The organism is Pseudomonas sp. FA-1 (assembly GCF_056856075.1).
This window is the reverse complement of record NZ_JBWXTH010000007.1, coordinates 113,328-228,670: the sequence shown is the minus strand read 5'-3', so window position 1 is coordinate 228,670 and position 115,343 is coordinate 113,328. Positions and strand designations below refer to the sequence as shown.

Annotated in this window: 88 protein-coding genes and 1 pseudogene (2 of these 89 cut by a window edge); 36 read left to right on the top strand and 53 right to left on the bottom strand. The window is 64.2% G+C overall.

What is annotated here, in order from left to right:
* Both AC1MHZ_RS14950 and nudE read left to right on the top strand, forming a co-directional pair.
* A protein-coding gene (locus AC1MHZ_RS14950; protein WP_084858823.1) for a helix-turn-helix transcriptional regulator crosses the window boundary here: on the top strand, positions 1–492 show its final stretch. 636 nt of this gene lie to the left of the window's left edge; 492 of the gene's 1,128 nt are visible here — the last part of the coding sequence; its start codon lies off the left edge, out of view; the stop codon is at positions 490–492.
* Positions 493–586: 94 nt separating this feature from the next.
* Complete coding sequence (nudE, locus tag AC1MHZ_RS14945) at positions 587–1,138, top strand: ADP compounds hydrolase NudE (protein WP_084858824.1); 552 nt, start codon at positions 587–589, stop codon at positions 1,136–1,138.
* Between the two features lie 149 nt (positions 1,139–1,287).
* Here nudE and nfuA read toward each other — a convergent pair whose 3' ends face one another.
* The 3 genes from nfuA to AC1MHZ_RS14930 form a co-directional block, all read right to left on the bottom strand.
* On the bottom strand, positions 1,288–1,872 hold the full coding sequence (gene nfuA, locus AC1MHZ_RS14940; protein WP_043206916.1) for a Fe-S biogenesis protein NfuA: 585 nt from the start codon (positions 1,870–1,872) through the stop codon (positions 1,288–1,290).
* A gap of 58 nt (positions 1,873–1,930) precedes the next feature.
* Positions 1,931–2,965 carry an acyltransferase family protein gene (locus AC1MHZ_RS14935; protein WP_368829277.1) on the bottom strand — a complete coding sequence of 345 codons (1,035 nt, stop codon included), beginning with the start codon at positions 2,963–2,965 and terminating at the stop codon, positions 1,931–1,933.
* Between the two features lie 222 nt (positions 2,966–3,187).
* Positions 3,188–5,488, bottom strand: a complete 2,301-nt coding sequence (locus AC1MHZ_RS14930; RefSeq protein WP_324817718.1) for a fatty acid cis/trans isomerase — start codon at positions 5,486–5,488, stop codon at positions 3,188–3,190.
* Positions 5,489–5,663: 175 nt separating this feature from the next.
* On the opposite strand from AC1MHZ_RS14930, the gene metH reads away from it, so the two are divergent.
* Positions 5,664–9,371 (top strand): methionine synthase, encoded by a 3,708-nt coding sequence (gene metH / locus AC1MHZ_RS14925; RefSeq protein ID WP_482966564.1) that lies wholly within the window; start codon positions 5,664–5,666, stop codon positions 9,369–9,371.
* A 164-nt stretch (positions 9,372–9,535) separates the two neighbouring features.
* Positions 9,536–9,754 carry a DUF2970 domain-containing protein gene (locus AC1MHZ_RS14920; RefSeq protein WP_084858827.1) on the top strand — a complete coding sequence of 73 codons (219 nt, stop codon included), beginning with the start codon at positions 9,536–9,538 and terminating at the stop codon, positions 9,752–9,754.
* 265 nt (positions 9,755–10,019) lie between these two features.
* Here the strand turns inward: AC1MHZ_RS14920 and AC1MHZ_RS14915 are convergent, their stop codons facing one another.
* On the bottom strand, positions 10,020–11,099 hold the full coding sequence (locus AC1MHZ_RS14915; protein ID WP_482966563.1) for an ABC transporter substrate-binding protein: 1,080 nt from the start codon (positions 11,097–11,099) through the stop codon (positions 10,020–10,022).
* Between the two features lie 216 nt (positions 11,100–11,315).
* Between AC1MHZ_RS14915 and AC1MHZ_RS14910 the strand changes: the two genes are divergently transcribed.
* The 6 genes from AC1MHZ_RS14910 (at position 11,316) to AC1MHZ_RS14885 (ending at position 18,587) form a co-directional block, all read left to right on the top strand.
* A complete protein-coding gene (locus AC1MHZ_RS14910; RefSeq protein ID WP_084858829.1) occupies positions 11,316–12,968 on the top strand; it encodes a nitrite/sulfite reductase in 1,653 nt (550 codons plus the stop codon).
* Positions 12,952–13,446 (top strand): DUF934 domain-containing protein, encoded by a 495-nt coding sequence (locus AC1MHZ_RS14905; RefSeq protein WP_084858830.1) that lies wholly within the window; start codon positions 12,952–12,954, stop codon positions 13,444–13,446. The genes AC1MHZ_RS14910 and AC1MHZ_RS14905 overlap by 17 nt, the downstream gene beginning before the upstream one ends.
* A gap of 339 nt (positions 13,447–13,785) precedes the next feature.
* Entirely contained in the window at positions 13,786–14,589 is an 804-nt protein-coding gene (gene dkgB, locus AC1MHZ_RS14900; protein ID WP_084858831.1) for a 2,5-didehydrogluconate reductase DkgB, read from the top strand.
* Between the two features lie 361 nt (positions 14,590–14,950).
* Positions 14,951–15,973 (top strand): hypothetical protein, encoded by a 1,023-nt coding sequence (locus AC1MHZ_RS14895; RefSeq protein ID WP_482966562.1) that lies wholly within the window; start codon positions 14,951–14,953, stop codon positions 15,971–15,973.
* A 1-nt stretch (position 15,974) separates the two neighbouring features.
* On the top strand, positions 15,975–16,679 hold the full coding sequence (locus AC1MHZ_RS14890; RefSeq protein WP_324816640.1) for a hypothetical protein: 705 nt from the start codon (positions 15,975–15,977) through the stop codon (positions 16,677–16,679).
* Between the two features lie 45 nt (positions 16,680–16,724).
* Positions 16,725–18,587 (top strand): type VI secretion system Vgr family protein, encoded by a 1,863-nt coding sequence (locus AC1MHZ_RS14885; protein ID WP_482966561.1) that lies wholly within the window; start codon positions 16,725–16,727, stop codon positions 18,585–18,587.
* Between the two features lie 103 nt (positions 18,588–18,690).
* On the opposite strand, the gene AC1MHZ_RS14880 is transcribed toward AC1MHZ_RS14885, so the two are convergent.
* The 7 genes from AC1MHZ_RS14880 to AC1MHZ_RS14850 form a co-directional block, all read right to left on the bottom strand.
* Positions 18,691–19,311 carry a LysE family translocator gene (locus AC1MHZ_RS14880; RefSeq protein WP_224456155.1) on the bottom strand — a complete coding sequence of 207 codons (621 nt, stop codon included), beginning with the start codon at positions 19,309–19,311 and terminating at the stop codon, positions 18,691–18,693.
* Between the two features lie 121 nt (positions 19,312–19,432).
* Positions 19,433–19,999, bottom strand: coding sequence for a nucleotidyltransferase family protein (locus tag AC1MHZ_RS14875; protein ID WP_084858836.1), 567 nt, complete (start codon positions 19,997–19,999; stop codon positions 19,433–19,435).
* Positions 19,996–20,967, bottom strand: coding sequence for an XdhC family protein (locus tag AC1MHZ_RS14870; RefSeq protein WP_482966560.1), 972 nt, complete (start codon positions 20,965–20,967; stop codon positions 19,996–19,998). The genes AC1MHZ_RS14875 and AC1MHZ_RS14870 overlap by 4 nt, the downstream gene beginning before the upstream one ends.
* A 3-nt stretch (positions 20,968–20,970) precedes the next feature.
* Positions 20,971–22,182: a cytochrome c gene (locus tag AC1MHZ_RS14865; protein WP_084858838.1), complete on the bottom strand. Its 1,212-nt coding sequence runs from the start codon at positions 22,180–22,182 to the stop codon at positions 20,971–20,973.
* 2 nt (positions 22,183–22,184) lie between these two features.
* A complete protein-coding gene (locus tag AC1MHZ_RS14860) occupies positions 22,185–22,724 on the bottom strand; it encodes a (2Fe-2S)-binding protein (RefSeq protein ID WP_084858839.1) in 540 nt (179 codons plus the stop codon).
* On the bottom strand, positions 22,717–25,548 hold the full coding sequence (locus AC1MHZ_RS14855; protein ID WP_482966559.1) for a xanthine dehydrogenase family protein molybdopterin-binding subunit: 2,832 nt from the start codon (positions 25,546–25,548) through the stop codon (positions 22,717–22,719). Before AC1MHZ_RS14855 ends, AC1MHZ_RS14860 begins: the two co-directional genes overlap by 8 nt.
* 218 nt (positions 25,549–25,766) lie before the next feature.
* Positions 25,767–26,066, bottom strand: a complete 300-nt coding sequence (locus AC1MHZ_RS14850) for a hypothetical protein (RefSeq protein WP_084858841.1) — start codon at positions 26,064–26,066, stop codon at positions 25,767–25,769.
* 321 nt (positions 26,067–26,387) lie between these two features.
* Between AC1MHZ_RS14850 and AC1MHZ_RS14845 the strand changes: the two genes are divergently transcribed.
* The gene (locus AC1MHZ_RS14845) at positions 26,388–28,361 is read left to right on the top strand and encodes a BCCT family transporter (RefSeq protein WP_084858842.1); all 1,974 of its coding nucleotides are present in this window, start codon (positions 26,388–26,390) and stop codon (positions 28,359–28,361) included.
* A 28-nt stretch (positions 28,362–28,389) separates the two neighbouring features.
* Here AC1MHZ_RS14845 and AC1MHZ_RS14840 read toward each other — a convergent pair whose 3' ends face one another.
* The 4 genes from AC1MHZ_RS14840 to AC1MHZ_RS14825 form a co-directional block, all read right to left on the bottom strand.
* Positions 28,390–28,806 carry a DUF1850 domain-containing protein gene (locus AC1MHZ_RS14840; RefSeq protein WP_084858843.1) on the bottom strand — a complete coding sequence of 139 codons (417 nt, stop codon included), beginning with the start codon at positions 28,804–28,806 and terminating at the stop codon, positions 28,390–28,392.
* Positions 28,803–30,830 (bottom strand): TRAP transporter permease, encoded by a 2,028-nt coding sequence (locus AC1MHZ_RS14835; protein ID WP_482966558.1) that lies wholly within the window; start codon positions 30,828–30,830, stop codon positions 28,803–28,805. The genes AC1MHZ_RS14840 and AC1MHZ_RS14835 overlap by 4 nt, the downstream gene beginning before the upstream one ends.
* A gap of 30 nt (positions 30,831–30,860) precedes the next feature.
* Positions 30,861–31,811 carry a TAXI family TRAP transporter solute-binding subunit gene (locus AC1MHZ_RS14830; protein ID WP_324812603.1) on the bottom strand — a complete coding sequence of 317 codons (951 nt, stop codon included), beginning with the start codon at positions 31,809–31,811 and terminating at the stop codon, positions 30,861–30,863.
* A gap of 99 nt (positions 31,812–31,910) precedes the next feature.
* Complete coding sequence (locus tag AC1MHZ_RS14825) at positions 31,911–32,678, bottom strand: AraC family transcriptional regulator (RefSeq protein WP_324812600.1); 768 nt, start codon at positions 32,676–32,678, stop codon at positions 31,911–31,913.
* A gap of 169 nt (positions 32,679–32,847) precedes the next feature.
* On the opposite strand from AC1MHZ_RS14825, the gene AC1MHZ_RS14820 reads away from it, so the two are divergent.
* Together AC1MHZ_RS14820 and AC1MHZ_RS14815 are read left to right on the top strand one after the other, a co-directional pair.
* Positions 32,848–33,759 carry an ATP-binding protein gene (locus AC1MHZ_RS14820; protein WP_084858847.1) on the top strand — a complete coding sequence of 304 codons (912 nt, stop codon included), beginning with the start codon at positions 32,848–32,850 and terminating at the stop codon, positions 33,757–33,759.
* A 33-nt stretch (positions 33,760–33,792) separates the two neighbouring features.
* Complete coding sequence (locus tag AC1MHZ_RS14815) at positions 33,793–34,329, top strand: AAA family ATPase (RefSeq protein ID WP_084858848.1); 537 nt, start codon at positions 33,793–33,795, stop codon at positions 34,327–34,329.
* 88 nt (positions 34,330–34,417) lie between these two features.
* Here AC1MHZ_RS14815 and AC1MHZ_RS14810 read toward each other — a convergent pair whose 3' ends face one another.
* Complete coding sequence (locus AC1MHZ_RS14810; RefSeq protein WP_084858849.1) at positions 34,418–36,319, bottom strand: potassium transporter Kup; 1,902 nt, start codon at positions 36,317–36,319, stop codon at positions 34,418–34,420.
* Between the two features lie 89 nt (positions 36,320–36,408).
* Positions 36,409–37,272: a sensor domain-containing diguanylate cyclase gene (locus AC1MHZ_RS14805; RefSeq protein WP_084858850.1), complete on the bottom strand. Its 864-nt coding sequence runs from the start codon at positions 37,270–37,272 to the stop codon at positions 36,409–36,411.
* Positions 37,273–37,517: 245 nt separating this feature from the next.
* Between AC1MHZ_RS14805 and AC1MHZ_RS14800 the strand changes: the two genes are divergently transcribed.
* Positions 37,518–38,897: a DUF1329 domain-containing protein gene (locus tag AC1MHZ_RS14800; protein ID WP_324812588.1), complete on the top strand. Its 1,380-nt coding sequence runs from the start codon at positions 37,518–37,520 to the stop codon at positions 38,895–38,897.
* A gap of 81 nt (positions 38,898–38,978) precedes the next feature.
* On the opposite strand, the gene AC1MHZ_RS14795 is transcribed toward AC1MHZ_RS14800, so the two are convergent.
* From AC1MHZ_RS14795 to AC1MHZ_RS14785, 3 genes are all read right to left on the bottom strand, one after another.
* Positions 38,979–39,959, bottom strand: coding sequence for an NADP-dependent oxidoreductase (locus AC1MHZ_RS14795; protein WP_324812585.1), 981 nt, complete (start codon positions 39,957–39,959; stop codon positions 38,979–38,981).
* Positions 39,960–40,073: 114 nt separating this feature from the next.
* Complete coding sequence (locus AC1MHZ_RS14790) at positions 40,074–40,718, bottom strand: Dabb family protein (RefSeq protein WP_084858853.1); 645 nt, start codon at positions 40,716–40,718, stop codon at positions 40,074–40,076.
* 2 nt (positions 40,719–40,720) lie between these two features.
* On the bottom strand, positions 40,721–41,053 hold the full coding sequence (locus AC1MHZ_RS14785; RefSeq protein WP_084858854.1) for a hypothetical protein: 333 nt from the start codon (positions 41,051–41,053) through the stop codon (positions 40,721–40,723).
* A 208-nt stretch (positions 41,054–41,261) separates the two neighbouring features.
* Here AC1MHZ_RS14785 and AC1MHZ_RS14780 point away from each other — a divergent pair, with 208 nt between their 5' ends.
* Positions 41,262–42,275 (top strand): helix-turn-helix transcriptional regulator, encoded by a 1,014-nt coding sequence (locus AC1MHZ_RS14780; RefSeq protein ID WP_084858855.1) that lies wholly within the window; start codon positions 41,262–41,264, stop codon positions 42,273–42,275.
* Positions 42,276–42,431: 156 nt separating this feature from the next.
* Positions 42,432–43,553 (top strand): sensor histidine kinase, encoded by a 1,122-nt coding sequence (locus AC1MHZ_RS14775; RefSeq protein ID WP_084858856.1) that lies wholly within the window; start codon positions 42,432–42,434, stop codon positions 43,551–43,553.
* A 132-nt stretch (positions 43,554–43,685) separates the two neighbouring features.
* Here the strand turns inward: AC1MHZ_RS14775 and AC1MHZ_RS14770 are convergent, their stop codons facing one another.
* The 5 genes from AC1MHZ_RS14770 to AC1MHZ_RS14750 form a co-directional block, all read right to left on the bottom strand.
* Positions 43,686–45,890 (bottom strand): OsmC domain/YcaO domain-containing protein, encoded by a 2,205-nt coding sequence (locus AC1MHZ_RS14770; RefSeq protein ID WP_084858857.1) that lies wholly within the window; start codon positions 45,888–45,890, stop codon positions 43,686–43,688.
* Between the two features lie 114 nt (positions 45,891–46,004).
* Positions 46,005–47,354 (bottom strand): hypothetical protein, encoded by a 1,350-nt coding sequence (locus tag AC1MHZ_RS14765; RefSeq protein ID WP_084858858.1) that lies wholly within the window; start codon positions 47,352–47,354, stop codon positions 46,005–46,007.
* A gap of 348 nt (positions 47,355–47,702) precedes the next feature.
* Positions 47,703–48,422, bottom strand: coding sequence for a TorF family putative porin (locus AC1MHZ_RS14760; protein WP_324812575.1), 720 nt, complete (start codon positions 48,420–48,422; stop codon positions 47,703–47,705).
* Between the two features lie 134 nt (positions 48,423–48,556).
* On the bottom strand, positions 48,557–49,783 hold the full coding sequence (locus AC1MHZ_RS14755; protein ID WP_324812572.1) for an NADH:flavin oxidoreductase/NADH oxidase family protein: 1,227 nt from the start codon (positions 49,781–49,783) through the stop codon (positions 48,557–48,559).
* Between the two features lie 57 nt (positions 49,784–49,840).
* Entirely contained in the window at positions 49,841–50,317 is a 477-nt protein-coding gene (locus AC1MHZ_RS14750; protein ID WP_482966557.1) for a MerR family transcriptional regulator, read from the bottom strand.
* A gap of 117 nt (positions 50,318–50,434) precedes the next feature.
* Here AC1MHZ_RS14750 and AC1MHZ_RS14745 point away from each other — a divergent pair, with 117 nt between their 5' ends.
* On the top strand, positions 50,435–51,265 hold the full coding sequence (locus tag AC1MHZ_RS14745; protein WP_084858862.1) for an alpha/beta fold hydrolase: 831 nt from the start codon (positions 50,435–50,437) through the stop codon (positions 51,263–51,265).
* 218 nt (positions 51,266–51,483) lie between these two features.
* On the opposite strand, the gene AC1MHZ_RS14740 is transcribed toward AC1MHZ_RS14745, so the two are convergent.
* Positions 51,484–52,863 (bottom strand): purine-cytosine permease family protein, encoded by a 1,380-nt coding sequence (locus tag AC1MHZ_RS14740; RefSeq protein ID WP_084858863.1) that lies wholly within the window; start codon positions 52,861–52,863, stop codon positions 51,484–51,486.
* A 286-nt stretch (positions 52,864–53,149) separates the two neighbouring features.
* On the opposite strand from AC1MHZ_RS14740, the gene AC1MHZ_RS14735 reads away from it, so the two are divergent.
* Positions 53,150–53,851, top strand: coding sequence for an EthD domain-containing protein (locus AC1MHZ_RS14735; protein WP_368829298.1), 702 nt, complete (start codon positions 53,150–53,152; stop codon positions 53,849–53,851).
* 41 nt (positions 53,852–53,892) lie between these two features.
* Here AC1MHZ_RS14735 and AC1MHZ_RS14730 read toward each other — a convergent pair whose 3' ends face one another.
* A complete protein-coding gene (locus tag AC1MHZ_RS14730; RefSeq protein WP_482966556.1) occupies positions 53,893–54,498 on the bottom strand; it encodes an EamA family transporter in 606 nt (201 codons plus the stop codon).
* Positions 54,499–54,531: 33 nt separating this feature from the next.
* On the opposite strand from AC1MHZ_RS14730, the gene AC1MHZ_RS14725 reads away from it, so the two are divergent.
* The 4 genes and pseudogenes from AC1MHZ_RS14725 to AC1MHZ_RS14710 form a co-directional block, all read left to right on the top strand.
* The gene (locus tag AC1MHZ_RS14725; protein WP_253249375.1) at positions 54,532–54,750 is read left to right on the top strand and encodes an Lrp/AsnC family transcriptional regulator; all 219 of its coding nucleotides are present in this window, start codon (positions 54,532–54,534) and stop codon (positions 54,748–54,750) included.
* Positions 54,751–54,770: 20 nt separating this feature from the next.
* Positions 54,771–55,277, top strand: coding sequence for a GNAT family N-acetyltransferase (locus tag AC1MHZ_RS14720; RefSeq protein WP_482966555.1), 507 nt, complete (start codon positions 54,771–54,773; stop codon positions 55,275–55,277).
* A gap of 52 nt (positions 55,278–55,329) precedes the next feature.
* Complete coding sequence (locus AC1MHZ_RS14715; protein WP_482966554.1) at positions 55,330–55,890, top strand: dihydrofolate reductase family protein; 561 nt, start codon at positions 55,330–55,332, stop codon at positions 55,888–55,890.
* A gap of 195 nt (positions 55,891–56,085) precedes the next feature.
* A pseudogene (locus AC1MHZ_RS14710) lies at positions 56,086–56,253 on the top strand (DUF3363 domain-containing protein); the annotation flags it as partial.
* A gap of 22 nt (positions 56,254–56,275) precedes the next feature.
* On the opposite strand, the gene gcvA reads toward AC1MHZ_RS14710, so the two are convergent.
* Complete coding sequence (gene gcvA / locus AC1MHZ_RS14705; RefSeq protein WP_084858867.1) at positions 56,276–57,151, bottom strand: transcriptional regulator GcvA; 876 nt, start codon at positions 57,149–57,151, stop codon at positions 56,276–56,278.
* Positions 57,152–57,339: 188 nt separating this feature from the next.
* On the opposite strand from gcvA, the gene AC1MHZ_RS14700 reads away from it, so the two are divergent.
* From AC1MHZ_RS14700 to AC1MHZ_RS14690, 3 genes are read left to right on the top strand one after another with little or no spacing between them, the layout of a single operon-like run.
* Positions 57,340–58,767 carry an amidase gene (locus AC1MHZ_RS14700; RefSeq protein ID WP_416767386.1) on the top strand — a complete coding sequence of 476 codons (1,428 nt, stop codon included), beginning with the start codon at positions 57,340–57,342 and terminating at the stop codon, positions 58,765–58,767.
* Entirely contained in the window at positions 58,764–58,973 is a 210-nt protein-coding gene (locus tag AC1MHZ_RS14695; RefSeq protein WP_084858869.1) for a hypothetical protein, read from the top strand. The genes AC1MHZ_RS14700 and AC1MHZ_RS14695 overlap by 4 nt, the downstream gene beginning before the upstream one ends.
* The gene (locus tag AC1MHZ_RS14690; protein ID WP_482966553.1) at positions 58,970–60,214 is read left to right on the top strand and encodes an MFS transporter; all 1,245 of its coding nucleotides are present in this window, start codon (positions 58,970–58,972) and stop codon (positions 60,212–60,214) included. Before AC1MHZ_RS14695 ends, AC1MHZ_RS14690 begins: the two co-directional genes overlap by 4 nt.
* Before the next feature lie 127 nt (positions 60,215–60,341).
* On the opposite strand, the gene AC1MHZ_RS14685 is transcribed toward AC1MHZ_RS14690, so the two are convergent.
* Positions 60,342–60,983: an HD domain-containing protein gene (locus tag AC1MHZ_RS14685; protein ID WP_482966552.1), complete on the bottom strand. Its 642-nt coding sequence runs from the start codon at positions 60,981–60,983 to the stop codon at positions 60,342–60,344.
* A gap of 138 nt (positions 60,984–61,121) precedes the next feature.
* On the opposite strand from AC1MHZ_RS14685, the gene AC1MHZ_RS14680 reads away from it, so the two are divergent.
* Both AC1MHZ_RS14680 and gstA read left to right on the top strand, forming a co-directional pair.
* The gene (locus tag AC1MHZ_RS14680; RefSeq protein ID WP_482966551.1) at positions 61,122–62,093 is read left to right on the top strand and encodes a GlxA family transcriptional regulator; all 972 of its coding nucleotides are present in this window, start codon (positions 61,122–61,124) and stop codon (positions 62,091–62,093) included.
* Between the two features lie 311 nt (positions 62,094–62,404).
* Positions 62,405–63,010: a glutathione transferase GstA gene (gene gstA, locus AC1MHZ_RS14675; RefSeq protein WP_482966550.1), complete on the top strand. Its 606-nt coding sequence runs from the start codon at positions 62,405–62,407 to the stop codon at positions 63,008–63,010.
* Between the two features lie 160 nt (positions 63,011–63,170).
* Here the strand turns inward: gstA and AC1MHZ_RS14670 are convergent, their stop codons facing one another.
* The 4 genes from AC1MHZ_RS14670 to AC1MHZ_RS14655 all read right to left on the bottom strand — a co-directional run bounded on the left by AC1MHZ_RS14670 (position 63,171) and on the right by AC1MHZ_RS14655 (position 68,367).
* Positions 63,171–64,424 (bottom strand): OprD family porin, encoded by a 1,254-nt coding sequence (locus tag AC1MHZ_RS14670; protein ID WP_324812529.1) that lies wholly within the window; start codon positions 64,422–64,424, stop codon positions 63,171–63,173.
* A 59-nt stretch (positions 64,425–64,483) separates the two neighbouring features.
* Entirely contained in the window at positions 64,484–65,788 is a 1,305-nt protein-coding gene (locus AC1MHZ_RS14665; protein ID WP_084858874.1) for a CitMHS family transporter, read from the bottom strand.
* Positions 65,789–65,910: 122 nt separating this feature from the next.
* Positions 65,911–67,224: a dicarboxylate/amino acid:cation symporter gene (locus AC1MHZ_RS14660; RefSeq protein WP_482966549.1), complete on the bottom strand. Its 1,314-nt coding sequence runs from the start codon at positions 67,222–67,224 to the stop codon at positions 65,911–65,913.
* Between the two features lie 63 nt (positions 67,225–67,287).
* Positions 67,288–68,367 (bottom strand): 4-oxalomesaconate tautomerase, encoded by a 1,080-nt coding sequence (locus AC1MHZ_RS14655; protein WP_084858876.1) that lies wholly within the window; start codon positions 68,365–68,367, stop codon positions 67,288–67,290.
* A 147-nt stretch (positions 68,368–68,514) separates the two neighbouring features.
* On the opposite strand from AC1MHZ_RS14655, the gene AC1MHZ_RS14650 reads away from it, so the two are divergent.
* A complete protein-coding gene (locus AC1MHZ_RS14650; RefSeq protein WP_084858877.1) occupies positions 68,515–69,408 on the top strand; it encodes a LysR family transcriptional regulator in 894 nt (297 codons plus the stop codon).
* A 48-nt stretch (positions 69,409–69,456) separates the two neighbouring features.
* Here the strand turns inward: AC1MHZ_RS14650 and tcuB are convergent, their stop codons facing one another.
* The 4 genes from tcuB to AC1MHZ_RS14630 all read right to left on the bottom strand — a co-directional run bounded on the left by tcuB (position 69,457) and on the right by AC1MHZ_RS14630 (position 74,273).
* Positions 69,457–70,638, bottom strand: a complete 1,182-nt coding sequence (gene tcuB / locus AC1MHZ_RS14645; protein ID WP_368829305.1) for a tricarballylate utilization 4Fe-4S protein TcuB — start codon at positions 70,636–70,638, stop codon at positions 69,457–69,459.
* A complete protein-coding gene (gene tcuA, locus AC1MHZ_RS14640; RefSeq protein WP_324812515.1) occupies positions 70,619–72,073 on the bottom strand; it encodes an FAD-dependent tricarballylate dehydrogenase TcuA in 1,455 nt (484 codons plus the stop codon). Before tcuA ends, tcuB begins: the two co-directional genes overlap by 20 nt.
* Positions 72,074–72,221: 148 nt before the next feature.
* Positions 72,222–73,142 carry a LysR substrate-binding domain-containing protein gene (locus tag AC1MHZ_RS14635; protein ID WP_084858880.1) on the bottom strand — a complete coding sequence of 307 codons (921 nt, stop codon included), beginning with the start codon at positions 73,140–73,142 and terminating at the stop codon, positions 72,222–72,224.
* Positions 73,143–73,217: 75 nt separating this feature from the next.
* Positions 73,218–74,273, bottom strand: coding sequence for an SDR family oxidoreductase (locus AC1MHZ_RS14630; RefSeq protein ID WP_084858881.1), 1,056 nt, complete (start codon positions 74,271–74,273; stop codon positions 73,218–73,220).
* Between the two features lie 73 nt (positions 74,274–74,346).
* Between AC1MHZ_RS14630 and AC1MHZ_RS14625 the strand changes: the two genes are divergently transcribed.
* Positions 74,347–74,751 carry a MerR family transcriptional regulator gene (locus tag AC1MHZ_RS14625; protein WP_324812510.1) on the top strand — a complete coding sequence of 135 codons (405 nt, stop codon included), beginning with the start codon at positions 74,347–74,349 and terminating at the stop codon, positions 74,749–74,751.
* Between the two features lie 71 nt (positions 74,752–74,822).
* Here the strand turns inward: AC1MHZ_RS14625 and AC1MHZ_RS14620 are convergent, their stop codons facing one another.
* From AC1MHZ_RS14620 to AC1MHZ_RS14545, 16 genes are all read right to left on the bottom strand, one after another.
* Positions 74,823–76,733 (bottom strand): diguanylate cyclase domain-containing protein, encoded by a 1,911-nt coding sequence (locus tag AC1MHZ_RS14620; RefSeq protein WP_482966548.1) that lies wholly within the window; start codon positions 76,731–76,733, stop codon positions 74,823–74,825.
* Positions 76,734–76,769: 36 nt separating this feature from the next.
* Positions 76,770–77,324: a PqiC family protein gene (locus tag AC1MHZ_RS14615; RefSeq protein ID WP_084858884.1), complete on the bottom strand. Its 555-nt coding sequence runs from the start codon at positions 77,322–77,324 to the stop codon at positions 76,770–76,772.
* 18 nt (positions 77,325–77,342) lie between these two features.
* Positions 77,343–78,983, bottom strand: a complete 1,641-nt coding sequence (locus tag AC1MHZ_RS14610; protein ID WP_084858885.1) for a PqiB family protein — start codon at positions 78,981–78,983, stop codon at positions 77,343–77,345.
* Positions 78,983–79,609: a paraquat-inducible protein A gene (locus AC1MHZ_RS14605; protein ID WP_482966547.1), complete on the bottom strand. Its 627-nt coding sequence runs from the start codon at positions 79,607–79,609 to the stop codon at positions 78,983–78,985. Before AC1MHZ_RS14605 ends, AC1MHZ_RS14610 begins: the two co-directional genes overlap by 1 nt.
* Complete coding sequence (locus AC1MHZ_RS14600) at positions 79,606–80,208, bottom strand: paraquat-inducible protein A (RefSeq protein ID WP_418889815.1); 603 nt, start codon at positions 80,206–80,208, stop codon at positions 79,606–79,608. The genes AC1MHZ_RS14605 and AC1MHZ_RS14600 overlap by 4 nt, the downstream gene beginning before the upstream one ends.
* A gap of 56 nt (positions 80,209–80,264) precedes the next feature.
* Positions 80,265–82,739: a spermidine synthase gene (locus AC1MHZ_RS14595; protein WP_482966546.1), complete on the bottom strand. Its 2,475-nt coding sequence runs from the start codon at positions 82,737–82,739 to the stop codon at positions 80,265–80,267.
* A gap of 163 nt (positions 82,740–82,902) precedes the next feature.
* Positions 82,903–84,480 carry an arylsulfatase gene (locus tag AC1MHZ_RS14590; protein WP_084858888.1) on the bottom strand — a complete coding sequence of 526 codons (1,578 nt, stop codon included), beginning with the start codon at positions 84,478–84,480 and terminating at the stop codon, positions 82,903–82,905.
* A 96-nt stretch (positions 84,481–84,576) separates the two neighbouring features.
* Positions 84,577–85,590 (bottom strand): HAD family hydrolase, encoded by a 1,014-nt coding sequence (locus AC1MHZ_RS14585; RefSeq protein ID WP_084858889.1) that lies wholly within the window; start codon positions 85,588–85,590, stop codon positions 84,577–84,579.
* Between the two features lie 39 nt (positions 85,591–85,629).
* A complete protein-coding gene (locus tag AC1MHZ_RS14580) occupies positions 85,630–86,937 on the bottom strand; it encodes a hypothetical protein (RefSeq protein WP_482966545.1) in 1,308 nt (435 codons plus the stop codon).
* Positions 86,934–88,532 (bottom strand): VWA domain-containing protein, encoded by a 1,599-nt coding sequence (locus tag AC1MHZ_RS14575; protein WP_482966544.1) that lies wholly within the window; start codon positions 88,530–88,532, stop codon positions 86,934–86,936. The genes AC1MHZ_RS14580 and AC1MHZ_RS14575 overlap by 4 nt, the downstream gene beginning before the upstream one ends.
* 1 nt (position 88,533) lies before the next feature.
* Entirely contained in the window at positions 88,534–89,535 is a 1,002-nt protein-coding gene (locus tag AC1MHZ_RS14570) for a vWA domain-containing protein (RefSeq protein ID WP_324812483.1), read from the bottom strand.
* Entirely contained in the window at positions 89,522–90,028 is a 507-nt protein-coding gene (locus AC1MHZ_RS14565; RefSeq protein ID WP_482966543.1) for a DUF4381 domain-containing protein, read from the bottom strand. Before AC1MHZ_RS14565 ends, AC1MHZ_RS14570 begins: the two co-directional genes overlap by 14 nt.
* Complete coding sequence (locus AC1MHZ_RS14560; RefSeq protein ID WP_324812886.1) at positions 90,025–90,972, bottom strand: DUF58 domain-containing protein; 948 nt, start codon at positions 90,970–90,972, stop codon at positions 90,025–90,027. Before AC1MHZ_RS14560 ends, AC1MHZ_RS14565 begins: the two co-directional genes overlap by 4 nt.
* A 9-nt stretch (positions 90,973–90,981) precedes the next feature.
* Entirely contained in the window at positions 90,982–91,962 is a 981-nt protein-coding gene (locus tag AC1MHZ_RS14555) for an AAA family ATPase (RefSeq protein ID WP_480460143.1), read from the bottom strand.
* A 214-nt stretch (positions 91,963–92,176) separates the two neighbouring features.
* Positions 92,177–94,459 carry a tetratricopeptide repeat protein gene (locus AC1MHZ_RS14550; protein ID WP_482966542.1) on the bottom strand — a complete coding sequence of 761 codons (2,283 nt, stop codon included), beginning with the start codon at positions 94,457–94,459 and terminating at the stop codon, positions 92,177–92,179.
* A 64-nt stretch (positions 94,460–94,523) separates the two neighbouring features.
* A complete protein-coding gene (locus tag AC1MHZ_RS14545) occupies positions 94,524–96,161 on the bottom strand; it encodes a mechanosensitive ion channel family protein (RefSeq protein WP_482966541.1) in 1,638 nt (545 codons plus the stop codon).
* Positions 96,162–96,503: 342 nt separating this feature from the next.
* On the opposite strand from AC1MHZ_RS14545, the gene AC1MHZ_RS14540 reads away from it, so the two are divergent.
* The 7 genes from AC1MHZ_RS14540 to AC1MHZ_RS14510 form a co-directional block, all read left to right on the top strand.
* On the top strand, positions 96,504–97,640 hold the full coding sequence (locus AC1MHZ_RS14540; RefSeq protein WP_324812892.1) for an AI-2E family transporter: 1,137 nt from the start codon (positions 96,504–96,506) through the stop codon (positions 97,638–97,640).
* Positions 97,641–97,687: 47 nt separating this feature from the next.
* A complete protein-coding gene (locus AC1MHZ_RS14535) occupies positions 97,688–108,994 on the top strand; it encodes a VCBS domain-containing protein (RefSeq protein WP_482966540.1) in 11,307 nt (3,768 codons plus the stop codon).
* A gap of 38 nt (positions 108,995–109,032) precedes the next feature.
* Positions 109,033–110,571 (top strand): TolC family protein, encoded by a 1,539-nt coding sequence (locus AC1MHZ_RS14530; protein ID WP_324812897.1) that lies wholly within the window; start codon positions 109,033–109,035, stop codon positions 110,569–110,571.
* Positions 110,555–111,316, top strand: coding sequence for an efflux RND transporter periplasmic adaptor subunit (locus tag AC1MHZ_RS14525; protein ID WP_368829319.1), 762 nt, complete (start codon positions 110,555–110,557; stop codon positions 111,314–111,316). The genes AC1MHZ_RS14530 and AC1MHZ_RS14525 overlap by 17 nt, the downstream gene beginning before the upstream one ends.
* 6 nt (positions 111,317–111,322) lie before the next feature.
* The gene (locus tag AC1MHZ_RS14520) at positions 111,323–112,663 is read left to right on the top strand and encodes an efflux RND transporter periplasmic adaptor subunit (RefSeq protein ID WP_482966539.1); all 1,341 of its coding nucleotides are present in this window, start codon (positions 111,323–111,325) and stop codon (positions 112,661–112,663) included.
* On the top strand, positions 112,663–114,762 hold the full coding sequence (locus AC1MHZ_RS14515) for a site-2 protease family protein (protein WP_324812907.1): 2,100 nt from the start codon (positions 112,663–112,665) through the stop codon (positions 114,760–114,762). Before AC1MHZ_RS14520 ends, AC1MHZ_RS14515 begins: the two co-directional genes overlap by 1 nt.
* Positions 114,763–114,953: 191 nt before the next feature.
* Positions 114,954–115,343: the start of an AraC family transcriptional regulator gene (locus AC1MHZ_RS14510; RefSeq protein WP_324812910.1), read on the top strand. It continues 618 nt past the right edge of the window; 390 of the gene's 1,008 nt are visible here — the first part of the coding sequence; its start codon is at positions 114,954–114,956; its stop codon lies beyond the right edge, outside the window.

The window sequence follows — 115,343 nt, the reverse complement described above, 5'->3', positions numbered from 1 at the left end:
GAGAAGGACGGGATCAAGCAGGTCAATGACGGCCTGCAGGTCGGCAGCGCTCGCGACACCCAGGAGTTTCGCCGCCTGGTGCGCCAGGCCATGCTCTCCCAGAAAGGCAACCAGCCCTCGGTGGTCGAGGCCATGCGCGTCAAGCGCCCGTCCGGGCGCGCAGACCTCGGCATCATCGTGCGTTCGGTGCCCCTGGCCGCATGGAGCGAAGGCAAGCAGTGCCCGACGGTGGTGATCTTCATCAGTGACCCGGAGCAGCAATCCTCGGCGCCCCAGGAAATCGTCCGCGCGCTGTTCGACTTCACCCCTGCCGAAACCCAGCTGGCCATGCTGTTGGCCAACGGCCTGACCCTGGACGAAGCCTCCGAGGAGTTGGGCATCAGCCGCAACACCTCACGGGCGCACCTGCGCTCGACCTTCTCCAAGACCGGCGTCACCCGCCAGACCATGCTCGTGCGATTGATCCTGCGCAGCGTCGCCACTCTCGGCTGACGCCGTGTGGCTGCCATCGTCCGCTCGGACGATGGCAGGCGCCGGCAGGCGGCGCACAGTAGCGCTGACGCCTACCGTTTGCAGAGGCCCCGCCATGCGCCAGAGCCCTACCATTCTCAAGACCGAACTGCTGGCTGAAAGCAGCCATTTCCAGATCGAAGCCCTGCACCTGCAGTTCAGCAATGGGCAGCGCCGGGTGTACGAGCGCTTGCGCGGCACCGGCTACCGCTCGGTGCTGCTGGTGGTCATGCCTGATCCTGCGCATGTGCTGATGGTTCGTGAATACGCCGTGGGTGTGGAAGGAACCATCCTCGGCCTGCCCAAGGGCGGAGCCGACACGGGGGAAAGCTACCTGGATGCGGCGCAGCGGGAATTGGGGGAAGAAGTGGGCCTGCGTGCCACCCGCCTGACCGAGCTGGGCGAGCTGACCCTGGCGCCTGGGCATCTGTGCCACCGCTGCCGGGTGGTACTGGCCGAACAGCTCAGCCCCTGCAGCAATGATGGGGGTGACGAGCCTGAGCCCTTGGAATGCGTGACAGTGCCCTTGGCCGAGGTCCCTGCCTTGGTGGCGCGTGGCGAACTGCATGAAGCCCGGGCCATCGCCGCGCTGTTCATGGCCATGGGCGCGCTTGCGCAGCGTACCTGATAGCGGCGCCAGTCCCCATCGCGGGACAAGCCCGCTCCCACAATATCAAAAAACCTGTCCAGCCCTGGCGCGGCGCAGCTTCTGTAGGAGCGGCCTTGCGCCGCGAAAGGGCTGCACAGCAGCCCCAGGCTGTTGACCGGCGAACAGGATCAGTAGTACGCGTTTTCCTTGTTGCTGTGGTCGGTCACGTCGCGCACGCCCTTGAGCTCCGGAATACGCTCGAGCAGGGTGCGCTCGATACCGTCCTTGAGGGTGACGTCGGCCTGGCCGCAGCCCTGGCAACCACCACCGAACTGCAGCACGGCGATGCCGTCGTCGACCACGTCCACCAGGCTCACAGCACCGCCGTGGCTGGCCAGGCCCGGGTTGATCTCGGTCTGCAGGTAGTAGTTGATGCGCTCGTTGAGCGGGCTGTCCTCGTTGACCATCGGCACCTTGGCGTTCGGCGCTTTGATGGTCAGCTGGCCGCCCATGCGGTCGGTGGCGTAGTCGACCAGCGCGTCCTCGAGGAACGGCTCGCTGACCGCGTCGATGTAGGCGGTGAAGCTCTTCAGGCCGACGGCGGTATCATCGGGCTTCTCTTCGCCCGGCTTGCAGTAGGCGATGCAGGTTTCGGCGTACTGGGTACCCGGCTGGGTGATGAAAATACGAATGCCGATACCCGGGGTGTTCTGCTTGGAGAGCAGATCGGCCAGGTAATCATGGGCGGCGTCGGTAATGGTTATAGCGCTCATGGAAGTTCCTCACAGACTTGCGGCCAAGTGTACGCCAACCTGGCCTTCGAACAAAGTCCTAGTATTTGACTCGGGAAAGCGCGAACGCCTGCCGTTGCTCCCCGCGCGCCTGCAGCCAGGCCTGCAGGCGCCGGTGCAGGCCACGTTCGAGCCACTGGTAGCTGAGCCACGACATTAGTCCAATGGACAGCACACAGGCGGCGAACACGCCGTAGGGGTCCAGGCCCAGGCGTTGGCTGGCGAACCAGCCGCCATACAGCACCAGCACATGCATCAGGTACACCGAATAGGAGCAGTCGCCCAGGGCCTTGAGTGCCTGGTTGCCGTGGAAGTACGGCTCGAGCGCGACGAAGGCCAGCACCACCAGCGCGCTGGGCAGGCCCCAGTGCAGCAAGCGTACCGAGGCATCCAGGTGATAGAGGGCCAAGCCGGCCAGGCCAAGCACCAGCAGTGGCAGCCACAGCCCTTCGCGCACCAGGCCCCGGCGATACAGCACGCCGATGCCGATACCCAGCAGGAACTCATAGATGATGCCGTTGTTGTAGAAGCGGCTGAGCACCCCGACCCGCCCCAGCACCTCGCTGACCAACAACAGTGCGCCAGTGACGAGCAACAGGTGGTGGCGCCGACGCACCAGGAAGGCCAGGCCGAACAGCAGGTAGAAGAACATCTCGAAATTCAGTGTCCAACCGACGTTGAGGGTCGGGTACAAGCCGTAGCCGCCGGGGTTCTCGGCCGGTATGAACAGCAATGACAGCAGCAGGTGCTGCCAATCGAACACCTGGTGCGGCATCCAGCGGCTGGCCACCAGCATCAGCGCGCCCATGAGCAGCGTGTAGAACCAGTAGGCTGGCACGATGCGCAATACCCGGTTGAGCAGGAACTGCCCGGGCGCCATGGGTTTGTCGCGGGTCGAGAGATAGATCACCAGGCCACTGATGACGAAGAAGATGTCCACGCCAACAGCGCCCCGGTCGGCAAGCAGTTGGCCGATGGGGCCGGTGGCATGGAAGTCGAAGAAGATCTGCATGAAGTGGTGGCACACAACCACCCAGGCGGCGAACGCCCGGAGAGCCTGAAGCGAATACAGCATGTCGGTTCCTGCGGTTTTCGGTGCATTGAGGCCCAGTGCAGGTAGGCGAGCGCTTCGCGCTCGATCGCGGGACAAGCCCGCTCCCACAAGGTTTGTGGCGATCCCTGTAGGAGCGGGCTTGTCCCGCGATGGGCTGCAACGCAGCCCCATTTGCATCCGGAACCACCCAGGGGTCCGACTGCGAAAAGCCGGGAAAGGTCAGGCGCCCTCCCCGGCAATCGATCAAAGGTTCTCGTAGCGATTCATGTCCAGCACCCCCGCCTCCACCGGCTCGGTCTCCTTGATGAAGGTGTTCAGGTCATGGAAGTAGCGCCAGAACTGCGGGTGGCTGCGGCGTATGCCCCAACGCTGGACGATCCGTTCGAACTTGGCGGTATCGTCGCGGGCTGCCTCCATGTCTTCGACGAACTCCGGCACATCCCGGGTGGGGATATTGAAGATGAAGTTCGGGTAGCTGCTGAGCACGCCAGGGTACAGCGTCAGGGTGTCCAGCCCTGGCTGGTAGCGGTAGGCTTCGCCCAGCAGGAAGGCCACGTTGCTGTGGGCACGGTTGCGCAGCAGGCTGTAGACCTGACGCTGGTCGCCCTGCCCTTCGATGCGCAGCATGGTCGCCTCCGGCAACTGGCCGATCACCTTGAGCCCAGCGGCCGGGCGCGATACCAAGCGGCTGAGGCTCTGCTCGGCGTCCTGGAACTCGGCGCTCATCTGCGCGCGCGAGCAGTGGGCGCCCTGGCAGCGGTTGATCGGGTCAGGGGCAGCATTGAGGCTGCCGGTACGCTGCAGCAGCTTCAGGCCAAAGTCACGCTTGGGGTTCTTGGTATCGAGCACCAGGCCGCTCGGGGTGCTGGTGTCGATGTCCTCGTAGTCCAGCCACATCTTCACCTTGCCACTGTTCTGGTACCAGTCGCCGAGGATCGCGCCACGTTGGTCGGCCGGCATCAGGCGCAGGAAGTTGACCTCGGCGCCGTTGCGGATCAGGTCGAAGTACAGGCGCGTCTGCAACTGGTGCGAAACGTTGCCGAATACGTCGAAGTTCACCGCCAGCTGGTAATAGGTACGCTCGAACAACGGGTAGTCGAACAGCCAGATGGTCAGCGGCACGTCACCGATCAGGCCCTTGCTCACTGCAGCGCTGTCGAAGTGGCGGAAGATGGTCAGCAACGCGTTGTCGTTGCCGGCCCACAAGGTAGACCAGCCTGGTGCCGGCATGTCGGCATAAGCCTTGCGGCGCAGCTTCTCGTACTCGTTGCGCTTGTCGCGGTAGGCGTGCCAGAGGCTCAGCACGCTGCCCACGTCGTCGATCTGCCCGGGCATCGCCAGCAATGGCGTGGCCTCGCCGCGGTACTGGGCATCGGTGACATAACGGTCGTGCGCCGGCTCCTGGAACAGCGCCCAGAAGTTGTCCCGGATCACATCGGTGGCGATCTGCCCACGGCACACCGGGCCGCGGATGAAGGTGCGCACGAAGTACTCGGCGTTATCCAGCATGAACTGGTAGCGCGCCACCGCCGGGATCGCTTCGAAGGTCTCGAATGGGTTGGAGCGGTGGCGCGGGCCGTAACCGGGCAAGGCGGTGGCATGCCAATCGCCGCTGTAGAACAGCTGCTTGACCCGCTTTAGCTTCTGCGGGCCCATCGGGTAGGTGATGTGGGTCTTGTGCACGATCACGCCCTGCACCGGAACCAGGCGATAGTAAAAATCGGTGCCCGGCGGGTCGTTGGGGCGGCGCGTGGCGATCAGGTCGACCGGCTGGCCGCTGGGCGTGCGCGAACGCACCCACTGGAAGAAGTGGCCTGGCTCACCGCCAACGAAATGGATGTGCGCCAGGAACAGGTGCTCGTACAGCCAACGGCCGACCAGCGCCTCGGTGGAGCCGGGGCGGTTGAACAGCTCTTCCCATTCGGCGATCTGCCTGGCCTCGGCCGGGCTTGGCTGGATCGGCTGGTATTCGACCGGCGCACCGGCAGCCAGCCAGCGTTGCATCGTCTGGTACTCGGTATCGGTCAGGCCGGTGACCGCCAGCGGCATGCCCTCCTTCGGGTGGGCGCCGGCGTAGGCATCGAACTCCTGGGGCAAGGGGCACATGTTGTTGCGGTTCAGGCCCAGGACGATCTCCTCGGGCAGCTTGGCATTGGGCGTGAGCGGTGTACGGTGACCCAGCTCGAGCATGCGCGCCATCAAGGCCGCCTGGCTGCCCTGGTTGTCGAGTACCGAATAGAAACCCTTCTTGCGCCAGGCCTCCTCGCTGTGGGCATCGTAGAACAGGCGCGTGGTCGGCACGGCCTTGCTGCGCTCGCCTTGGTACACGGGCGTCTTGGACGCGCCGCGCACCGCGCCTTCGGGGCTTTCCAGCTTGAGCTGGCAGGCCGCGTCGTTGCATGCATGGCAGGCCACGCATTTCTCGGTGAAGATAGGTTGGATGTCCCGGGTGTACGAAATCGCCGAGCTCGATTGGGGGGCTTGCCCGGCCGCCACGCCACTGATGAGCAGGGCGAAGGCGCCAGCAAGTAAACGATGCACCATGTGCCGAATGTCCTGGTTCTTGAAAGCCATCACGATTTGCCTGTCCGGTCCCTGGGTGCTTGCTACGTGCCCGTCAACATGAAGCAAATTCATGCAAATGGCCAACACGTCTAAAATCCGTGCAGCTTTGTTATTATTCAGCACCTTCCGAAATTTGCCCGACCAGGTAGTTCCTATGTCCGACCGCAGCGCTCGTTTCCAAGCACTCCAGCACGCACTCAAGGAGCGCATACTGATCCTCGACGGCGGCATGGGTACTATGATCCAAAGCTACCGTCTGGAGGAACACGACTATCGTGGCACGCGCTTCGCCGATTGGCCAAGCGACGTCAAGGGCAACAACGATTTGCTGTTGCTCACCCGCCCCGATGTCATCGCCTCGATCGAGAAGGCCTACCTCGACGCCGGCGCCGATATCCTCGAGACCAACACCTTCAACGCCACGCAAATTTCCCAGGCCGACTATGGCATGGAAGCGCTGGTATACGAACTGAACGTCGAAGGTGCGCGCATCGCCCGCCAGGTCGCCGACGCCAAGACCCTGGAAACCCCGGACAAACCCCGTTTCGTCGCCGGTGTGCTCGGCCCGACCAGCCGCACCTGCTCGATCTCGCCGGACGTCAACGACCCAGGCTACCGCAACGTCACCTTCGACGAGCTGGTGAAGAACTACACCGAGGCCACCCGTGGCCTGATCGAGGGCGGCGCCGACCTGCTGCTGATCGAGACCATCTTCGACACCCTCAACGCCAAGGCAGCGATCTTCGCCGTGCAGCAGGTGTTCGAGGAAGACGGCGTCGAGCTGCCGATCATGATCTCCGGCACCATCACCGATGCCTCCGGCCGCACCCTGTCCGGGCAGACCACCGAGGCGTTCTGGAACTCGGTGCGCCACGCCAAGCCGATCTCGGTGGGCCTGAACTGCGCCCTGGGCGCCAAGGACCTGCGCCCATACCTGGAAGAGCTGGCCACCAAGGCCGACACCCACGTCTCGGCACACCCCAACGCCGGCCTGCCCAACGCCTTCGGCGAATACGACGAAACCCCGGCGGAAATGGCCGCGGTGGTCGAGGAGTTCGCCGCCAGCGGTTTCCTCAATATCATCGGCGGTTGCTGCGGCACCACCCCGCCGCACATCCAGGCCATCGCCGAGGCCGTGGCCAAGTACAAGCCCCGCCAGATCCCGGACATCCCCAAGGCCTGTCGCCTGTCGGGCCTGGAGCCGTTCACCATCGATCGCCAGTCGCTGTTCGTCAACGTCGGCGAGCGCACCAATATCACCGGCTCCGCCAAGTTCGCCCGGCTGATCCGTGAAGAGAACTACACCGAAGCCCTGGAAGTGGCCCTGCAGCAGGTCGAGGCCGGCGCCCAGGTGATCGACATCAACATGGACGAAGGCATGCTCGATTCGAAGGCTGCCATGGTCCGTTTCCTCAACCTGATCGCCGGCGAGCCGGACATCTCCCGGGTGCCGATCATGATCGACTCCTCCAAGTGGGAGGTGATCGAAGCGGGCCTCAAGTGCATCCAGGGCAAGGGCATCGTCAACTCGATCTCGATGAAGGAAGGCGTCGAGCAGTTCAAGCATCACGCCCGCCTGTGCAAGCGCTATGGCGCCGCGGTAGTGGTGATGGCGTTCGACGAAGTCGGCCAGGCCGACACCGCCGCGCGCAAGAAGGAAATCTGCCAGCGCAGCTACGACATCCTGGTCAATGAAGTGGGCTTCCCACCAGAAGACATCATCTTCGACCCGAACATCTTCGCCGTGGCCACCGGGATCGAGGAGCACAACAACTATGCCGTGGACTTCATCGAGGCCTGCGCCTACATCCGCGAGCATCTGCCATTCGCCCTGTCGAGCGGCGGCGTGTCCAACGTGTCGTTCTCCTTCCGCGGCAACAACCCGGTGCGCGAAGCGATCCACTCGGTGTTCCTCTACCACGCCATCAAGAACGGCCTGACCATGGGCATCGTCAACGCCGGCCAACTGGAGATCTACGACGAGATCCCCGCCGCGCTGCGCGAGAAGGTCGAGGACGTGGTGCTCAACCGCACCCCGCACGGCACCGACGCCCTGCTGGCCATCGCCGACGACTACAAGGGCGGCGGCGCGGCCAAGGAAGTGGAAAACGAAGAATGGCGCACGCTGCCGGTGGAAAAGCGTCTTGAGCACGCGTTGGTCAAGGGCATCACCGCCTTCATCGTCGAGGACACCGAGGAGTGCCGCCAACAGTGCGCGCGCCCCATCGAGGTCATCGAAGGGCCGCTGATGAGCGGCATGAACGTGGTCGGCGACCTGTTCGGCGCCGGCAAGATGTTCCTGCCCCAAGTGGTCAAGTCCGCCCGGGTGATGAAGCAGGCCGTGGCCCATCTGATTCCCTTCATCGAGGCCGAGAAAGGCGACACCCCCGAGGCCAAGGGCAAGATCCTCATGGCCACGGTCAAGGGCGATGTGCACGACATCGGCAAGAACATCGTCGGCGTGGTGCTCGGTTGCAACGGCTACGACATCGTCGACCTGGGCGTGATGGTGCCCGCCGAGAAGATCCTGCAGACCGCCCGCGAGCAGAACTGCGACATCATCGGCCTCTCCGGCCTGATCACCCCGTCGCTGGACGAGATGGTCCATGTCGCCCGCGAGATGCAGCGCCAAGGCTTCGACCTGCCGCTGATGATCGGCGGCGCCACCACATCCAAGGCACACACTGCCGTCAAGATCGAGCCCAAGTACAGCAATGACGCCGTGGTCTACGTCACCGACGCCTCGCGCGCGGTGGGCGTGGCCACCCAGCTGTTGTCCAAGGAACTCAAGCCGGCCTTCGTCGAGAAGACCCGCCAGGAATACGTGGAAGTGCGCGAGCGCACCGCAAACCGCAGCGCCCGTACCGAGCGCCTGGGCTACGACCAGGCCATCGCCGCCAAGCCGCAATACGACTGGTCCGGCTATACCCCGGCGGTGCCCTCCTTCACCGGCGTCAAGGTGCTGGAAGACATCGACCTGCGCGTGCTGGCCGAATACATCGACTGGACGCCGTTCTTCATCTCCTGGGACCTGGCCGGCAAGTTCCCGCGCATCCTCACCGACGAAGTGGTCGGCGAAGCCGCCACGGCGCTGTACAAGGACGCCCGCGAGATGCTCGACAAGCTGATCGACGAGAAGCTGATCAGTGCCCGGGCAGTGTTCGGCTTCTGGCCAGCCAACCAGGTCGCCCATGATGACATCGAGGTGTACGGTGACAACGGCGAGAAACTGGCCACCCTGCACCACCTGCGCCAGCAGACCATCAAGCCGGACGGCAAGCCCAACTTCTCCCTGGCCGACTTCGTCGCGCCCAAGGACAGCGGCCTGACCGACTATGTCGGCGGCTTCATCACCACCGCCGGCATCGGCGCCGAGGAAGTGGCCAAGGCCTATCAGGACAAGGGCGACGACTACAACTCGATCATGGTCAAGGCCCTGGCCGACCGCCTCGCAGAGGCCTGCGCCGAATGGCTGCACGAGCAAGTGCGCAAGCAGTACTGGGGCTATGCCAAGGACGAGCAGCTGGACAACGAGGCGCTGATCAAGGAGCAATACAGCGGCATCCGCCCTGCCCCGGGGTACCCGGCCTGCCCGGACCATACCGAGAAGGCCACGCTATTCCGCCTGCTCGATGGCACCGCCATCGGCCAGACCGGCCCGAGCGGCGTATACCTGACCGAGCACTTCGCCATGTTCCCGGCAGCAGCCGTGAGCGGCTGGTACTTTGCCCATCCTCAGGCCCAGTATTTCGCCGTGGGCAAGGTCGACAAGGACCAGATCGAGCGCTACAGCGTGCGCAAGGGGCAGGACGTCAGCGTGAGCGAGCGCTGGCTGGCGCCTAACCTGGGTTACGACAGCTGATCGTGTACGGGGGCCGTTTTGCGGCCCGTTCGCGGCACAAGGCCGCTCTACAGGAGGATGCGCCAGCCTTGTAGGAGCGGCCTTGTGCCGCGAAAGGGCTACAAGGCAGCCCCCATACACCTGTCTACACTGTCCCTGATTGCCTCTGTTTCAAGGAGCCCTTCATGGACGACAAAGACCCAGGCAAAGCCCCCACCTTCTGGCAGATGCTACAAAGCATCCTCGCCGCTGCCTTCGGCGTGCAAAGCGGCAAGAACCGCGCCCGCGACTTCACCCACGGCAAGGCCAGCCACTTCATCGTGCTGGGCACCTTGTTCACCCTGGTTTTCATCCTCGTGCTGGTGGGCCTGGTGCAACTGGCCCTGCACCTGACCGCTCGCTAGAACACACGCCGCCCGCGGATATCCCTTCCGCGGGCGGTTCTGGTTTTGCCCATGGTCTTAGGTTCGGCGTTACTGGTGGCTGACCCAATACACAGCGGCCACGACGACGAGGATGATCAGGCAGAGGATCGCCCAGGCGTCGACACTGCTGTCAGCTTTGCGCAACTTGGTCGAATTTCCCATTGCATTGCCTCTTGTAGTGGTTATGGGAATGCACTTCAACCAGCAGTTAAGACCAGCAATGCCCTTCCCTCAAGCAGGGTTTTCAATACTCGACGGGCGACGCCAGGAAAGGGTAGTGAAAGTCGAGCGAACGGCCCTGGGCGCTGTAGCGGCGAAAATCGACGCCCAGGTCGTCCTGCTGCAGCAGGTCGAGCCAACGCCGCGCCTTGGCCTGGTCGATCAATTGCAGCACCGGAATGTGGTGCTCGGCCAGCCCATCACGGTTGATCGCCAGCCCCTGGGCGTCATCGTGAAGCATCACCATGGCCCAGCCGCCCAAGGTGAAATGCCCGCCCATCAGCACACCCAGGCGCCCTTCGATACGGGCGCGCAGGGCCTCGGGCGAGCTGTTGATAGCACTGAAGATCACGTCCCGGCCAGGCTTGCGCCCCGCCTCCTCGAAGGCCTGCATGGCCCCGAAGGCCATCTCGTCGTTGGCCGACCACACCAACTGCGTTTGCGGGTAACGCGCCTGCAGCACCTGGGCCTGCTCGTAGGCACGCTGGCGGCTCCAGCCGCCGTAGACCACCTGACGCAGGCGCACCTGGGGAAGGTCGGCCAGGGCGCGGCGCATGCCTTGCTCGCGCAGCTGCGACGCCGGCGTGGTCTTGACCCCAGCGAATGCCACCAGGTCCACCGGGCCGGCGCCTGGCGGCAACAGCGCGACCATTTCCCGCAGCATCTGGTACCCGGCCTGTTCATCATTGCCGGTCAGCGTACCGAGCAAGGGCGCATACTTGCCCGGCTGGGCCTGGATGCTCTGCGCCTGGGCCTCGGTCAACCCGTTGTTGACCAGGAACAGCTTGACCCCCAGGCCTCGGGACAGACGGATGATTTCAGGGGCCAGGTACTGTTCGTTGACCAGCACCAGGTAATCGGGCCGCCGGGGGCCTGCCAGCACGGCCTTGGCCTGGGTCAAAGCGAGGTCAGTCCGCCGCTCGCTGTATTCGATCTGCAGGTCCATGCCCAATTCATCGGCCGCCGCCTGCATGAAGCGCGAATAGCCCACCCAGAACGTTTCATTGGAATAGCCGGGGTTGAGGAATACCACGGAGGCGGCCTGTGCGCTCGCCGCTGCCAGGGGCAGGCTCAGGCACAAGCCCCGGCACAAGGCCTTGAGCATGCGAATACATCCCTGCGAAGCAAACCCGGGATTATAAACAGACCCAGCGATTGCGCGAGCAAATGGCAGTCAGTCTCACTTAGTCCAATTGGTTCTTTTCATATGCAAAAACATCACTTTAGCGCATAAACACAACCTGATATCGTGCCCCGGCTCCGATGCGGAGTGCGCGGCCGTGCGCGCGAATTGCTGCCTGCAGCCTGAGACAGGACTTATATGTACGTATACGACGAGTACGACCAGCGGATCATCGAGGACCGCGTCAAGCAGTTCCGGGATCAGACCCGCCGCTACCTGGCCGGTGAGCTGAGCGAAGAAGAATTCCGCCCTCTGCGCCTGCAGAACGGCCTTTATATCCAGCGTTTCGCCCCGATGCTGCGGGTCGCCGTGCCGTATGGCCAGCTCAACGCCCGTCAGGTCCGCGTGCTGGCCAAGATCGCCCGCGACTACGACAAGGGCTACGCCCACATCAGTACCCGCCAGAACGTGCAGTACAACTGGCCGGCGCTGGAAGACATCCCGGATATCCTGGCCGAGCTGGCCACCGTGCAGATGCACGCGATCCAGACCAGCGGCAACTGCCTGCGCAACACCACCACCGACCAGTTCGCCGGCGTTGCCGCCGACGAGGTGATCGACCCCCGCCCGTGGTGCGAGATCGTCCGCCAGTGGACCACCTTCCACCCGGAGTTCGCCTACCTGCCGCGCAAGTTCAAGATTGCCATCAATGGCTCGAAAGAAGACCGCGCGGCCATCGAAGTGCACGACATCGGCCTGGAGCCTGTGTACAACGAGGCTGGCGAGCTGGGCTTCCGTGTCCTGGTCGGCGGCGGCCTGGGCCGTACCCCCGTGGTGGGCTCGTTCATCAATGAGTTCCTGCCCTGGCAGGATCTGATCAGCTACCTGGATGCCATCCTGCGCGTGTACAACCGTTACGGTCGCCGTGACAACAAGTACAAGGCGCGGATCAAGATCCTGGTCAAGGCCCTGACGCCTGAAGTGTTCGCCGAGAAGGTCGAGGCCGAGATGGTCCACCTGCGCGGCGGCCCGACCACCCTGACCGAAGCGGAACTGCAGCGCGTCTCGCGCCACTTCGTCGACCCGGCCTACCTGGCCTTGGACAATGTTGACTACACCTCGCTGGACCAGGACTACCCAGGCTTCGCCCGCTGGCGTGCGCGCAACACTCGCGCCCACAAGAAACCTGGCTATGTGGCCGTCACCCTGTCGCTCAAGCCCACCGGCGTCGCCCCGGGCGACATCAGCGACAAGCAGCTCGACGCCGTGGCCGACCTCGCCGAGCGCTACAGCTTCGGCTTCCTGCGTACGTCCCACGAGCAGAACATCATCCTCGCCGATGTCGAGCAGCGCCAGCTGCACGCCCTGTGGTTGGAACTGCGCGAGCTGGGCTTCGCCACGCCGAACGTTGGCCTGTTGACCGACATCATCTGCTGCCCGGGCGGCGACTACTGCTCCCTGGCCAACGCCAAGTCGATCCCGATCGCCGAGTCCATCCAGCGCCGCTTCGACGACCTGGACTACCTGTTCGATATCGGCGAGATCGACCTGAACATCTCCGGTTGCATGAACGCCTGCGGTCACCACCACGTCGGCCACATCGGCATCCTCGGCGTGGACAAGAAGGGCGAGGAGTTCTACCAGGTTTCCCTGGGCGGCAATGCCGCGCGCGATGCCAGCCTGGGCAAGATCCTCGGCCCATCCTTCGCCCAGGACGAAATGGCCGACGTGATCGAGAAGCTGATCGACGTGTACGTGGAACAACGTACCGAGGAAGAACGCTTCATCGACACCTACCAGCGCATCGGTATCGACCCTTTCAAGGAACGCGTCTATGCAGCGAATCATTAAGAACAACCAACTGGTCGACGAAACCTGGCACCTGTTGCCCAAGGACACTTCGTTCGACGAGCTGACCAACTGCGACGACTACATCGTCCCCCTGCAGATGTGGCGCGACCATGCCCATGCCCTCAAGGCCCGCGACGGCGGCCTGGGCATATGGCTGGACAGCGACGAGGAAGCCGAGGAAATCGGTGACGACGTGCAGCACTTCCAGGTCATTGCCTTGAACTTCCCCGCGTTCACAGACGGGCGCAACTATTCCAATGCGCGCCTGCTGCGTGACCGCTACAAGTTCAAGGGTGAGCTGCGCGCCATCGGCGACGTGCTGCGCGACCAGCTGTTCTACATGGCCCGCTGCGGCTTCGACGCCTTCGCCATCCGCGCCGATAAGGACCCGGAAGACGCGCTGCAAGGTCTGAAGGACTTCTCGGTGACCTACCAGGGCGCCACCGACGAGCCGCTGCCGCTGTTCCGTCGTCGCTGATTGTCGCCTGCGATGCCAGACGGCCCGCCTCTATGGCGGGCCGTTTCGTTTTCTGTGTCGGTCCTTTCGCGGCAACAGCTACTGCAGTGCTCTTGGGCGCGACCCGGTCCCTGTGGGAGTGGGTTCACCCGCGAAGACGCCGGCAACGGAATAACCCCATTTCCCTGCAACAAAATCACGACTTGATTGTTGATTCTTGATCGTGAATCAAATGACCTTGGCCCTGCCCTGCCTTAATCTATCCCCCCGAAACCCGCACACTGCATCCCACACGAAGAGCGATCGAACCCCAGCGACCAAGCTCGGTTCGGTTCCCCCTCACTCACCAGGAGCAGATCCATGAGCATTCCATCCTTCGGCCTCGGCACCTTCCGCCTTACCGGCCAGGCCGTCATCGACTCGGTCAAGTCCGCACTGGAGCTGGGCTACCGCGTCATCGACACCGCGCAGATCTACGGCAACGAAGCCGACGTCGGCCAGGCCATCGCCGAAAGCGGCGTGCCCCGTAGCGAGCTGTTCATTACCACCAAGATCTGGGTCGACAACTACGCGGCCGATAAGCTGATCCCCAGCCTGCGCGAAAGCCTGGCCAAGCTTCGCACCGACTATGTCGACCTGCTGCTGATCCACTGGCCGGCGCCGGGTAATGGCGTCGAACTGGTCGAATACATGACCGCCCTGGCCGAAGCCAAGAAACAAGGCCTGACCCGCCAGATCGGCGTCTCCAACTTCAATATCGAGCTGACCCGTCAGGCCATCGAAGTGGTTGGCGAAGGCGAGATCGCGACCAACCAGATCGAGCTCAGCCCGTATCTGCAGAATGCCAAGCTGACCGCCTTCCTGAAGGCGCAAGGCATTGCAGTGACTTCCTACATGACCCTGGCCTACGGCAAGGTGCTCAAGGACCCGCTGCTGGCCGAGATCGCCGCCAAACACAAGGCCACCGTGGCACAAGTTGCCCTGGCCTGGGCCCTGCAATTGGGTTACGCGGTCATCCCGTCCTCCACCAAGCCGGAGAACCTGGCCAGCAACCTGCTCGCCCGCAACCTGCGCCTGGACGACGAAGACATGGCACGTATCGCCACGCTCGAGCGCAATGGCCGTGAAGTCAGCCCCGACGGCCTGGCGCCGACCTGGGACTGACCACCCCACAGCTTGGGGTCGCTTCGCCCCCCATCGCGGCACAAGGCCGCGATGGGTCTGTAGGAGCGGCCTTGTGCCGCGATGGGCTGCAAATTAGCCCCTTATACCCCCATCCCCCAAACACTACCCTTTTAAAAACGGCAAGCACCACGCGCAACAAAACCAACAACAAAGACCATTCCTACAACAAACCAATTAACGTCCTACATTTCGAAATACGCAATTAAAATTTACCCAGTCAAAAACAACGTGTAGTTCATTGACTGAAGTTCCTCGCTATTTTCTACTTCTCTGCACACCACTGACCCACTCCTGCAGGACGCAGGGCATGTATCAACATGCACAGTAAGGAATGCAGACCATGTACTACATCCCCCCGCTTTGCACACGCACCAACCCCTGGGGCGAAAACCCCCGCGGCCTACTCGGCAAAGGCGAATTGCCCTGGCCTGAACTGGTCGCCGCTCGGGCCTTCCCGTCATTGATCGATATCGAAGGCTGGTATAACACCGACGACTACAGTGCAGCGATGTTCCTGGCCAATGAGCTAGCGATGCCTGACGCTGAGATGTCGGCAGACGAGGCCCAGGAGTCGCTTACACTCCTGCTCAGCCTGTTCGCCAGGCTGGAAAACGCCGGCCAGAATACTGTCCAGGAGCTGGAAGCCTTGCGCGAACGCGCCGAGTCGATCCCGACCCTAGGGCCGCTCTGGTTCTCCCCCGCCAGCCTCCCCAGCACGCTGGGCACTGTCATCCACCTGGTATATGCGGCGTCGAACACCAAGCGCTTGATCGACCTGCTGGACCTGCCCGAACCTCTGAAGAAAGACCTCAAGGCCTGGGCCGCGGAGCGCGGCCGTGCAGGCAGCCGCTCGGCGCGCAAGTCATTTCAGCGCCGGATTAAATTGGTGCACGTGGGCGGTGCACTCAAGTTCCAAGTGCCGGTGATGAAGGGGGCGGCCTATTACAACATCAGGTCGTTGCGGGTGGGGAACAATATCCATATGCCGGTTCACCAGGCTCAACGATTGCTGAACAGTCGCGTGGGGCTTGATCCACGAACCTATGGCGCGCAGGGATTCGCGAAGGTGATTTCAAGCAATGCGGTGGGGGCGCTATTGTCGTTCGGCCCACAAGCCGTTATCGATGCCAGGGCTTCCCAGTCATTAGGTGAGTTCTGGGAGCGGTCTGCGTATAGCCAATCCGCCAATGCGGCGGCCTTTGCTGGGGGCGTGTTGGCTACGGTAGCGCTTAGCTCAATTGGGGCCCCATTAGTAATTGTAATCGGCATGTCTTTCATAGCTAGCACAATAGCTCAAAAGATATTCCTCGAGCGCGGGCTAGACAAAAAATATGGTGATTGGCTAACAAGAGGCAGGATGTGAAATGCCATTTTCGGAGGCCTATGAAGTTTTCAAGGCTACTCGCTACGGCATGATGTTTACAGTCGCTTGTCTGCTCCTTGCCTGCATGGAGTCCGAGTGGCTGCTTGCACCTGCTCTAATTGCTTCTGCTTTCATACTTTGGACGAGAAGCCAGTGTGCTTATGTAAGTGATAGTTATAGTTATTTTTGCGTGCAGCTCATAATCTATTTGTTCTCTATGTTCGTCTTCATATTTGGCACGTATACCTACACTCTCGCCTCCGCAAGGTGGGGATGGTTTCTAGGCTTTTTGTTGTTTTTCGCTGCACAGCTTCTGACCGGGATGACTTACGTCCTAGCTTCCCGTTTAAAATTGAAAACTTTGCCTTACGAGATACGCGATGGAAGAGTTCATGTCACTTCTCGCCGAAGCCACTATGTTTCTCCAGTTTGGGCTGGTCTTTCTACTCTTAGCAGTGGCGCTGTTGGCCCGTTGTTGACTGAATATCCCACCGCGACGCTTGTGATGTGCATAATCCTACCTTCGATTGTGATCATAAGCATCTGGCGCACAGTAGCCGGCCTAGCCCACCTACGTGCAGAAGAACGCCGCAAGGGCGTGCGCTACACCTTCTCCAACCTCGAAGAAATCCAAGCCATACGCGCCCGTTCTTGGGCCGCACGCCTGTTCATCGCTTTCAACAACCTCGTCAGCAGGCAACGATAGGTCAGTGCCTTCAATCGGCCCGCGCCGCTACTCAGGAGAAATGACATGCTAATCGAAGACATTGCGGCGCTCTTCGCCCCGCAGAACCGAAGGCTGATCAAACTGACCACGCCACTCTCTGCCGACCAGGAACTGCTGGTCGATACCTTCGTCGGCAATGAAGGCCTTTCCACACTGTTCCACTACGACCTGTCGCTGATCAGCCAGGATGCGCATATCGAACTCAAGTCACTGATCGGCAAGCCGGCCCTGTTGGAGATCGAGCTGGCCGAGGGCGGCGCACGGTTGATCCATGGCTATGTCAACGATTTTGCCAGCGGCGGCAGCGACGGGGGCCTGGCCTATTATTCGGCGACCTTGGTGCCCTGGCTCTGGATGCTCAGCCGGCGCTTCGATTCACGTATCTTCCAGGACCAGACCGTCGAGCAGGTGCTTACCCAGGTGTTCGCCGGCTACGGCTCCCTGCCCAGCGTCCAGTTCAACCTCACCCGGCCGCTCAAGACCCACAGCTACATCACCCAGTACCGCGAGAGCGACTTCAACTTCGTCCAGCGCCTGCTGGACCAGGAAGGCCTGTTCTACTATTTCGAACACAGCCATGAACAGCACACGCTGGTGATAGGCGACAACTCCACCTTGCTCACCGCCGTGCCCGAACAGCCCAGGATTCGTTTCCACAGCACATCGGTCACCGAGACCGCCGACGCCATCACCCACTGGAGCGGGTCACGCCAGTTGCAGTCCAGTCGCATGGCGGTACAAACCTTCGACTACAAGCAACCGCGTAACGCGCTGCCGGTAGTCATGGACAGCCTCAACCAGCAAGGCGATGTGGCGCCTTTCGAGATCTTCGACTTCCCAGGCCAGTACACTCATGGCGACTATGACGCGGGCGAACGCCTGGTGCGCAACCGCCTGGAGGCCCTCGAGGTGCAGGCCAAGGTCTTCGCAGGCAGCAGCAACTGCCGCGCCATGCGCACAGGCCATACCTTCGAGCTGCAACACCATTACGAACACGACCAGGGCAGCCCCGATGACCGGCGCTTCCTGCTCCTGGCGCTGCGCCACGAAGGCGCCAACAACTACCGTCATGCCAAGAGTGCCGTGGCCTACTACCGCAACCATTTCACCTGCATCCGCAGCAAGATCCCCTACCGCCCCCAGCCCACTACCGAGCGCCCACTGCTGCATGGCCCACAGACCGCCATCGTGGTCGGCCCGCCCGGCGAGGAGATCTTCACCGACAGCCTCGGCCGGGTGAAGCTGCAGTTCCACTGGGACCGCTACGGCCAGCACGACGACAACAGCTCCTGCTGGGTGCGTGTCGCCCAGGCCTGGGCCAGTGGAGGCTTCGGCAGCATCCAGATCCCCAGGGTCGGTGACGAAGTGGTGGTCTCCTTTCTCGAGGGCAATCCCGACCGCCCCCTGGTCACCGGCAGCCTCTACAACAGCCAGAACATGCCACCGTGGTCTCTGCCACAGAACAAGACCCAAAGCGGGTTCCTCACCCGCTCCACCAAGAGCGGCTCCGACGCGGCCAATTTCATCCGTTTCGACGACAAACAAGGCGCCGAGCAACTGCTCGTGCACGCCGAACGCTGCCTGGACACCGAGGTGGAACTGGACGAGACCCATAGCGTCGGCAACAACCGCAGCATCGCCGTCGGTGGTAACCAGTACCAGACCGTCCAGCAGGATGCGGAGGTGACCATCATGCAAGGCGCCTATTCCCTGGCGGTCACGCAAAAGCATGTCGAGATCCAGGCCAACACCCATATCACCCTGCGCGTCGGCAACAGCAGCCTGACCCTCACACCCCAGGCCATCACGCTCAAGGCCGACGCCATCCATAGCCAGAGCACAGGGGAAACCCGCATCGAAGGGCAACCCATCAAGCTGAACCAATGACTCGCCGAACCGCCTTGCGTACGCTATCGACGATACGCCATGTAGGCCGTACGCAAATCACCGGCCCAGCCATCGAGCACTGCCCAGCTGAAGGTGGCGCCGGTTAACGCCGACTCAGGGCCAGGCGGGCGGCAAATGCCACGAACACCACGCCGGTGGCACGGTCCATCCACTTGATCACCGGCCCACGACGCAGTGCAGCCGCCAGCGGCTGGGTCGCGGCGATCAGGACGACCGCCCAGAGCAGGCCGAGCAGGACATGAATGCCGACCAGGCCGAAGGTCCAGGCAACCAATGGCTGCCCGTGGGGAATGAACTGCGGCAGGAACGATACGTAGAAGATCCCGACCTTGGGATTGAGCAGGTTGCCCAGCATGCCCTTGAGGAACCAATTGGTACCGGGCCCTCCCTGCGCTCTGCCTGGTGACAACGCCTGACGCGGGCGCAGCAGCATGTTCAGGCCCAGGAATGCCAGGTAGGCGGCGCCGCAATACTTGAGCAGGTTGTAGGCCAGCTCCGAGACAGCAATCAGTGCCCCCAGGCCGAAAGCGACAGCCGCACCCCAGAGCAGGCAGCCGGCATTAATGCCCAATGCTGCGCGCAACGCCTGGGCCCTGTTCTCTACCGTGGCCGTTCTCAGGATAAGCGCGGTGTCCAGGCCTGGGGTCACGGTCAGCAGCGTGGCAGCGAACGTGAAGGCGATCAGGTTGTCTGCGATGGACATAGAAACGGGCCTCGACGGGGTCCTGCGCACGTTAGCAGGTCCACAGGTTGCTGTGAAAGTGCCTGAGCGCGCCGGATACACTTGGCGGCCCCCCGCGCCTACAAGGTCCGTGCCCTTGAGGTCAGTCCAGCAGCCCTTGCGGCGTGTCCACGTCGCGCAGCACGCCCGCATCCTCCACATCCACCCAAGCGCAATGTGCCCGGTGCGCCCGGACTACCGCCCGTGCGCCTTCGTCGCCCGTCAGCTGCATCAGCTGTGGCCAGAAGGCACGGCCAAACAATACCGGGTGCCCTGGCTGGCCCTGGTAACGGGGCAACCGGATGCTGTCCGCCGAGGCGGCATCGGCCAACTGGCGCAACGTCGAAGGGGCGATCCAAGGCATATCGCCCAGCAGGATGGCAACCGCCTCTGCCGGGCTGTCGCCGAGCGAGGCAACCCCAGCCGCCAGGCTATGACCCATGCCAAGGGCGGCATCAGGGCTGTGCACCACCTGGCAGGCAGCTGGCAGCCCCAGGTCTTGCGCCACCTCACCTGGCCGCAGCACCACCCTGACCTCACCGAACACCGCCAAAGCATGTTCGACGCTCTGCACCAGCACGCGGGTACCCTGTGCCAGGACAGCACGACGCTTGTCACCGCCAAAGCGCGCACTGCGTCCGGCCGCCAGGACCAACGCAACGACCGTCACAGCGCCTCGCGGGCGATGCCGCTACGGGTCCGCAGAATGTCGGCGAGTACCGCCAAGGCGATTTCCGCAGGTGTCTTGCTGCCCAGGTTCAACCCGATGGGCGCATGGATGCGGGCCAATTGCCCCTCGTCCAGGCCTCCGATGCGCTGGAGGCGCTCACGGCGTTTGTCCGAGGTGGTGCGCGAGCCCATCACGCCGATATAGAACGCCTCGGTACGCACGGCCTCGAGCATCGCCAGGTCATCGATCTTCGGGTCATGGGTCAGCGCCACCACCGCCGTGTCGCCATGGCAACCGCCATTGGCGATGAACACCGAAGGCAGCTCGCGACGGACCTCGATGCCCTCGAGCACCACGCCTTCGAGCACCTCGTCACGCGGGTCGCAGAGGATGACCTCGAACCCCAACCCCTTGCCGAACTCGGCGCAGAAATGCGCGACGCTGGAATACCCCGCCAGCAGCAGGCGCTGGGCCGCACCTACCCGCAGGCGAACGGTATCGGTGTCGTAGGCCACCCTTGGGCCCTGGCTGTGATCGTCGCTCAGGCGACGCTGGCCATCGTGCAGGTCCACTTCACGAAGCAGCCGGCGCTGTCCAAGCAGCGCCGACTCCAACTCACGTAAATGCGCCTGTATCTGGCAATCGGCTGGCAGGTTCTCCACCAGTACATCCAACACGCCACCGCAGGGCAGGCGGATATTGGAACGTGTGTCACTGCCATCGCCATAGCGCACCACGGTGGCAGGCTCTGCGAACTCGCCTTCGGCGACCCGTGCGAGGAAATCCTCCTCGACACAACCACCGGACAACGATCCCACCCATTGCCCTTGGTCGTTGACCGCCAGCAGCGAGCCCGGCGCACGAGGCGCCGAGCCGTAGGTGAAGAGCACGCTGCACAGCCATACACGTTGGCCGGCGTCAGACCATTGCAAGGCCTGGCGCACCACTTGCAGGTCAAGATGCTGCACGGCTCACTCCGGGCTCAGGTGCGCAAGCTGCTGCGCACTGAAGTCGCCCGGCAAACCACCCCAGGCCTCGCGCAGGTAGTTGACCAGGTCGGCGACCTGCTGGTCGTCGAGCTTGTCGGCAAAGCCCGGCATCGGCTGCATGCGCTCGAACCCGGTGAACTGCTGCTCACGGATGCCTTCGAGAATCACCTTGGCCAGGTTGCGCGAGTCGGCCTGGCGCAGCACGGTATTGCCCTGCATGGCCACCGCGATGTGCGGCTTGCCCTCGCCTTCGACGCCATGGCAGCCGGCGCAGACGTTGAGGTACTGCTGGCGGCCGCGCAGGGCGCTTTCGCCGAGCTTGTCCACCGGCACGGCCTGCACCACCTTGGCCGCGGGCGGCTGGTCACCCAGCAGGTAGGTGGCCATCGCGGCCAGGTCGGCATCCTCCAGGTGCTGGGTACTGTGGTGCACCACCGGGAACATCTCGTTGAACATGCTGCCCTGGGCGCTGATGCCGTGCTTGAGGAAGGTGGTCAGGTCCGGCTGGGTCCAGCCACGCTCGGCCAGGTCCTGGGCCAGCAGGCTGGGCGCCAGGTAGCCACCGAGCAGGCCACCGGTCAGGCGCTTGTCCTGCTCCAGGGCCCCGATACTGTTGCGTGGGGTATGGCACTCACCGCAATGGCCAAGCACTTCCACCATGTATTGCCCGCGCTGCCAGGCCTCGCTCTTGCCTTCGGTAGGCTGCAGCTGGACGCTCTTGCCATACAGCATGTTCCATCCGGCAAGGCCCATGCGCACGTTGAACGGGAAGCTCAGGCTGGTTTCGGGCGCCGGCCGGTTGATCGGCGGCACCGTCATCAGGTAGGCATGGATGGCATCGGCGTCTTCACGCTTGAGCAAGTGGTAGGAGGTATAGGGCATGGCCGGGTACAGGTTGGCGCCGTCCTTGCGCTTGCCCTCGGTGAGGGCGGCGAAGAATTCGTCGCTGCTGTAGTCACCGATGCCGTACTGCTTGTCCGAGGTGATGTTGGTGCCGTAGATGGTGCCGAACGGCGAATGGATCGGCAGGCCACCGGCGAACGGTGCCCCACCTTCGGCAGTGTGGCAGGCCATGCAGTCGGCGGCGCGAGCCAGGTATTCGCCACGCTTGACCTGGGCCTGGTCGGCCGCCTGGGCCCCGAGCGACAACACCGCGCCCACGGCCAGGGCGAGGCCGGAAAGAACTCGCAGCATGCTCAACCCTCCTTGACCAGGCCGAGGTCGCTGAGCACCTCGCGGGTGGCGTCGTAGTAACGCACGTACCCGGTGCAGCGGCAGATGTGATGGCCGAGGCTGGCTTCGATGGCCCCCTCCAGTTCGCTTTTCTTCAGCGGCTGACGCTGGGCCTTCTCCACCAGCACGGTGGCGGCGTTGACGAAGCCCGGCGCGCAGTAGCTGCACTGGAAGGCGAAGCGGTCGACGAACTTCTGCTGGATCGGGTTCAGTTCGCTGAGGTTGCCGGCCTCGTCATGCTTGGCATGGCCTTCGATGGTGCGCACTTTCTTGCCTTCGAAGTAGTGCGCGCCGGTGATGCAGGTGCGCACTTCCTCGCTGGTGCCGTCGGGGTTGTCGACGATCACCACGCAGGCGTGGCAGATGCCCTGGCCGCAGCCCAGCCGCGAGCCGGTGAGGTTCTGGTATTCGTGCAGGTAGTCGATCATCGCCAGGTCCTCGGGGACCTCGGCCGGACCGACGGGTTGACCGTTGAGGGTCATCTGGAGCGGACGGTTAGCCATTGAGGGCCTCCTTGACGCGGGCTGGAGTGATGGGCAGGTCGCGAACACGCTTGCCGATGGCATGGGCCACGGCATTGCCAATGGCACCGACCACCGGGATCATCACCACTTCGGCGATGCCCTTGGAGGGGTCGGTGGGCGACAACGGCGGCAGGATTTCGCTGGTCTGCTTCCACACCGCCACGTCCTTGGCCATCGGCAGGCGATAGCGGTTGAAGTTCCAGTTCCCCTCGCCCGGGCCGCCCTCGTACAGCGGCATCTCTTCGGTCAAGGCATGGCCGATGCCCATGGCGATACCGCCTTCGAGCTGGCCCTTGACCAGTTCCGGCACCAGCACCCGGCCGCACTCCACCCAACTGTGGTGGTTGAGCACCTGGACTTCGCCGCTGCCTTTGTTCACCTTCACTTCCACCAACGTCGCCACCGGGCTGTAGTAGGTCACCATGGCATTGTTCAGCTGGGTGGCCGGGTAGGCCGCGTTCTGCCGGTCCAGCAGGTGGTAGTTGGCGCTGTTCATCTGCGCCTTCTTCGCGTTCGGGGCACCGTCGCCATACTTGACCGCCAGCGCATCGAGCGGCAGGCGCTCGCGCACGCCGTCGATGACGAAGTCGGCTTCAGCCCAGCTCCAGCGGTTGAATGCGTGCACACTGACGCCTGTGACCAAGCCCATCTCATGGGCCTTTTTCGCCAGCTCCGCGAACGGAATGGGCGACAGGCCGTTGCCGGTGAGCTCGCCGTTGACCCACACCGCGTTCTCGCGGCGCACCACCAGCGGGTTGGCCTGGCCGCCATACGGGCCCTGACGCCACAGCGAAAGCGCCGCTGGCCACAGACCATGGTTGAACAGCACACGCGCTGCTTCACGGGTGGCGTGGCTGAAATAGAAGGCCGAGTTGGTCGCCGAGGATGGCGAGGCCAGCTTGCCGACCCAGCGCGGATCGCGCAGCGCGGCATCCTGCTCGGCCTGGCTCATCAGGTAGGGGTTGCCGCTGGTGGCCAGTTTCAGCTCCGGCCATTGGGTTTCGGCAGTGGTCACCTCATCGGCCGGGCGCCCCAGGAAGTCGCTGACCACGAAAGCCTGGGAGGTCGACATGCCGGTGCCCAGCTCAGTGCCGATGTGGCGCAGGCTGATACGGCCATCGGCGGTGAACTCGATGCTGGCCATGGGCGCTTCGGCACCGGTGCCGAAGTCTTTCTGGCAAATGGCGAAGCCGACGCCGTACCAATTGTGCGGGTCCTTGGCTTCCATCGCTTTCTTGTGCGCGTCGCGGTTTTTCCACACCTCGTGTGCGCTGGCCTTGTCGAGGATCTCATGCAGGCGCAGGGCACCGGCGGGCACGGCGCCCTGGGTGTTCTTCATACCCGACTTGAGCGCATTCTTGCGGCGCAGCTCGATGGCGTCGACGCCGAGGCGGTTGGCGACCTCATCGACCATCATCTCGGTGGCCGCCATGCTCTGCAGCGTCCCGTAGCCACGCATGGAGCCGGCTTCGACACCTCGGGAGTGGTAGACGGTCACCGCCAGGTCGCTCTGTGGCATGTAGTAGATCGACTGCGCGGCAGTGGCCCCCACTGCAGCCACCGACGGGCTGTAGTTGATGCGCCCGCCTCCGTCGACACTCATGTCGGCGCGGAAGATCTTGAAGCTCATGTCGTTCTTGTCCACGGCCAGCTGGTAGCGGATGTCGAACGGGTGGCGCTTGATGCCGCTCTGGAACTGCTCGTAGCGATCGTTGGCCAGGCGGATCGGCACACCGGCCCCATACAAGGCAGCGACGGCCGCGTAGAACACGAAGATGTTGTTGTCCTTGGAGCCGTAGCCGACGGTGTAGCCGGGGTGCATGTTCAAGTTGTTCAGCGCGAAGCGCGACGGCTTGATCATGTGCACGCATTCCTGCGCCACTTCGAACGGGCATTGAGTGGCCACAACGAAATGCAGGGTGCCGGTGGCCGGGTCGTACCAGCCGTTGCCGTTGTCCGGCTCCAGCGCTGCGGGCTCGATTGATGGGGTCTTGTAGCGCTCGTCGAACAGCAACCAGTCCTGCGGCGGCTGCTTGAGCTGTTCGTCCATGCGCTGGGCGTAGAACATCCCCTGCTCGGTCAGGGTGCCGTGCTGCTTGGGCTCGGCGGTCCACACTGGCTTGCGCGCAAGGATGGTGGGGAACAGCATGGAGTTCTTCAGGCTGGAGAACGTGTCCTCGTCGAACGGCGTCTGGCCGCCGACCCGCACGAAACGGAAGCTGCCATAGGGGTCACGCTGGTACAGCGGCACCTGGGCGCCATAGCGGATCGCCTTGTCGTTGAACTGCAGCTTGAGCTTGGCCTGGCGGAAACGCTCGAAGTCGTGCCAGATCAGGATCGCCACGGGGTGGCCGATGAACATCGGCACCTTGCCAGGTGGCAACAAAGGGTCCGGCGAATGGGCCTCGGGCCAGGCGATGCCGTCCTTTTCCAGGTCGGCCGCGGTGACGATACGGTCCGGTTGCAGGTCGGCGCCCAGCCACGCCAGGTCATGGCCTGCATAGATGCGGTCGGCCTTGGTGGTCTTGAGCAACAAGGCGTGGCCCTGCTGCTGGGGCCAGCCGGGCATGTCCTTGGCGCGGATATCGCGGGCGAACACCTTGTTGCCGCACACCTTGGACAGCGCATCGTTGCGAAAGCGTGCCTTGCCATCATGGCTCATCCACTTCTGCGGTGAAGTGGTGACACTGTTTTCCATCAGGGCGGCGAACGCCTGGCTGCCGAGCGGCGCGAGGGTCACCCCCACGCCAGCGATCACGCCGCCTTGCAGGAAGGCGCGCCGGGAAATATCACGGTTGGTCATGCTTCATCCTCTGGGCAGAGCGCGCCTGCCCATGACGTATTCTGGTACTTGATAGCTCGGAGGGCGGAATCATTGACGTTCCGAAAGCAAGGTCGGAGTGGGGACCACAAAAACTGACCTCGGCGTCAAGTTTAACGCATTCACCGCTCGCCTGGCAAAGTCAAGCGGGCAACTTGTCGCGCCTTTGCTGTCGTGCCGAGGCGCGGCGGGGCTAGCGGCTAGCGCTTGCACCGCGCCAATACCACTTGGCAGGTATTGGGCGTACCGCCGGAACGGCCGGCGTAGCGGATGCAGTTATTGAGGGATTTCTGCCGAGCGATACCAAGGCTCGCCCCCCAGGCCAGGCCGCCCTCGCCTGCCGTCGGCAACGCCTTGGCGAAGCAGTTCGAACCTTGGGTGGCGGTGACGTAACGCGCAGTGCTCGCTTTTCGTGTGCAGCCGGCGGTGCTGACCAGGCTGATGACGAGCAAGGCACACAGGCCCCACGAGGCGACTTCAGAAGGTGTCTTGGCCCACATGCTGCTACTCCAGCGTTCAGAAACAGGGCGAGGCCGGGGCCCCCGGACAAGGCCTTCTGGCAGCCTCGATCACAAGCGAAGCCCGTTTGAAGTAAAGCAGGCACAGCCATCCCTGCAACGCCAAAATGGCCCCAGGCAGTGCGTCTTTCGTCCCCCGAAGGGGAAAGGCATTTGAGAAATTTCGCCATGGAAGGTACGGTTTCTGCTTCCTTCGAGCTCGCCAGCCTCGGCAACGGCGTTCATTCAAGGTGCTAACCTTGGAAAATGCCTACGTGCCCAGGTGCGCGATGCTCACTGTTTTAAAAGGAGAAAACTGCCGCAATGACTGCAGCCGCCAAACCCAGGAGCACCCTCAACCCTCCCGTCTTCTACAGCAGCGCCATCCTCATCTTTCTGCTCGTCCTGTATGCCACGGCATTCCAGGAACATGCCCAAACACTGTTCGAACACGTCCAGGCCTGGATCGTCACCAATGCCAGCTGGTTCTACATCCTCACCGTGGCGCTGGTATTGATCAGCGTGGTGTTCCTCGCCGTCAGCCGCTATGGCGACATCAAGCTGGGCCCCGACCACAGCGAACCGGACTACCGCAAGAGCACCTGGTTCGCCATGCTCTTTTCCGCCGGCATGGGCATCGGCCTCATGTTCTTCGGCGTGGCCGAGCCGGTCATGCATTTCACCAGCCCCCCGGTAGGTGACGCCGGTACCGTGGCCGCCGCGCGCGAAGCCATGAAGATCACCTTCTTCCACTGGGGGCTTCACGCCTGGGCGATCTATGCCATCGTCGCTCTGATCCTGGCCTACTTCAGCTTTCGCAACGGCCTGCCCCTGACCTTGCGCTCGGCACTCTACCCGTTGATCGGCGAGCGGATCCACGGGCCGATCGGCCATGCCGTGGATGTCTTCGCCATCCTCGGCACCGTATTCGGCGTGGCGACCTCGCTGGGCTATGGTGTGCTGCAGATCAACAGCGGTTTTCACCATGTGTTCGGTCTGCCGGTGAACCCGACGGTCCAGGTGATCCTGATCACCGCCACCTGCGCCCTGGCCACGCTGTCGGTGGCCAGCGGGCTGGACAAGGGCATCCGCATCCTCTCCGAGCTCAACCTGGGCCTGGCCGTGGTGCTGATGCTGTTCGTGCTGCTGCTCGGGCCGACCGTGTTCCTGCTGCAGACCTACGTCCAGAACACGGGGGCCTACCTCTCGGATATCGTCAACAAGACATTCAACCTCTACGCCTACGAGCCCACCGACTGGATCGGCGGCTGGACCTTGCTGTATTGGGGCTGGTGGTTGTCCTGGTCGCCCTTCGTCGGCCTGTTCATCGCGCGCATTTCCCGCGGCCGGACCATCCGTGAGTTCGTCTGTGGCGTATTGTTCGTGCCGGCAGGTTTCACCCTGCTGTGGATGACCGTATTCGGCGACTCGGCGATCCACATGATCCTCAACGACGGCGTGAAGGCGTTGTCGACGGTGGTCGGCCAGGACAGCTCCCTGGCACTGTTCGTGTTTCTCGAGCGGTTCCCGTTTTCCAGCATCGTTTCACTGATCGCCGTGCTGATGGTCGTGGTGTTCTTCGTCACATCGGCCGACTCCGGCGCGCTGGTGGTGGATATGCTGGCCTCCTCCGGGCAAGGCCATTCGCCGCTGTGGCAACGCATCTTCTGGTCGGTAAGCATCGGTGCGGTCGCCATCGCGCTGCTGCTGGCCAATGGGCTCAAGGCGCTGCAGACGGCGACCATCGCCAGTGCGCTGCCCTTCGCGGTCATCCTGCTGACCGCGATCTGGGGCTTGTTCAAGGCCTTGAACCTGGACGCGACACGCCGCGGCCTGCGCAACCAGGCGTTGCCTGCACCTCGGCACACCCGTCAGCCTCACGGAGGCTGGCAGCGGCGCCTGCGCAATATCGCCATGATGCCGCGCCGGGCCCATGTCACCCGCTTCATCGCCGAGGTGGTCAAGCCCGCCTGCGAAGAGGTGGCCGTCGAGCTGCGCAAGCAAGGCTATGAGGTAACGGTGAACGAACGCGAGGACGGGCGTGTGACCCTCGAACTGTCCCATGCCGGCGAGGGGCGATTCCTGTATGAAGTACGCCCGCGTGCCTTCAACACACCCAGCTTCGTCATGCGTGATACCGAGGACGCAACCGATGCGCGCAAGTACTTCCGCGCCGAAGTGCACCTGCGCGAAGGCGGCCAGGACTACGACATCATGGGTTGGGGCCGTGACGATGTGATCGGCGATATTCTCGACCAGTACGAGCGTCACCTGCATTACCTGCACGTGGTCAGGTGAGGCCCGGCTCGCCGCGCCTTGAGGTCGATCAGGGCGCTGCGGCCTTCCGAGCATTGCCTGCGGTGGTGTCGCAGGCCCAGAAGTCCACGGCTGCAACACGCGTGTCCGGTGGCCCCAACCAATACGACAGCGTTCGGCATCGACCCGCGACGCATAGCTGGTAGTCCCCAGCCTCAGGCGTGCGTCCGGCATGCAGTGGCTGCAAGGGCGGCAAACGACGCTGGTAGTGCCAGCTGCCGTCCTGCAGCCTGGCATCGTCCGGGATCTCCATGCCAGCACCGCTGCCGCGCACTCTGGCTTGCGTCAACACCAAGCCCGCCGGCGTCAGCTGGTAATCCTCCTCCCAACGGACTTTCTCGACGCTGTGTTGCCAGGCCAACGTGAATGCCGACACCGGCAGTTGCACCCACACCGTCCCGGCAAGCCCAAGGCAAAGGCCGATCATGCCGGCTGCCGAGCCTGTGCCCGATGCCGCCAGGCGTGCCAGGCCAACACACCAATGCCCAGCAGGAAGCCGATTTCATCGCTGATGGGCAATGCAAGGATCAGCGATACGCCTGCCAGGAACGCCAGCAACCGCTCCCACCATGGCATGGGTGCCTGCAGGTAGCCGATAGAGGCACAGCCCCAGAGCGCCACGGCGAGCAGCGCCTTGACCAGCATGTAGAGCGTGCCGCTCCAGTCGTCGCCCTGCATCATCAGCGCCGGGTCGTACACGGCCATGAACGGCACCACGAAACCGGCCAATGCAATACGTACGGCCCAGAAGCTGATCAGCAAGCCCTTTTCCCTCGCGATCGGAGCCGCCGCGAAGCATGCCAGGGCGACCGGTGGCGTCAGGTCGGCAAGGATGCCGAAGTAGAACACGAACATGTGCGAAACGATCAACGGAACGCCCAATTCAAGCAAGGCAGGTGCGGCGATGGAGCTGGTGATGATGTAGTTGGGGATGGTCGGGATGCCCATGCCCAGCACGAGGCAGGTCAACATGGTCAGCAGCAACGACAGGAACAGGTTGTCGCGCCCAAGATCGAGGATGTAGCCGGCGAAAGTCGTCGCCAGGCCGGTCAGCGAAATGATGCCGATGATCACCCCGACCAACGCACAGGCGATTCCCACAGGCACCGCGTGACGGGCTCCCTCGGCCAGTGCCATGACGCAGGCACGAAGTGTCGCACGGCCACCCCGGATGAAAAAACAGACGATGGCCAGCGCTGCGATCACCGCCAGGATGATGCCGATGCCCATACGGAAAAAGCCCGAGCAAAGGATGCCCAAGGCGACCCAGAACGCCACCCGCATCCAGCCGCTGCCAGCGCGCAGGACAATCGCCGACCCGAGGATGACTATGGCCGTGAGAGCAAGGCCGACCATTCCCGAATACAGGGGTGTACGCCCGGAGAACAGCAACGCGACCAGTACGACCAGCGGCACCAGCAGAAACCAGCGTTGGCGCAATGCCTCCCAGGCGCTTGGGCACTGTTCACGGGGAAGCCCATGAAGGCGGCTGCGCCGCGCCTCCAGATGGACCATCCAGTAGACCGAGCCGAAATACAGCAAGGCCGGGATCAAGGCCGCCTTCGCCACCTCGGCATAGGGTACGTTGATCGTCTCGGCCATGATGAAAGCCACTGCCCCCATCACCGGTGGCATCAACTGGCTGCCCATGCTGGATGTCGCTTCAACACCCCCAGCGAACGCTGGCGCGTAGCCGAAGCGCTTCATCAACGGGATGGTGAACTGCCCGGTGGTGACCACGTTCGCCACGCCGGAGCCGGTGATGGTGCCCATCAGCGCAGAAGAAAACACCGACACCTTGGCCGGCCCGCCGCTGCGATGCCCGAACAGGCCCATGGCGAAATCGGTGAACAGGCGAATCATGCCGGCCTGTTCGAGAAAGGCCCCGAACAAGATGAACAAGTAGATGTAGGTGGCTGACACATAGGTAGGCGTGCCGTACAACCCTTCGGTTCCGAACGCCAGCTGGTTGACGATCTGGTCAAGGCCATAGCCACGATGGGCCAGGTCGCCCGGCAGGTACTGGCCGTACAGCCCATAGGCCAGGAACGCCGCGCAGATGATCGGTAAGGCAATACCCATGACCCGGCGGGCGGCCTCGAAGACCAGCCCGATCACCACCAACCCGACGACCAGATCGTCCGTGGTCAGCTCACCGGAGCGCTGGATCAACTCCCCTTCGAAATACCATTGATACACCGCCGTGCCCATGCCCACCAGGCCTATCACCCAGGCCAATGGCTGCCAAGGCCTGCGATGACCGAGGCCGCCATAGCTCAGGTACACCACCAACAACAGGAACCCCACATGCACCGCCCGCAGGACCTGTGTCGATATCAACGGAAAAGCCGCCGTGGCGATCTGGAATATGGAGAAGGACAAGGCCACGACGAACAGCGAGGTCGGCCATCGATCGGTAGCGGCCTGCAGGCCTTGGGCGGTTTCGCTCATCTGAGCCTCCTGCTGGACTGGGCAAGGTGTTCAAGGCAGCAGCTGGTTTTCCTTGTAATACCGCTCGGCGCCTGGGTGCAGGGGTATGGGCAAATGCTTGGCGGCGTTTTCCGCTCGGATGTCCTTTGCCGCAGCATGGGCATTGACCAGCCGCGGGAGGTTGTCGAACAGCAGGCGGGTCATCTGGTAGGCCAGTTCATCACTGACATCCTGGCGGGTGACCAGGACATTGATGATTGCCGCCGTCGGCACCTCTGCCTCCTGTCCATCGTATGTCCCGGCAGGGATGGTCGCTTGCTGGTAGGCATCGTTCCCGATCTTGGCCACGACCTGCGCAGGGATGGGCACGAACACCACCGGCAAGGTCGCGGCCAGGTCACGAATGGCCGCCTGCCCCAGCCCCGAGGATTGCAACGTGGCGTCGAGCTGGCGGTTCTTGATCAGCTCGACGGATTCGGCATAAGGCAAGTACTCGACCTTGCCCATGTCCTGGTAGGTCAACCCCGCCGCCTTGAAAATCGCACGGGCGTTGAGTTCGGTTCCGGACTTGGGTGCCCCCACTGAAATGCGCTTGCCTTTGAGGTCATCCAGTGACCGGATGCCAGATTCCTTGCTGGCGACGACCTGGATGTAGTTAGGGTAGGTGCCGGCAATGGCTCGCAGTTTTTTCAAAGGGGTCTTGAAGCCCGCCTCGGCGTCCCCTTTCCAGGCATCGGCCACCGAATCGCCCAACGCGAATGCCAGCTCGCCACGGCCGGCCTGCAACAGGTTGAGGTTCTCCACCGAAGCCTTGGTGGCCTGCACCGATACCTTGCTGCCCTCGATGCCATGACCATAGATCTGCGATATGCCCACCCCGATCGGGTAATAGACACCGCTGGTACCACCGGTAAGGATATTGATGAAGGTCGGCGCGGCCTGCAGGTTGGCGCAGACGGTCAGTGCGGTGCTGGCCAGGGCCAGCCGGAGGGCTCGTTTCATGGCAAGGAATCTCCTTTTATTGTTGTTTTCCTGCGCCAGTAAACCTAGAACGAATATACCAACCCTGCCCAACTTTATGCTCGCAGCGCCAGCCCAGGCCTACCGACGCGGTTGCTGGAAGGTGCGCGGCGGCAACCCGAACTCGCGCTTGAACATGGCGGTGAAGGCGCTGGGCGTCGAATAGCCGGCATCGAGCGAAACCTCGAGGATGTTATGGCCTTGGGCCAACCTGTCCAGGGCGATGAGCAGGCGTGCCTGCTTGCGCCAGGTCCCGAAGCTCATCCCGACGTCTTCGTGGAACCAGCGCTGCACGGTCTTGATGGTGACACCGAGTGCCTCGGCACATTCGGCCAGGCCCCAATCGAGTGTTCGGTTCTGCACCAGGTCCCGACACAAGGCTTGCAATCGCTGTCCCTTCGGGCGCGGCAGGTAGATGGCCGAGGTCCCTGCCCCTGCCAGCTCCTCGAGCAACAGCTCGATCAGCCGCGCATTGCGGCTCCCCTGTGCAATCTCGACCTCGATGGTCGATGCCTCGATGATCAGTTCCCTCACCAGGTTGGAAATCCTGTACACCGTGCATTCGCCTGGCATGCCCGGGGTGCGCTGGGGCTTGAAATAGAGCGTGCGGATGCGCGTGGCGCCGAGGGTGCGGGTCCAATGGGCGACCTCTGCCGGAATCCACAATCCATGGTTGCACGGCACGACCCAGCAGCCCTGGTTGGTATTGACCACTAGAGTGCCCTGGGTCGTGTAGAGCAACTGGCCGTGGGTGTGGCGATGGGTGTCGATGTGAGTCCCGTCAGCCAGGTCCAGGGCCAGTGTGGCAATCTCCCGGTCGGGCGGCAGGAAGTGTTCGGTGGCGATCATTGAGGTAAGCCTGAAGGTAAGCGCGTATTTCGGATCGCCGGAGCGCCGCGATGGGCTGCCTGCAAGGATGTCCATGATTCGACGATCAACGTCCATCAGTCGTTAGACGGAAAATGCCCCAGCTTAGCATCATGGCTGCCTCCCTCCTCTACCTGATGTGCCGCCCACCATGACCAGCTCGTTAGCCACCTCCACCGAACTCACCCTCGAGGCCGTTGCACAGCTCAAGCGTATTGCCGACTCGCTGGAGCGTGCATTCCCACCAGCAACAGGTCCGGCCTTCGATGCCGGCGCGATCGCCTACCAATGGCAGTACCGTGCCAGCCAGGGGAGGATGCGGGCCCAGCTGGTGCCGGTCAGGCGCCCGACGCTCATCGCCTTCGAGCAGTTGCAGAACGTCGACCGCCAGAAGGCGTTGATCCGCCAGAACACCCAGCAGTTCCTGGACGGCAAGCCGGCCAACAATGTGTTGTTGACCGGCGCCAGGGGCACGGGCAAGTCCTCCCTGGTCAAGGCGTGCCTGAACGAGTTTCATGCCCGGGGGCTCAAACTGGTGGAGATCGACAAAGAGCACATCGGCGACCTGCCCGAAGTCATCGAGCTCGTCAGCCAACAGCCCGGGTATTTCATCCTGTTCTGCGACGACCTCTCGTTCGAAGAAGGCGATATCGGCTACAAGCGCCTGAAGACCGCGCTGGACGGGTCGGTGGCGGAGCACTCGTCGAACGTGCTGATCTATGCCACGTCCAACCGCCGGCACCTGATCGCCGAACGGGCCTCGGACAACCTATCCATGACCCGCGGGGAAAACGGCGCCCTGCACCCTGGCGAGGAAGTAGAGGAAAAGGTGTCGTTGTCGGAGCGTTTCGGGCTGTGGATTTCGTTCTATGGCTTCTCGCCGGACGAGTACCTGAACGCTGTCGATCAATGGCTGGGCGCCTATGGCGTTCCAGAGCATGCACTGGAACAGGCCCACCTGCAGGCGACCCGCTGGGCCACCCAGCGCGGCTCCCGTTCCGGGCGCATCGCCGCGCAGTTCGCACGGGACTATGCCGGGCGCTGGAACCAGGAAACGGTATAAGGTTCGGTTCAGATCCCCTGGAGTCTGTGGTCCATGGACAACTTCGTGATTATTTCCGGCTGCTCGGGTGGCGGCAAGTCCACGCTGCTGGCGCAGCTCAAGCGACGCGGCCATGCTGTGATCGAAGAGCCCGGACGGCGCGTGGTGCAGCAGCAAGTTCGCGACCAGGGCCAGGCGCTGCCCTGGCTCGACTTGGTCGGCTTCCTGCGCAGGGTCATGGACATGGCCCTGGCCGACTACAGGTCGGCTGCGCAGAACAATACGCAGTGGGTGTTCTTCGACCGTGGCGTGATCGATGCCGCCGCGGCCCTGGAGCGCCTTACGGGCGAGCCCGTGCTGGCGGCCGTGGCCGAGTCCTGCCGTTATCACCGGCAGGTATTCCTCACGCCGCCTTGGCCAGAGATCTATGTGCAGGATGCAGAGCGGCGCCACGGCATGCAGGCTGCGCTGGAGGAATACGAGCAGTTGCAGGGCGTCTATCCTGCCCTCGGCTACCAGGTATCGCTGCTGCCCAAAACCCCTGTCGCCGAACGCGCCGACTTCCTGTTGCGCACGTTGGCTGGCCACTGAAACACAGCCTCGAACGACAGCCTGCCCCAGAATGGCTGGGTACAACGGACCATCGCCTTCATGCGCACCAACCTAAGCGGTACTCACGTCACATCTCGACCTGGGTACCCAATTCGATCACCCGGTTGAGCGGCAACTGGAAGTACTTCAGGTTGCTGTTGGCATTCTTCAACAAGAACGCGAACAATTGCTCGCGCCACCGCGCCATGCCCATACGCCGGGTGGCGATCACCGTCTCGCGGCTGAGGAAATAGGTGGTGCGCATTGGGCTGAAGTCCAATCCTTCACGCTGGCACAGGCTCAAGGCCAGTGGTACATCGGGCTCCTCGATGAAGCCGAAATGCAAGGTGACACGGAAGAACCCTTCGCCGAAGGCTTCGACCTGACAGCGTCTGTCGGCACTGACCCGTGGCTCGTCCTCCGACACCACGGTCAGCACCACCACCTGCTCGTGCAGTACCTGGTTGTGCAACAGGTTGTGCAGCAACGCATGCGGCACGGCATCGGTACGGGCACACAGGAACACCGCCGTGCCCTGCACACGATGGGGCGGCTGGGCCTGCAGGCTGGCGATGAACAAATCCAGCGGCAACGCCGCTTCGTCCAGGCGCTCGACGATGATCTTGCGCCCGCGCTTCCAGGTGGTCATCAGGATGAACAGCGCCACCCCGGCGACAACCGGAAATGCACCGCCCTGCAGGATCTTCGGCGCATTGGCGGCGAAATACAGGCTGTCGACCAGCAGGAAGCCCAGCAGCATAGGGATGGCCAGCCAGCGCGGAGTTTTCCAGGCCAGCAGCACCACCGCGGACGACAGCAGCGTGGTGATCAGCATGGTGCCCGTTACTGCCACACCGTAGGCCGCCGCCAGTGCACCCGAGGACTCGAAGCCGATTACCAACAGCACCACGCCGACCATCAACGCCCAGTTCACCGTTCCGATGTAGATCTGCCCCTGCTCCTCGCTGGAGGTGTGCTGGATGAACATACGCGGCACATAGCCCAGCTGAATGGCCTGGCGCGTCAGCGAAAAGGCGCCGGAAATCACCGCCTGGGAGGCAATGATGGTGGCCAGCGTGGCCAGAGCGACCATCGGCAGCAACGCCCAGCTGGGGGCCAGCAGGTAGAACGGGTTGCGCACCGCCTCGGGGTTGCCGAGAATCAGCGCGCCCTGCCCGAAATAGTTCAGCACCAGCCCCGGCAGCACCAGCATGAACCACGCTCGGGCGATGGGCTTGCGGCCGAAATGACCCATGTCTGCATACAATGCCTCGGCGCCGGTCAGGGCCAGCACCACCGCCCCCAGGATGGCCACGCCCACGCCCGGGTGCAGGACGAAGAAACGCACCGCCCAGGCCGGGTTGAGCGCCTGCAGCACCTCGGGGCGTTGCACGATTCCATGTACCCCCAGCGCCCCCAGCACGACGAACCACAGCACCATCACCGGCCCGAACAGGATGCCGATGCGCGCGGTCCCGTGCTTCTGGATCAGGAACAGTGCCACCAGCACGATCAACGAAAGCGGCACGACCCAATGCCCGATCCCGTCGAAGGCAAGCTCCAGCCCCTCCACGGCCGAAAGGACGGAGATGGCCGGGGTGATCATGCTGTCGCCATAGAACAGCGCCGCACCGAACAGGCCCAGCAGCACCAGCCCTCGGCTCAGCTGCGGATAGGGCGCCGCGGCCCGCCGCGCCAGCGCAGTGAGGGCCATGATGCCGCCCTCGCCCTGGTTGCTGGCGCGCAGGATGAACAGGACGTACTTGATCGACACGACCCAGATCAGCGACCAGAACACCAGCGACAAGACCCCGAGCACGCCTTCCGGGGTGGGCTGCACGCCGTAATGCCCGGCGAACACTTCCTTGAGCGTGTACAACGGGCTGGTGCCGATGTCGCCATAGACCACACCAGCAGCGGCGACGAGCAGGCCAAGGCCTGTGGTTTTCGAAGAAGGGGAATGATTCGCAGCAGTCGCGGCTTCGCTCACGGATGACTTCTCTGGGCAGACGGTAAACCGCGCCCAGTATCGCTTCCCGCCATGAGCCTAGGCGTAAAAAGAGCGTAAAAAACGCGGGTTCATCCCGCTGCTGAACGGTACCGCTTCACTCGGTACATCTCGCCATCGGCACGGCTAAGCAAGGTATCGGCGTCCTCGCCATCGCCCGGGTAGCAGGCCACACCGATGCTGCAAGACGGCATCTTCAACCCGCCAAGCTCGCCGCCCGGCGGCTCGGCCATGGCGGCGAGGATCTGCTCGACCTTCTCGTAGACGGCGCCTGGGGCATCAAGGTCCGTCAACAACACGGTGAACTCGTCGCCGCCCATCCGCGCCACGGTATCGGTCTCGCGCACGCAGCCCTCCAGGCGCCGGGCGACCTCGCACAGCACCCGGTCGCCCGTGGCATGGCCGTGAACATCGTTGATGCCCTTGAAGTCATCGATATCGAGGAACAGCAACGCCAGGGTGCTGCCGTGGCGGCGCGCCGCGCGCAGGGCTGCGTCCAGGCGCACATTGAACACCGAGCGGTTGGTCAGCTTCGTCAGCGGGTCGTGGTGGGCCAGGAACCGCAGCTCCTCCTCGGCGTGGGTCAGGGCCGTCACGTTGCGCGCAACGCCGATCCGCGCACCCACCTCCTCCGACCAGGAAGCCGCCCACAGGATGTGCACGATAGCGCCATCCTTGCGAATGTAACGGTTACGAAAATCGATGTGGGGGTGGCCGTTCATGATGCGGATGATCGACGCGCGAGTCGCCGCCAGGTCGTCCGGGTGCATGTATTGGGTGATGGGCGTGCCGACCAGCTCCTCGGGCCGGTAGCCCAGCAGCGCCTGGCAGGCATCGCTGACGAACACGATCTGGTTGTCCCGATCGACCACGAAGACCGTATCCAGCATCAGGTGGATCAGCCGTGGGTACAGCGCTTGCAGGTCAACGGGCATAGGTCGGCGGGGTCCGGTTATACGGGCTTGAGCATAGCCCGACGGCGAGGGTGTGTGTGTTTCTAGTGCATGTGCCAAGGCGACGTCAAGCCGACGCCAACGCCTGCAATCGGGTGCCGTGAGCGTTTCGGTGATGATGGCTGAGCGAAGCGGTGGCGGTGCCCTCTGGGGCCCTATGGCTCAATGGCGGCGAGCCTGCGCCCGGTGCAGGCCTTCGTGCCCCCAAAACAGACGAGAACAACAAGATGACTTGCACACCCCGCCTGCTGCCCCTTTTGCTCTCTATAGGCCTTGCCAGCGCAAGTGCCCCGGGCCTGGCCCAGGTCAGCGCCGACGAAGCCGCCCGCCTGGGTAACGACCTGACCCCGATGGGGGCCGAGAAAACAGGAAATGCCGACGGCAGCATCCCGGCCTGGACCGGCAAATGGCGCGGTACGCCGCCCCATGTCAACTTCGCCGGCACCGGGCACAAGCGCCCCGACCCCTATGCCGGGGAAAAACCGCTGTTCACCATCACCGCGCAGAACATGGCCGAGCATGCCAGCCGCCTGTCCGACGGGCAGAAGGCCTTGTTCAAGCGCTACCCGCAAACCTATCGGATCGTCGTCTACCCTAGCCACCGGGATTTTCGCTATGCGCCGGAGGTGGAGCGCAACATCCGCTACAACGCCCTCAATGCGCAGCTGGTCAATGATGGTTACGGCGTGACCAACGCCTACGGCGCCTCGCCGTTCCCGATTCCGAAAAACGGCTATGAGCTGATCTGGAACCACAACCTGCCCAGCCGCGCCTGGAAAGAGGAAGCCACCTACCTGATGGCGCTGACCCTCTCCAACCAGAACCAGGTGTTCGAGAAGGTCCGCTACCAGATCCTCTCGCCTTGGGACAACCCCAGCGGCAAAGCCGAGACCTACGACGGCATACAGGCCTACGCGATGATCAGTACCCTGGAGCCGACCCGCAAGAAGGGCGAGATCATCCTCACCAACGAATTCAGCAACCCGGTCGCCCAGCCCCGCCAGAGCTGGCAGTACATCCCAGGTACCCGGCGCGTGCGCCGTGCGCCCACGGTCGGCTATGACACACCCTATGGCGTGGGAGGCTTCCGGGTGATGGACGAGGACCGCCTGTTCAACGGCGCCCCGGACCGCTACCAATGGAAGCTGGTAGGCAAGCAGGAGATGTACATCCCCTACAACAACTACACGCTCGACGACCCCGACCAGCCCCTGGACACGCTGCTCACCGAGCACGGCCACCTCAACCCCGATGCCGTGCGCTATGAGCTGCATCGTGTCTGGGTGCTGGAGGCCGAGCTGCGCCCCGGAAGCCGGCACACGTATGCCAAGCGCCGTCTGTACCTGGACGAGGACAGCTGGACCGCCGCCCTCGCCGACAACTACGACGCCAAGGGCCAGCTCTGGCGCACCAACGTACAGACGTCGGTCTACGCCTATGAAGTCCAGGCCTTCCACGCCCGGGTCGCGGTATTCCACGACCTGATCGCCGGGTCCTACCTGGTGGACCGCCTGGTCAACGGCATGGGCGCCACCGCCCGGCTCAACGAGGCGCGCTTCGATGCGGGCTATTTCTCCGCCGGCAACCTGCGCAAGCTCGGTCAGTGAAACCGTGCGGCCCCGGCCAGGCGATGGAAGATCGCCTGGCCGGGGCCGCTTTCTTTTTCATGCAACAGGCCTGGTGGCGAGTCAGTCGCCGTCCACCACCCGCAACACCAACTTGGCCTTCGCGCCGCCATGCTGCAGCAGGTCGTGGGCGTGGGCCACCTGCTCCAGCGCCAGGGTCTGGATACGTGGCGTGCGTACCTGCCCAGTGGCCAGCAAGGCAGCGATGCGGGCAAGGTTGGCGCCGCTGGGCATCTTGCTGTAGGTAACAGCCGTGCGCAGCCCGCGCTGGGCCGCCGCACCATGGTCAGGGCCGGCATCGCCTACGGCCAGGGTCAGGATCGCCACCAACAGCCCGCCAGGGCACAGCATGTCCAGGGCGCCCGGCAGGCTGGCGCAGCCCACGCAGTCGAGGATCAGGTCCACGCCTGCAGGCGACCACTGCTTCACGACGGCCAGAATGTCCTGGGTGCGGTAGTCGATCGCCTGGTCGCAGCCCAGCGACTCGACATAGTCCAGGTTCTGCCCACTGCAGGTTGCCACGACGTGCGCCCCGGCGGCTTTGGCGAGTTGGATGGCGAAGGTCCCGACAGCCCCTGCCCCGCCATGCACGAGCACCTTCTGCCCGGCCTGCAACCCACCATCGTCGAACAGCCCGGCCCAGGCCGCCAAGGCCGGGGTCGGTACCGACGCCGCCTGGGCGAAGCCCAGGCCCTCAGGGATGGGCACGACAGAGTCCTGCCTCACGCAGCAATACTCGGCATAGCTACCCCAGTTACCGGCTCCCACATCACTCTGCGCGAACACCCGCATCCCGGGGGTGAAACCTGTAACGCCCTCACCCACTGCCGCTACGGTCCCAGCCAGGTCGAAGCCCAGGACGAACGGGAACCGATAGGTCAGAAAGCCCCCCAGGTAACCTTCGCGGCACTTCCAGTCGGCCGGGTTGACCCCGGCGCAATGCACCCGCACCAACACCTCACCAGCCCCCGGCAACGGCTGCTCGAGTGTCGCGAGCCGCAACACCTGCGAGCTTCCCAGTTGATCGATCACTACAGCACGCATAGCAACACCTCTTTCAGAACAACTCATAACTGATTGTTTTTGCGGGCCCATTGTGGGAGCGGTGCTCACCAATGGTTCGCTGCGTGACGGCGCAGCCCGTTTTCAGAAAATTTGTCATGCGTTGTGGTCCAGAAGATGGGGAAGCGTCAGTAGGCTGCCGGGCAAGGGGCAGAACGCGTGGGATATGGCCTCGACGGCCCACTCGGGGCATTCCGGGTCGAACCAGCGATCCACCCAGCCCCAGTGGAAGGGGTGAGTCAGGTATTCCCCCTGGAGATCTTCCAGGCGGGCGAACTCCTGCTGCCAGACATGGGTCCAGCGGCCCGGTGAGCGGACCCGGCTCAATTGCCAGTTGCCGATGCCCTTCATGTAGGCAGGCATGCGCAGCAGGTCCCGTTCCAGGGCTTCGACGATGGCTGGGCTGCGGCCCTCACGCAGACGAAACAGCAAGGTGCGCCAGGTGCCGTCGCGCAGCCCGGGAGCTCGCTGGCCGCCGGCCACGCGCTGATAAGCCACCCGGTCTACCTGGGCGACGCCGGTCAGTTGCGATAGACAAGCCTCGGCGTCCGCCTGGAAGGCACTGCTGGCAAAGCACAGGTCCAGGGTGAAATCACCGCTGCCCCAGCTGCCGGGCAGGTTTTGCCCCAGGTTGAAGAAAACCAGGCCCGGCAGGGCCTGCAAGTGAGGTCGCAGGTGCCTCTCCAGGGTGCTGGCAGCAAAATCCGGTGCCAGGTACAGCTGCGCGGTTTCATGCCACATCGTCATGCTCCTGCGCAGTGCTCAAAAGGCTGGCCTGCGTCTCCCAGCACATGCCGGGCACGCTGTCGGCACAGGCCATCGACAACGCTCCAGAACGCCAGCACTTCGGCACCGGCGCCCAGGCGCATGCCGTAGTAGCCCCACACATCGGGCACCTGCCATAACAACCAGAGGCGGTTGGCCTCGCCAGCCACAGCCACCGGCGGTGACACCCAGCGCTGCAGCAGGGTCAGCCCACGGGCGACGCTGTGCGGCAGGTAGAGCTCGTCCAACGCCTCGAGCACCGTTGGGAGCTGCTGGGGCTCGAGCAGGATTTCATCGAGGATCTGGATCACGACTTGCCGATCCTCCGTTCAGGTGACAGGCTGGTGCGATTCGACAAGCGAGTGAGAGCAAGGCCCATGTTCCGGGTACTCCGCGAAAGTTGCAGGGTTCGCCGCGGTTTCAGCGCTGGCTTGCCTTCCATTGAGCCATAGCGGCCGGGGGCAGACCGCCACAGGTTCGATCACCCACCACCACCAAAACGATCAGCAGGCGAGGTTGATGATGGCGTTGCGTTCCACAGCACCGGTTCGCGTTCCCCAGGGCCTGGATACCCGACTGTTGGCGGAGCTGCAGCGCCACAAAATCGCCCTGGAGCCGCCGCCATCGGCCCTGCTGTCCTCGGCGCAGCGCTTCGTCGCCCTGTATCGCCAAGCCATCGAGCAGTTGGAGGCGAAAGTCGCCCAGGGCGAAGGGCAACCGCCGATGCGTAAGGCTGAGGTCGACCTGATGTGCCGTTGCTTGCTCAGTTGCGGGCACCTGGACGAAGCCATTGCCTGCGCCGCGCAGTTCTGCGCCATGCTCGACCCGCGCGCAGGCTGCCTGAGCCTGGAGATACAAGGCGCCACGGCCACCTTCCACATGGACTCGTTGCGCCACAAGCGCAGCAGTGCGGCATGCCTGGTGGACCTGACTGGGCTGTTCTGTTACCTGCAGTTGTTTGGTTGGCTCATCGGGCAGCCGCTACGGCCCGACCAGGTCTTTCTCGCCCACCCCCAGCGCGAGGATGCTGCCCCCTTCCTCGGCCTGTTCGATGCGCCGGTCACTGTCGGCAAGCGCACCTATGGTTTCAGCTTCGATGCCGCACTGCTGTCCCGCCAGGTGATACGCACGCCAGCAGAGCTTGCGCTGTTTCTGGTGGACTTTCCGTTCCGCCTGATCGGTGCGCCCCCCAGCGCAGTGGCGATCACCCAGCAAGTGCGCGGCTTCCTCGATGCGGCCCTGAGCCATGAACAGGAGGTGCCGGCGCTAAGCGCAATCGCCGCCGCGCTGGGCACCACCGAACCGACCTTGCGTCGACGCCTGGCCGCCGAGGGTTCCAGCTACCAGGCACTGCGCCGGCTCAGCCTGTGCGAGTCGGCGCAGCGCTGCCTGCGCGACACCGACTGGACGATAGGCCGTATCGCCGGCCACTTGGGGTTCGCCAGTGAAGCAGCATTTCGCCGGGCCTTCCTCAGCTGGACCGGGATGGCGCCCAGCCGTTATCGCGCCCGACAGGGCGGCGCGAACGGCTAGCGTGATATCACTTTGACAATATGGCTCGGCACATAAACTCGTTCTAGCATTAACAACCTGTCTCCAGCACGCCTGTGCCCATGAGCGGTAGCGCGCACTGTTCATGCACCGAGCAAGACACACGATCACCTGACGCATTGATGCATAAGGTCTGCCATGCGACTTTCAACGTTTATCCTGGACAACATGGAAAGCATCCTGCAAACGTGGGAAGCGTTCGCCAGGTCCGTAGAGACACCGAACCGGGGCTTGAGCGCCAATGGCCTGCGCAACCATGCCGAATACATCCTGCGCACGGTAGCCCAGGACATGCGCACGCCGCAGACAGAGCAGCAGCAGATCGCCAAGTCCCATGGCCTGGGGCCGTCTTCGAGCCATGAGACCGCCGCCCAGACCCATGCGGTGCTTCGCCTCATCGACGGCTTCACCCTCGACCAGATGGTGTCGGAGTATCGCGCCCTGAGATCGAGCGTCTTGCGCCTGTGGTTGGCACAAGACCCGGCGCAGCACAGCTACCAGGTCGACGACATGATCCGCTTCAACGAGGCGATCGACCAGGCCCTGGTCGAATCGATCGGTGCCTATGGGCAGGAAGTCGAGTCGACACGCAAAACCGTGCTTGGCGTGCTCGGCCATGACCTGCGCTCCCCCTTGACCGCCGTACTTATGGGCTCGGCCCTGCTGACCAAGAGCCCACAATTGAGTAGCCGCGAGAAAGACATCGCGGCCCAGATCGCCGCTAGCGCACAACGGGCGAACCAGATGGTCAAGGACCTGCTGGACCTTGCGCACTGCAACCTGAGTACCGGCATCCCGATCGTTCGCGCGCACACGGAACTGAACCGGGTCTGCAAGGCGGTCATCGAGGAAATCAAGGCTGGCAATCCCGGGCTCGACATCGTGCAGGTCGATGAGCGGACCATCATCGGCGCATTCGACGGCGCGCGGATGTCCCAGGTGTTCTCGAACCTGATCGGTAATGCGGTCCGTCATGGCGAAGCGCGCAGGCCGATCAGGGTCCTGCTTGGCGGCGACGTCGACCGGGTGATCCTCGAGGTGCACAACTTCGGCGAACCGATTCCCGCCAGCGCCCTGCCCTCACTGTTCAGCCCCAAGGCGCGTTACACCCAGTACACGGACAAACAGAAAAAGCCCAGCGGGCTGGGCTTGGGCCTGTTCATCGTCTCGGAGATCGTCGAGGGCCACGGTGGGCGTATCGAGGTGGAGTCCAGCCATGCCCACGGCACCTGCTTCCGGGTGATCCTGCCGGCAGGCTGAGCCAGACGCTTTCCTGTGCCCAATCGCCGGCAAGCCGGCGATTGGACTGCAAGCGCCTCAGTGCACCGAAGCCTTGCGCCATGCAGTGATGACCGTGGCCAGCACGATCAGGGCGGCGCCTGGGCTATTGCGTCAGCGAGCGTGCGCCACCGCACTGGCCCGGGCGCGGTGCAGCTTCTTGTAGCTTTCGACCAGACGCAGATGCCGATCGAGCCCTTCGAGCTTCAGGCTGGTCGGCGTCAGCCCATGGAAGCGCACACTGCCCTGCACCGAACCCAGCACCGCATCCATCCGCGCATCGCCGAACATCCGGCGGAAGTTGACCTCGTAATCGGCCAGCTCCAGCTCATCGTCCAGCGTCACTTCCAGCACCACGTTCAAGGCCTGGTAGAACAGCCCGCGCTCGACGGTGTTGTCGTTGAACTGCAAGAACGCCTCGACCAGCTCCTTGGCCGCTTCGAACTCCTGCAAGGCCAGGTAGATCAGCAGCTTGAGCTCGAGGATGGTCAGCTGCCCCCAGGCGGTATTGTCATCGAACTCAATGCCGATCAAAGTCTTGATGTCGGTGTAGTCGTCCAGCTCGCTGTCCTCCAGCCGCTCGACCAGCGCCTGCAGGGCCGCGTCGTCGAGGCGGTGCAGGTTGAGGATGTCGGCACGGAACGCCAGGGCCTTGTTGGTGTTGTCCCAGATCAGGTCTTCCACCGGGTAGATCTCCGAATAGCCCGGTACCAGGATGCGACAGGCGGTTGCCCCGAGGTGTTCGTATACCGCCATGTACACCTCCTTGCCCATCGACTCGAGAATGCCGAACAGGGTCGCGGCTTCTTCGGCGTTGGAGTCCTCGCCTTGGCCGGAGAAGTCCCACTCGACGAACTCGAAGTCGGCCTTGGCACTGAAGAAGCGCCACGACACCACGCCGCTGGAATCGATGAAGTGTTCGACGAAGTTGTTCGGTTCGGTCAACGCATGGCTTTCGAAGGTAGGCTGCGGCAGGTCGTTCAGGCCTTCGAAACTACGCCCCTGCAGCAGCTCGGTCAGGCTGCGCTCGAGCGCCACCTCGAAGCTTGGGTGGGCACCGAACGAGGCGAACACGCCACCGGTGCGCGGGTTCATCAAGGTGACGCACATCACCGGGAATTCGCCGCCCAGCGAGGCATCCTTGACCAGCACCGGGAAGCCCTGCTCTTCCAGGCCCTGGATACCGGCCAGGATGCCGGGGTACTTGGCCAGGACCTCCTGCGGCACATCCGGCAGGGCCAGCTCGCCCTCGAGGATCTCACGCTTGACCGCCCGCTCGAAGATCTCCGACAGGCACTGCACCTGCGCCTCGGCCAAGGTATTGCCGGCGCTCATGCCGTTGCTCAGGAACAGGTTCTCGACCAGGTTGGACGGGAAGTACACCACCTCGCCATCGGACTGGCGCACGTACGGCAGCGAGCAGATACCGCGCTCGACATTGCCCGAGTTGGTGTCATACAGGTGAGAACCACGCAGCTCGCCCTCCGGATCGTAGATTTCCCGGCAGTACGGGTCGAGGATCTCTGCCGGCAACGCATCCTTGCGGCCCGGCTTGAACCAGCGCTCGTCCGGGTAGTGGACGAAATCGGCGTTGGCGATTTCCTCGCCCCAGAACTGGTCGTTGTAGAAGAAGTTGCAATTCAGGCGCTCGATGAATTCACCCAAGGCCGACGCCAGGGCGCTTTCCTTGGTGGCGCCCTTGCCGTTGGTGAAGCACAGCGGCGACTGCGCGTCACGGATGTGCAGCGACCACACATTGGGCACGATGTTGCGCCAGGAGGCGATCTCGATCTTCATCCCCAGGTCGGCAAGGATCTGCGACATGTTGGCGATGGTCTGCTCCAGCGGCAGGTCCTTGCCCGGGATGAAGGTGCGGGTGTCGTCGCCAGGGTTCACCATCAGCAGCGCCTGGGCGTCGGCGTCCAGGTTCTCGACTTCCTCGATGATAAACTGCGGCCCGGTCTGCACCACTTTCTTGACCGTGCAACGGTCGATGGAGCGCAGGATGCCCTGACGGTCTTTCTCGCTGATGTCGGCCGGCAGCTCGACCTGGATCTTGAAGATCTGGTTGTAGCGGTTCTCCGGGTCGACGATATTGTTCTGCGACAGGCGGATGTTATCGGTGGGGATGTTGCGCGTGTTGCAGTACACCTTCACGAAGTACGCCGCACACAAGGCCGACGACGCCAGGAAGTAGTCGAACGGGCCAGGGGCCGAACCATCACCCTTGTAGCGGATGGGCTGGTCGGCCACGACCGTGAAGTCATCGAACTTGGCTTCAAGACGAAGGTTGTCGAGAAAGTTGACCTTGATTTCCATGCGGGAATACCGTGATAAAAAGCAGAACAAAATGGCTGCCATTATCCGGGTTTTGCGGCGAAACGGCTAACCTTTCATGCCTCCGGGCAACCCGTGCCCGGAGGCATGCCTGGGTCATTCCAGCAACTGTTCCAGGCTCGGGTCGCGGATCACCCGCTGCATCGGCTGCGGCTCGGCATGGCCGGGCTTGGCCATCTTCAGCTTCATGCTCGCGACCTTGGCACAGGCGTTGGCGCCGTCGGCGTAGATGCCGCTCATGTCACATTTCCATTGGTAGAAGTTCACCAGGCCGCCCGACATCTGCAGGCTGTAGTCGGTGCTCTGGGTGCCTGCCGTGAACGGTACCCCCGCCGGGATGTTCTGGAACCATTTCATCCACTCATCCGACCCCACCGCTGGCGGGTTCGCCTGGAACAGTGGATTCATGATCGCCACCTGGGGCGCCTCGGCGGTCATGTGGCAGCTCAGGCAGGAGCTGTTGGGGTTGTCCACCGGCCCGTTGAGCCGGCCGTTCCAGCCCAGGTGGGTCGGCGGCAACTCCTGGGTGTCGGCGTTGATCGCGGTCTGCTGCAGCGCGGGGTTGATCTTGGTGACGGTCGGCTCCGGGTTGGTGTGGTCATTGCTGGTGACCTGCGGGTCGTTGCCCCACATGATGCCCACCGGCACCAGGTTGTCCCAACCGGCCTTGCCGGTCTTGGCGCCGTTGTACTGGAATGTACCGAACAGCCAGCCGGTGTCGCTCATGCGGGTATCGCGCACGGCGATGTCCATCTGGATGAGCGCCACCTCCTTCACCTGGCGGTTGGCGGACTGGAACGTCTCGGTGATATAGCCCTGCCACAGCACCGGGTTGGCCAGGAACGGCACCGTGCTGCGGTCGATATCAGCGAACAGCGCCTTGCACACCACGGTGCCGTTGGCGAAGCTGTTGGGCTTGGAGGTGAAGCTCGGGTCGGGGTTCTGCGGGTCCTTCCAGACCTGGCCGAGGGTGTAGGCGCCGATGTCGTTGTAGATACCCACCGCGTAGGTCTGCCCGGTCGCGGTCTGCCCCGCTGCCAGTTGCCTGGCCTGGATCTGCGCTTCCTTGGTCAGGCCGTGAATTCCTTCGCGCCCCAGCGGCCCGTAGTGCTGCCAGGGCATGTGATACCAGTTGCGCACCTTGTTGTTCTGCACGTACCAGTCGGCCTCGACGTTGCCTTCCAGGCAATAGGCCTTCGCCGCGTCCATGTAGGCGCGCCAGGTCTCGAAGTTGTTGTCCGGTTTGCCCGGCAGCAGCTTGAAGAATGCTGGCAAGGTGCCCTGGGGTGGCGTGCTGGGGTAGCTCTGGCTGAGGGTGAAGGTGGGGCCCTTGTAGCTCTCGGGCGGTGCATAGCCATAGTCCGGGTAGGTACCGGCCTGGGCCGCGAGGCTGAACAGGGCGGCCGTCATGGCCAAGGCTGCAGGCTTTCCTTGGAACGGGTTCATCACGGATCTCCTTGATCGCACAAGCCGGGCATCGCTCGGGCCCTTGCCCACCAATGCGGGGCTTCCATCATTATTGTTGGTGGGCCCTGGCGTAGGCCAAGGCCGGCTTCACGGCTGGGCTGGGTCGTAGGCCTCCTTGGCGGTGCCGCCGGGACGAACGCGGCCGCCCCCCGTGACGAGAACGGGGGCGACCAGAAGGGAAAGGACATGAAGAGACGAGAAATGGCGCATGTCGACTCCTGTCGATCATTGACCGTCTTCCTTGCTAACAGGTGTAGGCCATCCTGGGAAAAGTGCCATCCTTTTCACATCAAACTGTGAGCAGGACCGCAACCGACCGCGGCTACCTCAGAAGAAGCTGCGCTGCGCCTTGAGTGTCACCCTACCTTCGCAATAGCTGTTGATGCCCGCATAGGCGTCGCAGCCGCCGCCGCGCAGGTCGGAGCTGCTGTAGATCAGGTTGAGGTCAATGCCCAGCCAGGGGCGCGAGAGTTCCAAGGACCAATCGTTGAACGTGTCGACATGGCTGCCGTCGCCAATGGTGAAAGGCGTGCCGAGGCGGTGATGGGCAAGCTTGACGGAGACGTCGACATCGAACAGCGGCAACCGGCCGAAATCGGCGAACAACGTGCCGGTATGGTTGCCGGGGTTGTCGCGCAGGGCGCCGCCGAAACGGCTGCCGAATACCGAAATGCCGCCGTACAGCGCATAGCTGTCGCTGTCGGCGAGGTTCGGCTGGCTGTAGTGGATCAACCCGGCCTCCAGGCCCAGGCTGTCGTCGAAGCGCCGCTTGTAGCCTAGGTAGCTGTCCAGGCGCAAGGTCGAGTTGGGGGTCAGGCCCACGCTGGGGGCGTACTGGCCGAAATACCAGCCGCTGGGGTGGCTGAGGTCCAGGCCACCGTGGAAGGCGCCAATGGCACTGGGGGAAATCAGCCCCTGGGCCATGGTGCGTGAAGCGGTCGTGCCCAGCTTGAAGTCGAAGTCGCCCAGTTCGCGCTGGATCTGCTGGGCCAACAGCATGGGGCAGAAAAGCAGCGCCATGCTCGGCACCAGCCAGTGCCTGGTCATGGTCACCGTCCTGGAGTGCCTGCTTTGAAGTGCAAGAGGATAACGGGGTTGGTTGCCTGGGGGAACCGTGGCCATTTGGTCATGCCACGGTGTGTGCCATTCCCAGTTACAGATGCCTTACCTATCTGCCTTGTTCAATGGCCAGCCATCCGCCGCCGGTATTGGCGGGTGCGCAGGGCGTTGCCCCACTGCTGCACCAGCAACGCCCACCAGGGCCAAACCCGGGGATGGCTTGCCTTGCCCCGGCTCAGCCGGCTCAGCTGGAACTTGACGACCGCCATGTTGGCGAGGGAAGCCAGTGCCTTGTTCTTCCAGGTAATCGGCGCAAGCTCGGGCGCGCTGGGCTTGCCTGCCAGCCAGTCACGGGGCAATGCGGGGTCGATCGCCAGTGCCGTGCCGATGCCCACCATGTCCACCCCGCTGGCGATCACCTGCTCGGCCACCGGCCGCCGCCGAATGCCACCGGTCACCATCACCGGCAGGGTCGCCACCGCACGAATGTCGCGGGCGAACTCCAGGAAATACGCCTCGCGGGCCAGCGTACGACCGTCCCGGGCTTGCCCCTGCATGGCAGGCGCTTCGTAGCTGCCGCCGGACAACTCCACCAGGTCCACCGCGAGCCCATTGAGCATGCGCACCACCTGCCGGGCGTCGTCGCCGGTGAATCCGCCACGCTGGAAGTCGGCCGAGTTGAGCTTGACCGCTACGGCAAAGCCGGGGGATACCACGGCACGCACGGCCTTGACGATATCCAGCAGCAGCCGGGCACGGTTTTCCAGGGTCCCGCCCCACTGGTCGTTGCGCCGGTTGGTCAGGGGCGAGAGAAACTGGCTGAGCAGGTAGCCGTGGGCGGCATGGATCTGTACGCCATTGAACCCTGCCAGTTCCGCCAGCCGCGCCGTGTTGGCGAAACGGCCGATGACAGCTTCGATGACCTGCGGGGTCATGGCCTGGGGCGTATTGAAAAGCCTGGACATCGAGCCCAACGTCAACGGTACGGCCGAAGGCGCCCAGGTCGGTTGCCCGAGGTTGGCCTGCATCTGCCGGCCCGGGTGGTTGATCTGCAACCAGAACTGAGCGCCCCGGGACTGCCCGGCTTGGGCCCATTGTCGGAATGCTTCGATGTGCTGGTCATCTTCCAGAACCACGCCACCCGGGCCGGTCATGGCGTGGTTGTCCACCATCACATTGCCGGAAATCAGCAAACCCGCCCCGCCCTCAGCCCAAGCCTGGTACAGGCGGATCAACTGGGGGGATGGAGCATGGGCTGCATCGGCCATGTTTTCTTCCATGGCCGCCTTGGCGATGCGGTTGGCGAGGGTGGAGCCGTTGGGGAGCGTCAGGGGGGCGAACAGGTTCATGGCAAGCACCTCGAAGGAATGGTGCTGCGGACCTTATCCTTAAAGTCAACTTCAAGGTCAACAGGTGCTTTTCGAACCCAGCCCAAGCCCCTGTGAGTCGGCGCTGGTGTCGGCTGTCTTGCCCGCAGCGATGTCCTGACGCAACCGGCCCAGCACCCGTTGCGAGTTGTCTGCGCAGGCCATGCCGTCAGGCTTGCTTTCTATGCCGTCGATCACCAGCAACAGCTGTTCTTTGTTACGGGCCAGGCGCTGTTGCAGTACCCCGATCTCCTCGACCTTGCGCTTGAGACCGGCGAGCAGTTCGTCGTGCGGCCAACCGTTGCTATCGTCAGGCAGCAGATGGCGAATTTCCTCCAACGAGAACCCCGCCGCCTGGGCGCAGGTGATCATTTCCAGCACCCAGACGGCGTCTGCCGCGTAATCACGGTAACCATTGGCCTTGCGTGCGACCGACTGAATCAGGCCACTGGCTTCGTAGAAGCGGATGCGAGAAGGTGCAAGACCGGTAATTTTGGCAAGCTCTCCTATTCTCATGAGGCACCTTGAAAGTGGGTTGACCTTGAAGTGCACTTTAATCCTACAGTCACTCGGCGGCCAAGCCTCTTGACCGGCGTGGCGGCAGCCTGCACACCTCATCACAGGAGACGCGAAATGGGATACGTCACAACGCAAGACGGTGTAGAGATCTTCTACAAGGACTGGGGTCCGCGCGATGCCCAGGTAATCCATTTCCATCACGGCTGGCCACTGAGTGCCGATGACTGGGACGCCCAGATGCTGTTCTTCCTCGCCCACGGCTACCGGGTCGTCGCCCATGACCGGCGCGGCCACGGGCGCTCCAGCCAGGTCTGGGACGGGCACGACATGGACCATTACGCCGATGACGTGGCGGCCGTGGTCCAGCACCTGGGCGTGCAGGGCGCGGTGCATGTGGGGCACTCCACGGGAGGCGGAGAAGTCATCCACTACCTGGCCCGGCATGCCGAGGACCCGGTGGCCAAGGCGGTCATCATCGCAGCCGTTCCACCCTTGATGGTGAAGACTGCCAGCAACCCCGGCGGGCTGCCCAAGTCGGTGTTCGATGACTTCCAGGCTCAGGTTCAGGCCAACCGGGCGCAGTTCTACCATGACATTCCGTCAGGCCCGTTCTACGGCTACAACCGTCCGGGCGCGAAACCGTCCCAGGGCGTGATCCTGAACTGGTGGCGCCAGGGCATGATGGGCAGCGCCAAGGCGCATTACGATGGCATTGTCGCCTTCTCCCAGACCGACTTCACCGAAGCCCTGAAAAGCGTGACCGCCCAGGTGCTGGTGATGCACGGTGACGACGACCAGATCGTGCCTTATGAGAACTCGGGGCCGCTATCGGCCAAGCTGCTGCGCAATGGCACATTGAAAACCTACGCAGGGTTCCCTCACGGCATGCCGACAACCCATGCCGAGGTGATAAACGCCGACCTGCTGGCGTTCATCCGTAGCTAAGCGCTCGCAGCCATCGCGGGCCAAGCCCACAGTGATTTCGCAGGCCTTGAGAGCGGCGCAATCTCGGTGGGAGCTGGCGACAGCCTGCGATGGGCTGCGATGGGCTGCAAAGCAGCCCCAAGCCCTCAAACGGTAGAGCCTTAGACTCAAGGGGCCGCTTTGCGACCCATCGCAGGCTCCGCCACTCCCACAGAGGGGCAGCGGCGCCAGGTTGGCCCTCAGTCCGGAACGGACGCCCGCAGCGCTGCAGCCTTGGCCGCAGGCTGGCTGTTGACCATGCAATACAGCGCCCCCGCCAGGACCAGGCCCACCGCCCAGCTGATGTCCGCCCCCAGCCAGTTGGCGACGAAGCCGGTGTAGAACGACAGCTTCATGAACGGGATGGTGCCGATGATCGACACGGCGTACACCGCCAGCGTGCGGCGATTGAAGCGCCCGTAGCGCCCCTTGGCGTTGTACAGCTCACCGACTTCATACTGGCCGCGGCAGACCCAGTAGTAGTCGGCCAGGTTGATCGCACTCCACGGAATCAGCAGGTAGAGCTGGCCGATCAGGATGTCGGCGAAGAAGGTGTCGAACCGGTACTGGGTGGCGATGGCGATCAACGTCGCCGCGACGGTCAGCAAGGCCATGATCAGCGCCTTTGCCGACGACGTGACGCGGCGCAGCTCACCGAAGGCACCGAAGATCGTCACCGTCGACATGTAGGCGCTGTACAGGCAGAGCACGTTGTACTGAATGACGCCCAGCGCAATCACGCCCAGCGCCAGCGGTGCCCAGGGCCCGAACAAGGTGGCGATGGCGGTGGCAGGGTCGTGGCCGAGCGCGGACGGGATGGCGACGGCCAGCAAGGCACCCAGGGCCATCATGGCGAACGAGCCCAGTGCGCAGCCGCAATAGGTTGTCCAGAACGTGGTGCGGGTGTTCACGTTGGCCGGCAGGTAGCGCGAGTAGTCGGCTACGTAGGGGCCATACCCGAGCGTCCAGGAGGCCGCCTGCGCCACCACCAGGTTGAAGGCAGTCCAGGAGAAGCCGCTGCTGAGCGAGGTATTCACCGCGGCCTCGCCGGGGTGCAGCAGGATCAGCACCAGGGCACCGCCGAACACCAGGGTGGACAGCAGGCTCATCCACGCGCCCAGGCGGTGGATCAGCTCGTAGCCGATGAAGCCGATGACGAAGGTCAGCACACCGACCAGGATGATCGCCTGGTCGTCGCTGATCGGCAGCAGCGCCTTCAGGGCGTCGCGCATGAGCACGCCGCTGGCGGCCAGGAACAGCACCGCTGCCGTGACCATCACCAATAATGGAATCGCAGCGCCATGAACGCCGAACTGCGCCCGGCTCTGGATCATCTGCGGCACACCCAGGTGAGGCCCCTGGGCGGAGTGCGCGGCCATGAAGATGGTGCCCACCAGGTTGCCGACCAGCAGGCCGAGCAACGTCCAGGCAAAGCTCAAGCCAGAGGCGATGCCCAAGGTGCCGACCATCAGCGCCGTCACCTGGAAATTGGAGCTGAACCAGATCGTGAACAGCCGCTTGGGTGAACCATAGCGTTCGGCGTGGGGGACGAACTCGATACTTCGCGTTTCCAGCTTCACGGGCGTTTCCTAATTGTTGTTATTCGGCGGATTATCAGCCGGGCAACCGAACGACATTCAGCCTGACGACGAACACCTCATAGCTATCAACGACTTACAGGTGCAGTTCGTCGACTTCTCACCGCCATGCGCAAAGCCCCTTGGAGCGGATCGTGCTGCTCCCTGCCATGGCTCTGGAAAGCAGTTTCACCGTCTAGTCCGTTCAGAGGATTCCCACGCCACATCGAAGGCCGACCATGGCCCGCTCAAGGTCATTCCCGACCACGCCGTGTGTAAGGAGAACGTCGTGCAGAAAGTCATCTACCTGCTTTGGCAACCTGAGCAAGACACCTTCGAGTCGTTCGCCACCGCCCTGGCCGGCCCCCTCGCCGACCGCCTGCAGACCCTCGGCGCCCGACACCTGCAACTGAACCTCGCCGATGCCGACGTCAGCCCCGCCCAGGGCCTGCGCCAGGAACAGGCTGGCCCCCTGCCCCAGGCCGTGCTGAGCTTCTGGCTCGACACCGCCATCGCCGAATTCCGTCGCCCGTTCGACGACATCCTGCAAGCCCGCTGTGCACGCATCGCCGGGTACCTGGTCTGCGAATCGGTGCCTATCCGCAACACCCGCTTCCCTGCCCACGCCGGCCAGCGCACCCATGGGTTCTCGCAACTGGCCTTCCTTCAGCGGCCGGCACACCTGACCCACGAGGCCTGGCTCGAGGTGTGGCAGAACCACCACACCCGGGTAGCCATCGATACCCAGGACAACTTCGAGTATGTGCAGAACCTGGTGGTGCAGGTGCTCACCCCCGGCGCCGTGCCGCTGGCGGCCATCGTCGAGGAGTGCTTCCCACCCGCCGCCATGGGCGACCCGCAGGCGTTCTTCGATGCACCGGGCGATGCGGCGAAGTTCCAGCACAATCTCGCGGTGATGATGGACAGCTGCCAACGGTTCATTGACTTCGACCAGTTGGGCGTGCTGCCTACCAGCCAGTACCCACTGTAAAAGGAGGCCAAGGCATTGCCCTGAGCAGCCGCTTCGGTGCGCTACCGTTTACGCCCGATCAGGGCCGCACCAGCGCATGCCAGGGCAATGGCGACGATACCCGACCATTGCACCAAGGTGAGGACCTCATCGAGGATCAGCCAACCCGCGATGGCCCCCGCCGCGGGCGAGGCGCTGAGCAACACGCCGAAGATGCTCGCCGGCAAATACCGCATCGCGTACATGTCGAGCAAGAACGGCACGGTGCTCGACAGCAAGGCAACGCACAGGCCGATCAACAACACCCACGGCTCGAACAACTGGCTGCCGGCCTGGCTCAAGCCAAGCGGCACCCCCAGCAACGCCCCGAACAGCATGCCGGAGGCAACGGCCTGGCGGCCATGGACAGCAACCTTGCTGCCCAGTACCACATACAACCCCCACGCCAAGGCTGCCGCCAGGGCAGACAGCACGCCGCGCGGGTCCAGGCCGTGGCTGTCCAGCCCCCACGGCAGCAACGTCAGGCCCAGTGCCGACAGGCCGATCCAGAGCAAATCGATCTTGCGCCGGGAAGACAACAAGGCAGCCCCCAGCGGACCGATGACTTCGATCGACACCGCGATCCCGACCGGAATGTAGAGGAAGGCCCGGTAGATCAGGATGTTCATCAGGCACGCCTGCGCGAAGACCGCTCGATCGTGATGGACCGTGCCAAACGTTACTTCGCAGGGGTGGACGAGGTGCAGCAGTGCTATTTCGTCAACGGCGGCGTGTCGTTCATCATCGTCATGGTCGCCCGCGACGTGGCGCACTTCGAAAAGCTGGTCAGGAAGCACTTCGCAGACAACGAAGATATCCTGACCTACCGGACACTCATCGTGCTCGACAAGGTGAAAGTGGGGTTGTCCGTTCCGATATGAATACCAGGGAGAACATCAGCATGACCATGACGATCCGTAGCGAGCGCATCCAGGACATCGATGCCATCGCCCGGCTGACCCAAGCGGCGTTCGAGCAGGCGCCCCACACCAGCCATACCGAACAGTTCATTGTCGATGCCCTGCGCCGGGCAGATCAGCTGACCGTTTCCCTGGTCGCGGTCGAGAACGACGCCATCGTCGGTCATATCGCCGCCTCCCCCGTCACGGTTTCGTCCGGCGCAACCGGGTGGTATGGCATCGGCCCGGTGTCCGTGCGGCCGGACCGCCAAGGCCAAGGTATCGGCGCAGCGTTGACGAAAGCTGCACTCACCCAGCTCCAGCACCTGGGCGGCGCGGGCTGCGTGGTCTTGGGCGACCCTGGCTACTATGGGCGTTTCGGCTTCCAGGCCAGCGCCGGGCTGACCTTGCCCGGCGTTGCGCCTGAGTACTTCCAGGCGCTGGCTTTTTCGGGCGTGGTGCCTGAAGGGGTCGTGGCGTATCACGAGGCCTTTGGTGCAACCGAGTAGGACAGGTGGTTTCAGGTCGGTTTCCAGATCTGCTCTCAAGGAGGATGCTACGTTGAAGACGCAGTACTACACCTCAGCCAGCCTCGATGGCTTTCTTGCCACTGAAGATGATTCACTGGAATGGCTGTTTCCGCTTGGCGACATCAACCAGACCAGCTACCCATCCTTCATCGAGGCTGTAGGCGCGATCGCGATGGGGTCGTCGACCTACGAATGGATCCTGCGCAATGCAGGTACCGTCTCCGAACAAACAGGCACGGCGTGGCCATACACCCAACCGACCTGGGTCTTTACCAGCCGCAAGTTGCCCACGATGGAGGGTGCCAATGTGACGTTTGCCAACGGCGACGTGCGTGCGGCTCACGCTCAAATGATCGCGGCTGCCAATGGCAGGAATGTATGGATCATGGGCGGCGGCGACCTTGCCGCGCAGTTCCATGACGCCGGATTGTTGGACGAGATCATCGTGCAAATCGGCTCCGTAACGCTTGGCGCCGGGAAACCGCTGTTTCCGCGACGGCTCCTGAGCCCCGGCCTTACCCTGCTTTCGGCAACGATGGTTGGTACTGGGTTCGCGGAGTTGACCTACCGGGTACTGAAGAATTGCCACTGACTTGTTTCGCGTCCCCTAAAGCCCGCTTCGGTTAAAAGCTGTTACTCCACGTCCGTCAGCTGTCGACCCATCGCTGCCAGTCGTGTAAGAGGTGATCTTTGTGGGAGCGAGTTCACCCGCGAACACCGGCAAAGCCGGTGCCATCCACCGCGGCCGAATGCTGGATGACCTATCCCAGGGTGCTGCGGAATCGATGTGAAGCTATCGGGCGGTCCGTTTGCGATGATTGAGCAGAGCCACGAGTTCACGCTTGTCCCGTGGCGGCCGGTCATCGACCGCCAGCTCGGCCGCGAGGTCAGCGGCGTCGTTCAAGGAGGATCGGTGTCGTGGCAGTTGGGGCGGCAGCGTGGATTGGGGCAATAGCAAAGAAGTTTCGTGCTTCGCCTTACGCGCTCAATATCCAATCGCGGAAGGCTGCTATCTTCGGTATTTGCTGTTTGTTGTCCGGACAGACGAGATAGTAAGCGAACTCCTCTATGTTCGTAGCTGGAAGCAACTGGATCAATCGCCCATTCGTGAGTTCGTCCTCGACAAGGGCTGCAGGCAAAAGGCCCGCGCCTTGACCAGCAAGCACCGCCTTGAGCAAAAGTCCGCTGTCATCAAAGGAAGGGCCTCGCGCAGCTATTCGCTCGGATATGTTGTGAGCCTCAAACCACAGACTCCACCCCTTTCGTTCTGCATCGTGAACCTGCGGCCAGCGTGCGAGGTCAGACGGGCGAGCAGGAGCACCCAATTTCTTTACCAAGGAGGGTGCCGCGACCGCGATCATCTCGACGGTCACGATGCGATCACTGCGCAGACCGGGATAGCGGCCCGCCCCGTGTCGAATCGCAACATCCGCGTCCGACCGAGAAAAATCGACGAGTGCATTGCTCGTAACGATCTGGAGATCGATGTCAGGATGCGCCTCACGAAAGGACGCTAATCGCGGGACCAACCAGGCGGACGCGAAGAAGGGTGTCGCGCTAACGGTGAGCAGACCGGACCCGATCTGGGCCGCTATCCGCTCGGATGCGTCCGCGATCTGCCGGAACGCATTGCGTATGGAAGGCAGGTAATCGCGGCCCGCGTCTGTCAAATAGATTCCCCGGGTCACCCGATCAAAGAGCCTGACCCCCAGATTTTCCTCCAGAACCTTGATCATTTGACTGACGGCTCCAGGCGTCACGCAAAGCTCCTCTGCGGCCAGCTTGACCGATAGGTGACGGGCAGCGGCCTCGAACGCCTTGAGCGCATTGAGAGGAGGAAGTCTGCGGCTCATGATTTAGAAAATCTGACTCTTAAAATTTAACTCTTATGGTTTGTGTAGCGACACTTCAGCAGACTAGCCTTTGTCATTGAAAGGCGTCAACGCAGGGTTGGCTGGAATGGTGCCAATATTTTCTAAATCATATGAAAACGCCGATGATCGCGTTTTAACAAAAAGGGCCTAGGCGAATGTCTCCTGACGTGGAATTCCGTGACCTGATTGATGTTGGGGGGCTTATCGCCCGGCGAGCGCTTACCTCTGTAGAGGTCACTGAAGGGCTTCTCGCGCGCATTCAACGGATAGACGGCAGTTTGAACGCGTATGCGCGAATCTTAGGCGACAGCGCAATCCAGCAAGCAAAAAAGGCAGATCGGGAGATCGCGGAAGGATTATATAGAGGGCCGCTCCACGGCGTTCCGATTGCTGTAAAGGATCTCTGCTGGATCGAGGGCATCCCTACTGCGGCAGGGACCGCGATCCATAAGAATTTTGTTCCAACACATGACGCGACCGTAGTCCGAAAGCTGAAGGACGCGGGCGCGGTACTGATCGGCAAAACGCAGCTTACCGAGGGGGCCTATTCTGACTATCACCCTTCGATACCTCCAGTGCGCAACCCTTGGAACACTGATTATTGGACGGGCATATCCTCTAGCGGCTCGGCTGTCGCAGTCGCAGTGGGCCTATGCTTCGGATCGATTGCCTCTGATACTGGCGGGTCCATTCGCTGGCCCTCGGCTGCCAACGGTGTAACCGGCCTCAAACCCACTTGGGGGCGCGTCAGTCGCTATGGAACGTTCGATCTCGCCCCTTCGCTGGATCATATTGGTCCAATCGCTCGAAGCGTGACCGATGTCGCGGCTATCCTCAATGTAATTGCCGGGCATGATAGCCATGATCCCACGACAAGCCTTCATCCGGTTGGCGATTACATAGCCGATACGATCGTCGATGTACGGGACAAGCGGATCGGTATCGACCGACGTTGGAATAGCGAAGATGTCGATCCCGAGATACAAACGGCACTGACCGAAGCCTGCACGGTCTTCTCCAATTTAGGCGTGGAAGTTGTTGAACTGTCATTTCCTGATGTTCGACAGATCGTGGCCGATTGGACGCCGAATTGTGCGGTCGAGGCAGCCGTTGCACATCAATCGACCTATCCGCTCCACAAGGAGCAGTATGGTCCCATTTTATCGTCGGTCATCGAAAGCGGGAGGGGCGTTTCCGCGATGGAGTATCAACGGATATTGCTCCGACGAGCGATGTTCCGCGGACAGGTCGAAGCATTGTTCTCATCCGTCGATGCCATACTGACCCCCCCTCAGCCCTTTGCACCTCTGACAATAGGCACAATCGCGACGCTCGGCGAGCAGCCGGAACTTATTGCGAAGCTGCAACGCTACACTTGCCCATTTGATATGAGCGGGCATCCGACACTCACATTTCCTGGAGGGTTCTCGACGGATGGGATGCCGATCGGGCTGCAACTGATCGCAGCTTCATTCGATGAAGCCTCACTTTTCAATCTCGGCGCAGCGTATCAACGCGTAACGGACTGGCATCGCCGCCACCCGGATTTCGACGGGAGTCGGACTGCTTCTCATATACAGGGACTGGCGCGATGAGCACACTCGAACAGATCGTGGCGTTCAAGGCGGGGAGCCTGCCAGGCATACTCGATTTTGGATGGTTCGAAGTGCATCTGGCTCATGCCGGACGTATTACGCAAGTCTGGGATGCGGGGATGCGTAGCGAAGACACCAGTCGATCCATCGCCCTCTTTCGTTGCACGCAAAGGCCGCTCTATCCGAGCAATGGAGATCAAGCGTGATCTGCGCAAAGCAGCCGTTCGGGATCTTCTACGGTTGGTTCGTCGTTGCGGCCACTTTTGTCATAACCTTCGTCGGCTTCGGCAGCGCATACACGTTCAGTTCTTTTCTTGGATCGCTTCAACAAGAGTTCGGTGCGTCACGCGGGACGGTGTCTGTGGTTTTCTCGCTGGCGGGCTTCCTCTATTTCGCGCTTGGTATCGTGTCCGCCCCACTCGCAGACCGGTATGGCGTGAAGATGCTTTCCGCAGTCGGGATGATCCTCGTCGGAGCGGGTCTCATCCTGGCTGGGCAGGCGCAATCCATTATTCAGGTCTATGCCGCCTACAGCATCGGCATCGGTCTGGGCGTTGGGAGTGCCTATGTGCCCGCGCTTGGCGCGGTGCAGCGATGGTTTGTCAGTCGTCGTGGTTTTGCCTCCGGCCTTGCGGTCAGCGGTATCGGGGTTGGCACGCTTGTCTTGCCACCCTTCGCGACATGGCTGATCTCGCACATTGGATGGCGTAGCGCCTACACGACACTCGGCATCATCGCGGTCGTACTCGGTGTCCTGGCGGCCTTGCTGATGGAGGACGATCCGGTGAAGCGCGGGCTGCGACCAGACGCTGCGCACAACACACCCACCTTACGAGCCCACTCCCCGCAATCAGGCATGTCCATGGGACAAGCCATCCGAACGCAGCGTTTCATTACGCTATACCTTGCATCGCTCATTGGCGCGCTAGGCGTATTTGTGCCTTTCGTCCATCTGACGCCCTACGCGATCGATCACGGCGTTTCCGGAATAATCGGGGTGTGGCTGCTTGGGGCGATCGGCGTCGGCAGCACGGTCGGCCGTTTCTTTCTCGGCGCCATTGCCGACAAAATGGGTCGAGAGCGGTTCCTTATTGCCATGTATATCGGCATGGCCGCCTCTTTCGCGATCTGGGCCGTTAGCTCGTCCTTCTATCCACTCGCTCTGTTCGCGATCGTTTTCGGCCTGTTTTATGGAGGTTGGGTCGCGATCCTGCCGGCTGTAGTGGCCGACCTATTCGGCGCGCGGCAGGCAGGCCGCATCATTGGCGTTCTCTATACAAGCGTCGCCGTAGGTACACTCATCGGGCCGAGTGCAGCGGGCTTCATTCACGACGTCAGCCATAGCTATTTCATTCCGATCGCGGCCAGCATCGCATCAAACGTCATCGCTGCGATTATCATTGCCATGGCGGCATATCGGGCAGTTGCACTGGAAGCGGGCAGATGAAGCAGCCTGTTCAATCGGTGCGTGCGGCTGAAGAATTGGCGCTTAGGGTTACTCGCTTGATCGTTGTGGCCAAGACTTTGTTTTAGCCAATCCAAAAACGAAGGGGCCGCAATGCGGCCCCTTTCATTTAGCTTGGCCAGCAGGACTGGCGAATGATGCTGCAGAAGTTACCCGCCAGGAAGCCAGGCTCCTTGTCGGCTATTACATCTGCCTTGACGTTGCCGAATGTCGTTTGCGGCTTGTGGCGGATGCCGTTATAGAACGTCTGGATAATGGCTTCTTTGAATTGATCGCCACGTGGATGTGCTTGAACCACGGCATCCCGGTCGGCTGCACTTAGCGCGTCGTGGTGTAACCCGAGGACATCGGTCTCCACACCAGCAGTAACCAATGCAATGAGCGGGTGCATGTGCTCTGGAATCCCTGGAGTGGTGTGAAGAGCAATTGCAGTCCACACCCGCTCTATGTCGCGTTCATTGATGCCGTGACCTTCGAGAAAAGCACGCGCAGCATTCGCTCCATCGACTTCGAAACGACAGCAATCGCTGCTGTGCTGGTGGGTCAGTCCCATGTCATGGAACATGCAACCCGCGTAGAGAAGCTCATCGTCGTACTTCAGGTCCAGTCGCTTACCAGCAAGCGATGCGAAATAGAAGACGCGGCTCGAATGGTGGAAAAGAAGGGGCGAAGCGGTGTCCCGAACAAGCTCGGTGATTTCTCGGGCCATCGAACTGTCAGGTACGTGAATGCCAGCAATAGCGTTTGTCATACAGAGATCCAGGGGAGGTGGGTGAGGACTCCAGTCTGAGTGGCCACGCACATGGCATCAATTGACTTGTTACGTCATATTCTGCCATTTTCAGCCGGTATCAGACCTGGGCGCTCTGCCCTCCGTTTAGGAGCCGTTATGTCCCGCCCCCAAATAACTCTCGCTATCCTGGGCATGCCAGGGGTTCAACTTCTGGACGCTTGCGGTCCTTTGGACGTCTTCGCTGAAGCCAACCGACAAGCCGGGTACGAAGCCTATCGGTTACTTCTACTCGCTTGTGAACCTGGGCCGTTAGTGAGCTCTTCAGGTACCCGGTTGATTCCGGATGCTTGGATCGGAGAAGAGATCGATGCAATTGATACCCTGCTCGTTGCCGGAACTCCGCAAGCAGCCGACCAGTATCTTCGATCGGGGATTCTGGATTGGCTCCGCCAGCGTGCTCCGTTGAGTAGGCGCTTCGGTTCGGTGTGCACTGGAGCATTTGCGCTAGCAGCTGCGGGGCTACTTGATGGCCGCCGGGTCACTACCCACTGGGCTGTGGCGCAGCCTCTCTCTGAAAAGTACCCACGAGTGACCGTGGAGGCGGATGCCATTCAGGTCCATGACGGTAATTTGAGGACAGCTGCGGGTGTAACGGCTGGGTTGGATCTTGCGCTGACGTTGGTTCAGGAGGACTTGGGCGATGAGATCGCGAAGGACGTAGCAGGCCACCTGGTCATGTACTTCAAGAGAACCGGTGGGCAGATGCAGTTCAGCCGTCAAGGATCTACTTCACCCACAGGGCGCTCTGCTCTACAGGCATTGCAGCGGTATGTCACGGCTAACCCGGCTCTGGATCATGGGGTTGCGAATCTGGCAGAGCGTATTGGCGTAAGCCCAAGGCATTTCGCCCGGATCTTTCAAAATGATGTGGGCATGACGCCGGCAGCTTGGGTGGAGCAGACGAGGGTGAATGCGGCTCGCGAACGGCTGGAAGCTGGAAATGATGCGCCTAAGCAGGTAGCTGCCATGTGTGGATTTGCTAACGCAGACACATTACGCCGAGCTTTCGTCCGTCATATGGGCGTTACCCCTGCGGAATACCGCAAACGCTATGCGCGACCTTGTTGAGAACAGGGGGCTGTTTGATAAAAAGCTCAAAGTCAGTTGCTGCCGAAGAAATACTGCCAAGGCCTACCGATGTTGAGTGGGCCGCTGCCCACTGCTGAACGTCTGCTTTGGGTCAAAAGCGACCATCCATGACCGTTATTTGTCGCCCCGAAACGGACTCTGCACCCAACCCTGCCCAATGACCAACAGCTGCCGTTCCCGATCCAAAGCCAGCTTGCATGAAATCCCGCTTTGGTATCATAACCAGCGAGCTGCACAGTGCCTCACCTCGCCAGCCGTCCCACGGCTGACCCACACAATGGGAGAAGGAAATGAAGCTCTTTTACTCGCCAGGTGCCTGTTCACTCTCGCCACACATCGTACTCAACGAACTGGGCCTGCCCTACTCCGTCGAAAAAGTCGACCTCAAGCGCCACACGACCGACGACGGCGCGGACTACTACACGATCAATCCCAAGGGCTATGTTCCAGCCTTGCAACTGGACAACGGTGAAGTCCTCACTGAAGGCCCGGCCATCGTCCAATACTTGGCCGACCAGAAACCACAGGCCAACCTGCTGCCCCCTGCGGGCTCGCTGGAGCGCGCGCGGGTACAGGAATGGTTGCACTTCATCGGCACCGAGGTGCACAAGACCCTCGCCGCCTTGTTCAACCCGAGCATCACCCCAGAGGCCAGGAGCAAAACCATCGATACCTTCGGTAAACGCCTGGGCTTCGTGGAGCAGGCCTTGCAAGGTAAGGAATACCTGACCGGCAACACCTTCAGCGTGGCCGATGCCTACCTGTTCACCATCGTGAACTGGGCACCGATGTTGAAGATTGACCTCTCACCCTGGCCAACGGTGATGCAGTTCCAGAAACGGGTTGCCAACCGCCCGGCCGTACAGAAGACGCTGCAGGCCGAAGGCTTGACCTGACCTGCGCCGGGCTCAAGCCGGCAGCCTTTTGCGGGCTTGAGCCCCTGCCTCCATCGCGCGGTTCAGCATCTTCCGTCGACAGCCATGCGATGGTCTCACAGGGAACTGGAGAAACAGCGCGAGCAGGCATACCGAGGTGCGCCTGCTCATGCCGGCGCATCTACCACAAAGCAATGTCGTAGGTCAGGTAGATCCGGTTGCTGTCACGTCCTCGGGAGAAATCAGAACGGTAGACGTAGTTGCGCAGTTTCACACCCAAGCCCTTCATCGGCCCGGATTGCACAACGTAGGCAAGCTCCATGTCACGCTCCCATTCGCTGAGCCCAGCGTCAGCAGAGCGGCCGTTGTCGCCGCTCAGGTAGCGGGTCATGAAGGTGAGCCCAGGGATCCCGGCCGCGGCGAAGTTGTAGGCGTAGCTCGCCATCCAGGTCTTCTCTTCTTCCTCGATGAACTTGCCGATGCCGACGTTACTGAACGAATAGACCGTCGCCCCACTGATGTACGGCAGCCCCGCCTCGCCGTCGAGCACCTGGTAACCGGCTCCGACGGTGTGCCCCGAGTGGCTGTACGCCACCTGGCCACTGATCATGTCGTTGTCGATCCGGCCGCCATAGGCGGCTCCGCTGTCGCGGCTCTTGAAGTAGCGCAGGTCGGTGGTGAACACCCCGCCGGCCAACGGCAGTTCGTGTACCAGGCCCGCATAGTCCTGGCGGTAGAAGTGTTCGAGCTGGCCATGGAAATAGCTCAGGCGCAGCTGCTTGCTGACGGCGTAGTCGGCACCGGCAAAGCTGAAATCGCCAGACTCGCTGCCCCCGTAGCCATCCAGGTAGAGGCCGGTGCTATCGGAGGAGTCGCGCTGCTTGAAGCGCTCCAGGTGGCCGGCGGTCAGGGTCAGGCCCTCGATATCGGTGCTGGTCAGTTGTGTGCCTTGATAGGTCTGTGGCAGCAGCCGCGCATCGTTGTAGACCAGCACCGGTGTCTTGGGCAGCAAGGTGCCATGCTTGACCACGGTCTGCCCCAGGCGCGCCTTGGCCGTCACGCCGGCACTGGCGAACTCATCCGCGGCGCGGCCATCATCGTGAACCGGCAGCAGGCCGGTACCGCTGCGGCCTCGGCCCGAATCGAGCCGGACCCCCACCAGCCCCAGGGCATCGAGCCCCAGGCCCAGCGGCCCCTGGGTGAAGCCTGACTGGTAGTCGAGCAGAAAACCCTGCGCCCACTCCACCCGCTCGCTCTTGGCAGTCGCGGCAGCGCGGGCGCTCATGCCCTGCTCGTCGCGAAAGTTTTCGTTGAAATAGACATTGCGCAGCTGCAGCTTGAGCTTGCTGTCGTCGATGAATCCGACAGCGCCGGCCACAGGCAGCCAGCCGCAGAGCAGGCCACAAGTGGCCCCACGGAAAACAGCTCGGGACATGTTCGGTACTCTGTTGTTGTTATTGGGTGGAAGTGGGCGCCGGCTGCGCCCGATGCGACTCAGACGAAGAAGGACAGCGCCCCCGTGAGCAACGCCAGTGCCGTGATCACCAGCGAGGTGAGTACCGCCCATTTGACGGTGGCCTTCTGGAAGTCGCCGATATCGCGATCGACCATGCCGACCAGCAACAAGGTCGAGGCCACCAACGGGCTCATCAGGTGCACCGGCTGCCCCAGCACCGACGCGCGGGCGATTTCCACCGGGTCGATGCCATAGGCCGCGGCGGCGTTGGCAAGGATCGGCACCACGCCGAAGTAGTAGGCATCGTTGGACAGCACGAAGGTCAGCGGCATGCTGGTCAGCGCCACCACCAGCGGGAACCAGTGGCTCCATGCCTCGGGGATCCAGTCGACCAGGGTCTGCGCCAGGGCATCGACCATCTTGGTGCCGGAGAAGATCCCGGCGAAGATGCCTGCGGCGAACACCAGCAGCACCACGGTCATGGCGTTGCCCGAGTGGGCGAGGATGCGCTCCTTCTGCAGATCCAGCTGCGGGTAGTTGATCATCAGTGCCGCGACGAAACCGATCATGAACAGCAGCGCGGAATGCATCACGCCCATCACCAAGGCCGTCATGACGGCGATCACCAGCACCAGGTTCACGTACGCCAGCCGTGGGCGCTTGTGCGGGTTGTCGCCGAGGATTTCCTTGATGTAGCAATTGCCGCCACCGGACTCCAGGGCGATGTTGCCGATGCGCCGACGCTCGGCGCGGCCCAGCAGGTAGGCGGTGAACACCACCCACGCCGCACCGCCGATCACGGTGGGCAGCATCGGGATGAAGTACTCGGTCGCGTCCAGCCCGAGCGCGGCAATGGCCCGGGTGGCCGGCCCGCCCCAGGGGCTCATGCCGCTCATGATGCTCAGCGACAGCATCGACACCGTGGCCAGGATCATCGGGTTCATGCCAATGCGCTTGTACAGCGGCAACATCGCCGCGCAGGTGATCATGTAGGTGGTGGTACCGTCACCGTCGAGCGCCACCAGCAGCGACAGCAGCGCTGTGCCGATGGCGATCTTGATCGGGTCGCCATTGACGCGCTTGAGGATCTTGCGGATCAGCGGGTCGAACAGCCCGGCATCGATCATCAGGCCGAAGAACAGGATGGCGAACAGCAACAGGGCTGCCGAAGGCGCCACCATCTTCAAGCCATCGAGCATCATCTTGCCCAGCTCGGGGGCAAAGCCACCGATCACCGCGAAGACGATGGGTACCACGGTGAGCGCAACGATCGGCGACAGGCGTTTACTCATGATCAGGTAGGTGAAGGTCACCACCATCATCAGGCCCAGGAGTGCAAGCATGGTCTTCTCTCTTGTTTTTATTCTTTGCGGCCATCGGCAAGGCAGACGGCCCCCTACCCCACTCGACATCGCCGGGATGTCGAGCGGGATTCTAAGTCAACGATGGGAGGTGGAAGAGGCTCTCAGCTGTGATGCCGAGGCTCGGCAGACCAATCGGCCTGCACAGTGCCCGCCTCAGCCGGTGCAGCCGGGGTGCGGTTCAGGCGGCGCAGCAAGGTTTCCCGTTCACAGGCGTTCTCCGACAGTGAAATGACCACGGTGGCCACGGCGTTGCTGGCCAGGCTGGTCAGGGCACGTGCCTCGGACATGAAGCGATCGATGCCGATCAACAAGGCAAGCCCCGCCAACGGGATGTCGTGGATGACTGTCAAGGTCGAGGCCAACGCCACGAAACCACTGCCGGTCACGCCCGCGGCGCCTTTGGACGACAGCAGCATGATCGCCAGCATCGTCACCGTCTGGCCGAGGCTCAGGTCGATGTTGCAGGCCTGGGCAATGAACACCGCCGCCAACGACAGGTAGATGGCGGTACCGTCGAGGTTGAACGAATAGCCGGTTGGCAGCACCAGCCCGACCACACCTTTCTTGCAGCCAAGCTTTTCCAGTTTTTCCAGCATGCGCGGCAGCACGGGCTCGGTGGACGAGGTGCCGAGCACCACCAGAAACTCCTCGCGGAAATAGCGCAGCAGCTTCCACAGGCTGAAGCCATGGGCACGGCAGATGCCGCCGAGCACCACCAGTACGAAGAACGCGCAGGCGATGTACAGCGTCCCCACCAGCTTGGCCAATGCCCCGAGGGAGGTCACGCCGTACTGCCCGACGGTAAAGGCCAGCGCACCAAAGGCACCGACCGGGGCAAAGCGCATCAGGTAGCCGAAGATGCGGAACACCATGGTCGAGGCAGACTCGAGTACGTCGAGTACCGGCTTGCCTTTCTCGCCCATCGACGACAGGGCAAAACCGCTGAGCACTGCAATGAACAGCACCGGCAACACTTCACCCTTGTTGAACGCACCGATGAACGTGTCGGGGATGATGTGCATGAAGAAGTCGACCACGCTGAGCTTGGCCGCGGAGGCAGCGTACTGGCCGAGCCCCTCGGTGCTGAGGGTGGCCGGGTCGATGTTCATGCCAACGCCCGGACGGAACAGGTACACCGCTGCCAGGCCGATGACCAGGCTGATGATCGTCAACCCCAGGAACAACAGCAAGGTCTTGCTCATCAACCGACCCAGCGTGCGCTTGTCGGTCATGCCGGCGATGCCGGTCACGATGGTGCAGAAGACGACCGGGGCGATCATCATCTTGATCAGCTTGATGAACGCGTCACCCAGCGGCTTGAGCGCAACGGCCTGTTGCGCCCAGAAGTGACCGACCACCACGCCCAGCAGGACGGCGCAGAGGATCTGGAAATACAGTGACTTCGCGAGTTTCATGAGGCATCACCCATTGTTGAAATTGTGCGGATGTGCGAGTTGCCGGTGTGCTGCAGGCCCTGCCTACCCCGCCCGCCTGCGCATGGTCGGGGCGTAGACGAAGCCTGAAAACAGCCGGCGGGCGGTTCGTACCACAGAGGCCTGGAGCGTCTTGCCATCGGCACCGCTGCGCGAAAGCGCCACGTCGATGCCACCGCTCGGGTGCTCCAGGCGGACTTCCTCCAGGTGCTGCGCTTGTTCTCCCAGCATGTCCATGATCACCGTGCCTGGGCTGACGCAGGCCGTTGCCAGGCCGATCGCACCGGTGATAGCCAAGGCGCGGTGGCAATTGTGAGGCATGAAGTAGCGCACCTGCAGCGTGCCGTCATGACGAGCTGGAGAAACCAGCACCGGCTTGGGGATCACCATGCCGCTGACATCACCCAGCCCCATGGCTTTGCCGGCCTTCAGGCGCAAGGCCTCCAGGCGCTTCAGCAAGCGCGTGTCGGCATCCAGCTGTGCCGGGGTCTCGGAACCGGTCACACCCAGCTGGCTGGCCTCGACGATCATCATCGGCATGGCCATGTCGATGCAGGTCACCGGCACACCATCGATTACATCCTGGGCCCGGCCCGTGGGGAACAGCTTGCCGGTCTTGCTGCCCACCGCGTCGAGGAAGGTCAGGTGCACCGGGGCGGCGGTGCCTGGAACACCGTCGATCGCCGTGCGGCCTTCGTAGCGCACGATGCCACCGGGTGTTTCCACCAGCGAGTTGACGAAGGTGTTGGTGTTGAGGTTGCGGATGCGTACCAAGGTCTTGCCATCCTGGGCCTTGACCAACCCTTGCTCGATAGCGAAGGGGCCTACGGCGCAGAGCATGTTGCCGCAGTTGGGCGCGGTATCGACACGGCGTTGGGCGACCATGACCTGCACGAACAGGTAGTCGACGTCGGCGTCGGCATGCAGCGACGGGCTGATGATCGCCACCTTGCTGGTCTGCGGGCTACCGCCGCCGATGCCGTCGATTTCCAGTTCATGCCCGGACCCCATCAGGTTGATCAGCAATTCGTCGCGTTCGACCACATTGGAAGGAAGATCCCAGGCGTGGAAAAAAGGCCCTTTTGAGGTGCCACCGCGCATGAGTACGCAAGGAATTCGTTGCATGATTTCGCACTCTTGTTGATCAATAACGATCATTGATGTTGTAGACACAAGATTGACAGGGATGGATAAATCAATCCAATGCAAATATCGTAGGCATTATTGCGATTGATTAATCAATCGACGACCAGGGTCAAAGAGTGATTCGAGATGGAATATGAGCTGCAAGACATACGATCTTTCGTGAAAATCGCCGAACTTGGTAGCTTTCATGAGGCCGCAGAAGCGCTGCACCTATCCCAGCCAGCCTTGAGCCGGCGGATCAAGAAGCTCGAAGAAGGGTTGGGTACGTCGCTGCTCGAGCGCACGACCCGTCGCGTCAGCCTGACCAGCGTCGGCCGTGACTTCCTGCCCAAGGCCAGGCGCCTGCTGGATGACTTCGAAGACTCGATCCTGAGCATTCGCGAGCTCGCCGAACGGCAGACCGGCCAGGTCACCCTGGCCTGCATCCCGACTGCAGCGTTCTATTTCCTGCCGTCGGTGATACGTGACTACAACGAGCAATACCCCAAGATCCGCATCCGCCTTCTGGACCTCAGTGCCAACGACGGGCTCGAGGCCGTGCTGCGGGGCGAGGCCGATTTCGGCATCAACATGATGAGCGGCCAGCACCCGGACATCGAGTTCGTCTCGCTGGTGCAGGAGCATTTCGTCCTGGCCTGCCGTCGTGACCACAAGCTGGCGAACCGTGAGGCCGTCACTTGGACCGAGCTGGCCGACTACCGCCTGATCGGCGTGGGTCGCCTGAGCGGTAACCGGATGCTGCTGGACCATGCCCTGGCCGGGCTCAACCTGCGGCCCAAGTGGTTCTATGAGGTCCAGCACCTGTCCACCTCACTGGGCATGGTCGAGGCTGGGCTGGGCGTATCGGCAATGCCCAGCCTGGCCATGCCCAGCGCCGACCACCCGACGCTGGTCAGCGTGCCGCTGATCGAACCCCAGGTCACCCGCACCCTGGGGCTGGTCTACCGACGCGGGGCATCGCTGTCGCCGGCGGCAGAGAAGTTCGTGTCGATCCTGTTGGACAAATGGCCCAACCGGTGAACGAAACGCGCAGGACGGTACAGGGGAGAAACCAGCTGCATTCATAGCTCACTCCCCTCCCAGACCCAGGTCGTTGGGCCGGCGCTTCTCGATCGCGAACTTGAACAGTGCCGCGCTGCGGAACAGGCCATGGGCGAACTTGCCGTAGGGCAGCGTGATGAACAGCGCCATGACCGTGCCCAGGTGTATCGCCAGCAGGATCGCCATCGCGGCGGTATCGCGCAGGCCCAGCAGCGCAAGGCCCGTGGCACTGACCAACAGCAGAAGCAGGATGAACGCGCGGTCCATGGGCCGCTGGGCAACATCGCCCTGCTCCGGCGCCCTGCGCAGGTTCAGCAGCAACAGCCCGGCCGGCCCGACGATCAGGCCAACACCGCCCAAGGTTCCGAGCAGCACCGGTGCGCTCAGCAGCGGGTACGGTGCCGGGTGGCCCAGCAGGTAGTGATACCCGGTGGCGATCACCGTAGCGGCGAAGCACAACAGAAAGCCATAGAAGGTGAAGTGGTGGAAGCGTCGACGCCAGAGGGTGTAGCGATCGTCGGCGTTGTTGCAGCCTTGGCCATGCCCGCCGTCCAGGTACTTGAGCGTCAGAGCGGCATGTGACGCCTCGAACACCGCCCCCTTGGCCGGTTGCGCCTGCATGTTGGCGGGCGACACCGAGCGCCAGAAGCGACGCACTGCCACGCTCAGCGCCAGCGCTGCTACGGCGAAGACGCTGCCGAACATCAGCGCCAGGGTATTGTGCGGGAAGACCGCATAGAAATTCCCTGCCAACCGCCCAGGCAGCAGCGTGCCGTTGACCAGCAATGCCAGCAGCAGGAACAGCGACAAGGCCACTGCCAGCGCACTGGCGACATAGACGCCGTTGCGCCGATACAAGCGCCCGAACGGGCTCGGCCAGGCATACTCGGCGTAGGTCTGCCCACGCACCTTGGCCATCGCCTGGGGTACGTTGACGGCGAACGCGTGAGGTTGGGCATACTGGCAGGCATGCAGGCAGGCGCCGCAGTTGTGGCACAGGTTGGCCAGGTAATGGATATCGGCTTTGCCGAACTGCAGCCTGCGGGTCATCGCCGGGAACACGGCGCAGAAGCCCTCGCAATAACGGCAGGCATTGCAGATGCGCATTTGCCGGTCCACTTCCTGCTCCTCCAGGTTCAGCACCGGAATCAGATCGAGGGCCGGCTGGGCAGGAGCAGGCTGGCGAGGGTCAGGCAGTTGCGCGGTCATGGCGATTCTCTTCTTTTGGATATGCGTGCCCTGCAGCCGCTGCAGCGCGGGTGCCGGCGATGCGGCCGAAGGCGGTGCCGATGGACATGCCGACACCTGCGGTGTAGCCCTTGCCCAGTACATTGCCCGCCATCATCTCGCCGGCGACGAACAGGTTCGGGCTGGGCCGGCCACCGAAATGCACAGCGGCGGTTTCATCGGTACGCAGCCCCAGGTAGGTGAAGGTCACGCCAGGGCGCAGTGGGTAGCCGTAGTAAGGCGGCGTATCGATCGGCTGCGCCCAATGGCTTTTCACAGGCTCCAGGCCCACGGTATGGCAGTCGTCCAGCCGGGTGTGGTCGAAGGTGCCGACCTGGCAGGCCCGGTTGTAGGCACGCACGGTCTCGACGAAGGCCTGCACGGGCAGACCGAGCAGGCCGGCCAGCGCTTCCAGGGAGTCGGCGGTGGCGCCAGGGAAGACCGGGGGCATGAAGCGACCGAGGGCTTTCTGGTCGATGATCGAAAACCCCACCTGCCCAGGCTGATGGGCCACAAGACGCCCCCAGATGGCGTAGCGCTTGGGCCAGAAATCCTCGCCTTCGTCGTAGAAGCGCTGCCCGTCGCGGTTGACCACCACGCCCAGCGACACACAATCGATGCGCGTGCAGATGCCGCCGTCGTACAAGGGCGCACGGGCGTCGATCGCCACCATGTGCGCCTGGGTCGGGTCGCCGATCGTGTCGGCGCCCAGTTCGATCATGCGGCGCAACAGGACTCCGTCGTTGAACCGCGTACCACGGATCAGGAAATTGTCCGAAGGCCACTCCCCTTGCGCGTTCTGCCCCCAGGCCTCGCGCAGCCACTGGCGGTTGGACTCGAAACCACCGGCAGCGAGCACGCAGCTGCGCGCCTCGATACGTTCGGCGGGCAATGGCTGCCCACGAACCTCCCGCGCCGGCACCTGTGCGGCAACGAAACGTCCGTTCTGCAATTCGATATCGGCAACCGGGGTGTCGTAGCGTACCTGTACACCCAGGTTCTCGGCGCTGCGAAAGTAGGCATTGACCAGTGCCTTGCCACCGCCCATGAAGAAGGCATTGGTCCGTGCAGTGTGCAGCGCGCCGGACAACGATGGCTGGAAGTGCACGCCATGGCGGCGCATCCACCCGCGACAGGTCGAGGACGCCCGTATCACCAGGCGTGCAAGCGTTTCGTCGGTCTGGCCACCGGTGACCTTGAGCAGGTCCTGCCAGAACTCTTCTTCCGGGTAGGACCCGACCAGCACGTCCTGCGGCGCGTCATGCATGCAGCGCAGGTTGCGGGTGTGTTGGGAGTTTCCGCCTCGCCAAGCGCGAGGGGCCGCTTCGAGCAGCATCACGCTGGCCCCAGCCTCCCGCGCCATCAGCGCGGCACAGAGAGCGGCATTGCCCCCTCCGATGACTAGCACATCGATCATTTCGCCTCCAGGTCATGAGGAGTCGAATGTTCGGGTGCTCCTCGTGACCACGGACTCTAATGAGCGGGCAAAGGGGGCGAAACGCGATTGCCGGGGGGAGGCATTCAGTTTTTCTAAAGCGCGACCCTGGAGATACCACAGGCCAGCTTCAAAGCAACCGGGCTCCCGGCCATCGGCCTTGCTCCACCAGGTCGCGAGCGACATCCTGCAGCACGATCCGGGTCGCCAACGCTGCCGGCGAAAGTTCGTCCTCGGTCAGGCTGACGATCACATTGCGACGCTGCGCCTGGGCCTGATCGATGGCAAACACGCGCAAGCCCGCCTGGTGCGCCCTGGCCACCGTCGCACCGGGCTGGATGGTGGCGGCATGGCCTGCACAGACGCAATCCATCAACAGCGACAAGCCATCGACCTCCATCACGATGCGGGCCTCCAGCCCCGCCCGCTCGAAGATCGAGCGCAACGTCGAGCGCAAACCGTGCTGCGTGCTGGGCATCACCAGCGGCAACGTCGCGATCTGCCCCAGGGTAAGGGCCTCGCCCCAATCGCCCTGGACCAGCGGGGCCGGAACCAGCACGAACAACCGCTCATTCAGAAGCGGGCGAACCTCTAGCCTAGGCCCCGTCTCCGCCTGGAACAGCACCGCCAGGTCAAGGTGCCTGGCGTTGAGTTGGTTCATCAGGTAACCCGACAGCATTTCCACCAGGTGCAGACGGATGTCGGGGTAGCGTTCACGCATCCTGTCGATCAACGCCAGGCCAAGGATCGATGCGGTGGTAGGCGCCAGCCCAACGCTGGCATACCCGCTCATGCGACCGCTTTGCGCCGCCAGGACCGCATGCTCCGCCTGGCGAAGAGCCAGGCGCGCGTGGTACTCGAAAGCCAGGCCCGCCGCCGTCGGCGATACGCCGGTGCTGGAACGGGTCAGCAACCGAGTGCTCACTTCGCTCTCCAGCTTCGACAGTTGCTGGCTCAATGCAGAGGCGCCGACCCCAAGCTCGAGCGCAGCCCTGCCAAGGCTGCCGTGCTCCAATACACTCAGGAAATAGCGAAGTTGACGTAGCTCCATACAAGTCTCTTTCAGCGATAGGGGCCGATCTGCCCTCAGGGAATCATCGAAGATCACCTGGGTTGCCTCGATGGATCAAGTGCCCATGACGTAGCGCACCGTCTTTTCCAACGCTCGGGCCATATCGGGGTGTGCCAACCGATATTTTCGTTCCAGTTGCTCGCTATGACGCATGTCGAAGCGCTGCGTCTGGATAAAGTTCAACGACTCGGCATTGACTGCCAATCGCGCCGCCAGCCCGGGAATCGCCAACAGCCACCTGAGTACCCCCATCGCCACATGGCGCCGAGGCGCCTTGACCCCTAGCGTGCCTGCCATCTGCTCGAGCATCTCCTTCAGGCTCGGCGTGTGCTCATGGAGCGCCAGGACCTGCCGGTTGGCCATCGAAGGGTCGAACGCCACGCAGGTGATCATCGCCACCAGGTAATCGACGCTGACCAATGGCAACCAGTGCCTGGCGGAACCGGGAACCGCCTTGAACCGGCCTTGTGCCAGGTTCCGGATGAGTTCGGCCAGCGGTTGCCCTTCCACGATGTGCCCACTCTCGCTGTGGCCGCATACCGTGGCGGGGTGCACGATCGTGTAATCCGCACCTGCGGCCTGCATATAACGGATAACCTCGAAATGGGACTCGAACTTGCTGCCTTCGTAGCCACCCACACGGCCGTAGACTGCAGGCCAATCGGTGTTTTCAGGGTGCTCGCTATCGATTCCGATGCGGGCAAGGTAAGGCAGATTCTGCAGCATGAAGCCGCCGACCATCAGCAATCGCATGCGCTGGCTCGCCGCAAGCCTGGCGACCCTCAACGCCCCTTGCACATTGATTGCGCGGGCGCGCTCCAGGGACAGGCCCCAGGAGAACTCCGCCGCGAGATGGAAGGTCACAGCGGCGGAAGACACGCGCTGCTTGTCCGCCTCGCTGAGCCCCAACCCTTCCCTGCCGATATCGCCCTCAACGGCCTGAAGATGCGCAGGGTTGCCGCCCAATCGGCCTACCTGCTCCCTGAGGCGCTCGATATTCCCAGGGTTGCGCATCAGCACCCAGGCCTTGTGCCCTGTCGCAGTAAGACGGGCCAGCAGATGTTGCCCCACGAACCCACTGCCGCCTGTGACGAAGCATTCCACGCTCATGCTCGATTCCTTGTCTGGATGATGGGCGCAGGCTAAGGTATAGAGCCTACTCTACAGTCAAGGCGTTTTTTCCGTGAACATTGGAGAGCTGGAGCGCCGCAGTGGTCTCGGCCGCCACGCATTGCGCTACTACGAGCAGCTCGGGCTGATCGTGGCCCATCGGCAGGCCAACAACTACCGCAACTACAGCGAGCAGACCGTTGTCGACCTGGTGTTCATCCAGCGTGCCCAGGGCGCGGGGTTTTCACTCGCCGAAATTGGCGAGATCCTCACGGCCAAGCGGGGTAACACGATCAATTGCGCGCAAGGCGCGGCCCTGGTCGCCAGCAAGATGGCTGACATTCAAACGAAGATAGCCACCCTGCAGGCCACGTATGTTTTTCTGGAAGCGGAGCGTGCGAAGCTCGAGGCCAGTGCCATTGCCAACGGGCAGACGATTCCCCAGCCTTCCATCCCTGGGCATGCTTCGCCACCCTAGGCTCCAGAACACCCTGTGCTATGCCGTCTCCAACGGGTTTCTGGCGACCTACGGGGCCCTCATTATCGCGTTCACCGCCCATCGATCGGCGTGTCTTGCGCACTGAACAGGCATACCTGGTTGCGTTGCTGCTTGGCCTCGTACATCGCCTGGTCGGCAGCCTTGACCAGGCCGTCGAGGTCGCCCGCATGCTGAGGGTACAGCGCGATACCGATGCTGGGGGTGACGAAGTCGATGGTTTGCTGCCCCACCTGCACCGGCTCGCCCAGTGCCCTCAACAGGCGAATGGCCAGGCGCTGGGCTTCGTCGGCGTGGGTACCGGGCAGGATCAAAGTGAACTCGTCCCCGCCCAGGCGGTAGGCGCGATCAGGCTTGCGCACGCCCTCGCGCAGGCGGTTGGCCATCTGAACCAGCAGGCTGTCGCCAATGTCATGGCCGAACGTATCGTTCACCTGCTTGAAGCGGTCCAGGTCGATGAACAGCAGTGCCAGCGGCCCTGTGCTCGCAGCCACGCAGCGCTTGAGGTGTTCGTAGAAGGCCTTGCGGTTGCCCAGCCCCGTCAAGGCGTCCCGGTACGCCATGTCGAACAGCTGGTTCTGGTATTCGACGTGGTCGCTGATGTCATGCAGGATGCCCCGGTAGCCACGCAGCTGGTCCTGGGCGTCGATGATCTGCGACAGGTGCGTCTCGTAGTGCCCCAGGCTGCCATCGGCGCGGTGCATGCGCCCCGCCAGCACCGGCGCGCCCTGGGCCCGGTGGGCACCGAACACTTCGCGCAACCGGGTTTCATCGCAGCCCTCCAGCCAGTCGCTGGCCGGGCGGCCGACCAGTGATTCGCCCGGCAAGCCCAGGCGCCTGGAGAATGCCGGGTTGACGGTCAGCAGCAGCCCGGCGCGGTCCAGCTCGAAATAGCCTTCCTGCATGGCCTGCAGAATCGCCCGGTCCCGCGCTTCGCTCTGCTCCAGGCGGTCGAGCATGCGGTTGGCTTCACGGCCAAGCGCCCCCAGCTCGTCCGCCCCCCGGTCGCTCAGGCGCCGGCCGGCCGACTCTGGTCCGATGGCCAGGAACTCCTGGTGCATCCTCGAGACCCGCCGCAGCAGGACCACATCCAGCCCCAGGTAGACCAGCAACCAGGCCAGCACCACAACCAGGGTGATCACCCCGAGGAACAGGTCGATCTGCTGGCGCCCCTCCACATACAGATGCCGCTCGCGAGGCAGCTCGAGCATCAGTTGCGGCTCGTCCAGGCTGTCGCTGAACTGCAGGAAGATGCGCTGGCGATTATCGTCCACGACCTGGCGGGGGCTGATGGTGATCTGTTCCTGGCCTTCGAACAACGCGCTTTGCGCAGGGCTCGCCGGAGGCGGGCGCAAGCGCAGCTTGCCGTTGAGCTTGCGCTCCAGGTCCAGGGTGCGCGTGCTGCTCAGGAAATGCCCGGCGAACAGGGTACCCCTCGCGCCGGGCTGCAACTGGCCGATGTCCACCGCCACCAGGATCATCGCCGCGCCCTGCACGGCCACCAGCTGGCCCCTGTAGTGCCGGGTGTTGCCCGCCCGCTCCAAGTGCTGGACCAACCGCAGCACGTCGTCGTGCAGAGCTTGCACGCCAGGCTGCGGCACGCCTTCCAAGGTCGCGATGGCAGAGGGTTCCAGGGCCTGCCACTGGGCCGCGCTCACCTTGCCCTGCCCATCGAGGTGGACCAGGAAGTCGAAGTTCATGCGGCTCAACAGCCGGGGCGTCACCGGCAGGATATCCGTCGCGGCAGGCGCCAGCGAGGAGACGAAGTTCTGCAGCCGATCACGGTCGCGCTCGAACAGATTGTCCAACAACGCCCGCACCTGTTCCGCCTCGGCCACCAGCAGGGTGTCGTCCTCACGGTCCAGGCGGTTCAGGATCAAGCCATGGGCCAGCAGGTAGACCACCAGCAGCGCCACGGCCAGCGGAGGCCCGAACAGCCAGAACAATCTTTTGCGTAGCGTCATCGGTGGCTCCTGCCCAGTACCTGCAAGCGCCTGCCGCTAGCGAGCCGACGCCGGGCAGTGTGTCGTACCTGCCCGGCTCGTTTGCGCGATCGTCGCAGCCAGCTGCCTCAGGTTGGCCTGGTGGGCCGCGACCAGGCCACTGATCGTGGCATCGGCCGGTGCCTGCAGCGTGCTGTGACAGGTCAGCCCGGTGTCCGTACCCGCAGGCCTCAGTCGCCAGGTCGCGTCCAGCAGGGCATAGCGCCCGGGCACCGAATCGAAGCGCTGCACCTCCACGCGCAACGCTGTTCGAGGTGAGGCGCCGGTCGGCGCGCCCAACTGGTCCTCCAGAGCGTTGCGGAACTCGTCGACGAGGTTGGCGCCCCACCATTCGGTCTCCAGGATCGCCAACCCGCTGTCGCCCTGGCGCACCACCATCTGGGCGCGATCGACCTGCGGAGGCATCAGCACCTTCTCGATCTCGATGTTCACCCCAGCCGGGCGTGCCGCCGGCTGGGCAGGCACCAGGGTGTGGTAGTTGATCGGCGCGCTGCTGCACCCCTGCAGTGCGATGGCCATCAAGGTCCACAACAGCTTTGGCATCTTGCGCATGTCAGGTCACTCCTTGGTTCAGTTCCGCAGTCGGGTGGCGTCGATGGCTTTGGGGCGTCCGCGGATCAGCGACTCGGGATGCCGGCCGAGGTAGTCGGACAAGTCGCGCAGCGAACGTGACATGCGTTCCAGTTCGTTGAGGGTGTCGCTCATCTTTTCGCGTTGTGGCGACCCTTGCGCGAATGCCGAGTCCGCACTCTTGAGCGTGCTGCGCACCTCTTCCAGGGTACGGTTGATGCCTGGCAGGGTCTGGCTGTTGAACTGCTTGAGGCTGGCCTGCAGCTCCCGTAGGCTGGCATCCAGGTTGCCGGCGATGCTCTCGATCGGCAGCTCGCCCAGGCGTGCGATCACCCGCTGCAACTGCTCCTGCAGCTTGTCCAGGCTGCCGGGCACGGTGGGGATCCGCAGCGGGCGTTGCGAGGCATCGAACGTGACCTTGGGCGCGTCGGCATAGAAGTCCAGGGACACATACAGCTGCCCGGTCAGCAGGTTGCCCGTACGCGCCTGTGCCCGCAGGCCATGCTCGACGAAGCTGCCGATCAGGTGATTGCCCGCCTCCTCGTCGCCCGGTGGGCGCTTGAGCCCTTTGAACATTTTCTGGTAGACCGCCCCCAGCCGCTGCGGGTAGACCACTGCATCGACCATCACCGGGAAGCTCTGCTTCTGCTCGTCGTAGTCCAGCTCCACCGCCGTGACCCTGCCGAACTCCACGCCCATGAACTCCACCGGGGCGCCCACCGCCAGGCCACGCATGGACTGGTCGAAACGCAAACGTAGAAACTGCTGCTTGCCGGTCGGCGGGGCCAGCGCGGTATCGCGGTCGGCATACAGCTCGAACGCCTGCTGATCCTGGGCCGGCTCGGCCTGGCCGGCCGACTCTGGCTCACCGAACACCAGGCCACCGACCAGAATCGACGACAAGGACTCGGTGTTGACCTTGAGGCCATTGGCGCCCAGGTCCACATCGATGCCGCTGGCATTCCAGAATCGCGTATTGCGGGTGACGAAGGCATCGTTGGGGGCCTGGATGAAGATGCCGATGTCCACCCCTTTGCCGTCCGGCTGCAAGGCGTAGGAGATCACCTGCCCCACCGGGATCTTGCGGTAATAGATCGACGAGCCGATATCGAGCGACCCCAGGTCCTTGGCATGGAGGGTGAAGCGCTTGCCCTTCTCGCCGTAGGTGATCGGTGGCGGCGACTCGAGCCCGGTGAACACCTTGGCCGGCTTGGTCGACTGGCCAGCGTCGGCGCCGATGAAGTTGCCCGACAACAAGGTATCGACCCCCGTGACGCCGCCGGCACCGATGCGCGGCCTGACCACCCAGAACTGCGCGCCCTCGGTGGCGAACGACTCGGCCTCCTTGGACAACTGCACCTTGGCGACCACGCTCTTCTTGTCCTCGGCCAGCTCGACCGAGGTCACTTCGCCGATCACCACGCTGCGGTACTTGACCGGCGTCTTGTGTGCCACCAGGCCTTCGCCTGTCTTGAAGGACAGGGTGATCACCGGCCCCTCCTGCATCCAGCTGCGCACGACCAGGGACGCGCCGATCAACAGCGCGATGATCGGCACGATCCATACCAACGAGACATTCCAGCGCCGGGTATGGATATCTGCCGGCCCCGCCGTGGGCTGCCGTTCGCTGCCTTGCTCCATCAGGAGTCCTCCGTGTGTGAAGCATTGTCCCAGATCAGTCGCGGGTCGAAACTCATGGCCGAAAGCATGGTGAATACCACCACCAAGCCGAAGAACAGGATGCCGGCACGCGGCTCGATGGTGCCCAGTTCGCGCATCTGCACCAGTGCCGCGACCAACGACACCACCAGCACATCGAGCATCGACCAGTAGCCGATCAGCTCCACGAAACGATAGAGCTTGGTACGCTGCCGACACGCCCAGGCGCTGTGGCGCTGCACGGTGACCAGCAGCATCAGCATGGCGATGAACTTGATCGCCGGTACGCCGATGCTGGCGATGAAGATGATCAGGGCAATGTCCCAAGCCCCGCTTTCCCAGAACTCCAGCACGCCACCGCCGATGGTGCTGTCGCTGCCCTGCCCCAGCATCTCGGTATGCATCACCGGCAACAGGTTGGCCGGCACGTAGAACACCAGGGCTGTCAGCAGGTAGGCCCAGGCCCGGGCGACGGCCTGGCTCTTGCGCGCATGCAACGGCGCGCCGCAGCGCTCGCAATGGTGCAGGCGCAGGCCGAGGTCGCAGGCATGACCGCAGCCATGGCACAGGCACAGGCCCAGCTCGGATGCCCGCGGCGGCAGGCTCATACCAGCTTCCACAGGTCACGGATGTCGCGGCCGGCGATAGCGATCAGCAACACGCTGAGCGCCGCCATCGCCAGCAGGCCGATGCCCGGGATCACGTCTAGCAGGCCAGCCAGCTTGATCACCGCCACCAGGGCCCCCAACAGGCACACTTCCAGCATGCTCCAAGGTCGCAATGCCTCCAGGCCGCGCATGCACAAGGCGAATGCCGGCGCACGCCTGCCCGCCACGGCAAAGACGAGCACCCAGATCAACAAACCGACTTGCAGCGTCGGGGCGAGGATCACCGCCAGCGCCACCACCAGGGCGATGAAGGTGATGGTGCCATGGCTGAGGATCAGCACCGAGTCCCACAGCGTGGCGCTGTTGCTCAGGCCTTGCATGCTGATGGTCATCACCGGGTAGAGGTTGGCGAAGGCCAGCAGGATCGCGCCAGTCACCCCCAGGGCCAGGCGTTGCTGCACGCTCAGGGCGGTGTGCCGGTCGAGCACGCCGGCGCAGCGCAGGCACACTGCCCGTTGGTGCTTGCCCAGTGCATTGCGCTGGTACACCGCGTCGCAGTACTCACAGATGATCACGTCCTGCTCCACCGTCCTCTCCATCGCTCGTAGTGCTCGCTTGCAAGGCTAGCCAAGGATTGCCCGTATGGCATGCGGCGTTATGGCTGGCTGGGCAGGAACCAGCGGTAGTACGGATTATCGCCATCCTCCCGCATCACCGCCCTCACCTCCCGGGCCCAGCCCTGGCGGTCGCCGCGGTAGGCCAGCAGGCTCACGCCATAGAACCGGCGCAGGCTGCGCCACTGGTCATCGACCTCGCCCAGGAAGGCCGGGCTGGCGTTCAGTAAAGGCGGCTCGCGGCGCAGTGCCAGCAGCACCGGCAACACCCGGGTGATCTCGCGGCTGCGCACCCACGGTGCGTATTCGATGCGCGGCTGGTCGTCCGTCACCGGGCGCGCATCGCCGGCATAGCGCTCCAGGCCCTGGCGATCGGTGATCCAGGTCGCCAGCAGGGCCGCAGGGGAGTCGACACCCACCTCGGCCAGTGCCGCGGCCACCTCCGGCTGCGCGAAGCGTTCCTGGATCCGCACGGCATCCAGCTCCAGCGGCTGCAACGAACCGATCATCAGCATTTCGTGGAACTCGGTGGTCCACAACGCGGCGTGGGGGAATACATCGATGAAGCTGCGCACCAGCGAGCGGCTGTCCTCGTCGTTCTGTGTCGGCAACGGCAGCCACTGGGCCACCAGACCATGCTCGTCAAGGCGGCTGGCGGCCAGGGCATAGAAGTCGCGGGAGTAGAGATTGACCACGCCGGCGGCCGAGGGAGGCGGCGGCTCCAGGGTGATCATGTCGTAGCGGGTGGCGCTGCGCAGCAGCTCGCGACGACCGTCGCGCAGGCGGATGTCCAGGCGCGGATCGGCGATCGCGTCGAAGGTACCACGAAAATGCGGCGCGGCCCGCAGCACTTCCGGCAACAGCTCGGCCACCACCGGGTGCTGCAGGCCATGATATCGGAGCATGGCACCGGCAGTGATGCCGGTGCCGAAGCCGATCACCAGCGCCGAGCGTGGCTCGCCCCGGTGCACCAGCAGCGGCAGCAGCGCCTGCAGGCGCATGTAGCGCAGCGACGGCATGGCATCGCCGGTATTGGATACCCCCTGGATGTACAGGCGGCTGAACCGCTTTTGCCCTGCCCCCTGCTCCACCACGGCCACGGTGCCGCCCCGGCCTTCCTCGTAGAAGCTCAACTGCCCACTGCGAGTCGCCGGCATCAACTGCGCCAGGTGCTCGGGCGAGACCAGCAGCCCGCAGGCCAGGGTGGCGCCACCGGCGAGCGCGACACCCACGCGCAGGCGCCGGCTCACCTGGACACCGCGCCAGGCAGCCAGGGCGCCGATGGCCGCCGCAAGCACAGCGAGCACGGCCAGGCTGCGCACCAGCCCCAGTTCGGGGACCAGCACGAACCCTGTGAGCATCACGCCCAGGATCCCGCCCAGGGTATTGAGCGCGACCACCGCGCCGACGTCACGCCCCACATGGGCGCTGTCCACCGCCAGGCGCAGGGCCAGGGGGAACGCCGCGCCCAGCAGGATGGTCGGCAGGAACACCACGCTCAGCCCGGCAACCGCGAAACGCGCCGACATCCCGGCCAGTTCACTGCCGCCCAGGGCCAGCACCCAGCGCTCGGCCTGGCTCTGCGCGCCAACCAACCATTGGCCCAGCCCGGCCACCTGGAGGATCGCCAGCAGCCCGGCCGAGGCGATCAGCAGGCCGAACGCCCCCCAAGGGTCACGGATACGGTCGGCATGCCGGGCATGGAGCGCACTGCCCAGCACCAGGCCGCAGAGGTAGGTGGCCAGCACCACGGCGAAGGCGAACGCCCGGGTGCTCATGAACTGTACGATCGATTGCGTCCAGACCACCTCATAGCCCAGCGCCACGCCACCGGCCAGACAATACAGGGCGATGGCCAGGCGGGCCGACGGGCTGCGCGAGACCGGGCTGACGGCAGTGCCTTGCAACGGTTCGGCGGTAGTGCGGGCCAGCGGCAATGCCGCCCCGGCGGCTAGCACATTGAGCAGCGCGGCGGCGCAGGCACTGGCCAGCACGCCAAGCGATGGCAGCAGCATGAATGCGGCAGCCAGGGTGCCAGCGATGGCACCAGCGGTGTTGGCCGCATACAGCCCGCCGCCGGCACGCCCCACCTGCCCCTGCACCGGGGCCAGGGCACGTACCAGCACAGGCAAGGTGCCGCCCATGAAGAAAGCCGGCAGGCCCACCAACAGCAACGGCAGCCCCCAGGCCAGCGGCCCGAGGCTGTCCTCCAGCCGGGCAAAGGGGCCTGCCGCGGCGCCGAGCGCCGAGGTGGCGGCTACCCCGAGGATCGCCACCAGCACTTCCAGCCCGGCATAGAGCAATACGGGGCGACGCAGGCGATCGGCCCAGCGGCCGAACGCCAGGCCGCCCAGCGCAAGGCCCGCGAAAAAGGCACTGATGGCGGTCGTGACGGCGTACACCTCCACTCCCACCACCAGGGAAAGTTGTTTGACCCACAGCACCTGGTAGACCAGGGCCGCGGCGCCGGAAAGGAACATCAGCAAGGCGGCTATCGCCAGCTGGGGTCGCGCCATGGTCGAGGTTTCCTGAACTGCCGCGCCACGAGGGCGTGAACGGGATTGACTGGCGGCTGAAGACATTGGGACGCCTTATCGTGCGAAAGAGGCCTGCGTCGGTACACCGCCGCAGGCCAGAAGGCGAACGCAGGCATGGCCTGCGCCCGGTCCAGGTCGGCGCTTACTTGGCGCCTTTGTTCATCTTGGCCTCGATCTGCTTGTCCACGTCGGCACGGATCTGGTCGATGCTGAAGCTCGCCGGACGCTGGCTGGGTGGGTAGTCGACGAACGTCTGCAGGAAGGCGGCCGCTCGGCGGGTGCCTTCGAAGATCAGGTAATCGTTCTTCGCCACCCAGTCGTAGTACTGGTCAGATACCACATCGGCCCGCTCATATGGGTCCATGCGCAGGTTGAACAGTTTCGGCACCCGCAGGCAGGTGAAAGGCTCGCTCCAGACCTTGAAGCCACCAGGCGCGCGCTGTTCGCAGAACACCAGCTTCCAGTCGTTGTAACGCATGGCCACAAGGTCACCGTCATCGCTGAAGTAATAGAATTCCTCGCGGGCACTCTTGTCCTTCTTGCCCGTCAGGAAGTCCAGCTGATTGTAGCCGTCCAGGTGCACCTTGAAGTTCTTGCCGCCCACATCAGCCCCTTTGAGCAGGCGCTCCTTGATGTCCGTGCTGCCTGCCGCTGCCAGCAAGGTGGGGAACCAGTCCAGCCCCGAGAACATCTGCGTGGTCACCTCACCCGCCTTGATCTTGCCAGGCCAGCGCACCATGGCCGGAACCCGGTAGGCGCCCTCCCAGTTGGAGTTCTTCTCGTTACGGAACGGCGTGGTGGCCGCATCCGGCCAAGACCACTGGTTTGGCCCGTTATCGGTGGTGTAAACGACAATGGTGTTGTCGGTCAGCTTGAGATCGTCCAGCGCTTTGAGCAACTTGCCGACATCGCCGTCGTGCTCGAGCATGCCGTCGGCATACTCGTTGCCCACCATGCCGCTCTGCCCTTTCATTGCTTCGCGTACGTGGGTGAAGGCGTGCATGCGCGTGGTGTTCATCCAGACGAAGAATGGTTTGTCAGCCTTGGCCTGTTTGTCGATGAAGTTGATCGCGGCCTGGGTAGTGTCGTCGTCGATGGTTTCCATGCGCTTGCTGTTCAGCGCACCGGTGTCTTCTATCTTGCCGTCGGCCGTGGAATGAATCACCCCACGTGGAGAAGCAGCCTTGACGAAGGGGTCGTTGGGGTCCTTCGGCCAGTAGGGACGCTCAGGCTCCTCTTCGGCGTTGAGGTGATAGAGGTTGCCGAAGAATTCGTCGAAGCCATGGTTGGTCGGCAGGTACTCATCGCGATCGCCCAGGTGGTTCTTGCCGAACTGGCCGGTCGCGTAGCCCAGGGCCTTGAGTGCCTGAGCGATGGTCACGTCGCGGTCCTGCAGGCCGACCTTGACGCCAGGCATGCCGACTTTGGAGAGGCCGGTACGCAAAGCCGACTGGCCCGTGATGAATGTCGACCGCCCCGCCGTGCAGCTGTTCTCGGCATAATAGTCGGTGAACATCATGCCTTCCTTGGCGATACGATCGATGTTCGGCGTCTTGTAGCCGACCACCCCATGCGAATAGGCACTGATGTTGGTCTGGCCGATGTCATCGCCGAATATCACCAGAATGTTCGGCTTGTCCGCGGCCACCGCCATCGAACACCCCACTATCGCCGTCGCCGCGAGTGCGAACTGCGATAACCACCTTCCTCTGCGTTTCATTGGTGCTTCTCCGTTCCAGTGACTTGTCGTGATCCACGACTGCTCAGTCGAGAGGCCCGACCGCACACTGGCGCTCTCTCGATGTCGCTGTGGTTATCAGTGCTGGTTGACGTCCTGATCGAAGGGATAGACCCGGTTCCACTCCCTGGCCATGTCCACGATCACCCAGTCTTTGTTCCTGGCTTCGTCCAGTGCCTTGTCCAGCCGGCCGACCTGGCTCTGACGGTCATAAGCCCATTCGCGCTTGGCATCGGTGTGGTGCACCAGGCCTGCGAACCGGCGGCCGGGGCCGGCCATGGTCCACTGCAGCATTTGCAGGTCGCCGTCGGAGTTGCCGAAGGCGAGGATCGGCCGACGGCCGATATAGGCGTCGATACTTTCCGGCTTGCCGGCGCCATCGTCGTTGTGGGTGAGCTTGGCCAGGCGCTGTATGGAGAGCTGCCCGTCCTGGTCCTGGAAGCGGGTGGCGAAGGTGGTGCCGATCACCTGCTCCGGCGGGATGCCGTAGACTTCCTCGGCGAAGGTGCGCATGAACGCCACCTCACCGCCGGAGACGATGTAGGTCTTGAAACCGTTGGCGCGCAGGTAGGCCAACAGCTCCAACATCGGTTGGAAGACCATCTCGGTATAGGGCTTTTGGCTGCGCGGGTGCACGCTGCTGGCCAGCCAGCGACGTGCGTTCTGCTCGAAGGTGTCGTTGCTGATGCCGGTGTGGGTGGCGGTGACGATCTGCATCAGGCCACGCATACCGCTTTCGGCCAGGGTCTTGCGATCGTCTTCGAGCACCGCCTTGAACGGCTGCTGGGTCTTCCACTCCGGGTGCTGCGGGGCCAGACGCTTGACCTCGGCCAGGGCGAACAGCACCTGGAAGTACAGAGGCTGCTCGCTCCACAGCGTGCCATCGTTGTCGAACACGGCGATACGCTCGGCGCTCGGGACGTAGTCCTTGCCCTGCTCATCGGTCACCGCCTCGACGAACGCCACGATCGCCTCGCGCGAGGCGCCGTCGTTCCACGAGGGCAGAGGCTCGGCCGCGTGGGCCGCCAAGGGCAGCAGCAGGCAGAGGGTGAACAACCAGCGCGCCGGGCGCGAAGCGAAATTCAAGTGCATGTAACTTCCTTGATCGATGCAGCTGGCATGACGCCGAATTCAGGGGTTGAGCTTCTTCAGGCCATGTCGGCCGGATGATGGCCGGTTTTGCTCGGTAACCGTACGTCGCAGCGCCGGCAACGTGTCTACCACCTGGGCTGCTGTGGCGGCCTGCCGAAGCGAAGCGCCGTAACGGGCTCCCAAGAAAGCTAGCAAACATTTGGAAACAGCAGCGGGTAACGAAGGAAGACCTGTACTCATTTCGCGACACCCTGTCGTGCGCCTGATCCACAGGTACAGGGCGCTCAGTTGTGGCGGTTCCTGGCGCAACTGGCCGGGTATCTGCCGCCAGGCATGCTCAGCGCTGGCCAACCAGGCCGCCTTGCGCCGTTGCCGCCAGCGCCCCCAAGCGTCCCGCAACGTCAGATACCAACCCCGCCCGAAATAGACCAGGCCGCCCAGCAGCACCAACGCACAGGCGGCCAGCAGCCAATGGCTGGCGATATGAACCCGAGCTGTCCGGCCCAGCGCACGCAAGTCGTCGCTTATGGAAAACGGTGCCTGGTATACCGCGGCGTCCGAAGCCTCCAGTTCCAGCGCGGGCACGCTCGCCGAGTGGGCTTCGCCGCTGTCGGCATCCCACCACTGCAGTTCGATGGGCGGCAGGCGGTAGTGCCCGGCCTCGGTCACCACATAGGTGACGGCATCCTCGCGCTGGCCGCCGCTGATACCGCCACGGCCATCGCTCAACGGCGCGACCACCGGCGGCTGCACATAGCGTCGCAGCCCGTCGATCTCGCTGAAGGCCGGCGCAGGAATCAACATCGCCTGGGCACCTTCGGCCCGTACCTGCAGCCGCCGGGTGACACTGTCGCCCACGCGCAGCGGCTGATGGGAATGTTCCAGTTGCTGCGTGAACTGCAGCGCGCGGGCGACCAGATGCCGCCCCTGCCCGGCCCCGGCGGGCTGCCGGGCGACGAAGTGTTGTGGCGGGCTCTCCACCATCACCGGCCCACTGCCCTGCCCTGGTGTGACCTGGATGGCCAACGCCGGGATATCGAAGGGTTTGGCCTGCTGCGGCGTGATCTGGTAGCTCAGGCGCAAACCAAAGAACGCCTTGCCATCGATCCGCTCGTTCAGGTGCGTGGCTTCACTGCTGGGCGCGGCCACGACGGCACCGTCCAGTTTCAAGGCTGGCAGCTGCGGCGCGGCATCGAACCAGGTATCGACCAGCAGGTCGATCTGCAAGCTCACCGTGCCGCCGACCAGCACCGTATCGGCCGGCAGCAGTTGGCTGCGCACGCGTACCTCGGGCTCGGCGGCCTGCACCAACAGTGGCACCAGCAGTATCCACAACAGGCATTTCATGGCATGGCCTCCGTGGCGGTTGGGCGAGCGGCGTCCTGGAGCAGGAACTTGCGCTTGAGGAACTGGGCCGGCGAGGTGTTGAGGTTGTCCAGCCACGCCTGGTCTGAGCCCTGCCCGGCCGCGGTGCGCTGGACGTCCTTGCCTTTCCCGGAGGCGTTGTCGAGCACCACCTTGTCGGCCTTCTCGTCTGGCGGCCCCGCCTCCTGCTGGGCTTCGCGGTCCTTTAGCAGCGCCTGGGCCAGGGCCAGGTTGGCGCTGGCCTCGGGGAACTGCGCCTGGCGCTGCAAAGCCTGCTGATAGGCCACGATCGCCTGGTCGAACTTCGACAAGCGCACGTACGCATTGCCTTGGTAGAAGTACGCAATGGCCGTGTCCAGCTGCGCCAAGCTGTCCAGGGCCGTGTCGTAGTCGGCCGCGTGGTAGGCCGCCACGCCCTTCCAGTAAGGGTTGGCAAAGTGCTCGGCCGCCTCGGGGTAGTGCTGCTGCTCGTATGCCCAGCGCCCCTGTTGGTCGGGCGTGAAGAAGGCGTCGGCCAGCGCGCCGGCGTGGGCCGGCTGCGGGCCTGAGGCAACGCCCAACGCGACCAGCCAGGCTCCCAGCCAGTGCACGCGCCAGCCGCGGCGCATGCCCAGCAACGCCAACGCCAGCAACGGCCAGCACAGCCAGTAGCCTGCGTCTTTCCAGTGCAGTGGCTGCCCGTCGTCCTGGGCGGCCTGGAAATGCTGCTGGGCATGCAGCTCGATCCAGTCGAGGTCGTCATCGTCCAGGGTCAGGCTGCCCAGGGGCGCGTCCGCGGCCTCGGCGAGCTGCTTCAAACCCTCGGCATCGAAGGTGGCGCGCCGTGTCCGGCCACTGACGTCGGTGCTGGGGCGGCCCTGGGCGTCATGCACCACCCCGGCCTGAGGGGTACCGACGGCAAGCACCAGCACCTGCAAACCACTGCCGCGCACCTGCTTGCCGATCGCGTCGAACTGGCTGGCGTCGGCACCATCGGTGACCAGCACCAGCGTGCCGGGGGCGTTCTCGGCCACCAGCAGGCGCTTGGCCAGAACCACCGCGCCGAGGGCATCCTTGCCGGGTTTGTCGATCAGCGTGGTGGACAAGGCCTGGAGGAAGCTGTCGAGCAAGGCTGGGTCGTCGGTCGGTGGCAGCACCAGGTGGGCGCTGCCGGCATATGCGATGAGCGCCGTGCGGCTGCCGGCGCGCCGCTGGATCAGGTCATGCAGCTTGTTGCGCGCGGCAGCCAAGCGTGAAGGCGGGACATCGTCGGCGTCCATCGAGGGCGAAAGATCCAGGGCCAGGATCATCGCTGCCCGATTGTCGAGGAAGGCCGGTTTGTCCTGCTCCCAGGTCGGCCCGGCCATGGCGACCGCACCCAGGGCCAGCATCGCTCCCAGCAGGTGCACCGGGCGAAAACGCTGCTGCTCCCCGGGCGTGATCAGCAGATGCTCGACCAGGTGCGGGGCGATGATGCCCTCCAGGCGTCGCAGCAGGTTGTGGCGGCGTGCCCACAACCAGGGCAGCAGCAGGCCCGGGACGATCAGCAGCAACCAGAGCGGCCGCAGGAAATGAAAGGCACTCAGATCGATGTCCATATCAACGCTCGGTCCTGGTCAGGTGTGCAGGGCTCGCCCGGCGCGCAGTGGCCAGGGCAGCCACGCCATGGCCCAGCAACAGGGCCAGCAGCGCAGCACCCAGAGGCCACCAGAACAGGTCGCGCCTGGGTTGGTGGCTGAAGGTCTTCACCCGGTGCGGCGTGATGTGGTCGAGCGTGGCATAGACCTGCTGCAGCGCGTCCCGGTCACCGGCACGGAAGAACCGGCCGCCAGTGGCCTGGGCGATGTCCTGCAGTGCCTGCAGGTCGACCTTCGCCTCGCCGCTGGCTTCGGGGTCACCAATGCCGATGGTGTGCACCACGATGCCGCGATCCCGGGCCATGCGGGCGGCGTGGTCCGGTGTGATGGCGCTGCCGGTGTCGTTGCCGTCGGTCAGCAGGATCAGCACCTTCTCCTGCTCCTTGGCCTTGTCCAGCAGCTTGATGGTCAGCCCGATCGCGTCACCCAGGGCAGTATTGGGGCCGGCCATGCCGATACCGACCTCATCAAGCAGGATGCCCAGGCTGGCGTGGTCCAGGGTCAGCGGCGCCTGGGGGTAGGCACCGGTGCCGAACACGATCAGGCCGATACGGTCGTCCTTGCGCCGGGCGATGAAATCCCGCACAACCCCTTTGACCGCCTGCAGCCGGTCCACGCGTTGGCCGGATGGGTCCGTGTAGTCGGTGGTGGCCATGGATTGGGATATGTCGATCGCCAACATCAGGTCGCGCACCGGCCGCTCGCGCTCGATGGGCTTTTCCACCAGCACCGGCCGTGCGCAGGCCACCAGCAGCAGCACCCACACCGACAGGTTCAGCAGCAGTTGCCAGCGTCCGCCGCCCGCACGGGCGGTGCCCGGCTCCTGGCCCACGGCACGGCTCATGGCAGCGAAGAACGGCACGCGCAAGGCGCTGCGCGACTCGCGGTAGGTGGCCAGGTAACGCCAGGCCAGCCAGGGCAAGGGCAGCAGCAACAGCAGCCAGGGGTACTCAAGTTGCCACATGGTGCACCTCGATCCATTGCCGGCAGGTCGCGATCAATGCCTGAATGTCGCTGTCGGCCATTGCCACTATCTGGTCCGCCGGGGCATAGGCCAGCAGTGCCAGCCGTCGCGCCAGCTGCCCGGGCAGCTGTACTCGGCTATGGCGTTGCAGGAAGGCTTGCCAGTCATCGCCGCCCAAGGTCGCGACCGGCCCCTGACCGGGCATCGAGAGCGCCACGCGCTTGAGCAGTTGCGGCACTTCGCGCAGGGCCGCCAGGCGTTGCACAGGATCGTTCAGCGCTTGGGCCAGCACCTCCAGGCGAGCCAGGGCCTCGCGGCGATAGAGATTGCGCCGCCAGCGCAGGTAGCGCCAAGTGGCCAGGCCTCCGGCCAGAGCCAACAGCGCCACCAGCAGCACCAACCACCCCCAGGTCTGCGGCCAATAGCTGACGTCGATCGCCGGCAGCGGCAGTTCGCGCAACTGGTCGATGCTCGGCGTGCTCACCTGGCTCATCGCGTCACCGCCGAAAGCCGTCCCAGCTCCGCACGCAGCTGCTCCAGGCTGTCGCGCCCGGTGCTGAACATCATCAGCGGTACCTGGCTGCGCCGAAGCAGCGTGGCGACGTCCTTGAGCCGCCCCGAGAGGAAATCCCCAAGCGGGCGGTGCACCTGGCGCCGTTCGATCTCCAACTCCACCTGGACCTGGCCCTGGGTAACGGTCACCCGCCCGCGGTCGGGCAACTGCAGAGCGATCGGATCGAACACCTGCAGGGCCAGGACATCGTTGTGCGCGCCCAGCTGACGCAGCAGTTGCAGGGTCTGCGGCGACACGCCGGCGAAGTCGCTGACGATGACGATCAAGTGATCGTGCCCGGCGATGCCCAGGCACTGGCGCAATACCCTGTCGAGCTGACCCGGCTGTTCCTCGTCGGTTTGCGAGGCATGCAGTGCCTGGTTGTGGCGCACGATCGCCGCGCACAATGCCTCCACCCGCGCCCGGCTGCGCAGCGGGCGGATCGTCTCGATGGCCTGGTCACCGAACACCAGCCCGCCCACCCGATCGCCGGCATGCAGCGCCATCCAGGCCCCGATCGCCCCCAGTTCGGCAGCGGTGACCGACTTGAAGCTGCGCTGCGAACCGAAATACATGCTCATGCGCTGGTCCACCAGCAGCAGCGTCGGGCGGTCGCGCTCCTCGGTGTAGCTGCGCACGAACGGTTTGCTGTAGCGCAGCGATGCCCGCCAGTCCAGGTGACGCAGGTCGTCCCCGGGGGTGTACTGGCGCAGTTCGTCGAAGCTCAGCCCACGGCCGCGCAGGCGCGCGGCATGGCTACCGGAGAGCACGCTGGACAGCGGTTGGCGTGACAGGAAGCTCAGGCCGCGCACGCGATGCTCCAGCAGCATCAGCTGCTCCAGCGAGGCGTAGACGGCGCCGTCGGCGACCACGGGCTTGTGCATGGCGCCCCCTCAGGCCGGGACCGCGACGGTGTCGAGCAGGCGGTCCAGCACTTGGTCGGCGCCGATGCCATCGGCCACGGCGTCATAGGACAACAGCAGACGGTGGCGCAACACCGGGTGCAACACCGCGCGCACATCGTCTGGCGTCACATAGTCGCTGCCCGCCAACCAGGCATGGGCCCGGGCGACCCGGTCCAGGCTGATGCCGCCACGGGGGCTGGCTCCGACCTTGATCCAGCGCTGCAGGTCGGCGTCGTAGTCCGCCGGGTGGCGGGTGGCGTTGATCAGGTCGATCAGGTAGCGGTCGATGGCTTCGGACACATGCACCGCCCCGACTTCGCGGCGCGCCGCGAAGATCGTCTCCTGCGCCACGGGCGTTGCGGTTTCGCCATGGCCGCCGGCCTGCTGGCGCTGTTCCTCTCCACGTACGAGCCGCAACACCTGCGTCTCATCCTCGACCTTGGGGTAGTCGATCAGCAGCTTCATCAGGAAGCGGTCCATCTGCGCCTCGGGCAACGGGTAGGTCCCCTCCTGCTCGATAGGGTTCTGCGTGGCCAGCACCATGAACAGCCCGGACATCGGGTGGGTTTCCCCCGACACGGTGATCTGTCGCTCCTCCATGGCCTCGAGCAGTGCCGCCTGGACCTTGGCCGGTGCGCGGTTGATCTCGTCGGCGAGGATCACGTTGCCGAACAGCGGGCCGGGCTGGAACTTGAGCTGGTTGCCGGTATCGGTCTGCTGGAGGATCTCGCCACCGGTAATGTCCGACGGCAGCAGGTCGGGGGTGAACTGGATGCGGCTCATGCGTGCGTCCAGGTGGGTTGCCAGGGCCTTGACCGTGCGGGTCTTGGCCAGGCCGGGCAGGCTTTCGAGCAGCACATGCCCGTTGGCCAGCAGGCCCAACATGATATGGCGGATGGTCCGCTCCTGGCCCAGTACCTGAAGCCCCACCTGGGCCTCCAGGCTGGTGATCTCTTCACGAATGGTCACTGTCGTTTGTCCTTGGCTTGCGTCAACTGCGCGATGAGTCGACTTCCCTGCGGTGACGTGCCCGGGGTGAACCGCCCGGGCACACGGCCCAGCCACCGTGCAGATGAAGATGCTTGATAAATCTAGTTCACATGTCCTTGTTCGCCATCGAAAAATACCCAGGCGGCTGTCGTGTAAAGAACATCCCTCGCCAGTCAATCCTTATCGGCTGCAACTATGGCTGTGCCGGTGGCAGGCGTGGGTCCTGCGGCGCAACCTTGCGCATGCGCTGTGCGTACGCGTCGGCCTGGCGAGTTTCACCGGCCGTGGCATGCAGGTAGACCAGGGCGTAGAGCAGGTCCGGGTCTTCGGGCGCCGCCTCCAGGCCCTTGTGCAAGGTCCGCAGCGCCTCGTCGCGCCGGTTCAGCTGGGCCAGCAGCAGCCCTTGGTTGTAATAGACCCGCGCGTTGCCCGGCATCTCCCGGGCGGCAACATCCAGCCAGGGTAGGCTCTCCTGCGCCTTGCCCTGCTCGACCAGCAGCAACGCCAGCATGTAGGCGAGGTTGCCGTGATCGCCCGCCGGCATGTCCTTGAGTGCCAGGCCTTCGCGCAGCACCGCCTGTGCCTGGTCGAGTTGCCCCGCGCCACTGTACAGGGTGACCAGGTTGACCCTGGCGGGTGAGAAGTGGGCGTCCAGGCGCAGCGCCTGGTGATACTGCTCGATGGCCTCAGCCTGGCGGCCCAGACGCTGCAGCAGCACGGCCAGGTTGAGCCGGCCGCCGGGCAGGTCGGCGTTGTCGCGCAGGCGCCGCTCATAGTCGGCCAGCTGTGCCGCGTAGCCCTCCCGGCGCTCGGCCGGCAGCGCTTGCGCCGGCACATCGGCCAGGGCGCGCACGGCTTCGTCGCGCACCGCCAGCAGCGGGTCGTCGAGCAATGGCAGCAACTGCTTGACGCGGGCTTCGGGCGGAACCCGGGCGAAGCCCGCAGCGGCATAGGCGCGCACCACGCCCTCCTTGGAGTTGAGCGCCCAGCTCAACGGGGTGATGGCCGGTGCGCCCAGCTCTGTCAGTTGCTGAGCTGCCGTCGCCCGCACGAGCGCTGGCTTGCCGATATCGGCGATGACCGCCGTCAACAAGCTCAGGCGGTCGCCCTGGCCGGTGCGCACGGCATGCAAGGTTTCTCCGTAATGGGGCGGACGCTGGGGTGTGCCGAACCAACCCTCGATCGCCGTGGCGGCCCATGCAGGTTGCCTGTCGGTGTGGCAGGCGGTGCAGGCATCGGGGCTGGCGGTCTTGTCCGCCAGGTCCGGTCGTGGTATCCGCAGGCTGTGGTCACGCCGAGGGTCGACCACCATGTAGGTCTTGCTCGGCATATGGCAGTTGACGCATTCCGCACCCGGTGAGCCCTGGGCGTGGTGATGGTGCGCCGGGCTGTCGTAGTCCTTGGCCTGCAGGCTGGGGAAGCGGCTGGTGGGTGGGTGGGCGTTGTGGCATTGCTGGCAGAGGCCATTGCCCTCGATCTTCACCCGGGTGGTATGCGGATCGTGACAGTCGGTGCAGCTCACCCCGGCGGCGTACATCTTGCTCTGGGTGAAGGAGCCATACACGTACACCTCGCCGTCGATCTGCCCGTCGGCGTGGTACAGGCCCTCGCGCAAGGTCGCCGGCAGCGAAGCATCGAGCTGGGGCTTGCCCGGCTGCTGGCCCATGCCCAGGGATTGCCGGCGGCTGTGGCAGAAGGCGCATTGCTCGATCAGGCCCTTACCGTCGAGGCCCTTGAAGTCCACCGCCAGCCCCATCTGGGCCGGCGTGACGCCGCCCTTGGCCTCGTTTTTGGCCTGTTTGGCCCAGTCCACATGCGCCTGGGAGGGGCCATGGCAGCCCTGGCAACCCACGGTTTGCTCCTGCCAGGTGGTGGCGTAGCTGTCCTGCTTGTCATCGTAGTGCTTGAGCAACCGCGTGGAGTGGCAGTCGGCGCACATGGCATTCCAGTTCTGGTAGCGCCCGGTCCAGTGCAGCGCATCGTCGGGAGCGAAGCGCTGCCCGGGGTACAGGGAGAACCAGCGTTGCCCGCCCTGTGCCTTGGGTCGGGTGTCCCAGGCGATGGTCAGCGCCTGCAGGCGCCCGCCGGGCAGTTCCACCAGGTACTGCTGCAACGGGTGGTAGCCGAAGGTGTAGCGCACCTTGAAGTCCGCGGGCTTGCCATCGGGGCCCTCGGTACGCACGTAATAGCCTTCGCCCTTGCGCTGGAACCGCGCCTTGACCCCGTCCTCCTCGAAGCTACGGCCATCGAAGGCGCCCAGCACGCTCTGGGCGCTGGCCACGCGCATGGCCCAGGCATGGTCCGAGTCCTTCCATTGCGCGGCCTGCGCCTGGTGGCACCCCTTGCAGCTGGAGGCGTCGGCATAGCCCTCCCGGTCCTTCGCCTGGCCCGGGGAGGTCCCGGCCTGCTGCGCCCAGGTGGCCATGGGCGCGAACAGCAACAGGCACAACAGCATCAACAGGGGGTGACGATACACTCGGTTTCCTTACTCATGCGCGATGAGGGTGATGAATCGGCAGGGATGCCTTCGATGGCGGGTTTCACCCGTCCTGCTCCGGCACTGCCGGGGCCGTGTGCCAACGCTCCGGCGGGACGAACTTGGCCTCTTGTGGGTCTGCCAGGTAGTGAGGCGACATGATCTGCACACCATATTCGTTGAACACGTCCTGGATGTTGGCGTGCAGCATGCTCAGCAGTTCCGCGCGCGGGCGCGGCTCGCTGGGGACGGCCTGGGCGACCAGGCGGTATTCGGGGTAGAAGTCGCTCAACGCGGTCTGGAACACCTGGGGCGCGGGCTGTTCGAGGATGCCGTGGGTACGCCGCGCCGCCTCGACCAGCATGGCGTGCACCTGGCGCCATGGCGTGTCATAGCCGATGGTGACCACCGTATCGACGATGTACCCTTGGCCGACGACGATGCGCGAGTAGTTCTTCGTGACGGACCCGGTGATCATCGAGTTGGGGATGGTCAGCACCTCGCCCAGGCCGGTGCGGATGGTGGTGGTGAACATCCCCACTTCCATCACCGTGCCCTCGTACTCGCCTACCCGCACGAATTCCCCCACCCGCAGGGTACGGGTGTAGGTGAGGATCAGGCCGGCCACACCCTGGCCTACCACACTGGTCGCGCCCAGCGAAATCATCAGGCCCAGCAGCACGGACAGGCCCTTGAAGGCGTCGCTGTCCGAACCCGGCAGGTACGGGTAGGCCATGACCAGGGCGAACAGCCAGATGGCCAGCGACACCAGGCGCGTGGTGGGTTGCAAGGTTTCGGCCGTCAGCCAGCGCAGGGTCCCGGGGCGCGACATGCGCTCCAGGGCGCGCTTGCAGAACCCGCTGACACCCCGGGCGATGAAGAAGATCGACAGCGCCACGGCCACGCCCGGGATCGCGTCGAGTATCCCCGACAGCAGGTAGTCGACCAGCCGCAGCAGATACACGTTCAGGCTCTCTCCCCATGGTCGGGTATAGGGGAACTGCGACAGCACGAAGCTCATCCACTGGTAGCTGAACAGCAACAGCAGCAGCCAGTACAGCAACCACAGCAGGCGATCGACCAGGTAATAGAGGTTCTGCAGGTCGAACAAGGGCATCTGCCCTACCCGGAACACCTGCGAATGCTTGCCCATCAGGGGCAGCAGCAGGCCGAGCAGCTTGCGCCGGATCGCTCGAGTGCCCTTGAGCAGCAGCAAATAGATGAAGGTCGCCAATGCCGAATAGCCTGCGGCCTTCAACAGGAAATGCAGGCTGCGTGCCTGGCCGGTCTCGGTCACCACGGTGCGCAGGTTGCTGGCTGCCTGCTCTGCCGCTTCACGCACCGACACGCTGCCGGGCAGCACGTCCAGCGGCGCGATGATGAAGGCCCGGCGATCACCGAGCAGTATCAGGTAGCTGTTGAGGACCGGCTCGACGCGCACTTCGAGCGTGTCGTCCGCCCCTTGCAAGGCCTCGTCGACCACCGCTGCGGCGCGCTTGGCACGGGCCGCGGGTGTTTCGCCCAGCAAGGTGGCATGGAACGTCATGATGGGTCGGTTGGCGATCTTCAGTTGGGCCGGCTCCCCCAGCACGCCCTCCACCGAGGTGCTGACCTCGGACATCGCAGGGGATGAAGCAAACATGAACAGCGACAACAACGCACCGAGCAACAGCAGCGACTTCATGCTGATCCAGCACCTCATTCCCACGCTCCTTGTCCCCTCGGATGATCCGCTTCACGTTCTACCGACCGAATGGACTTTAGCGTAGTCAAATTTCGGTTGACTGCGTCGGACCGATAACCAATGCATGACACCACGCCGCGCAAGCCCGGCGCACCCCGCGTTCATTCCTCGTCCCCACGCCACCAAGCCATGCAGGCCGGCCCATGCTCGGCAGGCATTCAGGTACCCACGCAATACCGGCCCGCCAAGGTGGCTTACGCCGAAAAAACTGTCGTGATCGGAGAGTACTGGGCCGATGCCCCGTGCAAGTCTGATCCAGACTGTTGCGTCAAACGGAACGGCAAAGGACGCGAACGGACCATGGCAAGCAACAAGACCCCCGCTACGACCAGCCCCAAAGAGCTGCTGGATGTATTGATACGGGCGGGGTTGATCACCGTCCTGGCGTTGTTCTGCTACCAGATCTTCTATCCCTTCCTCGGTGTCATGATCTGGGCCGTGATCCTGGCAGTGACCTTGAACCCACTCAACCTGCGCATCGCTCAATGGCTGGGCGTTTCCGTGGGCAAGGCCGCCACCCTGCTGGTGCTGTTGATCCTGCTCTGCCTCATGGTGCCGTTGGGCTTTCTCGGTGAGTCCATGGCCGGCTCGATCCAGGCTGCCCTGCAGTCGGTCCATGAATGGAACCTCGCCATCCCCGCGCCCTCGGAGGCCGTGCAAGGCTGGCCACTGATCGGCGAGCCGCTGTACCGCATCTGGCTACATGCCTCCGAAGACCTTTCCTGGGCCTTCCAGCAAGCCGCACCGCACCTCAAGGACGTGAGCCGCCTGGTGTTGCTCAAGCTGGCCGGTGTGGGCAGTGGTGTCCTGGTGTTCATCCTGGCGCTGATCATCGCCGGGCTGTTCCTGGCCAATGGCGAACGCAGCGCACGCCGGGCCGTGGCCATTTCCCAGCGAATCTTCAACCCCGAACGGGGCGCCGAACTGGCCAGCCTATGCGCCGCCACCATCCGTGCGGTGGCGCAGGGCGTGGTGGGCATCGCCTTCATCCAGATGCTGCTGGTCGGCATCGGCCTGGTGGTGATGGGCATCCCCGCCGCCGGGCTGCTGGCCCTGCTGGTGCTGTTGCTGGGGATCATGCAACTGCCGGTGCTGCTGGTCACCTTGCCCATCGTCATCTATGTGTTCAGCCAGCAAGGCGCCAATGCCGCGACCATCGTGTTCGCCATCTGGACCATTGCCGCCGGGCTCTCGGACAACGTGCTCAAGCCCTTGATGCTCGGCCGCGGGGTGTCGGTACCGATGCCCGTGGTGCTGATCGGCGCCCTCGGCGGGATGATCAGCCACGGCTTCATCGGCCTGTTCATCGGGCCGGTGATCCTGGCCATCGGCTATGAGCTGTTCAATTCCTGGGTCGGCCAGGCCTCGGCCGCACCTGGAAAGGCCGACACCCTGCCCGACGACGAGCTGGCCGATACCCACCCAAGCGAGCGTTGATCCGCGCGAAGCACCGGGGTGCGCCCCTTTCTCAGGATGGATTGCAAATGGATATGGGACACAACGCAAAGGTTTTCCGCCCGCAGAGCCAGACCCTGGCCCTTGAACCGAGAATCCTGTTCGATGGCGCCGCCGCGAGCGCCGCGGCTGACCAGCATCACCAGGATACAGGCGACGCCGCACAGGCCGACGCTCATCCGTCCACCCCGGACCAACGCACAGCCGCAGGCCCAACATCGACGGTGCCGAAAACCCTGGTGGTACTCGACAGCCGCGTGGAAAATCGCGAGCAACTGACCGCCGGACTCGGCGCGGACACCCTCACCCTGGTGGTCGATGCAGGCCAGGATGCCCTGGCGGCCATCAGCGCCGCCCTCGCCCAGATGGGCACGGTCGATTCGATCCAAGTGTTCTCCCACGGCGCTGCCGGGCAGTTCACCTTGGGCAACCAGACCTTCACCGCCGCCAACCTCGACCAGTTCGGTAGCACCTTGGGCCAGTGGCAGGCCGAGCTCAGCGCCGGAGCCGATATCCAGCTCTATGGCTGTGACATCGGTGCCGGGGCGGCCGGCCAGGCACTGGTGGACCGCCTGGCGCGCTGGACCGGCGCCGACGTGGGCGCCTCCAGCAACGCCACCGGCAGCCGCGCCGCAGGTGGCGACTGGGCGCTGGAGGTACGCAACGGCGTGATCGACCAGGGCATCGCCCTTTCGGCCACCAGCCTGGAACGGTTCCAAGGCCTACTGGCCAATGCCGCGCCAACCACCAGCATCAGCATGCCCAGCAACGACGTGCTGATCGGCAACACCTTCACCTTCGAGGTGGACCTGCGCAACGGTGCAAGCCAGGTCGGCTATGCCCCGTACATCGACCTGTTCCTGCCCACCACCGGCAAGGACGGCGACGACGGTATCAGCTTCGTCGGCGCCTCCTACCTGGGCCAGACCCTGACCAGCTACGTGGTCACCTTCGACGCCGCTGGCAACGCCACCCACCCGCTGGCCAAAGGGGCTGACGGCAAGCCGTTGGTGGTCACCGCCGCCAGTGTGGGCATGCGCCCGGGCGATCAGTTCGTGGTGCTGCAGGTGCCCTATGCCAGTGTTTCCCAGGACCAGCCGGACATCACCGTGCAGGTCACCGCGCGCCTGAGCAACCTGGCCGACACCAGCAACACCAATGGCAGCCCGGCCCTGACCATCAATACCCGTGCCGGTTTCGAATACGGCAACGACTCGCTGAACAACCCCACCGTCGACCCGAGCCTGGTGGAAGCCAGCCTGCACGCGCTGGTGGTCAACCCCACCCTGGTGGAACTGACCCAGAACCTGGACATGACCGAAGGCGAAACCGCCACCGGCCCGAACTTCACCCACAACCAGACCGTCACCGTCACCCCGGCGAGCGGGCAGACCCTGCACAACGTAGTGGTCACCCAGAACGTGCCGGACCAAGTCCAGATCACGGCCATCACCCCCGGCGCGGGGGGCACCCTCACCTCCGTCACCCTGCGCAATGGCACGGTGCTGACCAACCCTGCGCTGATCGCCGCGGCGATCAACAGTGACAGCGTGTTCATCACCGCCTACAGCATCACCTATGACAGCCTCAGTGCCCCCGCCACCTCCCGGGTGACGTTCTATGTGCCAGAGGTGGGCGGCGCGGGCAACGCCGTGCTCGACCCCAACACCGGTAACCCGGTGACCATCGCCTTCGGTACCCCCACTGCCACTGGCGAATGGACACCCCTGGACCCACGCGACCTCAACCCGCCGGCCACCGAGGTGGATTTCAGCACCACCGGCGACGGTACCGGCGCGCAGTTCGTCGCCAAGTCCATCACCCTGCAGAAGCAGGCCGTGCTGCAGACCGACCTCGGCAGCACCGGCCTGAGCCCGGGCGATACCCTGCGCTACGTGCTCAACGTGGCGCTGTCGGACTATTTCGCCTTCGGCAGCAATATCCTGCAGAACGGTCAGTTCCGTATCGTCGACACCCTGGCCGACGGCCAGACCATCAGCGGGCCGCTGACCATGACCGTGAGCCAGGACGGAGCCAGTGGCACGATCCAGCTGGTCTATACGCAAACCCCGAACGCCGATGGCACCACCACCCTGGTGATCGACATGGCCGAGTCGCTGCGCCGGGCATCGGGCACGCTCGGCGCCCTGTTCGGCGACCTGGCCTTCGACGACACCCGCACGTCAGCCACCCTGGCAGTGATCAGCTACAACGCGGTGATCAGCCAGGCCTATGTCAGCAACTACCCACCGCACAAAGACATCAACGAAGGCGACAGCGTCGGCAACAATGCCACCCTGAGCGCTACCGTGCTGCTCGATGCCGTGAACCTGGGGACAGGCATCCAGACCGACGGCTCCAGCACCGTCAGCACCGTGCCGACCAGCCAGGTCGACATCGACATCCTCAAAGTGAACAACGGCGCGCCTCCGACCAGCGGCGAGATCCGCCCCGGCGACCTGATAACGTTCCAACTCTCCTATGACCTGGTCACCGGCGACTACGAAAACTTCCAGCTCACCGCCTACCTGCCCTTGCCGCTACTCGACGTCAGTGGCGTGACATGGACTGTCGGCAACGGTGTCGGCCAATGGAGCTTCGGCCCTGGCGAGAGCGACCCGTCGCGGGCGGTCACTGTGTCCAGCGGGCCCGGCAACTCGGTAGTGTTCGACTTCGGCCAGTACAGCGTCAACCAGGCCGCCGGTGGGCGCATCGAGCTCACCTTCACCCTACGCGTAGGCGACCAGCCCTTCGCCGACCAGCGCTCGCTGGACGTGCTGGCGCAGTCCAGCCAGACCACCACGATCAACAAAGACCCGTTGCTGAGCTCGGACGTGGCCGTGGTGGTGTCAGTCGCGGAACCGGTGCTGGACATCCGCCACGGTGTGGTCTCCAGCAGCAACGGCAGCGTCACCGGCACCACCGGCAGCTGGGCCCAGCCCGGCACTGGCGGGCGCCCGTTCACCGGTAGCGTCACCGAGCTGTCCGCAATCAACGGCGATGTCTCGGGCATCGATGGCGGCGACAGGCTGCGCCTGGCCACGGCCATCGAGAACAGCGGCGGCGGTGGCGCCTATGACGTAGTGACCAGCATCACCCTGCCCCCGGACCTGACCTTCATCGGCGGCAGCCTGGCCGCGGCCAACCTGCAGATCTACCGCGGTGATGGCACCCAGCTGCGCGCGGGCGTGGACTACCGCGTCAGCGGCAACCAGATCACCTTCCTCGATGCCGGCGCCCAGCCCACCCTGCTGCCGGGGCGCGCCGGGACAACCGCCGACAGCAGCGGCCAGAACATCGTCGTCATCACCTATGACGTCACCGTCAACAACAGCGTGGCCGCCAGCCGTACCCTGCGCAGCACGGCCACCCTGAGCCACTACGCCAGTGTCGAAGGCGGCACCGACTTCACCCCCGTGGACCTGACCGAGGTCGCCAACCAACAAGTCGCCGCCCCAGTGATCAGCAAGACCTTCGCCGGCGGCAGCTTGGACAACGGCGACTCCAGCGCCGGTCACACCACCGGCAGCAACCTGGTGGTCGGCGAAAGCATGCTCTATGACATCATCGTGCGTCTGCCGGAAGGCACCACACGCAACCTCAGCATCGACGACCTGATCCCGCCAGGCATGCGCCTGGATACCACCTTCAACAACAACCTGGGCTACCAGCAGATCCTCACGGCATTGGGCAGCGGCGGCAGCCTGAGTCAGGACTTCGCTGGCAGCGTAGTCATCAGCGCAGTCGGCGGCGTCGGGGGCACATTGGGTAGCGATGGGGTCGACGCGCGCTTTACCTTCAGTGTTTCGGCCACCAGCGCCGACAACAACACCGGCAACAATGCCTTCGTGATCCGTGTGCGCCTGGTCGCCAGCAACGTCAGCGGCAACCAAGCCAACCGCTCGCTGCAGAACAGCGCCACCCTGCGTTACCAGGACATCGACGGCAACACCCCCAACGGCACGGTCGCGCTCGATCGCCAGGTAAACCTCAGCGGCGGCGCGCCCACGGTCACCCTGCGCGAGCCGACCTTGCAGATCATCCAGAACATCGACACCACCCCCGATTTCGGCGGCTTCGACCAAGGCGACATCATCGATTTCACCCTCACCCTGCGCAACGGCACGGCCTCGAGCGACTTCGATGCCTTCGACATCAGCCTGCTGGACAACCTGCCCAGCCAGCTCGACGGCGTGACCATCACCGGCGTGGTCTACCAAGGAGCCACCAACAATGGTGGCGTGGACTTTGTCATCCAGGGTGGCCAGCTGCGCACGGCCACGGGTGCCAATATCGACATCGCCAAGGGCGGCAGCATCGTCCTGCACCTGCGCGGTACGGTGAATGCGACCGCCGCCGGCCTGGCCGCCTTCACCAACAACGCCCAGGTTCGCTGGACCAGCCTGGACGGCAACCACACCGGTGAACGCACCGGCGCCGACGGCGTGCTCAACGGCGGTACGCTGAACGACTACCGGCTCGACTCCGCCCTGGTATTCCCGGTCACCAACGGGGTCCGTATCTCCCACGTCGGCGGCCTGCCCGATACGCCCCCACCCCGGGATGCATCCGGCAACGTCGATACCGCCGGCATCAGCGAGAACGTTGCCGTGGGCGAAGTGATCCGCTACCGCGTGTCGGTACTGGTACCGGTGGGCGACAACCCCAACTACCAGATTCGCATCGAACTGGGTGCGGGCTTGTCGTTCATCCCTGCCGACCTCAACAACATCCTCATCGCCATGGTGTCCAACACCTTCAACGGTCTGTCCACCGATGCCGACCTGATCAAGGGCGGCACCCTGTGGATGCCCGGCGACCAGGACAGCGCGGTGTCCCAACCGATCAATGCCGACCTCAGCGGGGTCAGGCCCAACGGCGTGTTCGACGGCAACGCCAGCAACCTCAGTATCGTCACCAATGCCAACGGCAGCCAGACGGTCACCTTCAACCTGGGGAACGTGCGCAACAGCGAAACCTCCGACACCAATGCCGAAGGCGTGATCCTCGAGTTCAACGTGCGCGTCACCAACGTGGCGAGCAACCAGAGCGGTGCTTCACTGGGCGTGCAGGCGTTCGAGCATGTCGGCCTGCCGGGCCAGGATGTAGACCGGGGCAAGAGCGAACAGCTCTTCGAGCGAGTGGTGGAACCGAGCTTCACCGGCCTGGACAAACACGTCATCGACATCCTGCCGGGCACCGGCAGCACCACTGCCACGGTGTCGGTGGGCTTCACCCAGAACGGCGACATCCCCGCCTACAACGTCCACTTGCAGGACCAGTTCCCCAATGGCAGCAACTACCAGGTGCAAAGCATCCTGGTCAACGGCAGCGCACTGGACCTGGCGAACCTGCCCGCCGGGGTAAGGGTCACCTCCAGCGGCGCTCTGTCGGTGGACTTCGACCGCCTGGCGGTGGGCGACCGGGTGCAGGTGGTCTACCGCGTCACCGTGCCCAATGCCGTGGTGCCGGACAACGCCGCCAGTGCCGCAGTGCTCACCTGGAGCAGCCTGCCGACCAGCTTCGAGACCGGTGGCTGGGGCGGCTCGCGCCCCGGCACCGGCGGCACCGCTGATGGCGAACGTACCGGGCAGGACGGCACGAGCGGGCTGAACAACTACATCCTCAGCGAAGGCGCCGGCCTCGGCGTCGTGCAGGGCACGCTGTGGAACGACACAAACTCGGCGACCAGCAGCACCACGCCCGATGGCCCGGGCCTGGCCGGGCAGCGTGTACAGGTCACCTGGGCCGGCGCTGACGGGGTGTTCGGCAACGCCGATGACCGCGTGTTCTCCACCCAGACCGACAGCAACGGGCGCTACCAGTTCGCCCTGCTGCCGGCAGGCAACTACCTGGTGGCCGTGCCCCAGTCGCTGCAGCTGTCGGCCAGCAATCGCTTCGCGGTGCGCATCGATACCGACACCGGCACCAGTGTCAGCGGCCTGGGCAATGTCAGCGTGACACTGGCCGAGGGCGGCACCGGCACCGCCAACGCCGGCTACGTGCACCTGAACGAAGCACCGGTCAACACCCTCCCCGGCCAACGCGGCCAGGAAGACACTGTATTGCACCTGAACGGCCTGGCCGTCAGCGACTCGGACGCTGGCAGCGGGGTGATGTCCGTCACCTTGACCGTGCGCCACGGCGTGCTCTGGCAAAGCGCCACGCCGCCCGCGCCCGGCGCCACCCCACCCGCGGGGGCCAGCGGCACCCTGACCTTGACCGGCACCCTGTCGCAGCTCAACGCCCTGCTCTCGCAGCTCTACTACAAGGGTAACCAGGACTTCAACACCGCCAGCACCAGCGAAACCCTGACCATGGTCACCAACGACCGGGGCAATTTCGGTGATGCCAACCACGACGGCATCCCCGGGCAGAACCCGCAGGATGCGCTGAGCGACACCGATACCGTGCAGCTGATCGTCGACCCGGTCAACGATACCCCGGTGGCCCGGCCTGACAGTGCCATCGCCGTCGAAGCCGGTGGCACCCGCAACCAGACCCCGGGCAGCGACCCCAGCGGCAATGTGCTGGCCAACGACAGCGATGTCGATATCGCCACCAATGGCGATGCCATCCGGGTGATCCGCGCCGGGCTGCAAGGCGGCACGCAGCTGGGCGTACCGGTCAACGGTACGGTGGAGATCGTCGGCCTGTACGGGAAACTGGTCATTTCCTCGGCCGGCGGCAGCACCTATATCGTCGACAACGACGACCCTGCGGTGCAGGCACTGCGCCTGTCCGGCAACACCCTGCAAGAGGTCTTCACCTACACCATCAGCGACCTGGCCGGCGCCACCAGTGCCTCGACGCTCACCGTCACCATCCAGGGGGCCAACGACACCCCGGTGGCCGTGAACGACGACGGCCAGGCGCTCGAGGCTGGCGGCGTCAACAACGGCACGCCCGGCAGCAATGCCGTCGGCAACGTGCTGAGCAACGACACCGACGTGGACCAGAACGGCGAGACCAAGACCGTCACTGGGGTGCGCAACCTGCGCGAGAGCGCCTCCGGCGCCATCGTGCCGGTCACCAACGCGCCGGTGGTGATCAACGGCACCTACGGCACCCTGACCATCAGCGCCAACGGCGCCTACACCTATGTGGTGGACAACAGCAACACCGCCGTGCAGCGCCTTGGCGCCAACGACCAGTTGATCGAGTACTTCACCTACCGGGTGACCGATGCCGGCAACCTCAGCGACCTGGCCGAACTGCGCATCACCATCAAGGGCGCCTATGACAACCCAGTGGCCAGTGACGACCGCGCCGTGGCCCAGGCGGCCGCGACCAACACCCCGGGCGAAGAAAGCAACCCCGTCGGCAACGTGATCCTCTTCCCCAGCCGCGGGGGCGGCCTTAACCAACCCGGCGGCAACGGCGTCGACCTCGACGTCGATCGCGCCGACCGCCCCAGCACGCGCCTGAACGTCACCGGCATCAGCTCGGCGACCGAGCTCTCCAACCCTGGCATGACCTCGGTCCCGGCCGGCAGCAACGCCGGCAATGGCCGGGTGATCGACGCCATCTACGCCGAGCAGAATGGTGTGCAGGTCATCGACCCGGCCGCCTTCGGCACCCTGACCATCGGTGCCAACGGGTCGTTCGTCTTCGACGTCAACAGTGCCAACGCGACCATCCAAGGCCTGGCCGCCGGGCAGACCGTGCAGGTGATCTATACCTACGAAATCACCGACACCGAAGGCCTTACCGACCGCGCCCAGCTGGTCATCACCATCCATGGCGTCAACGACCCACCCGTGGCCCAGATCGTGGTTGGCCGTGCGGTCGAGCAAGGTGGCGTGAACAACCAGCTGCCGGGCATCAACCCCAGCGGCGACGTGACCCGCACCTCCCACGACCCGGACGGCGACCCGATCACCGTGTCCGCCATCGGCACCGGCACGACCACCACCACGTCCGTCAACGGCAGTACCACGCTGACCGGCCAGTACGGCACCCTGACCATCAACCCCGATGGCACCTATACCTATGTGCTGGACAACAGCAACCCCACCGTCCAAGGCCTGCGCACCGATGCCGACCGGTTGATCGATACCTTCAGCTACGAAGTCACCGACGGCAAGGGCGGCTTCTCCGACCCTGCGTTCCTGTTCATCCTCATCGAAGGCCAGAACGACAACCCGGTGGCTGCCGACGACGGTACCACGGCGATCGAGGCCGGTGGCGTAGGCAACAACCAGCCAGGGCGCGACCCGACCGGTAACGTGCTGACCAACGACCGTGACGTCGACTCGGTGCTCAACGAGGAGACCAAGACCGTCAACGCCGTACGTACCGGGGCCGAGAACGCCAGCGGCAGCACCGGCAGCCTCGGCACCGAGCTGCGCGGCACCTATGGCTGGCTGACCCTCAATGCCGACGGCACCTACCGCTACCGCCTGGACAACGACAACGCCGCGGTGCAGGCGCTGCGCACCAGCGGCAATACCTTGGTCGATACCTTCACCTATACCGTGATCGACACTGCCGGCGCCACCGACCAGGCCGCCCTGCGCATCACCATCACCGGTGCCAACGATACCCCGGTGGCCCGCCCCGATAATGCGACGGCCATGGAGGCAGGCGGCGTGGCCAACACCACGCCCGGGCGCAATGCCACCGGCAATGTCCTGGGCAATGACAGTGATGTCGACAGCCGCGACCTGATGGGCGTGATCGGGGTTCACCAGGGCCTGGCCACCGGCAAGGTGGGCAGCGCCTTCACGGCCGCCTACGGCACCCTGACCCTGCGCGCCGATGGCAGCTTCACCTACGTGGTGGATGACAGCAACCCGCTGGTGCAGGCCCTGCGAACCTCCGGCGAAACCCTGCAGGAGCGCTTCGTCTACACCGTTCGCGACCTTGCCGGCGCCACCACCACATCGATCCTGACCATCACCATCCAAGGCCGCAATGACAACCCCGTGGCGAGCGACGACCAGGCCACAGCCATCGAACGCGGCGGTACTGCCAACGGTACCTCGGGGCTGGACCCCAGCGGCAACGTGCTGGCCAACGACACCGACGTGGACGCCGGCGACAGCAAGCAGGTAGACGGCATCCGTACCGGCAGCGAGGCTGCTGGCGGTACGTTCGTCACGGTCAGCGGCAACCAGGTGGTCAATGGCGTGTACGGCGTGCTGACCATCGACGCCAATGGCCGCTACAGCTACCGGGTGAACAACAACGACGCCCGGGTCCAGGCGCTCAAGGCCGGACAGACGCTGGTCGAGACGTTCACCTACCGGATGCACGACACCGCCGGGGCCAGCGATATCGCCCAGCTCACCATCACCCTGCAGGGGGCCTACGACGCCCCCGTGGCCAACGACGACCTTGCCCTGGCCCTGGCGGCCAAGCCCAACATCAACAACGGTTTCGACCCCAGCGGCAACGTGCTGGGCAATGACACCGACGTGGATGCCGGCGACAGCAAGCGCGTCAGCGGTATCCGTACCGGCCAGGAGTCGGCCGGCGGCACGCTGACCGGAGTCAACGCCGGCACCGACAACAGCAACGGCACCCTCATCGATGGACGCTACGGGCAACTGATCATCGGTGCCGATGGCACCTTCACCTATCGCGTCGACAACAGCAACCCGGCGGTCCTGGCCCTGGGCCTGCTGGAAACCCTCAGCGACTACTTCACCTATGAAGTGCGCGACGCAGGCGGCCTGGTCGACCAGGCGCAGATCCACATCGTGGTCTTCGCCCGCAACTCGCCGCCGGACGCCAACCCGGACACTGCCGAGGCTGTCGAGGCCGGCGGCCTGAACAACACAACCCCGGGGGTGGACCCCAGCGGCAACGTGTTGGGCAACGACCGCGATGCCGAAGGCGATGCGATGACGGTGGTGGAAGTCCGTACCGGCACCGACCCGAGCGGCGCGCCCGACGGCGTGCCGGGGCAACCGCTCAAAGGCCAGTACGGCACGCTGGTGCTCGATGCCGATGGCACCTGGCACTACCAGCTGGACAACGACAACCCAGCCGTGCAGGCCCTGCGTACCGCCTCCCAGACCTTGACCGACGTGTTCACCTACGTGGTCCAGGACCGCTGGACCTCGACTGGCAGCACGCAACTGGTGATCGTCATCCGTGGCGCCAACGACACGCCCGTCGCCCAGGATGACACGGCCATCGCCGTCGAAGCGGGCGGTGTGAGCAACACCCGCCCCGGCGTCGACCCGACCGGCAACGTGCTGGCCAACGATACCGACGTGGACAGCCTGGCCAATGGCGAAACCCGCCAGGTGCTCACCGTCACCAGCGAAACCGGGCAATCGGCGGCCGCAGGCATTCTCCTGCAGGGGCGCTACGGCACCCTTCGGCTCAACGCCGACGGCAGCTACCGCTACGAAGTGAACAATGCCGACCCGCGCGTGCAGGCCTTGCGCAGCGCCGGCGAAACCCTGCGCGAGGTGTTCACCTACCAGATGCGCGATGCTGCCGGGGCGACCTCCACCGCTCAATTGAACGTGACCGTCCAGGGCGCGGACGACAACCCGGTGGCCCGCGACGACAGCAATGTCGCCAGCGACCAGGTCCAGGCACCGCAAAGCAGCGGCAATGTGCTGCCCAACGACAGCGATGTCGACGGCGGCGATCGCCTCACCGTGGTGGGCGTGCGCACCGGCGCCGAACAAGCGGGCGGCACCCAGGGCAGCGTCGGCCAGGTGCTGGCCGGCCGCTACGGTTTCCTGACCCTCAACGCCGATGGCAGCTACACCTACACCATCGACCAGAGCAACCCCGAGGTGCTCGCCGCGGCGGGGCTCGGCCAGGTGCTGCAGGATGTATTCACCTACACCATCGCCGACCTCGCCGGGGCCACCGACCAGGCGCAGTTGACCATCAACCTGGACATCGCCTCGCCCTATATCCCACCAGGGCCCTACCTGGATCGCGATGCCGGGCGCAACGCCTTCGCCGAACCACCTCTGGATTTTGAACCGGCGCTGTACGTGGAGCCGGAGATCCGTCGTATCGACATTGCCCGCCAGCAGATCATTCGGGGCGCCAACGGCGATGCCGCCAGCCTGTTCGCCGCGCCCGAGATCCGCGCCAGGATCGCCCCCGACCTGGACCTGGTACCCGGACAGTTCGTCGCCCAGGCGGTGGCCGAGAGCCGCCAGAGGAGCGAACTCGACACCCTGTGGGTGCAGGGCCGCAACGGCGTCACCGGCCTGAGCGCCGACGGCCTGCTCAGCGACCCGTCGCTGTGGGCGCCGCTGCCTGCGGACATGGTGCCTGCCGCCGACCGCCCACAGACCGCCCCCGGTCTGCGCGCCCAGTTGCAGGACGCCGCACAACGCCGAGGGCCGCGCCCATGAACAACCTGAAAAGACCACGCGTAAATCAAGGACCGTATATGCCTGGACACCGTGTCACAGCCTTGAGTGCAATCATCGCCGCCAGCCTCCTGATGGGCGCCTGCTCGGCCCTGAAGGAGGCCGAGCCCTACGACGAACAGGAGATGCGCCAGCGCGTCATCGACGACCAGGCGCGCATGTACCGTGAACAGGAGCCGGTCACCACGCCCATCACCTTCTACGAAGCTGCCGCCAGGGCGTTGAAGTACAACCTCGATTACCGCCTCAAGCTGCTGGAAAGCGCGCTGGCCTCCGACCTGCGGGATGTCACCGCCCACGAGATGCTCCCGCGCCTGGTGGCCTCGGCCGGCTACGCCGGGCGCAACAATGACTCCGGCGGCACCTCCATCGGCATCCAGGACCGCCAGGTCAGCTTGCGCCCCTCTACCTCCGAGGAGCGTTACCGCACCATCGACAGCCTGGGGCTGAGCTGGAGCCTGCTCGACTTCGGCGTAGCCTACTACCGCACCCAGCAGAAGGCCGACCAGATCCTCATGGCCGAAGAGCGCCGCGAGCGCGTGGCGCAGAACGTCCTGCAGGATGTGCGCAACGCCTATTGGCGCGCCCTTGGCGCCCAACGCCTGCTGCCGGAGGTCGATAGCCTGCTGATGCGCACCCACCGCGCCCTGACCGCCGCGCGTGAGGCCGAGACCAAGGGCTTGCTGCCGCGCCAGGACATCCTCGCCTACCAACGCGCCCTGCTCGACTCGGTGTACATGCTCACCGTGCGCCGCCAGGACCTGGAGTTCGCCCGCGCCGAGCTGGCGGCCTTGATGTCGTTGCCGCCCAACTCCCGCATGGAACTGGCTGACAACCTTGAAGCACCGCTGCCGCAGGTGACCCAGAACGTCGATGCGCTGGAACAGCTGTCCTTGCGCAACCGCCCGGAGATCATGGAGGAGTGGTACCGCAAGCGCGTCGACCAGAACGACCTGAAGATCGCCAAGGCCCAGCTCTGGCCCAACGTCAGCGTCAACTACAGCTACACCTACGACTCCAACAAGTACCTGTACAACAACCACTGGAACGACACCGGCCTGCAGGTGTCGGTGAACCTGCTGCGTCTGCTGCAGTACCCGGCTCTCAAGACCGCCGAGCAGAGCCAGGCCAAGACCGACGACATGCGCCGTACCGCCCTGTCCATGGCGATCCTCACCCAGGTACGGGTGGGCCTGTTGCGCTACCAGCTGGCCAGCCAGGAAGTACAGTTCGCCGACGACAGCCTGCGCGTGGACAAGAGCCTGCTCGACTACGCACAAAAAGCCCGTAGCGCGGCCTTGGGCACCGAGCTCGAGCTGATCCGCGCCGAAGGCCGCTACCTGCTCTCGCGCTACCAGCGCGAGGCCGCCTACTCCGACGCGCAGGCGGCCTGGGGCCGGCTGTACAACTCGGTAGGCTTCGCCGTGCTGCCCGACAAGGTCCAGGACCACGACGTCAAGACCCTGGCCCAGGAGATCCAGCGCACCCTGGAACAACAGACCAGCAGCCACCTGCTCACCGCCAGCAACCAAGGAAGCGCCAATGTCGCCAAGCCCTAAGTCCCTGTCATGGTCCCTGCTGTCGCTGTGCCTGGCCTGCGCGCCATTGGCCTTGGCCAGCGAAGCGGCCGAGGACGATGCCAACGCCATCCGCGTCCTGCTGGCGTCCGACCTGGAGACCACGTTGTCCAGCCAGATGAACGGCACCCTGGGCGCGCTCGATGCCAGCCTCGGCCAACAGGTCGCCAAGCACGCCACCCTGGCCAAGCTGCAATGCGTGGAGGTACAAGCCCGGGCCAAGGTGGCCGGTGCCGAGCTGAACATGGCGCGGCAGAACCTCGAGGCCAAGCGCAACCTGCGCAAGCTCGACGCCGCCGGCGACCTGGAGGTGGCCATGGCCAACACCGAAGTGAGCAAGGCCGAAGGCGCCCTCACGCTGGCCAAAGCCCAGGCCGGCTACTGCCAGGTGCAGGCACCGTTCGGCGGGCGGGTGGTCAAGGTCTACGTCAAGCCCTACCAGACCGTGCAGGCCGGCGCGCCGCTGTTCGACCTGGTCAGCGACAGTGCGCTCAAGGTTCGCCTGAACGTGCCCTCCACCCTGCTCCCCCGGCTCAAGCCGGACATGCCCCTGGTGGTGCAGATCCACGAAACCGGCAAACACTACCCGGCGAAAGTCAGCGCGATCAACGCCCGGGTCGATGCCGTGGCGCAAACCGTGGAGCTGGAGGCCCGCCTGGACGCCGCCTACCCGGAGCTGATCGCGGGCATGAGTGGCGTTGCACGCTTCCCCGATGCGCACGAGTAAGCGGCCATGAGCGAACTGTTGCCGCCGCCACAACTGCTGCTGAGCCTGGCCAACCTGCGTGATCGTGCCCTGGCGGCCGAGAGTCTCAACGCCCTGGCCTTCTCAATGGCCAACGACCTCTATGCCCTGCTGCGCTTTCGCCAGGCATTGGTGCTGGCCCGACACGGCGACCAGCTGGAGTTGCTGTGCCTCTCAGGCTTGGCGCGGCCCACCGAAGATTCACCCTATCTGGTGTGGTTGCGCCGCGCCTGCCGCTGGCTCAACGCCCAGCTCAGCGAGCCCTCGCCCACCTGGCTGGCGCGCGAGGGTCTGCAGCTGCCCGACGATATCGCCGATGGCTGGGCCGAATGGTGGCCCAGCGGCCTGTGGTGCGTCCCGCTGCACGACCGCCATGGCCAGCGCCTGGGGCTGTTGGTATTTTTGCTCGACGAGGCGCCGGCGCCCTCGATGGTGAGTCTCTTGCAGGGCGTGTTCCAGACCTGGGCGCACTGCTGGGCCGCGTTCGGCAAGCCCCGGTCGCTGCGTTTCTGGCGCCCGAGCCGGCGCCAGTTGCTGGTCGGCGCCGCCGTCCTGGCCGCCTTGCTGCTGTTACCGGTGCGCCAGACCGCCTTGGCACCGGCGGAAGTCGTGTCGCGCAACGCCCAGGTGATCAGCTCGCCGATCGATGGGGTGATCGCCCGCATGCTGGTCCGGCCCAACCAACCGGTGGACGTCGGCACGCCCCTGTTCGCGCTCGACGAAACCACCCTGCGCAGCCGTGCCCAAGTGCTGGCCAAGGAAGTCGCCGTGGCCGACGCCGAGCTGCTGGCGGCCAACCAGCGCGCCTTCGACAACCCCCAGAGCAAAGGCGAACTGGCCGTGCTCAACGGCACGCTACGCCAACGCCGCGCCGAACTTGCCGCGGTGCAGGCGCAGCTGGCACGTACCACCGTGCTCTCGCCACGCGCCGGGGTGGCCGTGTACAGCGACCCCAACGACTGGCTGGGCAAGCCGGTGGTCATCGGCGAGCGTATCCTGCAGGTCGCCGACCCAAGCCAGCCCGGCCTGCGTATCCATCTGCCGGTGGCTGATGCGATCGCCCTGGAGAGCGGCGCGCCGGTCACCCTGTTCCTCACCGCCTACCCTCTCTCGCCGCTGCACGGAGCGATCCTGGAGACCAGCTACGAAGCCCGCCCCGGCGATGATGGCGTGGCCGCCTACCGCCTGCTGGCCAGCGTCGAAGGCTCGCCTGAACATGCCCGCCTGGGCTTGCACGGTACCGCCAAGCTGTATGGCGAACGCGTGCCCCTGGGCTATTACCTGCTGCGTCGCCCGCTGGCGGCTGCCCGAGCCTGGACTGGATGGTGATGAACACGAGCGCCGAAGACCTGCCGACGCCGCCATTGCGCGATGACCTCGACATCGCCGAAGCCCACAGCAACCGCGGGGGCGAACCTGCATGGGTGATCCACGACAGCGTCACCAACCGCTTTTTCCGCATCGGCTGGCTGGAGTTCGAATGCCTGCTGCGCTGGGAGCAGACACCGCGACGCATCGCCGAGCAGATCGCCGAACAGACCGCACTCAAGCCTGACCCGGAGCAAGTACTGGGTTTTCGCGCCTTTCTCGAGCGACATCAACTGGTACACCCCGGTGCCCAGGCACTGGAACGCCTTCGCCAGGCCAGCGAGGGCCGGCAATGGCTGACCTGGAAATGGTGGCTGCACCACTACCTGTTCTTCCGTGTGCCTCTGATGCATCCGCAACGCCATCTGCGGCGCCTCGCGCACAGGCTGGGCTGGCTGTTCCATCCCTTGACGGGTGCGCTGGTCGCCGGCCTTGGCTTGCTGGGCATTGTACTGGTGGCGCACCAGTGGGACACCTTCCGCCACGACGTGGTGGAGTCGTTCTCCGCCGAAGGGCTGCTCAGCTTCGCCCTCGCCCTGGTGGTGGCCAAGACGCTCCATGAACTGGGCCACGCCCTGGTAGCCACCCGCCTGGGGCTGAAGGTAGCCCACATGGGTATCGCTTTCGTGGTGATGTGGCCGATGCTCTATACCGACACCGGCGAAAGCTGGAAACTGCGCAGCCCCCGCCAGCGCCTGGCGATCTCCAGCGCCGGCATCGTCACCGAGCTGGGGCTGGCGGGGCTGGCCACCCTGGGCTGGGCGCTGTGTGACCCGGGGGCGCTGCGCAATGCACTGCTGTACCTGGCCACCACCAGTTGGGCGCTGTCGCTGGCGCTCAATGCCAGCCCGTTCATGCGCTTCGACGGCTACTTCATTCTCTCTGACCTGTTGGATTTCCCCAACCTGCACGAACGCGCCACCGCCCTGGCCAAGGTGACCCTGCGGCGCACCCTGCTGGGCCTGGACGAACCTTGGCCGGAGTCGTTCCCACCCGCGCAGCGCAGGCTGCTGGTGGCATTCGCCATGCTGACCTGGGTATACCGCCTGGTGCTGTTCCTCGGCATCGCGGTCACGGTGTACCTGTTCTTCTTCAAACTGCTCGGGATCTTTCTCTTCGCCGTGGAAATCACCTGGTTCATCCTGCAACCGATCGGGCGCGAACTCAAACACTGGTGGCACCACCGAAGCGCCGTGCTGCCTGGCCGTCGCCGGGTGTTCTGGAGCCTGCTGGCGCTGGCCCTGCTGCTGGTGGCGGTGCCTTGGCGCAGCCAGATCCATGCGGTGGGCCTTGCCCGCGCAGAGCACCAGATACGCCTGTACGCCCCCTTCCCGGCCCTGCTGCAACGTGTGCACCAAGCCGGTCCGGTACAGGCCGGGCAAACCCTGGTGGAGCTCGCCCAACCCGATATCGCCACCCGCCTGGCGGGCAGCGAAGCCGGCATGCGCGGCTACAACGAGCGCCTGGCCGGTTTGCTGGCCGACCCTGCAGGCCTGGCCGAAGCGGCCGCGACCCGCCAGCGCTATGGCGTGCAGTACCAAGAAGTGCGCGCCGCCCGCTCGGAGATCGCCCGCCTGAACCTGCAGGCACCCTTCACCGGGCAATGGCTGGACCTCAACCCGGACTGGCGCAGCGGCCAATGGGTCGGCACCCGCGAACCGCTGGGCGTGCTCATCGACCCGCGCAGCTGGCAGGTGGATGCCTACGTAGGGCCGGACGAAGTTCAGCGGCTGCGCGAGGGCAGCCCGGTACGCTTCTACCCCGAAGGCGTGCCCCAGGCCATCGCCGGCAAGGTCATGCAAATCGGCACCACCCGCATCAGCCAGTTGCCTCAACAAGCGCTGGCGTCCCGTCACGGCGGGCCGTTGGAGGTCGTTGGCGAAGGTGAGGCGCGGGTTCCCAGCTCGCCGCTGTTCCACTTGCTGGTTCAGCTCGACACGGCCCCGCCCTCCTTGCGTGAAACCCGGGGCCACCTGCAGATCGAGGGCCAGCGTCGCAGCCTGCTGGCCGAGGGCCTGATGCACCTGGCGGCGGTGTTCATGCGTGAAAGCGGCTTCTGACCCGCCACCGACTGCGAATCCTGCCGCAATTCATCCGGTGGATACTGGAGATACGCGCTCGCCTGGCCTTTAATACGCCCACCACATGATCGAGTGAACGGTCATCGGTTCACCGTACGCGGCATCGGCGCAGCAGCCATACTCGAAAGCGTTGCGCTTGTACCCGTGCCACCTGAACGCAAGGGAACGATATGGACAGCATCCGTGGTACCGCCTTCCTCCAATACGGCGAGCTGCTCGCCGCCCACGGCGCCAACCTGCGTGATTACCTGGCGCCCCACCGCATCGGCCTGGACGTGGTCGGCAACTACGAGAAACGCTTCGCCTACAAGAGCCTGGTACAGATCTTCGAAGGCAGCGCCCGTGCCCTGCACCTACCGCATTTCGGCCTGGAGCTGGCGACGCGCCAGGGGCTCACCCTGCTCGGCCCGCTCCAGCACCTGGCACGCTCGGCGCCCACGGTCGGCGATGCCCTGATCGCGGTGATCCGCTACATGCGCGTGTACAGCCCGTCGATCCACTACAGCCTGGAACGTCGACCCGGCCGTGCGCTGCTGTACTTCCAGAACTCGCTGCCCGAC

Coding starts and splice junctions, on each gene's coding strand:
- AC1MHZ_RS14575 (WP_482966544.1), bottom strand. CDS start 88,532: ATGGACATCGATCTGAGTGCCTTTCATTTCCTGCGGCCGCTCTGGTTG.
- nudE (WP_084858824.1), top strand. CDS start 587: ATGCGCCAGAGCCCTACCATTCTCAAGACCGAACTGCTGGCTGAAAGC.
- AC1MHZ_RS14815 (WP_084858848.1), top strand. CDS start 33,793: ATGGACAACTTCGTGATTATTTCCGGCTGCTCGGGTGGCGGCAAGTCC.
- AC1MHZ_RS14750 (WP_482966557.1), bottom strand. CDS start 50,317: ATGAGAATAGGAGAGCTTGCCAAAATTACCGGTCTTGCACCTTCTCGC.
- AC1MHZ_RS14935 (WP_368829277.1), bottom strand. CDS start 2,965: ATGCTGTATTCGCTTCAGGCTCTCCGGGCGTTCGCCGCCTGGGTGGTT.
- AC1MHZ_RS14915 (WP_482966563.1), bottom strand. CDS start 11,099: ATGCTCAAGGCCTTGTGCCGGGGCTTGTGCCTGAGCCTGCCCCTGGCA.
- dkgB (WP_084858831.1), top strand. CDS start 13,786: ATGAGCATTCCATCCTTCGGCCTCGGCACCTTCCGCCTTACCGGCCAG.
- AC1MHZ_RS14600 (WP_418889815.1), bottom strand. CDS start 80,208: ATGGAGAGGACGGTGGAGCAGGACGTGATCATCTGTGAGTACTGCGAC.
- AC1MHZ_RS14720 (WP_482966555.1), top strand. CDS start 54,771: ATGACCATGACGATCCGTAGCGAGCGCATCCAGGACATCGATGCCATC.
- AC1MHZ_RS14765 (WP_084858858.1), bottom strand. CDS start 47,354: ATGAACCCGTTCCAAGGAAAGCCTGCAGCCTTGGCCATGACGGCCGCC.
- AC1MHZ_RS14660 (WP_482966549.1), bottom strand. CDS start 67,224: ATGAAACTCGCGAAGTCACTGTATTTCCAGATCCTCTGCGCCGTCCTG.
- AC1MHZ_RS14780 (WP_084858855.1), top strand. CDS start 41,262: ATGATGGCGTTGCGTTCCACAGCACCGGTTCGCGTTCCCCAGGGCCTG.
- AC1MHZ_RS14790 (WP_084858853.1), bottom strand. CDS start 40,718: ATGTGGCATGAAACCGCGCAGCTGTACCTGGCACCGGATTTTGCTGCC.
- nfuA (WP_043206916.1), bottom strand. CDS start 1,872: ATGAGCGCTATAACCATTACCGACGCCGCCCATGATTACCTGGCCGAT.
- AC1MHZ_RS14515 (WP_324812907.1), top strand. CDS start 112,663: ATGAACACGAGCGCCGAAGACCTGCCGACGCCGCCATTGCGCGATGAC.
- AC1MHZ_RS14825 (WP_324812600.1), bottom strand. CDS start 32,678: ATGATCGCCACCGAACACTTCCTGCCGCCCGACCGGGAGATTGCCACA.
- AC1MHZ_RS14520 (WP_482966539.1), top strand. CDS start 111,323: ATGAGCGAACTGTTGCCGCCGCCACAACTGCTGCTGAGCCTGGCCAAC.
- AC1MHZ_RS14910 (WP_084858829.1), top strand. CDS start 11,316: ATGTACGTATACGACGAGTACGACCAGCGGATCATCGAGGACCGCGTC.
- AC1MHZ_RS14730 (WP_482966556.1), bottom strand. CDS start 54,498: ATGAACATCCTGATCTACCGGGCCTTCCTCTACATTCCGGTCGGGATC.
- gcvA (WP_084858867.1), bottom strand. CDS start 57,151: ATGAGCCGCAGACTTCCTCCTCTCAATGCGCTCAAGGCGTTCGAGGCC.
- AC1MHZ_RS14635 (WP_084858880.1), bottom strand. CDS start 73,142: ATGGAGCTACGTCAACTTCGCTATTTCCTGAGTGTATTGGAGCACGGC.
- AC1MHZ_RS14930 (WP_324817718.1), bottom strand. CDS start 5,488: ATGGTGCATCGTTTACTTGCTGGCGCCTTCGCCCTGCTCATCAGTGGC.
- AC1MHZ_RS14630 (WP_084858881.1), bottom strand. CDS start 74,273: ATGAGCGTGGAATGCTTCGTCACAGGCGGCAGTGGGTTCGTGGGGCAA.
- AC1MHZ_RS14695 (WP_084858869.1), top strand. CDS start 58,764: ATGAGCACACTCGAACAGATCGTGGCGTTCAAGGCGGGGAGCCTGCCA.
- AC1MHZ_RS14610 (WP_084858885.1), bottom strand. CDS start 78,983: ATGGAGCAAGGCAGCGAACGGCAGCCCACGGCGGGGCCGGCAGATATC.
- AC1MHZ_RS14885 (WP_482966561.1), top strand. CDS start 16,725: ATGCTAATCGAAGACATTGCGGCGCTCTTCGCCCCGCAGAACCGAAGG.
- tcuA (WP_324812515.1), bottom strand. CDS start 72,073: ATGATCGATGTGCTAGTCATCGGAGGGGGCAATGCCGCTCTCTGTGCC.
- AC1MHZ_RS14880 (WP_224456155.1), bottom strand. CDS start 19,311: ATGTCCATCGCAGACAACCTGATCGCCTTCACGTTCGCTGCCACGCTG.
- AC1MHZ_RS14685 (WP_482966552.1), bottom strand. CDS start 60,983: ATGACAAACGCTATTGCTGGCATTCACGTACCTGACAGTTCGATGGCC.
- AC1MHZ_RS14830 (WP_324812603.1), bottom strand. CDS start 31,811: ATGAAACGAGCCCTCCGGCTGGCCCTGGCCAGCACCGCACTGACCGTC.
- AC1MHZ_RS14905 (WP_084858830.1), top strand. CDS start 12,952: ATGCAGCGAATCATTAAGAACAACCAACTGGTCGACGAAACCTGGCAC.
- metH (WP_482966564.1), top strand. CDS start 5,664: ATGTCCGACCGCAGCGCTCGTTTCCAAGCACTCCAGCACGCACTCAAG.
- AC1MHZ_RS14540 (WP_324812892.1), top strand. CDS start 96,504: ATGGCAAGCAACAAGACCCCCGCTACGACCAGCCCCAAAGAGCTGCTG.
- AC1MHZ_RS14770 (WP_084858857.1), bottom strand. CDS start 45,890: ATGGAAATCAAGGTCAACTTTCTCGACAACCTTCGTCTTGAAGCCAAG.
- AC1MHZ_RS14840 (WP_084858843.1), bottom strand. CDS start 28,806: ATGATCGGCCTTTGCCTTGGGCTTGCCGGGACGGTGTGGGTGCAACTG.
- AC1MHZ_RS14755 (WP_324812572.1), bottom strand. CDS start 49,783: ATGAACCTGTTCGCCCCCCTGACGCTCCCCAACGGCTCCACCCTCGCC.
- AC1MHZ_RS14615 (WP_084858884.1), bottom strand. CDS start 77,324: ATGCGCAAGATGCCAAAGCTGTTGTGGACCTTGATGGCCATCGCACTG.
- AC1MHZ_RS14665 (WP_084858874.1), bottom strand. CDS start 65,788: ATGCTTGCACTCCTGGGCCTGATGATGGTGGTGACCTTCACCTACCTG.
- AC1MHZ_RS14565 (WP_482966543.1), bottom strand. CDS start 90,028: ATGAGCCAGGTGAGCACGCCGAGCATCGACCAGTTGCGCGAACTGCCG.
- AC1MHZ_RS14760 (WP_324812575.1), bottom strand. CDS start 48,422: ATGACCAGGCACTGGCTGGTGCCGAGCATGGCGCTGCTTTTCTGCCCC.
- gstA (WP_482966550.1), top strand. CDS start 62,405: ATGAAGCTCTTTTACTCGCCAGGTGCCTGTTCACTCTCGCCACACATC.
- AC1MHZ_RS14605 (WP_482966547.1), bottom strand. CDS start 79,609: ATGAGCCTGCCGCCGCGGGCATCCGAGCTGGGCCTGTGCCTGTGCCAT.
- AC1MHZ_RS14820 (WP_084858847.1), top strand. CDS start 32,848: ATGACCAGCTCGTTAGCCACCTCCACCGAACTCACCCTCGAGGCCGTT.
- AC1MHZ_RS14805 (WP_084858850.1), bottom strand. CDS start 37,272: ATGCCCGTTGACCTGCAAGCGCTGTACCCACGGCTGATCCACCTGATG.
- AC1MHZ_RS14560 (WP_324812886.1), bottom strand. CDS start 90,972: ATGCACAAGCCCGTGGTCGCCGACGGCGCCGTCTACGCCTCGCTGGAG.
- AC1MHZ_RS14775 (WP_084858856.1), top strand. CDS start 42,432: ATGCGACTTTCAACGTTTATCCTGGACAACATGGAAAGCATCCTGCAA.
- AC1MHZ_RS14545 (WP_482966541.1), bottom strand. CDS start 96,161: ATGAGGTGCTGGATCAGCATGAAGTCGCTGCTGTTGCTCGGTGCGTTG.
- AC1MHZ_RS14570 (WP_324812483.1), bottom strand. CDS start 89,535: ATGTGGCAACTTGAGTACCCCTGGCTGCTGTTGCTGCTGCCCTTGCCC.
- AC1MHZ_RS14595 (WP_482966546.1), bottom strand. CDS start 82,739: ATGGCGCGACCCCAGCTGGCGATAGCCGCCTTGCTGATGTTCCTTTCC.
- AC1MHZ_RS14860 (WP_084858839.1), bottom strand. CDS start 22,724: ATGGCTAACCGTCCGCTCCAGATGACCCTCAACGGTCAACCCGTCGGT.
- AC1MHZ_RS14525 (WP_368829319.1), top strand. CDS start 110,555: ATGTCGCCAAGCCCTAAGTCCCTGTCATGGTCCCTGCTGTCGCTGTGC.
- AC1MHZ_RS14745 (WP_084858862.1), top strand. CDS start 50,435: ATGGGATACGTCACAACGCAAGACGGTGTAGAGATCTTCTACAAGGAC.
- AC1MHZ_RS14855 (WP_482966559.1), bottom strand. CDS start 25,548: ATGACCAACCGTGATATTTCCCGGCGCGCCTTCCTGCAAGGCGGCGTG.
- AC1MHZ_RS14620 (WP_482966548.1), bottom strand. CDS start 76,733: ATGACGCTACGCAAAAGATTGTTCTGGCTGTTCGGGCCTCCGCTGGCC.
- AC1MHZ_RS14725 (WP_253249375.1), top strand. CDS start 54,532: ATGGACCGTGCCAAACGTTACTTCGCAGGGGTGGACGAGGTGCAGCAG.
- AC1MHZ_RS14680 (WP_482966551.1), top strand. CDS start 61,122: ATGTCCCGCCCCCAAATAACTCTCGCTATCCTGGGCATGCCAGGGGTT.
- AC1MHZ_RS14590 (WP_084858888.1), bottom strand. CDS start 84,480: ATGAAACGCAGAGGAAGGTGGTTATCGCAGTTCGCACTCGCGGCGACG.
- AC1MHZ_RS14530 (WP_324812897.1), top strand. CDS start 109,033: ATGCCTGGACACCGTGTCACAGCCTTGAGTGCAATCATCGCCGCCAGC.
- AC1MHZ_RS14655 (WP_084858876.1), bottom strand. CDS start 68,367: ATGCAACGAATTCCTTGCGTACTCATGCGCGGTGGCACCTCAAAAGGG.
- AC1MHZ_RS14800 (WP_324812588.1), top strand. CDS start 37,518: ATGACTTGCACACCCCGCCTGCTGCCCCTTTTGCTCTCTATAGGCCTT.
- AC1MHZ_RS14865 (WP_084858838.1), bottom strand. CDS start 22,182: ATGCTGCGAGTTCTTTCCGGCCTCGCCCTGGCCGTGGGCGCGGTGTTG.
- AC1MHZ_RS14585 (WP_084858889.1), bottom strand. CDS start 85,590: ATGCACTTGAATTTCGCTTCGCGCCCGGCGCGCTGGTTGTTCACCCTC.
- AC1MHZ_RS14850 (WP_084858841.1), bottom strand. CDS start 26,066: ATGTGGGCCAAGACACCTTCTGAAGTCGCCTCGTGGGGCCTGTGTGCC.
- AC1MHZ_RS14535 (WP_482966540.1), top strand. CDS start 97,688: ATGGATATGGGACACAACGCAAAGGTTTTCCGCCCGCAGAGCCAGACC.
- AC1MHZ_RS14650 (WP_084858877.1), top strand. CDS start 68,515: ATGGAATATGAGCTGCAAGACATACGATCTTTCGTGAAAATCGCCGAA.
- AC1MHZ_RS14845 (WP_084858842.1), top strand. CDS start 26,388: ATGACTGCAGCCGCCAAACCCAGGAGCACCCTCAACCCTCCCGTCTTC.
- AC1MHZ_RS14580 (WP_482966545.1), bottom strand. CDS start 86,937: ATGAAATGCCTGTTGTGGATACTGCTGGTGCCACTGTTGGTGCAGGCC.
- tcuB (WP_368829305.1), bottom strand. CDS start 70,638: ATGACCGCGCAACTGCCTGACCCTCGCCAGCCTGCTCCTGCCCAGCCG.
- AC1MHZ_RS14890 (WP_324816640.1), top strand. CDS start 15,975: ATGCCATTTTCGGAGGCCTATGAAGTTTTCAAGGCTACTCGCTACGGC.
- AC1MHZ_RS14835 (WP_482966558.1), bottom strand. CDS start 30,830: ATGAGCGAAACCGCCCAAGGCCTGCAGGCCGCTACCGATCGATGGCCG.
- AC1MHZ_RS14670 (WP_324812529.1), bottom strand. CDS start 64,424: ATGTCCCGAGCTGTTTTCCGTGGGGCCACTTGTGGCCTGCTCTGCGGC.
- AC1MHZ_RS14895 (WP_482966562.1), top strand. CDS start 14,951: ATGTACTACATCCCCCCGCTTTGCACACGCACCAACCCCTGGGGCGAA.
- AC1MHZ_RS14920 (WP_084858827.1), top strand. CDS start 9,536: ATGGACGACAAAGACCCAGGCAAAGCCCCCACCTTCTGGCAGATGCTA.
- AC1MHZ_RS14795 (WP_324812585.1), bottom strand. CDS start 39,959: ATGCGTGCTGTAGTGATCGATCAACTGGGAAGCTCGCAGGTGTTGCGG.